110 protein-coding genes, 4 tRNA genes and 1 riboswitch (1 of these 115 only partly in view) are annotated in these 112,899 nt (G+C 70.7%); of the genes, 52 read left to right on the top strand and 62 right to left on the bottom strand.

From position 1 onward, the window contains the following. The 4 genes from AB4091_RS00570 to AB4091_RS00555 form a co-directional block, all read left to right on the top strand. Positions 1-328, top strand: partial view of a hypothetical protein gene (locus AB4091_RS00570; protein ID WP_442289785.1) — the 3' portion only. 179 nt of this gene lie to the left of the window's left edge; the window shows 328 of its 507 coding nt (coding positions 180-507); its start codon lies beyond the left edge, outside the window; its stop codon occupies positions 326-328. Between the two features lie 1,014 nt (positions 329-1,342). Next, complete coding sequence (locus AB4091_RS00565; RefSeq protein ID WP_442289784.1) at positions 1,343-2,917, top strand: replication initiator; 1,575 nt, start codon at positions 1,343-1,345, stop codon at positions 2,915-2,917. A gap of 1 nt (position 2,918) precedes the next feature. Further along, positions 2,919-3,104, top strand: coding sequence for a helix-turn-helix transcriptional regulator (locus AB4091_RS00560; protein ID WP_045190904.1), 186 nt, complete (start codon positions 2,919-2,921; stop codon positions 3,102-3,104). A 1-nt stretch (position 3,105) separates the two neighbouring features. Beyond that, the gene (locus AB4091_RS00555) at positions 3,106-4,305 is read left to right on the top strand and encodes a tyrosine-type recombinase/integrase (protein WP_442289783.1); all 1,200 of its coding nucleotides are present in this window, start codon (positions 3,106-3,108) and stop codon (positions 4,303-4,305) included. A gap of 44 nt (positions 4,306-4,349) precedes the next feature. Here the strand turns inward: AB4091_RS00555 and AB4091_RS00550 are convergent. The 4 genes from AB4091_RS00550 to AB4091_RS00535 all read right to left on the bottom strand — a co-directional run bounded on the left by AB4091_RS00550 (position 4,350) and on the right by AB4091_RS00535 (position 8,086). Further along, positions 4,350-4,422 (bottom strand) — tRNA-Thr (locus AB4091_RS00550). 131 nt (positions 4,423-4,553) lie between these two features. After that, positions 4,554-5,198: a transglycosylase family protein gene (locus AB4091_RS00545; protein WP_442289782.1), complete on the bottom strand. Its 645-nt coding sequence runs from the start codon at positions 5,196-5,198 to the stop codon at positions 4,554-4,556. A gap of 6 nt (positions 5,199-5,204) precedes the next feature. Then, a riboswitch (cyclic di-AMP (ydaO/yuaA leader) is annotated at positions 5,205-5,376 on the bottom strand. 345 nt (positions 5,377-5,721) lie between these two features. Beyond that, positions 5,722-7,551 (bottom strand): serine/threonine-protein kinase, encoded by a 1,830-nt coding sequence (locus tag AB4091_RS00540; protein WP_442289781.1) that lies wholly within the window; start codon positions 7,549-7,551, stop codon positions 5,722-5,724. 103 nt (positions 7,552-7,654) lie between these two features. After that, positions 7,655-8,086 carry a CBS domain-containing protein gene (locus tag AB4091_RS00535; RefSeq protein WP_442289780.1) on the bottom strand — a complete coding sequence of 144 codons (432 nt, stop codon included), beginning with the start codon at positions 8,084-8,086 and terminating at the stop codon, positions 7,655-7,657. Between the two features lie 209 nt (positions 8,087-8,295). Between AB4091_RS00535 and AB4091_RS00530 the strand changes: the two genes are divergently transcribed. Further along, positions 8,296-9,831 carry an alpha,alpha-trehalose-phosphate synthase (UDP-forming) gene (locus AB4091_RS00530; RefSeq protein WP_442289779.1) on the top strand — a complete coding sequence of 512 codons (1,536 nt, stop codon included), beginning with the start codon at positions 8,296-8,298 and terminating at the stop codon, positions 9,829-9,831. Continuing rightward, positions 9,828-10,631: a trehalose-phosphatase gene (gene otsB, locus AB4091_RS00525; protein WP_442289778.1), complete on the top strand. Its 804-nt coding sequence runs from the start codon at positions 9,828-9,830 to the stop codon at positions 10,629-10,631. Before AB4091_RS00530 ends, otsB begins: the two co-directional genes overlap by 4 nt. 107 nt (positions 10,632-10,738) lie before the next feature. Here otsB and AB4091_RS00520 read toward each other — a convergent pair whose 3' ends face one another. From AB4091_RS00520 to AB4091_RS00500, 5 genes are all read right to left on the bottom strand, one after another. Beyond that, positions 10,739-11,752 (bottom strand): LacI family DNA-binding transcriptional regulator, encoded by a 1,014-nt coding sequence (locus tag AB4091_RS00520; protein WP_442289777.1) that lies wholly within the window; start codon positions 11,750-11,752, stop codon positions 10,739-10,741. 1 nt (position 11,753) lies between these two features. Continuing rightward, positions 11,754-13,640, bottom strand: coding sequence for a glycoside hydrolase family 13 protein (locus AB4091_RS00515; RefSeq protein ID WP_442289776.1), 1,887 nt, complete (start codon positions 13,638-13,640; stop codon positions 11,754-11,756). Then, positions 13,637-14,581, bottom strand: a complete 945-nt coding sequence (locus tag AB4091_RS00510) for a sugar ABC transporter permease (RefSeq protein ID WP_442289775.1) — start codon at positions 14,579-14,581, stop codon at positions 13,637-13,639. Before AB4091_RS00510 ends, AB4091_RS00515 begins: the two co-directional genes overlap by 4 nt. Continuing rightward, positions 14,581-16,122, bottom strand: a complete 1,542-nt coding sequence (locus AB4091_RS00505) for an ABC transporter permease subunit (RefSeq protein ID WP_442289774.1) — start codon at positions 16,120-16,122, stop codon at positions 14,581-14,583. The genes AB4091_RS00510 and AB4091_RS00505 overlap by 1 nt, the downstream gene beginning before the upstream one ends. A 178-nt stretch (positions 16,123-16,300) precedes the next feature. Further along, positions 16,301-17,626, bottom strand: coding sequence for a sugar ABC transporter substrate-binding protein (locus AB4091_RS00500; protein ID WP_442289773.1), 1,326 nt, complete (start codon positions 17,624-17,626; stop codon positions 16,301-16,303). Positions 17,627-17,898: 272 nt separating this feature from the next. On the opposite strand from AB4091_RS00500, the gene AB4091_RS00495 reads away from it, so the two are divergent. The 3 genes from AB4091_RS00495 to AB4091_RS00485 all read left to right on the top strand — a co-directional run bounded on the left by AB4091_RS00495 (position 17,899) and on the right by AB4091_RS00485 (position 21,026). Continuing rightward, on the top strand, positions 17,899-19,002 hold the full coding sequence (locus AB4091_RS00495; RefSeq protein WP_442289772.1) for an ABC transporter ATP-binding protein: 1,104 nt from the start codon (positions 17,899-17,901) through the stop codon (positions 19,000-19,002). Positions 19,003-19,125: 123 nt separating this feature from the next. Beyond that, the gene (locus tag AB4091_RS00490) at positions 19,126-19,785 is read left to right on the top strand and encodes a Pr6Pr family membrane protein (protein WP_442289771.1); all 660 of its coding nucleotides are present in this window, start codon (positions 19,126-19,128) and stop codon (positions 19,783-19,785) included. Beyond that, on the top strand, positions 19,782-21,026 hold the full coding sequence (locus AB4091_RS00485) for a DUF4032 domain-containing protein (RefSeq protein ID WP_442289770.1): 1,245 nt from the start codon (positions 19,782-19,784) through the stop codon (positions 21,024-21,026). The genes AB4091_RS00490 and AB4091_RS00485 overlap by 4 nt, the downstream gene beginning before the upstream one ends. Before the next feature lie 68 nt (positions 21,027-21,094). Here AB4091_RS00485 and AB4091_RS00480 read toward each other — a convergent pair whose 3' ends face one another. The 4 genes from AB4091_RS00480 to cysS form a co-directional block, all read right to left on the bottom strand. Then, positions 21,095-21,601, bottom strand: a complete 507-nt coding sequence (locus AB4091_RS00480) for a vitamin K epoxide reductase family protein (protein WP_442289769.1) — start codon at positions 21,599-21,601, stop codon at positions 21,095-21,097. 6 nt (positions 21,602-21,607) lie between these two features. Further along, complete coding sequence (locus AB4091_RS00475) at positions 21,608-22,468, bottom strand: DUF929 family protein (protein WP_442289768.1); 861 nt, start codon at positions 22,466-22,468, stop codon at positions 21,608-21,610. Between the two features lie 236 nt (positions 22,469-22,704). Then, complete coding sequence (gene rlmB / locus AB4091_RS00470; RefSeq protein ID WP_442289767.1) at positions 22,705-23,676, bottom strand: 23S rRNA (guanosine(2251)-2'-O)-methyltransferase RlmB; 972 nt, start codon at positions 23,674-23,676, stop codon at positions 22,705-22,707. A gap of 1 nt (position 23,677) precedes the next feature. Next, positions 23,678-25,171 (bottom strand): cysteine--tRNA ligase, encoded by a 1,494-nt coding sequence (cysS, locus tag AB4091_RS00465; protein ID WP_442289766.1) that lies wholly within the window; start codon positions 25,169-25,171, stop codon positions 23,678-23,680. Between the two features lie 118 nt (positions 25,172-25,289). On the opposite strand from cysS, the gene AB4091_RS00460 reads away from it, so the two are divergent. Then, positions 25,290-26,066 (top strand): hypothetical protein, encoded by a 777-nt coding sequence (locus AB4091_RS00460; protein ID WP_442289765.1) that lies wholly within the window; start codon positions 25,290-25,292, stop codon positions 26,064-26,066. Positions 26,067-26,293: 227 nt separating this feature from the next. Here the strand turns inward: AB4091_RS00460 and AB4091_RS00455 are convergent, their stop codons facing one another. The 7 genes from AB4091_RS00455 to AB4091_RS00425 form a co-directional block, all read right to left on the bottom strand. After that, positions 26,294-26,920 carry an MBL fold metallo-hydrolase gene (locus AB4091_RS00455; RefSeq protein WP_442289764.1) on the bottom strand — a complete coding sequence of 209 codons (627 nt, stop codon included), beginning with the start codon at positions 26,918-26,920 and terminating at the stop codon, positions 26,294-26,296. Positions 26,921-26,964: 44 nt separating this feature from the next. Further along, the gene (locus AB4091_RS00450; RefSeq protein ID WP_442289763.1) at positions 26,965-28,047 is read right to left on the bottom strand and encodes an S-(hydroxymethyl)mycothiol dehydrogenase; all 1,083 of its coding nucleotides are present in this window, start codon (positions 28,045-28,047) and stop codon (positions 26,965-26,967) included. 255 nt (positions 28,048-28,302) lie between these two features. Next, positions 28,303-28,863: a hypothetical protein gene (locus AB4091_RS00445; RefSeq protein ID WP_442289762.1), complete on the bottom strand. Its 561-nt coding sequence runs from the start codon at positions 28,861-28,863 to the stop codon at positions 28,303-28,305. 100 nt (positions 28,864-28,963) lie between these two features. Beyond that, entirely contained in the window at positions 28,964-29,458 is a 495-nt protein-coding gene (gene ispF / locus AB4091_RS00440) for a 2-C-methyl-D-erythritol 2,4-cyclodiphosphate synthase (RefSeq protein ID WP_442289761.1), read from the bottom strand. Beyond that, entirely contained in the window at positions 29,458-30,252 is a 795-nt protein-coding gene (locus AB4091_RS00435; protein ID WP_442289760.1) for an SDR family NAD(P)-dependent oxidoreductase, read from the bottom strand. The genes ispF and AB4091_RS00435 overlap by 1 nt, the downstream gene beginning before the upstream one ends. Positions 30,253-30,349: 97 nt before the next feature. Continuing rightward, on the bottom strand, positions 30,350-31,051 hold the full coding sequence (gene ispD / locus AB4091_RS00430) for a 2-C-methyl-D-erythritol 4-phosphate cytidylyltransferase (protein ID WP_442289759.1): 702 nt from the start codon (positions 31,049-31,051) through the stop codon (positions 30,350-30,352). Between the two features lie 14 nt (positions 31,052-31,065). Beyond that, on the bottom strand, positions 31,066-31,548 hold the full coding sequence (locus AB4091_RS00425; protein WP_030199704.1) for a CarD family transcriptional regulator: 483 nt from the start codon (positions 31,546-31,548) through the stop codon (positions 31,066-31,068). A gap of 297 nt (positions 31,549-31,845) precedes the next feature. Between AB4091_RS00425 and AB4091_RS00420 the strand changes: the two genes are divergently transcribed. After that, positions 31,846-32,367, top strand: coding sequence for a hypothetical protein (locus tag AB4091_RS00420; RefSeq protein WP_442289758.1), 522 nt, complete (start codon positions 31,846-31,848; stop codon positions 32,365-32,367). Between the two features lie 99 nt (positions 32,368-32,466). Here AB4091_RS00420 and AB4091_RS00415 read toward each other — a convergent pair whose 3' ends face one another. Together AB4091_RS00415 and AB4091_RS00410 are read right to left on the bottom strand one after the other, a co-directional pair. Beyond that, on the bottom strand, positions 32,467-33,150 hold the full coding sequence (locus AB4091_RS00415; protein ID WP_386052329.1) for a response regulator: 684 nt from the start codon (positions 33,148-33,150) through the stop codon (positions 32,467-32,469). Between the two features lie 55 nt (positions 33,151-33,205). Further along, on the bottom strand, positions 33,206-34,561 hold the full coding sequence (locus tag AB4091_RS00410) for a sensor histidine kinase (RefSeq protein ID WP_442289757.1): 1,356 nt from the start codon (positions 34,559-34,561) through the stop codon (positions 33,206-33,208). 278 nt (positions 34,562-34,839) lie between these two features. Here AB4091_RS00410 and phoU point away from each other — a divergent pair, with 278 nt between their 5' ends. Both phoU and AB4091_RS00400 read left to right on the top strand, forming a co-directional pair. Further along, positions 34,840-35,556 carry a phosphate signaling complex protein PhoU gene (gene phoU / locus AB4091_RS00405; RefSeq protein ID WP_442289756.1) on the top strand — a complete coding sequence of 239 codons (717 nt, stop codon included), beginning with the start codon at positions 34,840-34,842 and terminating at the stop codon, positions 35,554-35,556. 143 nt (positions 35,557-35,699) lie between these two features. Next, a complete protein-coding gene (locus tag AB4091_RS00400) occupies positions 35,700-36,650 on the top strand; it encodes a type IV toxin-antitoxin system AbiEi family antitoxin domain-containing protein (RefSeq protein ID WP_442289755.1) in 951 nt (316 codons plus the stop codon). A 45-nt stretch (positions 36,651-36,695) separates the two neighbouring features. On the opposite strand, the gene AB4091_RS00395 is transcribed toward AB4091_RS00400, so the two are convergent. The 3 genes from AB4091_RS00395 to mshA form a co-directional block, all read right to left on the bottom strand. After that, positions 36,696-37,439 (bottom strand): phosphoglyceromutase, encoded by a 744-nt coding sequence (locus AB4091_RS00395; RefSeq protein WP_442289754.1) that lies wholly within the window; start codon positions 37,437-37,439, stop codon positions 36,696-36,698. A 24-nt stretch (positions 37,440-37,463) separates the two neighbouring features. Then, on the bottom strand, positions 37,464-37,940 hold the full coding sequence (locus tag AB4091_RS00390) for a YbjN domain-containing protein (RefSeq protein ID WP_442290285.1): 477 nt from the start codon (positions 37,938-37,940) through the stop codon (positions 37,464-37,466). A gap of 92 nt (positions 37,941-38,032) precedes the next feature. Then, a complete protein-coding gene (gene mshA, locus AB4091_RS00385; RefSeq protein ID WP_442289753.1) occupies positions 38,033-39,346 on the bottom strand; it encodes a D-inositol-3-phosphate glycosyltransferase in 1,314 nt (437 codons plus the stop codon). 128 nt (positions 39,347-39,474) lie between these two features. Between mshA and AB4091_RS00380 the strand changes: the two genes are divergently transcribed. Both AB4091_RS00380 and AB4091_RS00375 read left to right on the top strand, forming a co-directional pair. After that, a complete protein-coding gene (locus tag AB4091_RS00380; RefSeq protein WP_442289752.1) occupies positions 39,475-40,299 on the top strand; it encodes a class I SAM-dependent methyltransferase in 825 nt (274 codons plus the stop codon). A 27-nt stretch (positions 40,300-40,326) separates the two neighbouring features. Further along, on the top strand, positions 40,327-41,301 hold the full coding sequence (locus AB4091_RS00375) for an MEDS domain-containing protein (RefSeq protein WP_442289751.1): 975 nt from the start codon (positions 40,327-40,329) through the stop codon (positions 41,299-41,301). A gap of 270 nt (positions 41,302-41,571) precedes the next feature. Here the strand turns inward: AB4091_RS00375 and AB4091_RS00370 are convergent, their stop codons facing one another. The 9 genes from AB4091_RS00370 to AB4091_RS00330 all read right to left on the bottom strand — a co-directional run bounded on the left by AB4091_RS00370 (position 41,572) and on the right by AB4091_RS00330 (position 48,171). After that, positions 41,572-42,030, bottom strand: coding sequence for a phosphomannose isomerase type II C-terminal cupin domain (locus AB4091_RS00370; protein ID WP_442289750.1), 459 nt, complete (start codon positions 42,028-42,030; stop codon positions 41,572-41,574). Between the two features lie 85 nt (positions 42,031-42,115). Next, a complete protein-coding gene (locus tag AB4091_RS00365; protein WP_442289749.1) occupies positions 42,116-42,430 on the bottom strand; it encodes a DUF2516 family protein in 315 nt (104 codons plus the stop codon). 51 nt (positions 42,431-42,481) lie between these two features. Then, complete coding sequence (gene dtd, locus AB4091_RS00360; RefSeq protein WP_442289748.1) at positions 42,482-42,907, bottom strand: D-aminoacyl-tRNA deacylase; 426 nt, start codon at positions 42,905-42,907, stop codon at positions 42,482-42,484. Between the two features lie 13 nt (positions 42,908-42,920). Continuing rightward, complete coding sequence (locus AB4091_RS00355) at positions 42,921-43,913, bottom strand: asparaginase (protein ID WP_442289747.1); 993 nt, start codon at positions 43,911-43,913, stop codon at positions 42,921-42,923. Positions 43,914-44,063: 150 nt separating this feature from the next. Next, entirely contained in the window at positions 44,064-45,059 is a 996-nt protein-coding gene (locus tag AB4091_RS00350) for a hypothetical protein (RefSeq protein WP_442289746.1), read from the bottom strand. 1 nt (position 45,060) lies between these two features. Then, positions 45,061-45,543, bottom strand: a complete 483-nt coding sequence (locus AB4091_RS00345) for a helix-turn-helix domain-containing protein (protein ID WP_442289745.1) — start codon at positions 45,541-45,543, stop codon at positions 45,061-45,063. Positions 45,544-45,679: 136 nt separating this feature from the next. Continuing rightward, entirely contained in the window at positions 45,680-46,543 is an 864-nt protein-coding gene (locus tag AB4091_RS00340; RefSeq protein WP_442289744.1) for a 3-keto-5-aminohexanoate cleavage protein, read from the bottom strand. Between the two features lie 35 nt (positions 46,544-46,578). Further along, positions 46,579-47,625, bottom strand: coding sequence for a CAF17-like 4Fe-4S cluster assembly/insertion protein YgfZ (gene ygfZ / locus AB4091_RS00335; protein WP_442289743.1), 1,047 nt, complete (start codon positions 47,623-47,625; stop codon positions 46,579-46,581). Between the two features lie 48 nt (positions 47,626-47,673). Then, positions 47,674-48,171, bottom strand: a complete 498-nt coding sequence (locus AB4091_RS00330; RefSeq protein WP_442289742.1) for an FABP family protein — start codon at positions 48,169-48,171, stop codon at positions 47,674-47,676. A gap of 23 nt (positions 48,172-48,194) precedes the next feature. On the opposite strand from AB4091_RS00330, the gene AB4091_RS00325 reads away from it, so the two are divergent. Next, entirely contained in the window at positions 48,195-48,566 is a 372-nt protein-coding gene (locus tag AB4091_RS00325) for a DsrE family protein (protein WP_442289741.1), read from the top strand. 69 nt (positions 48,567-48,635) lie between these two features. On the opposite strand, the gene AB4091_RS00320 is transcribed toward AB4091_RS00325, so the two are convergent. Further along, positions 48,636-49,448 carry a hypothetical protein gene (locus tag AB4091_RS00320; protein ID WP_442289740.1) on the bottom strand — a complete coding sequence of 271 codons (813 nt, stop codon included), beginning with the start codon at positions 49,446-49,448 and terminating at the stop codon, positions 48,636-48,638. Between the two features lie 6 nt (positions 49,449-49,454). Beyond that, on the bottom strand, positions 49,455-49,712 hold the full coding sequence (locus AB4091_RS00315) for a MoaD/ThiS family protein (RefSeq protein WP_442289739.1): 258 nt from the start codon (positions 49,710-49,712) through the stop codon (positions 49,455-49,457). A 66-nt stretch (positions 49,713-49,778) separates the two neighbouring features. On the opposite strand from AB4091_RS00315, the gene AB4091_RS00310 reads away from it, so the two are divergent. Then, a complete protein-coding gene (locus AB4091_RS00310) occupies positions 49,779-50,483 on the top strand; it encodes a response regulator transcription factor (RefSeq protein WP_442289738.1) in 705 nt (234 codons plus the stop codon). 145 nt (positions 50,484-50,628) lie between these two features. Here AB4091_RS00310 and AB4091_RS00305 read toward each other — a convergent pair whose 3' ends face one another. Then, positions 50,629-52,440, bottom strand: coding sequence for a bifunctional metallophosphatase/5'-nucleotidase (locus AB4091_RS00305; RefSeq protein WP_442289737.1), 1,812 nt, complete (start codon positions 52,438-52,440; stop codon positions 50,629-50,631). Positions 52,441-52,634: 194 nt separating this feature from the next. Here AB4091_RS00305 and mshD point away from each other — a divergent pair, with 194 nt between their 5' ends. The 8 genes from mshD to pstB all read left to right on the top strand — a co-directional run bounded on the left by mshD (position 52,635) and on the right by pstB (position 61,887). Continuing rightward, positions 52,635-53,579: a mycothiol synthase gene (gene mshD, locus AB4091_RS00300; protein WP_442289736.1), complete on the top strand. Its 945-nt coding sequence runs from the start codon at positions 52,635-52,637 to the stop codon at positions 53,577-53,579. Positions 53,580-53,623: 44 nt separating this feature from the next. Continuing rightward, complete coding sequence (locus AB4091_RS00295; protein WP_442289735.1) at positions 53,624-55,921, top strand: RNA degradosome polyphosphate kinase; 2,298 nt, start codon at positions 53,624-53,626, stop codon at positions 55,919-55,921. A gap of 273 nt (positions 55,922-56,194) precedes the next feature. Continuing rightward, positions 56,195-56,575, top strand: coding sequence for a hypothetical protein (locus AB4091_RS00290; RefSeq protein WP_442289734.1), 381 nt, complete (start codon positions 56,195-56,197; stop codon positions 56,573-56,575). Between the two features lie 91 nt (positions 56,576-56,666). Next, positions 56,667-57,614 carry an NUDIX hydrolase gene (locus AB4091_RS00285; RefSeq protein ID WP_442289733.1) on the top strand — a complete coding sequence of 316 codons (948 nt, stop codon included), beginning with the start codon at positions 56,667-56,669 and terminating at the stop codon, positions 57,612-57,614. A gap of 270 nt (positions 57,615-57,884) precedes the next feature. Then, on the top strand, positions 57,885-59,015 hold the full coding sequence (pstS, locus tag AB4091_RS00280; protein WP_442289732.1) for a phosphate ABC transporter substrate-binding protein PstS: 1,131 nt from the start codon (positions 57,885-57,887) through the stop codon (positions 59,013-59,015). Between the two features lie 112 nt (positions 59,016-59,127). Further along, positions 59,128-60,135: a phosphate ABC transporter permease subunit PstC gene (gene pstC, locus AB4091_RS00275; protein ID WP_442289731.1), complete on the top strand. Its 1,008-nt coding sequence runs from the start codon at positions 59,128-59,130 to the stop codon at positions 60,133-60,135. Continuing rightward, on the top strand, positions 60,132-61,091 hold the full coding sequence (pstA, locus tag AB4091_RS00270; protein ID WP_442289730.1) for a phosphate ABC transporter permease PstA: 960 nt from the start codon (positions 60,132-60,134) through the stop codon (positions 61,089-61,091). The genes pstC and pstA overlap by 4 nt, the downstream gene beginning before the upstream one ends. A gap of 19 nt (positions 61,092-61,110) precedes the next feature. Then, the gene (gene pstB / locus AB4091_RS00265; protein ID WP_442289729.1) at positions 61,111-61,887 is read left to right on the top strand and encodes a phosphate ABC transporter ATP-binding protein PstB; all 777 of its coding nucleotides are present in this window, start codon (positions 61,111-61,113) and stop codon (positions 61,885-61,887) included. Between the two features lie 116 nt (positions 61,888-62,003). On the opposite strand, the gene AB4091_RS00260 is transcribed toward pstB, so the two are convergent. The 4 genes from AB4091_RS00260 to AB4091_RS00245 all read right to left on the bottom strand — a co-directional run bounded on the left by AB4091_RS00260 (position 62,004) and on the right by AB4091_RS00245 (position 64,927). Then, positions 62,004-63,008 carry an anion permease gene (locus AB4091_RS00260; RefSeq protein ID WP_442289728.1) on the bottom strand — a complete coding sequence of 335 codons (1,005 nt, stop codon included), beginning with the start codon at positions 63,006-63,008 and terminating at the stop codon, positions 62,004-62,006. A gap of 7 nt (positions 63,009-63,015) precedes the next feature. After that, entirely contained in the window at positions 63,016-63,636 is a 621-nt protein-coding gene (locus AB4091_RS00255) for a DUF47 domain-containing protein (RefSeq protein ID WP_442290284.1), read from the bottom strand. A gap of 129 nt (positions 63,637-63,765) precedes the next feature. After that, the gene (locus tag AB4091_RS00250) at positions 63,766-63,957 is read right to left on the bottom strand and encodes a hypothetical protein (protein WP_442289727.1); all 192 of its coding nucleotides are present in this window, start codon (positions 63,955-63,957) and stop codon (positions 63,766-63,768) included. Between the two features lie 358 nt (positions 63,958-64,315). Then, a complete protein-coding gene (locus AB4091_RS00245) occupies positions 64,316-64,927 on the bottom strand; it encodes a hypothetical protein (protein ID WP_442289726.1) in 612 nt (203 codons plus the stop codon). A 183-nt stretch (positions 64,928-65,110) separates the two neighbouring features. Here AB4091_RS00245 and AB4091_RS00240 point away from each other — a divergent pair, with 183 nt between their 5' ends. Then, entirely contained in the window at positions 65,111-65,899 is a 789-nt protein-coding gene (locus tag AB4091_RS00240; RefSeq protein WP_442289725.1) for a sigma-70 family RNA polymerase sigma factor, read from the top strand. Positions 65,900-65,957: 58 nt separating this feature from the next. On the opposite strand, the gene AB4091_RS00235 is transcribed toward AB4091_RS00240, so the two are convergent. Further along, on the bottom strand, positions 65,958-66,479 hold the full coding sequence (locus tag AB4091_RS00235; protein ID WP_442289724.1) for a YbhB/YbcL family Raf kinase inhibitor-like protein: 522 nt from the start codon (positions 66,477-66,479) through the stop codon (positions 65,958-65,960). 230 nt (positions 66,480-66,709) lie between these two features. Between AB4091_RS00235 and AB4091_RS00230 the strand changes: the two genes are divergently transcribed. Continuing rightward, the gene (locus tag AB4091_RS00230) at positions 66,710-67,231 is read left to right on the top strand and encodes a hypothetical protein (RefSeq protein ID WP_442289723.1); all 522 of its coding nucleotides are present in this window, start codon (positions 66,710-66,712) and stop codon (positions 67,229-67,231) included. 15 nt (positions 67,232-67,246) lie between these two features. On the opposite strand, the gene AB4091_RS00225 is transcribed toward AB4091_RS00230, so the two are convergent. After that, positions 67,247-67,963: a hypothetical protein gene (locus AB4091_RS00225; protein ID WP_442289722.1), complete on the bottom strand. Its 717-nt coding sequence runs from the start codon at positions 67,961-67,963 to the stop codon at positions 67,247-67,249. Between the two features lie 71 nt (positions 67,964-68,034). On the opposite strand from AB4091_RS00225, the gene AB4091_RS00220 reads away from it, so the two are divergent. Further along, positions 68,035-68,325, top strand: a complete 291-nt coding sequence (locus AB4091_RS00220) for a three-helix bundle dimerization domain-containing protein (protein ID WP_442289721.1) — start codon at positions 68,035-68,037, stop codon at positions 68,323-68,325. Continuing rightward, positions 68,306-68,992 carry a 4'-phosphopantetheinyl transferase family protein gene (locus AB4091_RS00215; RefSeq protein WP_442289720.1) on the top strand — a complete coding sequence of 229 codons (687 nt, stop codon included), beginning with the start codon at positions 68,306-68,308 and terminating at the stop codon, positions 68,990-68,992. Before AB4091_RS00220 ends, AB4091_RS00215 begins: the two co-directional genes overlap by 20 nt. 41 nt (positions 68,993-69,033) lie before the next feature. Here AB4091_RS00215 and AB4091_RS00210 read toward each other — a convergent pair whose 3' ends face one another. Next, positions 69,034-70,386 (bottom strand): M1 family metallopeptidase, encoded by a 1,353-nt coding sequence (locus AB4091_RS00210; RefSeq protein ID WP_442289719.1) that lies wholly within the window; start codon positions 70,384-70,386, stop codon positions 69,034-69,036. Beyond that, positions 70,386-74,315 carry a Pls/PosA family non-ribosomal peptide synthetase gene (locus AB4091_RS00205; RefSeq protein WP_442289718.1) on the bottom strand — a complete coding sequence of 1,310 codons (3,930 nt, stop codon included), beginning with the start codon at positions 74,313-74,315 and terminating at the stop codon, positions 70,386-70,388. Before AB4091_RS00205 ends, AB4091_RS00210 begins: the two co-directional genes overlap by 1 nt. Positions 74,316-74,593: 278 nt before the next feature. Here AB4091_RS00205 and AB4091_RS00200 point away from each other — a divergent pair, with 278 nt between their 5' ends. Further along, positions 74,594-75,685, top strand: coding sequence for a glycerophosphodiester phosphodiesterase family protein (locus AB4091_RS00200; protein ID WP_442289717.1), 1,092 nt, complete (start codon positions 74,594-74,596; stop codon positions 75,683-75,685). A 182-nt stretch (positions 75,686-75,867) separates the two neighbouring features. Then, positions 75,868-75,943: transfer RNA gene (locus AB4091_RS00195), tRNA-Lys, on the top strand. Positions 75,944-75,957: 14 nt separating this feature from the next. On the opposite strand, the gene AB4091_RS00190 is transcribed toward AB4091_RS00195, so the two are convergent. The 4 genes from AB4091_RS00190 to AB4091_RS00175 form a co-directional block, all read right to left on the bottom strand. Further along, complete coding sequence (locus AB4091_RS00190) at positions 75,958-76,959, bottom strand: tyrosine-type recombinase/integrase (protein ID WP_442289716.1); 1,002 nt, start codon at positions 76,957-76,959, stop codon at positions 75,958-75,960. A gap of 122 nt (positions 76,960-77,081) precedes the next feature. Beyond that, positions 77,082-77,231, bottom strand: coding sequence for a helix-turn-helix domain-containing protein (locus AB4091_RS00185; protein ID WP_442289715.1), 150 nt, complete (start codon positions 77,229-77,231; stop codon positions 77,082-77,084). Between the two features lie 32 nt (positions 77,232-77,263). Continuing rightward, complete coding sequence (locus AB4091_RS00180; protein ID WP_442289714.1) at positions 77,264-78,865, bottom strand: replication initiator; 1,602 nt, start codon at positions 78,863-78,865, stop codon at positions 77,264-77,266. Between the two features lie 428 nt (positions 78,866-79,293). Further along, complete coding sequence (locus AB4091_RS00175) at positions 79,294-80,079, bottom strand: hypothetical protein (protein WP_442289713.1); 786 nt, start codon at positions 80,077-80,079, stop codon at positions 79,294-79,296. Positions 80,080-80,335: 256 nt separating this feature from the next. On the opposite strand from AB4091_RS00175, the gene AB4091_RS00170 reads away from it, so the two are divergent. The 4 genes from AB4091_RS00170 to AB4091_RS00155 all read left to right on the top strand — a co-directional run bounded on the left by AB4091_RS00170 (position 80,336) and on the right by AB4091_RS00155 (position 85,206). Next, positions 80,336-81,238 (top strand): hypothetical protein, encoded by a 903-nt coding sequence (locus AB4091_RS00170; RefSeq protein ID WP_442289712.1) that lies wholly within the window; start codon positions 80,336-80,338, stop codon positions 81,236-81,238. A gap of 353 nt (positions 81,239-81,591) precedes the next feature. Beyond that, positions 81,592-82,107: a DUF4870 domain-containing protein gene (locus AB4091_RS00165; protein ID WP_442289711.1), complete on the top strand. Its 516-nt coding sequence runs from the start codon at positions 81,592-81,594 to the stop codon at positions 82,105-82,107. Positions 82,108-83,081: 974 nt separating this feature from the next. Next, the gene (locus AB4091_RS00160; RefSeq protein WP_442289710.1) at positions 83,082-84,065 is read left to right on the top strand and encodes a plastocyanin/azurin family copper-binding protein; all 984 of its coding nucleotides are present in this window, start codon (positions 83,082-83,084) and stop codon (positions 84,063-84,065) included. Between the two features lie 241 nt (positions 84,066-84,306). Continuing rightward, entirely contained in the window at positions 84,307-85,206 is a 900-nt protein-coding gene (locus AB4091_RS00155; protein WP_442289709.1) for a DNA-3-methyladenine glycosylase family protein, read from the top strand. Positions 85,207-85,213: 7 nt separating this feature from the next. On the opposite strand, the gene AB4091_RS00150 is transcribed toward AB4091_RS00155, so the two are convergent. The 10 genes from AB4091_RS00150 to AB4091_RS00105 form a co-directional block, all read right to left on the bottom strand. Then, positions 85,214-85,489, bottom strand: coding sequence for a hypothetical protein (locus tag AB4091_RS00150; RefSeq protein WP_442289708.1), 276 nt, complete (start codon positions 85,487-85,489; stop codon positions 85,214-85,216). A gap of 86 nt (positions 85,490-85,575) precedes the next feature. Next, entirely contained in the window at positions 85,576-86,319 is a 744-nt protein-coding gene (locus AB4091_RS00145) for an SDR family NAD(P)-dependent oxidoreductase (RefSeq protein ID WP_442289707.1), read from the bottom strand. Continuing rightward, the gene (locus AB4091_RS00140) at positions 86,316-87,566 is read right to left on the bottom strand and encodes a sialidase family protein (RefSeq protein ID WP_442289706.1); all 1,251 of its coding nucleotides are present in this window, start codon (positions 87,564-87,566) and stop codon (positions 86,316-86,318) included. The genes AB4091_RS00145 and AB4091_RS00140 overlap by 4 nt, the downstream gene beginning before the upstream one ends. After that, positions 87,563-88,378, bottom strand: a complete 816-nt coding sequence (locus tag AB4091_RS00135; RefSeq protein WP_442289705.1) for an HpcH/HpaI aldolase family protein — start codon at positions 88,376-88,378, stop codon at positions 87,563-87,565. The genes AB4091_RS00140 and AB4091_RS00135 overlap by 4 nt, the downstream gene beginning before the upstream one ends. Continuing rightward, the gene (locus AB4091_RS00130) at positions 88,375-89,367 is read right to left on the bottom strand and encodes an aldo/keto reductase (protein ID WP_442289704.1); all 993 of its coding nucleotides are present in this window, start codon (positions 89,365-89,367) and stop codon (positions 88,375-88,377) included. The genes AB4091_RS00135 and AB4091_RS00130 overlap by 4 nt, the downstream gene beginning before the upstream one ends. Continuing rightward, on the bottom strand, positions 89,364-90,212 hold the full coding sequence (locus AB4091_RS00125; RefSeq protein ID WP_442289703.1) for an ATP-binding cassette domain-containing protein: 849 nt from the start codon (positions 90,210-90,212) through the stop codon (positions 89,364-89,366). The genes AB4091_RS00130 and AB4091_RS00125 overlap by 4 nt, the downstream gene beginning before the upstream one ends. Beyond that, positions 90,205-91,047, bottom strand: coding sequence for an ABC transporter ATP-binding protein (locus AB4091_RS00120; RefSeq protein WP_442289702.1), 843 nt, complete (start codon positions 91,045-91,047; stop codon positions 90,205-90,207). Before AB4091_RS00120 ends, AB4091_RS00125 begins: the two co-directional genes overlap by 8 nt. After that, positions 91,044-92,000 (bottom strand): ABC transporter permease, encoded by a 957-nt coding sequence (locus tag AB4091_RS00115; protein ID WP_442289701.1) that lies wholly within the window; start codon positions 91,998-92,000, stop codon positions 91,044-91,046. The genes AB4091_RS00120 and AB4091_RS00115 overlap by 4 nt, the downstream gene beginning before the upstream one ends. Further along, positions 91,997-92,929: an ABC transporter permease gene (locus AB4091_RS00110; RefSeq protein WP_442289700.1), complete on the bottom strand. Its 933-nt coding sequence runs from the start codon at positions 92,927-92,929 to the stop codon at positions 91,997-91,999. The genes AB4091_RS00115 and AB4091_RS00110 overlap by 4 nt, the downstream gene beginning before the upstream one ends. Positions 92,930-92,965: 36 nt before the next feature. Then, positions 92,966-94,594, bottom strand: coding sequence for an ABC transporter substrate-binding protein (locus tag AB4091_RS00105; RefSeq protein WP_442289699.1), 1,629 nt, complete (start codon positions 94,592-94,594; stop codon positions 92,966-92,968). 249 nt (positions 94,595-94,843) lie between these two features. Between AB4091_RS00105 and AB4091_RS00100 the strand changes: the two genes are divergently transcribed. From AB4091_RS00100 to AB4091_RS00090, 3 genes are read left to right on the top strand one after another with little or no spacing between them, the layout of a single operon-like run. Then, a complete protein-coding gene (locus tag AB4091_RS00100; protein WP_442289698.1) occupies positions 94,844-96,268 on the top strand; it encodes a four-carbon acid sugar kinase family protein in 1,425 nt (474 codons plus the stop codon). Further along, on the top strand, positions 96,265-97,272 hold the full coding sequence (gene pdxA, locus AB4091_RS00095) for a 4-hydroxythreonine-4-phosphate dehydrogenase PdxA (protein ID WP_442289697.1): 1,008 nt from the start codon (positions 96,265-96,267) through the stop codon (positions 97,270-97,272). Before AB4091_RS00100 ends, pdxA begins: the two co-directional genes overlap by 4 nt. 10 nt (positions 97,273-97,282) lie before the next feature. Then, complete coding sequence (locus AB4091_RS00090; RefSeq protein ID WP_442289696.1) at positions 97,283-98,071, top strand: DeoR/GlpR family DNA-binding transcription regulator; 789 nt, start codon at positions 97,283-97,285, stop codon at positions 98,069-98,071. Between the two features lie 58 nt (positions 98,072-98,129). Here AB4091_RS00090 and AB4091_RS00085 read toward each other — a convergent pair whose 3' ends face one another. Both AB4091_RS00085 and AB4091_RS00080 read right to left on the bottom strand, forming a co-directional pair. Then, positions 98,130-100,544 (bottom strand): phosphoketolase family protein, encoded by a 2,415-nt coding sequence (locus tag AB4091_RS00085; RefSeq protein ID WP_442289695.1) that lies wholly within the window; start codon positions 100,542-100,544, stop codon positions 98,130-98,132. A gap of 197 nt (positions 100,545-100,741) precedes the next feature. Beyond that, on the bottom strand, positions 100,742-100,936 hold the full coding sequence (locus AB4091_RS00080; protein WP_442289694.1) for a CsbD family protein: 195 nt from the start codon (positions 100,934-100,936) through the stop codon (positions 100,742-100,744). A 165-nt stretch (positions 100,937-101,101) separates the two neighbouring features. Between AB4091_RS00080 and AB4091_RS00075 the strand changes: the two genes are divergently transcribed. From AB4091_RS00075 to AB4091_RS00025, 11 genes are all read left to right on the top strand, one after another. Beyond that, the gene (locus tag AB4091_RS00075) at positions 101,102-102,070 is read left to right on the top strand and encodes a cation diffusion facilitator family transporter (RefSeq protein ID WP_442290283.1); all 969 of its coding nucleotides are present in this window, start codon (positions 101,102-101,104) and stop codon (positions 102,068-102,070) included. Then, the gene (locus AB4091_RS00070; RefSeq protein WP_442289693.1) at positions 102,067-102,579 is read left to right on the top strand and encodes a methylated-DNA--[protein]-cysteine S-methyltransferase; all 513 of its coding nucleotides are present in this window, start codon (positions 102,067-102,069) and stop codon (positions 102,577-102,579) included. Before AB4091_RS00075 ends, AB4091_RS00070 begins: the two co-directional genes overlap by 4 nt. Positions 102,580-102,643: 64 nt before the next feature. After that, positions 102,644-103,144, top strand: a complete 501-nt coding sequence (locus tag AB4091_RS00065) for an RNA polymerase sigma factor (protein WP_442289692.1) — start codon at positions 102,644-102,646, stop codon at positions 103,142-103,144. Continuing rightward, a complete protein-coding gene (locus AB4091_RS00060) occupies positions 103,137-103,751 on the top strand; it encodes a methylated-DNA--[protein]-cysteine S-methyltransferase (protein ID WP_442289691.1) in 615 nt (204 codons plus the stop codon). Before AB4091_RS00065 ends, AB4091_RS00060 begins: the two co-directional genes overlap by 8 nt. 32 nt (positions 103,752-103,783) lie before the next feature. Continuing rightward, positions 103,784-104,347, top strand: coding sequence for an NUDIX domain-containing protein (locus tag AB4091_RS00055; protein ID WP_442289690.1), 564 nt, complete (start codon positions 103,784-103,786; stop codon positions 104,345-104,347). Between the two features lie 125 nt (positions 104,348-104,472). Continuing rightward, a complete protein-coding gene (locus AB4091_RS00050) occupies positions 104,473-104,976 on the top strand; it encodes a SigE family RNA polymerase sigma factor (protein WP_442289689.1) in 504 nt (167 codons plus the stop codon). Next, on the top strand, positions 104,973-105,848 hold the full coding sequence (locus tag AB4091_RS00045) for a hypothetical protein (protein ID WP_442289688.1): 876 nt from the start codon (positions 104,973-104,975) through the stop codon (positions 105,846-105,848). Before AB4091_RS00050 ends, AB4091_RS00045 begins: the two co-directional genes overlap by 4 nt. 48 nt (positions 105,849-105,896) lie before the next feature. Next, positions 105,897-106,943, top strand: a complete 1,047-nt coding sequence (locus AB4091_RS00040) for a PHP domain-containing protein (RefSeq protein ID WP_442289687.1) — start codon at positions 105,897-105,899, stop codon at positions 106,941-106,943. A 92-nt stretch (positions 106,944-107,035) separates the two neighbouring features. Next, positions 107,036-107,108 (top strand) — tRNA-Glu (locus AB4091_RS00035). A 31-nt stretch (positions 107,109-107,139) separates the two neighbouring features. After that, positions 107,140-107,213: transfer RNA gene (locus AB4091_RS00030), tRNA-Asp, on the top strand. 93 nt (positions 107,214-107,306) lie between these two features. Next, a complete protein-coding gene (locus AB4091_RS00025) occupies positions 107,307-108,263 on the top strand; it encodes a D-2-hydroxyacid dehydrogenase family protein (protein ID WP_442289686.1) in 957 nt (318 codons plus the stop codon). A 58-nt stretch (positions 108,264-108,321) separates the two neighbouring features. Here the strand turns inward: AB4091_RS00025 and AB4091_RS00020 are convergent, their stop codons facing one another. Next, positions 108,322-109,512, bottom strand: a complete 1,191-nt coding sequence (locus AB4091_RS00020; RefSeq protein WP_442289685.1) for a PucR family transcriptional regulator — start codon at positions 109,510-109,512, stop codon at positions 108,322-108,324. 99 nt (positions 109,513-109,611) lie between these two features. On the opposite strand from AB4091_RS00020, the gene AB4091_RS00015 reads away from it, so the two are divergent. Genes AB4091_RS00015 through AB4091_RS00005 form a run of 3 tightly spaced genes read left to right on the top strand, consistent with a single transcriptional unit; the run spans position 109,612 to position 112,657 of the window. Next, the gene (locus AB4091_RS00015; protein WP_442289684.1) at positions 109,612-110,682 is read left to right on the top strand and encodes a ferredoxin reductase; all 1,071 of its coding nucleotides are present in this window, start codon (positions 109,612-109,614) and stop codon (positions 110,680-110,682) included. A gap of 12 nt (positions 110,683-110,694) precedes the next feature. Beyond that, positions 110,695-111,966, top strand: coding sequence for a fatty acid desaturase family protein (locus AB4091_RS00010; protein ID WP_442289683.1), 1,272 nt, complete (start codon positions 110,695-110,697; stop codon positions 111,964-111,966). Between the two features lie 16 nt (positions 111,967-111,982). Further along, positions 111,983-112,657 (top strand): HAD family hydrolase, encoded by a 675-nt coding sequence (locus AB4091_RS00005; RefSeq protein WP_442289682.1) that lies wholly within the window; start codon positions 111,983-111,985, stop codon positions 112,655-112,657. Positions 112,658-112,899: the final 242 nt, after the last annotated feature.

Below are 112,899 nucleotides of genomic sequence, written 5' to 3'. Positions count from 1 at the left end.
GCTGTCACCCCGGAACTCCAACGGCCCTCTAGTCCCTGCCACGTCAGCACCGGCCGCGACGACAGGCACGCTCAAGGGCAACGTGCCGCTGTGCTACGGCCCCGCATCCGACATGAATCTCACACCGACGTTGGTGGTGATTGCCCAGCAGAACGGCCAGACCAAAGGGACCGTGACTGTCCCCGCCACTCTGGCCACCCACACTTATCAGCTGACTTTGCCTTCCGGTACTTACACGATTCGGGCCGGTTCATGGCCAGCCCGGCAGGTGATCGTTCGAGCGGGCGAGACGTCCTCGGCCGACTTGCCGGGTGGAAACTGCCTGTAATCGCACGGAGCCATGTCTCGCCACAAAGATCGACTCTGTCGGCGACATGATCGGAAGGCGCTGCAAGAACTTCAGTGGCCATGCCGGCCCCCACCAGGCGGCCTGCATCTACCCTGAGGTGTGGCTGAAAATGGGGGGATAGCGGCACCTTCGAATCCACGTGTCCGCGGACGTCGTGGTCGCTTGGTCCTGGTCGTAAGTTGCTCGCGCTCGTCGCCGCAGCCGTGCTCGCCGTCTGGAGTTTTCGTGACGAGTCGCGCCCTTTGACGCCGACTTCATACACGGTGTCTTCCGATGGAATCACGCTCACGGTCTGTCTGCTCGTTCCGGCTGGAGGCGACCTTTCGGCGCGGAGCGTGCACGCACGCGTTTCGGGCCAGTCACCGCGGCAAGTAGCTGTGGAGGCTTGGCTGGACGTGCCACGCCGCACCCAGGTCGGGCCAGCGAGTGCCCTCATCCAAGCCCTCGACGTGTCGCTGGATGCCCCCTTGGGCCAAGCCCGCGTCGTCAACAGTGAGGGTGCTCCTATCCGCTACGGCGACACGCGAACGCAAGCGCAACTCCGGTAATCCCGCCCTCTTGGGCTCAAGGACCAGGACATGCGGTGAACTGACGCGCATCGTCACGAGAGTGGAAGTTCGACCGCGCGCCACTCGGCGTGTTTCTTCGTCGCCCGGTGCCCTGGCCGAGGATGGTGGGAGTGCGGACACACCCACACAAAAAGACCTGAACTGACAAAACTGCGGGCTTGATGCCCTGGGGGTCGGCTCCCCACCCCGGCCAGAGGCCATACACACGAACAGCCGCCACACACACGACACGCACCGACTGGTCCGCCATCTTCTTCGTGATCTCTTGACGTGACCTGGCGTGTGCGCGGCTCCCCGCAGCGTCGGCATCTTCTTCTCGATCGTTTCTGGGCCGCCCTTTCGGACCGGGTGTGCCGTGCAGCGGGAGCCGCAGGACCTGCACGGCACACCCACCCGGACCGGAAAGGGAAGGGGGTGGCCGACGATGACCCGGGAAACACGAGACCGCGTCTGGGACGCCGTCCCCCTCCGCGCCGCCGAGCAAGATGGTGAGCGTCCAGCCGGTGAGGGCCACCCGCTGGACCTGAGCCACCTCGATGCGGCGACCGAGGCCCAGGTCGTCGCCCGGCTGCTGTCCCGGGACTTCGACGCCTGGTCTGAGGCCGCCTCCCGGGTCGGCCACTGCGCCAAGCCAATCCGACTGCACGGCTCCTCTCAGACGGTCGACACTGCCACGGGTGAGGTGCTCTCGAGCTTCTCCTCGTCCGACAGCCCGCTCGGGGTGCTGCACGTGCGTTGCGGCAATCGCCGGGCCGCCGACTGCCCATCCTGCTCTCGCGTGTACGCGGCGGACACGTTCCACCTGATCCGGGCCGGCGTCGTCGGTGGCAAAGGTGTCCCCGCGCAGGTGAGCGAAAGCCCGATGGTGTTCGCGACGCTCACCGCGCCGTCGTTCGGGCCGGTGCACGGCACCCGCAACGGCCGGCGTTGCCGCCCCTACCGGGCCAAGGACGACGCAGACCGGTGCGTGCACGGCCGGTCGACGGTCTGCCACGCCACCCACACCGACGGTGACCCGCTGCTCGGACAACCACTGTGCGGCGACTGCTACGACTACCCCTCGCACCTCGTGTGGCAGTGGTGGGCTCCCGAGCTGTGGCGCCGGTTCACCATCACCCTTCGTCGGGCCCTCGCCCGGATGCTCGGGATCGGCCCGCACCGTCTAGCGAAGATCGCGACCATCGAGTTCGCCAAGGTGGCCGAGTACCAGCTGCGCGGTCTCGTCCACTTCCACGCCCTCGTCCGCGTCGACGGGAATACCAGCGACGAGGGATCGCGCGCGCCGGCCCCGGCCGGCATCACGGCCGCCCTGCTCTCGTCCGCGATCGAGACCGCGGCCGCGTCCGTGTGGTTCGACGCCCCGCCCCTGTTCGGTGGCGACCTGGCCCGTCGGCTCCGGTTCGGCAGCCAGGTCGACGCCCGACCTGTACGCGACGCCCACCGCACCGACGACCCAGAGCAGCAGCTCGAGGCCGAGCAGGTCGCCGGCTACCTGGCGAAGTACGCGACCAAGTCCGCCGCCGACTCGACCGACACAGCCAGCCCCCACCTTCACCGGCTCCGGGCGACCCTCGCCGAGACCGTCGCCCGGCAGCAGCTCGAGGTGGCCGCGACCGACCAAGCGTTGGCCGAGCACCCGTACGCGCTGCTGGGCAAGTGGGCGCACATGCTCGGCTTCCGCGGCCACTTCTCCTCCAAGTCGCGCCGGTACAGCGTCACCCTGGGACGGCTGCGCCGCGCCCGCGTCCGGTTCCAACGCCGCCTCGCCGCGGCCAAGGTGGACGGGCGCACTCTTGAGGCCCGGGACCTCGAGGACCTGCTCGAAGACGAGGACACCGAGACCACCCTCGTCGTCGGCCACTGGACCTACGCCGGATCGGGCTGGGACACCGACGGGGACGCCGAACTCGCCAAGGCCGCTGCCGCCCGCGCCCGCGAGTACGCACAGGAACGAGCAGCCCAGCGCACAGAGGAAGTCCAACTGAGAGAGGCAGATTGAAGTGAAGACGACATTTGTTCCGCTGCTCAAGGTGGCGGAAGTTGCGGAGTACCTAGGGGTGCCGGTCCAGACGCTCTACGACTGGAGGATGCGCAAGCGCGGACCGCGGGCCGTCAAGGTCGGGCGCCACCTGCGCTACCGCCCAGAGGACGTCGAGCGCTGGCTCGACGAGCAGACGGCGGCGTGAGATGCCTCGTGAGCGCCTGAAGCCGGGCGAGTGGGGTGAGATCTCGACAGCCCGGGTGTCGGCCAGCCCGATCCGTCACCGCGCCCGGGCCCGACTTCGTGGTCAGGATGGGCGGGTCCGCGTCGTCGAGCGCATCGGTAAGACACGTCGAGCTGCGGTCGAGTCGCTCACGGAAGCGCTCAAGGAGCTCGCCAGGTCGGCCGGCGACGGTGGTCTGACGCGCCAGGACACGTTCGATGCGGCCGCACGGGACTGGCTGGGTGAGATCGCACGGTTGGTGGAGAGTGGCCAGCGCTCCGCGGGGACCTTGGAGACGTACACGCGCGCCTTGGATGGCCACGTCCTGCCGGCGTTGGGCGGGCTGCGCCTGGGACAGGTGACGACACCGGCCGTGAACCGCGTCATCGTCGGCCTTCACACGTCGGTCGGGGCAGCGACTGCGCGGACGTGTCGCTCCATCGTCTCGGGTGTGATGGGCCGCGCCGTTCGCCACGGCGCCGTGCCGGTAAACCCAGCCCGAGACGTCGAGCGTCTGCGATCGAGGCCGAAGCGTCAGCCGCGAGCTCTGACCGTCGCCGAGCGGACGCAGTGGTTCGTCGGATTGGCGGCCGACAGGAAGGCGATGGAGCGAGACATCCTCGACCTGTCCGCCTTCCTCCTGGCAACAGGACTCCGCATCGGCGAGGCGCTGGCCGTGATCTGGTCCGAGATCGACTTCGACACCTCGACGGTCACTGTGTCGTCGACGCTCATTCGCGTCACCGGACGAGGGCTGATCCGGAAGGGCACCAAGTCGGACGCAGGCCAGCGCCGCCTCCTGCTCCCTGGCTGGTGCATCGCGATGCTGCGCCGTCGCGCGCAAACCCTCTACGACCCGAGCCGCCCGGTTTTCGGCACGATCGACGGTGAGTTCCGCGACCCGCGCAACGTGAGCCGGTTCCTCAAGGAAGCCCGTGAGGCGGTCGGCCTGGAATGGGTGACGGCGCACGCCTGGCGCAAGACGACGGCAACCGTCCTCGACGAGATGGGCGCCACGGGCCGGATGATCGCAGACCAGCTGGGTCACACCCGCGTCTCGATGGCTCAGGACGTCTACCTGGGCCGCGGCCTCGTGGACCCTCGGGTGCTGGCCGCGCTCGAGGCGGTGGACCCTCTCCGTGGCCTCGCTACGGCCGAAAAAGGTGGGCAAAGCGGTGGGTGAGGCGGGCATCGACGCGGCACGCGCCACGTATTCGCAGGTCAGAGAGCTGGCGGGGGGACTCGAACCCCCAACCACCTGTTTACAAGACAGGTGCGCTACCAATTGCGCCACGCCAGCACGTCCCCGGCACACGTCCACGGACGGGCGAAAGCGTAACCGAGGGCGGCGGCATACGCCCAAAGAAGGACGGCCCCGCGCAACCCAGGGGTTGGTCGCGCGAGGCCGTCCGGCTCAGTTCTACCAGTAACTCAGGGCAGACGGAGTACCTGGCCCACGAAGATCATGTTCGGGTTGGAGACCCGGGCAGCGTTGGCCCTCCAGAGGGCCTTCCAGCCGCCGGCCACGTGGTAGCGCGCGGCGATCTTGCCCAGCGTGTCACCGCTGCGCACGGTGACGCGGGCCCCCTTGGCAACGGTCGCGGCCGGCTTCGCGTAGGTCTTCTTCTTGACGACCTTCTTCGTCACGATCGGCTTGCGCACGGTGGAGCGCGACACGGGCGCCGCCGTGGCGCCACCGTTGGCGCGGGTCAGGCCGGCGCGCTGCGAGCACACGGGCCAGGCACCAGGGCCCTGCGAGGCGAGCACGCGCTGCGCGATCGCGATCTGCTGCGCCTTCGTCGCGAGGTCGGCGCGCGGGGCGTAGGCACGACCGCCGTAGCCGACCCAGGTGCTCTGGACGAACTGCAGGCCCCCGTAGAAGCCGTTGCCCGTGTTGATGGACCAGTTGCCGCTCGACTCGCACGCGGCCACCCGGTCCCAGACCGAAGCGGCCTTGGCCGACCCCGCGGTCGTGATGCCACCGATGATGGTGGCGGCTCCGGCGATCCCGACTCCTGCGATGCGCTGCTTGACCGAGACCTTCTTGGCGGCAGCGTGCTTGGACAGGTACTGCATGAATGCTTCCTTCCTGACGCGCGCCTGCGGGGTTAGCTGTCGGGTTAGGGCGTCAGGTGCCCCGTCGCTCGCGCGACCTCACCCCAAGGCCAGATCTCGTCCTCTTGTCATGCGCTAGAACACGCATGCACTCACTGGCCACACTGGGTCCCCCGTCCTCGCCCGGCCCACGGGTGTGGGCTGCATCCCTGGCTGGCGAGGCTCGGCGCGCTCAGGGAACGGTGTTGATGGGTGTCCATGTGAAGTTGTGGAAGCGTTCGTGTGGAGCCGGACGCGGAGAAGCGGCCCGGGGTCGAGTGGTGAGACCCCCAGTCCGACCCGAGAGCCGGGGCCGCCGAGCAACGACGGTACGTGACGGTGGGGGGCCGCACAAGACATGTCGAGATACTTCCGTGATCTTTTCTTGATCCGGATCGGCGCCCCCATGAGGTAGGCGAACAGGCGCGGCACAGCGCCCTGACAGCGTGCGCCGACAGGGTGCGGCGATGGCGCTCCCCGGGCGGCCGGTGAGACCAGGCCGGCGTCAGCGACCGAGTGGGTTGCCAGCGAGGGGCGCCCAGGTGAGGCTGCCGCCGTGCTGGAGCGCCACCAGCGCCACCACGATCCCGGCGACCGCGAGCACCAGCGTCACCACCTGGTTGGCGACGCCTGTCGGCACGAGCCGACGCGCCATCGAGCGCGACCCGCGACGCAGCGAGGCCCCGCCCGGTCCCCACCAGAGCACGAGGAGGCCGACCACCCCGCCCACGGCGAGCGTGATCGGGGCGCCCGGGCCCAGCTCGGTGCCCTGCGTGCCGGCGAGCATCAGCGCCACCGCGTAGATGCCGGCGAGGGCCACGGCCGCGGGCAGCAGCAGTGCGACAGCCGTGGCCACCGTTCCCACGACGAGGTGCCAGGGGCTGGAGACGACGGCGAACGGCACGTCGCTGCGCCGCCGTCCGTAGTCGTAGCGGCGCAGCACCAGCGCGGTGACCGACCGGTCGGTGGCGCGGGCGAGCGCCGACAGCACCACGAGTGCGACGAGCGCCATGCCGGGCCACGCCATCAACGCACCGGTCCAGGCGAGCGCCACAGCGGCGAGCAGCCCGCTGCGCATGGGCATCCCGATGCGCGGGTCGCCCTCGCGCTCGACGGCCTGTTCGTCGCCGTCCCACTCGTCGTCGGGCCAGTAGTCGTCGTCGCCGCGGCCGTGGTGCTCGTCGTAGGCCTGAGCGCCGCCCCAGTCGCCGTCGGGTTCGTCGTCCCACCTGCCTGCGTATGCCGCCTGGCCGGGTGACGCTGCAGGCGCACCGGTCGGGGGTGGTGCCCAGCGAGGGGGCGAGGCGACCGGCTGGACGGCCGTGCCGCCGACGGGTGGCATGACGGCCGTGCTGCGCCCCTCGACGACCTGGGTGTCTCCGGGGCCGGCGGGCGCCGCGCCCGGCCGGCCGGGGTCCCAGAGGCCACCGCTCGGCGTGGGCACCGTCGCGGCCCGCCCGGCGGCATACAGCTCGAGGGCCGCGAGCACCTCGTCGGCGTGGGGACGGCGGGCAGGGTCGGGTGACAGGGAGGCACGCAGCAGCGGGACCAGGCGCGGGTCGACACCGTCGAGGTCGACGTCGCCGGCGCGAACCCGGGTGAGCACGGCGTCCATGCGAGCCCGGCCGAACGGCGGGCGGCCCGATGCGGCATACGTGATCGTGGCGGCCCAGCCCCACCAGTCGGTGGCGTCGGTGATCGCGGCACCCTCGACGAGCTCGGGTGAGAGGTAGCCGGGCGTGCCCATGACCAGGCCGCCCACCGTGTGGCGCACGTCGTCCTGGAGGTGGGCGATGCCGAAGTCGATGAGCACCGGTTCGCCGTCCTCGATGAGGACGTTGCCCGGCTTGATGTCACGGTGCACGACCCCGCACGCGTGGATCGACCGCACGGCCTCGGCGATGCCGCGGGCCAGGCGCACCAGCTGGGCCGGTTCCATGGCGCCGTGGTCCTCGACCACCTCGTCGAGGGCAGGCCCGGGCACGTAGCGGGTGACGATGTAGGGCCTGGGCGCCATGACGTCGGCGTCGATGACGCTGGCGACGCGGGCGTCGCGGATGCGCGACAGGGTCTCGACCTCGCGGGCCAGGCGCTGGCGCGCGTCGGCGTCGTGGGCGACGTGGGCGCGGAGGACCTTGATGGCGACGGCGCGGCCGCGCGGGTCGAGGGCGAGGTGGACGACGCCCATGCCCCCCTCGCCGATCTCCTCGATGAGGCGGTAGGGACCGATCCGTTGGGCGGCGCCGGGTCCTCCCGGAGCGCCGAGAGGCACGCCGCCGGTGCGCGCGCCGCCGCGCGGGCTGGGCACCCGCTCGGTCCGGTCGTACGCAGTCATGCCCCTACGGTATGCGACCAACCCGTGCACGCCGGAACCCCGCGGCAGCGTGCCGCGGTTGTCACGCTTCGTCCGGTCTGCGCCGGCGCCCGACCGAGCGACCTCAGCTGGTGATGTAGTCGCGCAGCTGGTCGCGCTCGGACTGCAGCTCGGAGAGCCGGTGCTTGACGATGTCGCCGATGCTGACGATCGCCGCGAGGCGCCCGTCGGCGTCGACGATGGGCACGTGGCGAACCCGCATCTCGGTCATCGTGCCGGCGAGGTCGGCGATGTTGTCGGTCGCCTGTCCGGTGGTGACCTCGCTCGTCATGATCTGCGAGACGGGCGCCTCGAGGATGCTCGGGCCGGTGCCGTGCAGGTGTCGCACGATGTCGCGTTCGCTGACGATGCCGTCGACGGACCCGCCGTCGGTGCTCACGACCACGGCGCCGATGCGGTGCTCGTCGAGCAGGGCGAGCAGCGTCGCCACCGTCTCATCGGGCTTGATGGTGATGACCTCGCTGCCCTTGTTGCGCAGCACGTCGGAAATCTTCACGGCGACTCCTTCACCTCGGCGCGGTGCCCTCGGCGGCTCGGATCTGCTCCGCCAGAGATGCCCTGACTTGACCCTAGAACGGGACCGGACCGGGCGCCACCGTTCCCTCGTTAGAGTGAGACCGATCGCAGTCCGCTCCGCCTCCGGCCCGCCTTGGGAGGGCCGCGCGGACCGGGATCCGTCCCCCTCGAACCGCAGGAGCTGATTGGGTGCCCTCCGAACGTCCGACCTTCGACCTCGTCATCGCGGCGAACCGACTGCCTGTCGACAAGGTCGTCACCGACGACGGAGAGGTCGAGTGGCGCCGCAGCCCGGGCGGCCTCGTCACCGCCATGGAGTCCGTCATGCGCAGCCAGCCCGGAGCCTGGGTCGGGTGGGCGGGCGACGCGGGCGAGGCGCCCGAGCCGTTCGACGAGAACGGCATCCACCTGCACCCGGTCGCCCTCTCGGCCGAGGAGGTGCGCGACTACTACGAGGGGTTCTCCAACGACACCCTGTGGCCGATCTACCACGACGTCATCGTGCCGGCGACCTTCCACCGCGAGTGGTGGGCTGCCTACCGCGCCGTCAACGAGCGGTTCGCCCATGCCATCGCCGCGGTGGCCGGCGAGGGCGCCCGGGTCTGGGTGCAGGACTACCAGCTGCAGCTCGTCCCGGCCCTGCTGCGCAAGCTGCGCCCCGACGTGCGCATCGGCTGGTTCAACCACATCCCGTTCCCGCCCGTCGAGCTCTTCGCCCAGCTGCCCTGGCGGGCACAGCTGCTCGAGGGCCTGCTCGGCGCCGACTTCCTCGGCTTCCAGCGGCAGGCCGACGCCCGCAACTTCGTGCGCGCCTGCCGTCAGCTGCTCGGCGCCCCGACGAAGCGCGACCGGGTCACCGTCGAGGGGGCGCAGCGCCAGGTCCGGGCCGCGGCCATCCCGATCTCGGTCGACTTCCAGGGCCTCGAGCAGCTCGCCGAGCGGCCCGACGTCATGGCCCGCGCCCGCGAGATCCGCGAGAGCCTCGGCAACCCGAAGGTGCTCATGCTCGGCGTCGACCGGCTCGACTACACCAAGGGCATCCGGCACCGGCTCAAGGCCTACGAGGAGCTGCTCGTCGAGCGGCGGATCGGGCCGCCCGACGTCACCCTCGTCCAGGTGGCGACGCCGAGCCGCGAGCGCGTCGACGCCTACCGCAAGCTCAAGAGCGAGATCGAGCAGACCGTCGGCCGCATCAACGGCGAGCTCGGCCAGATCGGCGCCCCCGCCGTGCACTACCTGCACCACTCCTACCCGCGGGAGGAGATGGCGGCGCTGTTCCAGGCGGCCGACGTCATGCTCGTGACGCCTTTGCGCGACGGCATGAACCTCGTCGCCAAGGAGTACGTCACGTGCCGCCACGACCTCGGCGGGGCCCTCGTCCTCTCGGAGTTCACCGGCGCCTGGCACGAGCTGCACCAGGCCTTCGCGTGCAACCCGCACGACATCGAGGGGCTCAAGCAGACCATCCTGCGCGCCATCAACACCCCCACCAAGGACAAGCAGCGCATCATGAAGGCGCTGCGCCGTCGCGTCGCCGACCACGACGTCCAGCGGTGGGCGGCCCGCTATCTCGCGGCCCTGGCCGCGGCGCCGGAGCTCCCCCAGCCCGAGCCGCGCAACCCACCGACCCCGCACGCGGAGGAGACACCCCTGATGCCCTCACCGAGTGAGCAGTCAGGCGCCGCAGGGCGGTCCGGATCGTCACGCAGCGGGTCCGGCTCGTGAGCGTCGAGACTCCCGGCGCCGAGGTGCTGCAGCGCGCAGCCGGTGCGTCCACGCTGCTCGTCGCGACCGACTTCGACGGGGTGCTCGCACCCTTCGAGTCCGACCCCATGGACGCCGCCCCGCTGCCCGGCACCATCGACACTCTCCGCACCCTGGCGGCGCTCCCCCACGTCCACGTCGCCGTCGTGTCCGGGCGCGACCTCGAGACGCTCCGCTCCCTGACCGGGCTGCGACCCGACGAGGAGATCGTCCTCATCGGCAGCCACGGCGCAGAGTCGTCGAGTTCGGCCGTCCGCGAGGCGATGGAGGCCGCCGCGGTCACGCCCGACGACGAGGTGACCCTCGCCGAGCTCCGTTCCGACATCGAGACGCTCGTCAAGGAGGCGCACCCCGAGGCCGGCATCGAGTACAAGTCCGCGGCCGTCGTCGTCCACGTCCGCGGGGTGCCGCGCGAGGTCGGCGACGCAGCGATCGCCGACGCACGCCGGGTCGCGCTCGACCACCCGGGCGTCAAGGTGCTCAAGGGCAAGTCGGTGCTCGAGCTGTCGGTCTCGCACGCCGACAAGGGTTCTGCGGTCACGGCGCTCGGTCGCCACGTCGGCGCCACGTCGCGCGTCTACCTCGGCGACGACGTCACCGACGAGGACGCCTTCATGCGGATGACCCGCCCCGAGGACGTCACGGTCAAGGTCGGCACCGGCTCCACGGCGGCGCGCTACCGCGTCGACGACGAGGCAGCGGTCGCCGAGCTGCTCGCCGAGCTCTGCCGGCTGGCCTCAGCCGCCCACGTCGCCGGCTGACCACCCGACGGCGCCGTCCGGCATACGCACGCGGTGTGGGCGCCACGGCCCTCGAACCGTCGCGCTGACCGAGGGCTGGTGCCGGCGCGCGGCGTCGCCGAGCGAGCTCAGTGGCGCCGGACGGCGCCCGTCGACCCGCGGACGACAAGCTCGGGACGGAAGACGTACTCCGCTCTGGGAGAAGGCTGCCCGGCGATCTCGTCGAGGAGCGCCCGCACCGTCGCGGCGCTCATCGCGTTCACGCTCTGGCGCACCGTGGTCAGCGGCGGGTCGGTGAAGGCGATGAGGGTCGAGTCGTCGTAGCCGACGACCGAGAAGTCGCGCGGCACGCTGAGGCCGCGCTTGCGGGCCTCGCGGATCGCACCGAGGGCCATGAGGTCCGAGCCGCAGACGACGGCCGTTGCGCCTCGGTCGAGCAGTCGACCGGCCGCGGACGCTCCGCCCTCGACGCTGAAGAGCGAGCGCTCGATCAGGTCGTCGACGTCGGAGCGTCCCGTCAACTCCTGCATCGAGTGCCGGAACCCGGTGATCTTGCGGATGACCGGGACGTACCGGTCGGGTCCCACGGCCAGGCCGATCTCGCGGTGGCCGAGGCTGACGAGGTGCTCGAGGGCGAGCCCCATCGAGGCGACGTCGTCGTTGCTGATGAAGGGCGCGTCGACCCCCTCGATGTAGCCGTTGACGAGCACGAGCGGCAGGTTGCGGTCGCGCAGGGCGATGTAGCGGTCGGGGTCGGTGGTCGTGTCGGCGTGCAGCCCGGAGATGAAGATGATGCCGGCGACACCGCGCTCGAGCAGCATCTGGACGTAGTCGTCCTCGTGCACACCGCCGGCGACCTGCGTGCACAGCACCGGCGTGTAGCCGTTCTGCGCGAGGGAGTTCTCGATGATCTGCGCGAACGCCGGGAAGATGGGGTTCGTCAGCTCGGGGACGATCAGTCCCACGAGCCCGGCGCTCTTGCGCCGCAAGCGGCTCGGCCGGTCGTAGCCGAGCACGTCGAGAGCCGTCAGCACCGCTTGGCGAGTGGACTCGGCCACCCCCGGCTTGCCGTTGAGCACTCGCGACACGGTGGCCTCTGACACGCTCGCCTGGTCGGCGATGTCTCGCAGTCGTGCCTTCACGTCACCTCCCCCTTCGTCGCACGTGGCGTGCCCCGTCATCGGCGGGGCGCCAGGTCCAGATGCCGACGCTCGGGCCCGTGGCGCTCAGTGTGACAGCACGCTTGCCGATCCTCGGGCGAAGTCCGTATACCGGTGCGCCGGACTCGATCCCGGCGAGGTGGCGCGGGTCGAGGACGACCGGGTCGTGTGCTGCGCGGGTGACGTGCACGAGGGCGACCTCGTCGAGCGTCTCGCGCAGGTAGATCATGGCGTCGCCCTCGGCGTGCACCCAGCGAAGACCACCGTGACGCAGCGCGACGGAGCGTTGGCGGGCGGCGATCAGGCGCCTGTAGACGTCGAGCGTCATCGTGTCCCAGTCCCTCTCGTCCCACGGCATCGGACGGCGACCGTCCTCGCCGAAGGTGCCTTCCATGCCGATCTCGTCGCCGTAGGTGAGCATCGGCATCGACGGGAAGGTGAACAGCAGGCCCGCTGCCACCTCGACGGACTCCGGGCCGACGAGGGTGCGGATGCGGGGCACGTCGTGCGAGCCGACGAGGTTGAACGAGTGGACGAGCGACTGCCACGCGATGCGCGACGTGAAGTCGCGCATCGTCTCGGCGACGGAACCCGCGTCGAGCAGTGGCAGCGGGACCGGGGCACCGAGGAAGCGCGGGTCCTTGGGCTCCTGACGCAGCCACGTCCACGCCGGCTTGCAGAAGCCGGCGTAGTTCATGACCCCGTGCCAGCCGTCGCCGGGCATGTCGGGGGTGTAGTCGTGGAAGTGCTCCCCCACGAGGAGGGCATCGGGCGCGACCTTGCCCATGACGTCGCGCATCTGGCGGGCGACGTCGTGGTTGACGTCGGTGGCGCGCCAACGGCCGGTCATGTTCGCGACGTCGACGCGCCAGCCGTCGAGGCCACCGGAGCGGCCGAGCCACTTGCGCACGACTCCCTGTGGGTTCTCGAAGATCCGGTGGCGCAGAGCGGCGTTGAGGTGGTTGAGCTTGGGCAGGGAGGGCACGCCGAGCCAGGCGACGTAGTTGCCGTCCTCCCAGATGTAGAAGTCACGCTCGGGGGCGTTCTTGCCACCCGGGCCGGCCGCCTTGAGGAACCACTCGTGGGCGTTGCCCGTGTGGTTGGTCGTGAAGTCGCCCATGACCTTCATGCCGCGCTCGTGCGCGGCCTTCGTCAGGCGACGCAGCGCCGGCGCCCCGCCGAGCAGCGGGTCGATCTGCTCGAACGACGACGCGTCGTAGCGGTGGTTGGACCGGGCCGGGAAGAAGGGCGTCATGTAGACGACGTCGACGCCGAGCGACTCGAGGTGGTCGAGGTGCTCGGTGATGCCGTCGAGGTCGCCGCCGTAGAGCTGGTGGGCGACCCCCCTCGGGCTGATGTCGACCGGGTCGGACCAGGTGGCTGGGATCGCCCAGTCGGGCGTCTCGCGCTTGTCGGCGCCCTTCGAGCGGGCGAAGCGGTCGGGGAAGATCTGGTAGACGACCGCGCCGAGCGCCCACTCCGGCGGCGGCGAGTCGTGGGCGACGATGCGGAAGTCGCTCGCGTCGGGAACGTCGCGGTGGTGCACACCGGTGCCGTTGAGCCACGCGTACTTCGTCGGGCCGCCCGTGAGCAGGAAGCGGTAGTGGCTGATGGGGTTGTGGCAGGTCAGGGTCGCGCGCCACCAGTCGTCGCTCGCCGTGGTGCGCACCTTCTTGGCGACCGTGAACGTCGCCTCACCGTCGGGCGCGGTCCGCACGTGGACGGCGTCGACCTCGGCCTCGGTCGGGACGCGTACGAGTACGTCGACGCGGTCACCGAGACGGGGGGCCTGGTTGGAGACGTATCGCCCCGACCCGTCGTGGTGCGGCTGGCTCAGCCACGTGTCGCGGCGGGTCGGGGCAGGGCTCACTTGACGGATCCGGTGGTGAGTCCGCCGACGAGCTGCTTCTGGAAGGCCAGGTAGAGGAGCATGACCGGGATGGAGCCGAGCAGGGCGCCGGCGGCGAACGGACCGAAGAGCTCGTTCGCGTTGTTGCCGAGGGTCATGCCGTAGAGGCCCACGCCGAGCGTCTGCGTCTCGACGTCGGTGAGGAAGACGCTGGCGAGCATGAACTCGCCGTAGAGGCCGACGAAGACGAGCATGAACACGGTGACGAGGATCGGCATGACGAGGCGCAGCGTCATCGTGAAGAAGATGCGGGCGTGGCTCGCGCCGTCGACGATCGCCGCCTCGTCGAGCTCGCGGGGCACCGTGTCGAAGTAGCCCTTGAGCAGCCAGACGTTGGCACCGAGTGCGCCGCCGAGGTAGGCGAGGATCAGGCCGGTCAGGGTGTTGAGGCCGAAGGACGGCAGGGCGTCACCGATGCCCGCGAAGATGATGTACATCGCGACGATGGCGAGCAGGGCCGGGAAGAACGTCGTCAGCAGCAGGAACATCATGCCGCCGCGCCGCCCCTTGAACCGCAGGCGGGAGAAGGCGTATGCCGCACAGGCGCCGATGAACACCGCGCCGATCGCCCCGACGAACGAGATGATCATCGAGTTCTTGTACCAGCTCCAGAACGGCCGCGAGCTGTCGCTGAACAGCGTGGTGAAGTTCGCCGTCGAGAAGCCCGACGGCCACAGGCTCGCCGTGTTCAGCGTGCCGCTGGGGTTCGTCGCGGCCGACCAGATGAAGAGGATCGGGAAGAGCGCCCATGCCAGGGCGACGAGGCCGAGGACGTGACGCCACCACACGCTGCCGCCGAGCCCCGCCCGCTTGGGCGACGCCGGCGTGCCGCTACGGGTCTCGGACTCGACACGCGTCTCGAGACGAGGGTCGGTGGGGACGGGAGCGTTGACGGTGGACATCAGTTGACCTCCTCGAGGGCCTTCGTGCGCCGGAAGCCCGGGATGCTCATGAGCGCCACGAGCAGGAAGATCACGACCGAGACCGCAGCCGCGAAGCCGTAGTTGGGTGCGGTGCCCGAGAAGGCCAGGCGGTATGCGTACGTGATGAGAAGGTCGCTCGACCCGATCGAGGTGTCGGCGCCGTTGAACGGACCGCCCTTGGTCAGCAGGTAGATGAGACCGAAGTTGTTGAAGTTGAAGGCGAACGACGCGAGCAGCAGGGGCCCGACGGCCACGAGCAGCAGCGGCATGATGATCGACCGGAGGGTGCGGAAGGCGTTGGCGCCGTCGATGGTCGCCGCCTCACGCACGTCCTGCGGGATCGACTGCAGCGCACCGGTGCACACGATGAACATGTAGGGGAAGCCCAGCCACAGGTTCGTGATGAGGATCGCGGCCTTGGCCCCCAGGTCGGTGCCGAGCCAGTCGATGCCGAGCCCGAGCGTCTGGTTGATGATGCCGTAGTCCTGGTTGAACATGCCCTTCCACACCAGCGCCGTGACGAAGCCGGGCAACGCGTACGGGAGGATCAGGAGCGAGCGGTAGATGCTCTTCCCACGCAGCTTCGGGTCGTTGAAGAGCAGGGCGATCAGCATTCCGAGCAGGAACGTCGACAGCACGGACACGACCGCGAAGACCACGTTCCAGATGAAGATCTTGATGAAGCCGCTGCGGATCGTGTCGTCGGTGAGGATGCGGGTGTAGTTCGACAGGCCGATGTTCTCCTTCCAGCCCTGGGGGAAGGACTGGGTGGCGTCAGCGGTGTTGACCCATCGGGCGTCACGCGGCTCGTAGACCTTCGGTGGCTGGGTGGAGGTGTCGGTGAGGCGGTCGGCCTTGGCGTCGTAGCTGACCGTCGACTTGCCCTCGAAGGCCTCGGAGAGTCCGACCGGCTTGATGCCGCCACCGTCGCTCGTGGGGACGGCCAGGGTCTGGAGGTCCTTGCGGGCGTTGACCTGCCTCGCGTTGAGGATCGTGAAGCCGGGCGCCTTCGTGATCTTGCCGACCGGCGTCTTCTCGACGCCGGCAGGGTCGAGCGTCTTGAGCCCCTCCCTGTCACCGACGAACGTCGAGCCGTCTGGCTTGGTCAGCAGCAGGACGAGGTCGCCCGTGTCGGCGCTGGCGCCCTCCTTGGTCGCGACCGACATCTTGTAGCGCGGCGTGTTGGGCACCTCGCGCACCGACTGGGCGATGATGTCTGTGACCGACTGCTCCTTGGTGTTGAGGTGACCGTCGCCGTAGTTCGTCAGCGACAGGTTCGCCGTGTAGATCACCGGGAAGAGCTGGAAGAGGGCCATGAAGACCAGGCCCGGCACGAGGTACTTGAGCGGGACGGCGCGGCGGGTCGCGTAGACCGCGAGGACGGCCATCCCCACCATGCCCGCGATGATCACTGCCGGCAGGTTGCCGGCCGCGGCGAGCTTGGCGGCGATCCACAGGATGCCGGCCAGCGTCGCGACGATGAGGACCCACTTGATCGTGAGCGCGATGGGCTTGGTCATGTCACACGTCCTTTTGCGCCGAGCCGGCGCCGTTGCCGTAGGTGCACGGAGGGGTGGAGAAGCGCGAGCTCAGCGTCTCGGGACTCCGGGTGGCCTGGACCGGGCCGCGCCGGCTGGGCCGGGACTCCGGGGTCCGCCAGAACGGCAGACCCCGGAGTCCCTTTCAGATCAAGGGAGCTCAGCCCTTGGCGATGTTGGCCGCGATCTCCTTGGCCGCAGCGTCGAGACGCTCCTTGGCCCCGGCCTTGCCGGAGATGATGTCAGCGGTCGCCTGGCCGAAGGGGCCCCAGACCGAGTTCATCGCCGGGATGTTCGGCATCGGCTTGCCGCCCGTGCCGGCCTCGTACCAGGCCTTGACGTCGGGGTCGGTGGCCGAGACCTCGTCGTAGGCCTCCTTGAGGGCCGGCGGACGCTTGCCGACCTCGAAGAGCGCCAGCTGGACGTCCTTGCGCGGGATGTAGTTCGTGACGAACTCCTGCGCGAGGGCGGCGTTCTTGGCCTTGCTCGAGACGTAGAACATCTGCACGCCGAGGAACGGCTGCATGGCGCCGCCACCGGCGAGGCTCGGCAGCGGGGCGATGCCGTAGTTGATGCCGGCGGCCTTGGCCTTGGCGACGCTCCACGGGCCGCTGATCATGAACGGGGCGGCCTTCGAGTCGAAGATCGCGTCCTGGTTCGTGTCGTCGACGTTGGTCGAGAGGACCTTCTGCTTGCCGAGGGCCGCGAGGGCCTCGCCACCCTTGACCGAGCCGGCGCTGTTGACGAGCAGCTTGTTCGGGTCGTAGTCGCCGTTGGCCTTCGTGGCGAAGATGCCGCCCTCGGGGAAGGCCGCGAGGTACGGGTAGGCGAAGTACGCGTTGCCGACCTTGGAGACGAACTGGGACATGACCTGCTTGGCCTTGCCCTCCTTGACGAGCTTCTCGCCCGTGGAGACGAGCTCGTCCATGGTCTTCGGCGCGTTCGGGACGAGGTCCTTGTTGTACATCAGGCCGATGTTCTCGACGGCGTAGGGCACGCCGTAGCTCTGGCCGTTGAACTTCGTCGCCGCGATGGCGCTCGGCAGGAACTTGGCGGCCACGTCGGCCGAGAGGTTGACCGGGGCGACCGTCGAGTTCTGGACGAGCTCACCGAGCCAGTCGTGCGCGCCGACGATCACGTCGGGGCCCTTGCCGACCTTGGTGGCGTCCTTGAACTGGGTGCGGGTGTCGGTCGCGATCTGGACCTTGACCGTGATGCCGTTCTCGGAGGCGAACTGGTCGGCGTACTTCTGGACCGCCTTGGAGCGGTCGGCGTCCGTCCAGATGACGAGGTCGACGTTGGCGTCACGGACCGGAGCAGCGGTGCCGCTCGGCGTCTCCGGGGTGCCGGTCGTGGTGGCAGCAGCCTTGCTCGTGCCGGCGCCTCCGGTGTTGGACGGGGTGGTGGGGCTGGACCCACCGCAGGCGCTGAGGGCCAGGGCGGCAACACCCGTGACGGCAACAGCGCCGAGCGCACGCTTGTGCATGGATTCTCCTTTGAAGCCAGGTGGCACACGCCGCCACCGGTTTGTGCCACGGACCTTAGCAAGAATTTGCAGGGTTCTGGAACAACCCTTGCAGCAACTTTTTGCAACGTTCTGGACACATCCCAAGCGCCGGTCCCAGGCCCCCCGTCGGACGAGGGGTGGTCAAGGCGGGCGGCATGGGACATGATGACGATGCCTGCTCACCCGGGTAGGCACACCTTTACAACGGATCGTCCGGCACGTTCCTGCCGGTGAAGGAAGGCAATGAAGCCATGGCAACTGTGACGTTCGACAACGCGACGAGGCAGTACCCCGGGAACCCGATTCCCTCCGTCGACAAGCTCAACATCGACATCGCGGACGGGGAGTTCCTCGTCCTCGTCGGTCCCTCCGGGTGTGGCAAGTCCACGTCCCTGCGCATGCTCGCCGGCCTCGAGGAGGTCAACGGCGGACGCATCCTCATCGGCGACCGCGACGTGACGAACCTGTCCCCCAAGGACCGCGACGTCGCGATGGTCTTCCAGAACTACGCGCTCTACCCGCACATGTCGGTCGCCGACAACATGGGCTTCGCCCTGAAGATCGCCGGCGTCGACAAGGCCGAGATCCGCAAGCGCGTCGAGGAGGCCGCCAAGATCCTCGACCTGACGCCGTACCTCGACCGCAAGCCGAAGGCGCTCTCGGGTGGCCAGCGCCAGCGCGTCGCCATGGGCCGCGCCATCGTCCGCTCGCCCCAGGTGTTCCTCATGGACGAGCCGCTCTCGAACCTCGACGCCAAGCTGCGCGTCCAGACGCGCACGCAGATCGCCTCGCTCCAGCGTCGCCTCGGCGTCACGACGGTCTACGTGACACACGACCAGGTCGAGGCCATGACGATGGGCGACCGCGTCGCCGTGCTCAAGGACGGCATCCTGCAGCAGTGCGACAGCCCGCGCCGGATGTACGACCACCCGGCCAACGTCTTCGTCGCCGGCTTCATCGGCTCGCCCGCCATGAACCTCATGAGCGTTCCCGTCACCGACGGCGGCGTCGACCTCCACGGCCACACCGTGCCGGTCTCGCGTGAGGACCTCGCCGGTGTGGGCAAGGACGTCACCCTCGGTGTCCGCCCGGAGGACCTCGAGCTCTCGTCCGACCAGTCCGGCATCCCGGTCACGGTTGACGTCGTCGAGGAGCTCGGTGCCGACGCCTACATCTACGGCTCGAGCGAGCAGAAGCTGCTCGAGGCCACCGGTGAGAACGCCGGCGTCGTCCCCTTCATCGCACGCGTCGACGGTCGTCGTCCGCCGGAGAAGGGCGAAAAGATCTACCTCAAGCCGAAGGCTGGCCACGTGCACGTCTTCAACTCCGAGTCGGGTCTGCGCGTCGGCGACTGACCGAAGCCTCACAACGTATGCCGCTGGGCCGGCACCCCGTGTGGGTGCCGGCCCAGCGTCGTTGCGGCGCAAGGCTGGACAGGATGCTGCGCGGCGCCCCTCCGTGGTCCTAGGCTCGCGCCTGTGACGAGAGCGGCGGTCGGGCGACACTGGCATCTGGCGACGTTCGTCGTCGTCTTGATCGCACTGGTGCTGCAGCTCGTCCTCGTGCTGCGCGGCGAGACGATCCTCGACTCGAGCGGAGTCACGACGTCGCGGCCCGAGCAGGTGCGACGGATGTTCAGCTACTTCACGATCCAGTCGAATCTCCTTGTCGCCGTAGCGATGTGGCTGGTCATCCGTGGGCGCACGGAGTCACAGGTCTTCCGAGTGGTGCGCCTGGCGTCGCTCGTCGGCATCACCGTGACGGGCATCGTCGCCTTCGTCGCACTCGCGCCGTCGTCGAACTACACGACGCTCAACCTGCTGTGTGATCGCCTGCTCCACATCGCGGTGCCGCTCTTGACCTTCATCGGCTGGGTCGCGTTCGGCCCGCGCGGCCACGTCACTCGCGCCGACGTGCTGCCCTCGCTCGCGTGGCCGGTCGTCTGGCTCGTCGCGACCCTGGGTCTCGGACCGGTCGTGCACTGGTACCCCTACCCGTTCATCGACGTCGACCGGATCGGCTACGGCTCGACGGTGCTGAACTGCGTCGGCATCGCCGTCCTGTTCCTCGCCCTCGCGACCCTCGCGCGCAGGGCCGATCGACGCCTGTCGCGCAGCCGTGCCACGATGACCGTGTGACCCTCGAGATCACCACCGCGCGACCTGAGTCCGCCCTGCTCGACCTGCCCTGGTCGACCCCGCTCGAGGAGTGGCCGGAGTCGTTCCTCGCCGCCCTCCCCCGCGGCATCTCCAGGCACGTCGTGCGTTTCGTCAAGCTCGGCCCACGTGTGCTGGCGGTCAAGGAGATCAAGGACGACATCGCCGACCGCGAGTACGCCATGCTGCGCAACCTGCGCCGGCTCGACGTGCCTTGCGTCGAGCCGTTCGGCGTCGTCCACGGCCGCACCACCGCCGACGGCGAGCCGCTCGACGCCTGCCTCATCACGCGCCACCTGCAGTTCTCGCTGCCCTACCGCGCGCTCTACAGCCAGAACCTGCGGCCCGACACGGCGGTGCGCCTCATGGACGCCCTCGCCCTCCTGCTCGTGCGCCTTCACCTCGAGGGCTTCTGGTGGGGCGACGTGTCGCTGTCGAACACCTTGTTCCGGCGCGACGCCGGCTCGTTCGCCGCCCACCTCGTCGACGCCGAGACCGGCGAGCTGCACGCCAGGCTCTCCGACGGCCAGCGCGAGCACGATCTCGACATCGCCCAGGTCAACATCGCCGGCGAGCTGATGGACCTCGACGCCGGCGGGTTCCTGGAGGAGGCGGCCGACCCGTTCGAGGTCGCTGCCTCGATCATCGAGCGCTACCACACGCTCTGGGACGCCCTCACGGGCACCGAGCGCTTCGAGGTCGGCGACCGGTGGCGCGTCGACGAGCGCATCCGGCGCCTCAACGAGCTCGGCTTCGACGTCGACGAGCTCTCGATCACCACCGACATCGGTGGCACCGAGATCGTCATCACCCCCAAGGTGGTCGACGCCGGCCACCACTCGCGCCGGCTGCTGCGCCTCACCGGCCTCGACGTCGGCGAGAACCAGGCGCGCCGCCTGCTCAACGACCTCGACGCGTACGCCGCCGCGACCGACCGTCAGGGCGACGACGAGGAGATCGTCGCCCACGACTGGCTCTCCCGGTGCTACGAGCCCGTGGTGCGCGCGGTCCCCCGCGACCTCAAGACCCGCCTCGAGCCGGCCGAGATCTTCCACGAGGTGCTCGAGCACCGCTGGTACATGAGCGAGAAGGCCGAGCACGACACGCCGATCGAGGAGGCCCTGCAGGACTACCTCGCGACCGTGCTGCCGGCCAAGCCCGAGGAGAAGTCGGTGCTCGGCGTCGACACGGAGGAGATGCCGGTCATCGGCCGGTTCGACTGAGCCACAGGCTCGCTCGAGGTGATCCGCGGCGACCCCGCGCGGCGGCATACCTCATCGCAGCGGTGGCGCTACGCAGGGTCGTCGGCAGGCCCGGAAAGGATCTGGCCGAAGAGCACGACGATCCAGAGCACGAACGTCACGACGTGGACCGCCGTGCACCACAGGCAGATCGAGTGGATGCGGTAGAGCTCGGCCCACACGAGGTAGAGCACCATGCCGAGGCCCACCGTGAGCCAGCCGAGGCGCGCCAGGTCGAGCCAGCGCTCGGGCCGGCGCCACACCGAGGGCAGGCAGAGCGCGAGCGTCACGACGAAGAAGACGAGCCCGAGCAGCGCCACCGGGATGCCCATGAAGGTGCTCCAGGCACTCGTCGTCACCTTGGCGCAGTCGACGATGCCGCCGATGCTGCAGGCGAGGGTCGCGTTGGCCGTGAAGTGCTCGAAGGTCAGGTAGGTCGAGACGAGCAGCCCCACGACCGAGAGCACCAGCGACACCGGCGCGAGCCAGGTCGGGCGCGCCCGAGAGGCGGCAGGCTCGGACCGTCCGGTGGTCACGTCGTCACGCAGCGAGCTCACCCGAGGTCACCGCTTGAGCAGCACGGACGCGGACTGCACGCCCTGGCTCGTGCAGACGTTGGCCGGCTGGCCCTTGGTCTGCGTGCAGATCTGCGCGGTGATCATGTTGATGGCCGGGGTGACCGTCTTGCCGATGTCGGAGGTCGGGTCCTGGATGCCGGCGATGATCTGGTCGTAGGTCTTTCCCTCGAAGGCGTTGGCGTCGACCGTCGCACCGTCGGTGGCGGTGGTGCCCCCGTAGGTGATCCACGGGATGCCCCCGCCGGGGTTGAACTTCTGGAACAGCGCGAGGTTGTCGCCGTCGAGCGTCTGGAGCGGCTTGCCCTCGCGGTCCTGCGTCTCGATCGCCTGGAAGGCCACGACGTTGCTCGTGAACGTCGCGTCCTTGAACGAGAACGTCGGGGTGTCGGGGTGCACGTCGGTGCTCGAGCTCGTCGTCTGCGTGATGCCGCTGAAGGTGCCGAAGCGGGACAGCGCTCCGATGAGGGCCCAGCGCTCCATCGCGCAGAACGGGCAGTACTCGGCGCCGATGTAGAGCACCTTGGGCTTGCCGTCCTGCGTGAGCGCCGTGCCGCCCTGCAGCTTGGCCGGCGCCTGGGACGGCGACGGCGACGGCGCCTTGTCGAAGAGGGTCGCCGGCAGCTTCTGCAGGGTGGCGAGTGCCGTGGCCCCTGCTCCGCCCGCCGAGGCGGCCGGCGCGTCCTTGGGACGGTTGGAGATGACGACGCCGAGGACCACGGCGATGACCACGACGACGACGGCCACCGACGCCGCGATGACCTGCGTGCGCTGGCGGTCCTTGCGGGCCGCCTCGGCGCGCAGCTTCGCTGCCCGGGCTGCCGTCTCTGCGCGGTTGCTCTTGGCCACGGGTCCGTCCTCTGTCTGTCCTGCTGCCGAACGCAGCAGCAATTGTTACTACATCTCGTAGTTGCCCAGCGACAACTCTACCGACGTCACAAGGACCAGCGTCGCAGGCCCTCGCGGAGTTCCCGGCGCACCTGAACCCCACCACGAACGGCGCGCCGGCCGCGCCGCTGCGCACGGTGCGCGTCCCGACCGACGCCCCCAGCACGTGTGCCGTCGGGCCGGGCGGGCGGCATACGTCAGCCGCGTCGCTGGCGGGCGATCTCGTAGAGCGTGACGCCTGTGGCGATCCCGGCGTTGAGCGACTCGACCGCCGAGCTCATCGGGATCGAGACGATCTGGTCGCAGGTCTCGCTGACGAGGCGCGAGAGCCCCTTGCCCTCCGAGCCGGTCACGATGACGAGCGGCTCGGTGGCGAGGGTGAGGTCGGGCAGCTCGACGTCACCGTCCATGTCGAGGCCGAGGATGAAGAAGCCGGCCTTCTTGAACTCCTCGAGCGCCCGGTTGAGGTTGCTCGCCTTGGCGACGGGCACGCGGGCGGCCGCCCCGGCCGACGTCTTCCACGCCGAGGCGGTCATGCCGACCGAGCGGCGCTCGGGCACGACGACACCGTGACCGCCGAACGCCGCGACCGACCGGATGATCGCGCCGAGGTTGCGCGGGTCGGTGATGCCGTCTAGAGCCACGATGAGCGGGATGCCCGGCATCTCGGGGTCGATGAGGTCGTTCGGGTGGGCGTAGTCGTAGGGCGGCACCTGAAGAGCCATGCCCTGGTGCACGCCGCCGTCGGTGAGCCGGTCGAGCTCGCCGCGGGGCGTCTCGAGGATGGCCAGGCCGCGCTCGTTCGCGAGCTTGAGGGCTTCCCGGACGCGGTCGTCGGTGTCGATGCGCGAGGCGAGGTACATCGTCGCCACGGGGATGTCGGCGCGCAGCGCCTCGACGACCGAGTTGCGGCCGTAGACCATCTCGCTCGAGCCCTTCGCCTTGCGCGCCGGCCGCGCGGGGCCGCGCCCACCGGACCCGCCCGCGCCGGAGCCGGTCCGCTTCGCCACGGCCCTGGCCCGCTTGTGCGCCGGGTGGTACTCGCGGTCGGCGGCCTTGGGCGTGGGCCCCTTGCCCTCGAGGCCGCGGCGACGCTGGCCGCCGGAACCGACGGTTGCGCCCTTGCCACCCTTGCGGATGGCGCCGCGCCGTTGGGAGTTGCCTGGCATGTCAGCCCTGTGCCTTCTCGGCCCCGTGGGCCGCGTTCGTGGGGTCGGGTGCGTCGGTTGCGGCGGCCCGCGCCGGGCGGGCGAGCGACCACTGGGCACCCGACTGGGTGTCGGTGATCTCGATGCCGACCGCGGTCAGCGTGTCGCGGATCTCGTCGGCGCGCTCGAAGTCGCGCTCCTGACGCGCCACCTGGCGGGCGTCGAGCTGGGCGCGCACGAGCGCGTCGAGCGCGAGCTCGGCGGCGGCGTCCTCGCGGCTGCCGCCGGAGCCCCAGTGGGCCGCGAGCGGGTTGACCCCGAGGACGTCGGTCATGGCGATGACCGCCGCAGCCGCCTCGACCGCGGCCTCGTCGTCGTCCTCGTCGAGGGCGCTGTTGCCGGCCCGCACCGTGTCGTGCACGACGGCGAGCGCACCGCTGACGCCGAGGTCGTCGTCCATCGAGGCGACGAACGCCTCGGGAAGCGCGTCGGCAGCGAGCGGCTCGATGGCGCCTCGCCGCGACGCGCGCTCGAGGAATCCCTCGATGCGCTCGACGGCGGCGGCTGCCTCGTCGAGGGAGCCGGGGTGGTACTCGATCATCGAGCGGTAGTGCGCGGCGGTGAGGTAGTAGCGCAGCACGATCGGTCGCGTCTGCTCGAGCAGGTGGCGCACCTCGAGGGCGTTGCCGAGCGACTTGCCCATCTTCTGGCCCTTGACCGTCACCCAGGCGTTGTGGAGCCAGTAGCGCGCGAAGCCGAGGCCTACCGCACGTGACTGCGCCTGCTCGTTCTCGTGGTGCGGGAAGCGCAGGTCGATGCCGCCGCCGTGGATGTCGAACTCGTCGCCGAGCCAACGGCGCGCCATGGCGGAGCACTCGAGGTGCCAGCCCGGGCGTCCGGTGCCGAACGGCGTCGGCCACGAGGCGCTCTCGGGCTCGTCGGCCTTGCGGCCCTTCCAGAGCGCGAAGTCGCGCGGGTCGCGCTTGCCGCGCGGGTCGGCGTCGTCGGCGCTGGCCATGTCGTCCAGCGACTGGCCCGTGAGCGAGCCGTACTCGGGCCACGACCGCACGTCGAAGTACACGTCGCCGCTGCCGTCGGGGGCGGCATACGCATGGCCCTTCTCGACGAGCGTCTCCATCAGCGTGATCATGTCGGGCACGTGGCCGGTGGCCCGCGGCTCGTATGTGGCGGGCTCGACGCCGAGTGCGTCGAGGGCCTGCGAGGTGAGCCGCTCGTTGCGGTAGGTGAGGGCGAACCAGTCCTCGCCCGCCTCGGCCGCCTTGCGCAGCACCTTGTCGTCGATGTCGGTCACGTTGCGCACCAGGGTCACGTCGTACCCGTGACCCGTCTCGAGCCAGCGGCGCAGCACGTCGAACGCGACGGCGAAACGGATGTGGCCGATGTGCGGCGCACCCTGCGTCGTGAGACCACAGATGTACATGCCGACCTTGCCCGCCTCGCGCGGCGTGAAGTCGCGCAGCTCCCGGGTAGCGGTGTCGAACAGTCGTAGGGTCACCCGCCGAAGTCTATCGGCGCGTCGCCGGGCACCCGACCACGCGCACCCGAGCACGTATGCCGTCCGGCCGGCATACGCCCTCGGCCTCCTCGGGCGTCCCCGCGGCTACGCTCGCGCCATGGCGGAACCGCGGCTGACGAGCTACGAGCGGCTCGACGGCTCCGAGGTGCGAGCCGTCATCACCTATCTGGGCGAGCGCATCGACACGTACCTGCCGCGGCATCCCGGGCTGCGTGCGGCGACCGTCGAGCTCGGCAAGGTCGTCGACGGCCTCCAGGAGCGGCGCCGGAGCGCGCCACGGCAACGCGCCGCGCTGGTGCTGGTCTCGCGGGTGCTCATCGGGGTCCTCGCCGCCGTGTCGCTCGTCGCGGTCGTGATCGCGGTCCGTGACGCGGTGGGCCGCGCCGGCAAGCTGGCCGCCTTTGAGTGGCTTCCCGTGCTCGAGAGCCTGATCAACGACCTCGTCTTCGCCGGCATCGCCATCTGGTTCCTGCTCTCGCTGGCCGACCGCGTGGTGCGCAACGACCTCATCCGGCGGCTGCACCGGCTGCGGTCGCTCGCGCACATCATCGACATGCACCAGATGAGCAAGGACCCCGCGCCGGTGCTCGGGCGCGCCGCCGCACCCGGTTCCCGCGAGGCCGAGGACGCCCAGGACGCCCAGGACTCAGCGCGCCTCAGCCCACGCACGATGTCGGCGCGCGACTACGGCCTCTACCTCGAGTACTGCTCCGAGCTGCTCTCGCTGACGTCCAAGGCGGCCGCCCTGTGCGCCGAGGAGTCGACCGACGCCCTGGTGCTCGACACGGTGAGCGAGATCGAGAACCTCACGACGGGGATGAGCCGCAAGATCTGGCAGAAGATCAGCCTCCTGCGCGAGACCCCACACACCTGAGCAGTGCCTTCTCCCCCCAATCGAAAGAACGCTCCGCCGCCTCTTCCCCAATCGAGAGAACGCTCCGCCGCCTCTCCCCCAATCGAGAGAACGCTCCGTCGCCTCTCCCCCAATCGAGAGAACGCTCCGCCGCCTCTTCCCCAATCGAGAGAACGCTCCGTCACGTGACGGAGCGTTCTTTCAATTTGGTATGCGGGCTCGCCGTCGGACGTCGGCCGGCGGGTGGGTCAGTGGCCGCGGCTGACCCACTCGTCGAGGTCGGGCGTCTCGGCGCCGATGGTCGTCGCGTCGCCGTGACCGGTGAGCACCAAGGTCTCCGGCGGCAGGGACAACAGCCGCTCACGGATGGAGTCGACGATGGTCGGGAAGTCGGAGAACGACCGGCCGGTCGCACCCGGACCGCCCTGGAACAGCGTGTCGCCCGTGAAGACGACGCCGAGGTCCGGCACGTGGAAGCAGCAGGCTCCGGGCGCGTGGCCCGGCGTGTGCAGCACGCGCAGCTCCACGTCGCCGACCTGCACGACGTCGCCGTCGGCGAGGTCCTGCGTCGGCTCGAGGTCCGGGTGGCTCTGGGCCCAGAGCACGCGGTCGTCCGGGTGCAGCGCGACCTTTGCCGCGGGGTGGGCTGCGAGCAGCTCGGGCACGACCGTGACGTGGTCGTCGTGCGCGTGGGTGAGCAACACGTGCGTCAGGCGCCGGTCGCCGACGAGGTCGAGGATGGGGCCGGCTTCGTGCGGGGCGTCGATGACGACGCACGAGTCGTCGTCACCGACGACCCACACGTTGTTCTCGACGTCCCACGTGCCGCCGTCGAGGCTGAAGGTTCCCGACGTCGTCGTGTGGTCGACGCACACCCCGCCAGGCGAGGGTTGGACCTGGTCTGCGGCACCGGCGGCGCTCACAGCTCGACGACCGATCGAAGCACCTCGCCGGCGTGCATCTTGTCGAACGCCGCCTCGATGTCGCCGAGGCCGATCCGCTCCGTGACGAACGCGTCGAGGTCGAAGCGCCCCTGCTTGTAGAGGTCGACGAGCATCGGGAAGTCACGGCTCGGCAGGCAGTCGCCGTACCAGCTCGACTTCAGCGCGCCGCCACGGCCGAAGATCTCGATCATCGGCAGGGTCACCTGCTTGTCGGGCGTGGGAACACCGACGAGGACGACCGTGCCGGCGAGATCTCTTGCGTAGAAAGCCTGCTCGTACGTCTCCGGCCGCCCGACCGCCTCGACGACGACGTCCGCGCCGTTGCCGCCGGTCAGGCCGCGGATCGCCTCGACCGGGTCGGTGTTCGCGCTGTTGACGGTGTGTGTCGCACCGAAGTGCTTGGCCTGCTCGAGCTTCCGGTCGTCGATGTCGACGGCGATGATGGTGGTCGCACCCGCGACCTTGGCCCCCGCGATGGCGGCGTTGCCCACGCCGCCGCAGCCGATGACGGCGATCGAGTCGCCGCGGCCGACCCCGCCGGTGTTGACGGCCGCGCCGAAGCCCGCCATGACGCCGCAGCCGAGCAGGCCCACTGCGGCCGCGTCTGCCTCGGGCACCTTCGTGCACTGGCCGGCGGCGACGAGCGTCTTCTCGATGAACGCGCCGATGCCGAGGGCAGGCGAGAGCTCGGTGCCGTCGGTGAGCGTCATCTTCTGCGTGGCGTTGTGCGTGTTGAAGCAGTACCAGGGCTTGCCCTTCGCGCAGGCCCGGCACTGCCCGCAGACGGCGCGCCAGTTGAGGATGACGAAGTCCCCCGGCGCCACCTCGGTGACCCCCTCGCCAACCGCCTCGACCGTGCCGGCCGCCTCGTGACCGAGCAGGAACGGGTAGTCGTCGTTGATGCCGCCCTCGCGGTAGTGAAGATCGGTGTGGCACACGCCGCACGTCTTGATCGCGACGACGGCTTCGCCCGGGCCGGGGTCGGGCACGACGATGTCGACGACCTCGACGTCGGCCCCCTTGGCACGGCTGATGACACCCTTCACGGTCTGCGGCATGACGGCTCCTTGTGCCTCGTCGGTTCGGTCTGCTCGATCCTGCCAAACGCCGAGATCGTCTCGACGAGCGGTGCCCGGGTGCAGCGTCGAGTGCTCAGTTTCCTGCGCCGGTATGCCGGTATGCCGGGATGCCGGGGGACGGACACCACGTCGTCCTCTCGAGTCGAGTGCCCAGTTTCCGACGTGCTTCGCGTGTGGGGAACTGGGCACTCGACTGTCTGCGTCGTTCGAGTGCGCAGTTGTCGTCTTCTCGGGTCAGCGACCGAGGTCCTCGCGGGTCGGGTCGGCGCCGTCGGCCATCTCGCGGTCGCGCCTTCGACGGACATCCCGGTCGTCGAGCCCGTCGTCCGCCTGGTCCCGTCGATCCCACTCGGGGTCGGCCCGGTCGGGCCCGCCCTGGCGCCGACGCATCGGCGCCTCGAGGCGGTTGGCGTCCTCGTCGAGACGGTGCCCCTGCTTGTCGGTGTCGATGTCGGGGTCGTGCAGGTCGGCCTCGCGCAGCCGCTCGTCGCGCGCCCGACGTACCTCCTCGGCGCCGCCGGCGCGATCCTGGGCCTCCGCGTCGAGGCGCTCGGCCTCCACCTGGGCGCGTTGCGCCTGGGCCCGGGCCATCTGCGAGCGCGCTTGCGCCTCGGTCGCGGCGGCCTCCCGCTCACGAAGGTCCTGGTCGTGCTCACGGGCCTCTTCGCGGATCCCCGCTGCCTGCTCCCGCTGTGCCTCGACCCGGTGGCCCCTGCCACGTGAGGCGACGAAGGCGATGACGGCGAGAACGACCACCGCCGCCACGACGATCCAGATGATGGTGCTGGTTTGCATGCCGACCTCCTCGGCGGACCACGCGTCGATGCGTTGTCCTACACCCACGGCGTACCCCGGTCGGGCCGACGTCAAGCGCCGACGCTCGGTTCGTGAGGGCTCAGGAGGTGCGGGCCAGCAGCACCAGTGCGGTCGCGATCGCCGCGACACCCTCGCCGCGGCCGGTGAGCCCGAGACCGTCGGTCGTCGTCCCGCTCACCGACACCGGAGCCCCTGCGGCGGCAGACAGCGCGGCCTCCGCCTCGGTGCGCCGTGCCCCGACCTTCGGCCGGTTGCCGACGACCTGCACCGAGATGTTGCCGATCTCGTAGCCGGCCTCGCGCACGAGCCGGGCCGCCTCCGTCAGTAGGGTCACCCCGGAGGCTCCGGCCAGCTCTGGCCGCGAGGTGCCGAAGTGGGCACCGAGGTCACCGATCCCGGCGGCGGAGAAGATCGCGTCGCACGCCGCGTGAGCGGCGACGTCGGCATCGGAGTGACCGTCGAGGCCACGCTCCCCCGGCCACCTCAGACCGGCGACCCAGAGCTCACGGTCGGAGCCTGCGGGGGCGTACGCGTGGACGTCCACGCCGACGCCGACGCGCGGGAGCGTGGTCATCAGGCCCGCTTCCAGTCGATCGGGCCCCGGTGCACCTTGTGCGGGGCAGCCTGGGCGACCGGCTTGATGACCATCGTGTCGATGTTGACGTGCTGGGGCAGGCCCACCACGAAGCCGACGCACTCCGCGACGTCGTCGGCCACGAGGGGCCGGTCGACGTTCTCGTAGACCTTGTCGGCGGCCGCCTGGTCGCCGTGCAGCCGGGTGAGCGAGAACTCCTCGGTGCGCACCATGCCGGGGCGGATGTCGATGACCCGGATGTTCTCGCCGTTGAGCTCGAGCCGGAGCGTCTCGGAGACCACCGACGTGCCATGCTTGGCTGCGACGTAGCCGGCGCCGCCCTCGTAGACGCGCTCGCCGGCGATCGAGCTGATGTCGACGATCGTGGCGCGGGCCGACCGGCGCAGCAGGGGCAGCACCGCCTGGGTCACGCGCAGCGTGCCCACGACGTTGGTGGAGAACATCCGTTCCCACTCCTCGGGGTCGCCGTCCTCCACACGGGTCACGCCGAGGGCACCGCCCGCGTTGTTGACGAGCACGTCGCAGCGGCCGAGGCCCGCGATGCCGGTCTCGACGGAGGCCGCGTCGATGACGTCCATGACAACGGCCCGCGCCGTCCCACCGGCGCCTTCGACGGCGGCCACGACCTCGTCGAGCTTCTCGCGACGGCGTCCCGCGACGACGACCTCGAAGCCGTCCGACGCGAGGCGGCGGGCGATGGCCGCGCCGATGCCGGTGCCGCCACCGGTGATGAGCGCGAGGGGTCGGGACTGGTCAGCGGTCTTCTCGGTCACGCTGCCGAGGATAGGCGCTCCCCGGTTCGAGGTATTCGCGCGGTCCAGAGGCCGCGCGAATACCTCGAACGGCGGGAGGCGGGAGTGGCGGCCGGCGTCAAAGAGTCTCGGCGAGGAGGCGCGTGGCGGTCTCGAGGTCGGCCGGTGTCGTCACCTTGAGCGCGCGGGGGTCGCCCTCGACGACGAGCACCCGCTCGCCGAGCCGCTCGACGAGCCCTGCGTCGTCGGTTGCGTCGCTCGAGACGGCGTGTGCCCGCTCGAGCACCTCGCGCCGAAACCCCTGCGGCGTCTGCACAGCCCGCAGCGCCGACCGGTCCGGCGTGCCGACGACGAAGCCGCCGGCATCGACCTGCTTGATCGTGTCGACCACCGCGGTGCCGGGCACGACCGCGGCAGATCCGCCCGCCACGGCGGCCACGACCCGGTCGAAGACCGCCACCGGCGTCAGGCACCGGGCCGCGTCGTGGACCAGCACGATCTCGACGGCCTCCCCCAGCACGGCCAGCCCGGCCGCCACGGAGTCGCCCCGCTCGGCCCCGCCGACGACGACGGTCACGGGCACCGACGACCCGAGCTCACGGCATACGCCCTCGGCGAGGACCTCCGCGTCACCGCGGTGCGCGGCAGGTGCCACGACGACCACCTCGGACGCCGTCGTACACGAGAGCACCCCCCGCAACGCGTGCCCGAGAAGGGGCACGCCCGCGAGGGGCACGAACGCCTTGGGAACCGAGGCCCCCAGACGTGAACCGGAGCCGGCCGCAACGACGATGACGCCGACGCGACCGGCTCCGGTCATGTGGTGTGAGCTGCTCAGGACGCGAGGACCTCGTCGAGGATGGTCTCGGCCTTCTCCTCGTCGGTCTTCTCCGCGAGCGCGAGCTCGGAGACGAGGATCTGGCGGGCCTTGGCCAGCATCCGCTTCTCGCCTGCCGACAGGCCGCGGTCCTGGTCACGACGCCAGAGGTCACGCACGACCTCGGCGACCTTGATGACGTCACCGGATGCGAGCTTCTCGAGGTTCGCCTTGTAGCGACGCGACCAGTTGGTCGGCTCCTCCGTGTGCGGGGTGCGCAGCACCTCGAACACGCGGTCCAGACCTTCCTGGCCCACGACGTCACGGACGCCCACGAGGTCGCAGTTCTCGGCTGGCACTTCGATCGTCAGGTCACCCTGGGCGACCTTCAGCTTGAGGTAGAGCTTGTCCTCTCCCTTGATCGTGCGTGTGTTGATCTCTTCGATGAGTGCAGCCCCGTGGTGGGGGTACACGACCGTCTCGCCGACCTTGAAAACCATCTGCTGTTTTCCCCTTTCGCGACCTCCAGATTATCACGATCCAGCGCCCATCGCGATTTCAGGATCCGGCATCATCGCAGGTCAGAGCCACAGTTCGAGCCCAGGACGTCATCCTCAGCGTCTTGACAGGTGGCTGGTTCTCGTGCATCGCGCGAGCCTCACGGCGACCCCTCGCCCCTTCCCGGAGACGGCCGACACCCGGCCACCGCGGCCGCCCCGAACCCGCCGCGGCGTGCGTCGGGCCCGTTGCGGCGGGTGCACGACGCGCCTGACAGCCCCGCCGGTAGGCTGTCGCCCGTGAAGCGTCGAATCCTCGCCCAGGCCCCCGCGCGTCGCCCGTCCACCCGTCGGGTGTCGACGGTGCTGGCCGGCGTGGCCCTCGCCGCCGTGACGACCGGTTGCCAGGTCAACTCGCCCGTCCAGACCGACGTCGAGTACGCCCCCGCCGACGGCGTCCAGGCCGACGTGGGCGAGCTCGCCGTGCGCGACCTCGTGCTCATCGGTGACGGCAAGGGCACGGTCGTCATCTCGGGGTCGGCCATCAACCTCGGCCAGCAGGACATGACCGTCAAGATCGCCGCGCAGGCCGACCCGAACGCCACGACGCCGCCCACAGGCTCCGAGGTGCAGCTCGGCCCACGCCAGCAGGTCGACCTGGCCACGAAGGGACTGCAGCTGAGCGCCGTCACGACCAAGCCGGGCGGCATCGTGCCGGTCACCGTCACGTCCAGCACCGGCGGCACGGCCGTCGTCAGGGTGCCGGTCCTACCCGCCACCGGCTACTACGCCACCGTCACGCCGGCGCCGACCGGCAGCTGAGCCACACACGTACGCTCGAAGACCGAGGACGTACGCGAGGAGCGGGCCACCGCACGGTGGGCCGCTCCTCGTGTGTGTGGGTGTCCGACCCCGTCGCGGTCAGTTGGCCTCGAACTTGTAGCCGAGCCCCCGCACGGTGACGATGTGCACCGGGTTGCCCGGGTCGGGCTCGATCTTGGCGCGCAGGCGCTTGACGTGGACGTCGAGGGTCTTGGTGTCGCCGACGTAGTCGCTGCCCCAGACGCGGTCGATGAGCTGCATCCGGGTCAGCACGCGACCCGAGTTGCGCAGCAGCATCTCGAGCAGCTCGAACTCCTTGAGCGGCAGTGAGGCGGAGCGTCCCTCGACGCTGACCGTGTGGCGCTCGACGTCCATGCGCACCGGCCCCGACTCGAGCGTCGAGGGCAGCAGGTCCTCGGGCTCGGCCAGGCGGCGCAGCACCGCCTTGACGCGCGCGAGCAGCTCGCGGCTCGAGTAGGGCTTCGTGACGTAGTCGTCGGCCCCGATCTCGAGCCCCACGACCTTGTCGATCTCGCTGTCCTTGGCCGTCAGCATGATGACGGGCACCGAGGAGCGCTGGCGCAAGGCGCGGCACACGTCGACACCGGACAGCCCGGGCAGCATGAGGTCGAGCAGCACGAGGTCGGCGCCGTTCTTGTCGAACTCCGCCAGGCCGTCCGGCCCGGTCTCGGCCACGGCGACGTCGTAGCCCTCCTTCTTGAGCAGGTAGGACAACGGGTCGGAGAACGACACCTCGTCCTCGACGATCAGAATGCGACTCAAGACGTACCTCTCGGGGTCAGGCGGCTGGCCGGCGGGGGGTGGGTTGGGGGTCTGGTCAGGCGTTGACGGTCGGGCCGGTCTCGCTCGCCTCGGTGGCAGGCGGGGACGGCGGTCCGGGAGCCTCGGGACCCGGCTCGGCACCCGGCTCGGGACCTGGCTCGGCACCCGGCTCGGCACCCTGCTCAGGGCCCGGCCCGGCGGCATACGCCCCGGGTGGGTCGACGGTCACGGGTGCGGTGGGCGCGGGCGCCGTGGTCTTCGGTGCCGCGGGCTCGATGGACGCCGACGCGTTGGCGGCGGGCAGCTCGATGGTGAACGTGGAGCCGCGGCCGACCTCGGACCACACCGACACGTTGCCGCCGTGGTTGTCGGCGACGTGCTTGACGATCGCGAGGCCGAGCCCGGTGCCCCCGGTCGCCCGCGAGCGCGCGGTGTCGACGCGGTAGAACCGCTCGAAGATGCGCTGCTGCTCGTCGGCCGGGATGCCGAGACCCTGGTCGGTCACGGACACGTCGATGACGCCCGGTCTGCCACGGCGGACCATGACCCCGACGCGCGTGCCCTTCTCGGAGTACGCGATCGCGTTGCCGATGAGGTTGCTGATCGCCGTCGTCACGAGCTCGGCGTCGCCCCACACCTCGCAGCCCTCGTCGATGGCTGCCGCGAGCTCGATGCGGTTCTCCTCGGCCAGGAGGCGGCTGCGGTCGGCGGCGTCGCGGGCGCAGGCGCCCACGTCGATGATGGCGGGGTCCTTGACGACGTCGGCGCCCTGGAGGCGTGACAACTCGACGATCTCCTTGACCAACCGCGTCAGGCGGGTGGACTCGACGCTGATCCGCTTGGCGAAACGGGCGACGGCCTCGGGGTCGTCGTGCGCGTCGAGCACGGCCTCGGCGAGCAGCGAGATGCCACCCACCGGGGTCTTCAGCTCGTGGCTGACGTTGGCGAGGAAGTCGCGGCGGATCTCCTCCACCCGGGCCGCCTTCGAGCGGTCCTCGACGAGCAGCAGCACGTGGTCGGCGCGAAGGGGTGCCACGCGGGCCGCAACGACGAGGCGGCCGTCGCCGAGACCCTTCTGCAGCACCAGCTCGGCCTCGCGGATGACGCCGTCGCGGCGCACGGCCCTGGCGAGGTGCAGCAGCTCGGGGTGGACGAGCTCCTGCCCGCGGACCAGCCCCTGGGCGACGGCGGCGGGCGAGTTGTTGACGACGCGGTCGGACGAGTCGACGACGATGCCGCTCGAACGCAGCACCGCGATCACCTCACCGACGCCCGGGGGCAGTGGCGCGTCGGGCGGGGCGGGGTCGTCGGCGGCGGACGAGCGGTCCGACAGGCGTACGGCGACCATCGCCAGGCCGCCCAGGGCGAGGCCGGCGATGCCACCGAGCGTTGCCGCGGTCGTCGGGTCCACGACACTCAGCGTACGCATGCGTCCGGCAGGCTCTGACCACGCACGGCCTCGTCGTGCGCGGCGCGAACCCACTGTTCACCTGAGCGTCCCCGCGCATTCACGCAGCCCTGCGAACCTCTGCACCAGCGGGGCCAGTGTCTCCCCGCGCGGTGTGCCTCCCGCGCGCCCACGCGGTGGCAGGCTGGAGCACGACGCCAGACACGACCAGCGCCCCGAACCGCGCCAGAACGGCGCGAGACCGCGCCACCACGGCACGACCGGCAACTGACAGGAAGACCATGCGCGACCAGTTCCACGAGGACCTCGACACCATCTCGGACCAGCTCGTCGAGCTGACCCGCCTCGCCGGCTCGGCCATCTCCCGCGCCACCACCGCGCTGCTCGACGCCGACGTGCACCTCGCCGAGTCGGTCATCGAGGCCGACCGCAAGCTCGACGACATCCGCATCGAGCTCGACGAGATGTCGATCGACCTGCTCGCCCGGCAGCAGCCGGTCGCGACCGACCTGCGCATAGTCGTCACGGCGATGCACATGAGCTCCGACCTCGAGCGGATGGGCGACCTCGCTCGCCACGTCGCGAAGGTGGCGCGGCTGCGCACGCCCGACTCGGCCGTGCCGCCCGAGCTGCGCTCGCACATCCTGCAGATGGGCCAGGTCGCCGAGGCGATCGTCGCCAAGTGCGGCTCGATCATCGCGAGCAAGGACGTCGCCGCCGCCATCGCCCTGGAGAAGGACGACGACGCGATGGACGAGCTGCACCGCCAGCTCTTCGCCGCCCTGCTCGACGAGAACACGACGTGGTCGCGCAGCTCGATCCTCGACCTGACGCTCGTCGGCCGCTACTACGAGCGGTTCGCCGACCACGCCGTCTCGGTGGCCCGCCGCGTCGTCTACCTCGTCACGGGCGAGTACGACTCCGAGGTCAGCTACGACCACGAGGACGCCGAGGACGCCGACGTGCTCGAGTCCATCGAGCACGACTCCCACGCCTGACGGCGCTTCACCCGTCCCGTGGAGGGTTGACGTTGCCGGGGCAGCGTCAACCCTCCACGCGTATGCCGTATGCCGTATGCCGTATGCCATGTGCCTGGGGACAGCGCGCCCGGCCACTCCGCCGAACGCGGCAGGCTCGACCCATGCGCCGAGACCTCCGTGCCGTCGCCGGCTCGCAGCTCGGGCTCGTCACCCGCGCCCAGGCACTCGAGGCGGGCCTGACCGACGCCGCGGTGCGCTGGAAGGTCGAGTCAGGACGGTGGGCCCAGGTGCAGCGCGGCGTCTACTCCACGACGCCCGGCCGTGACGACTGGCACGCCCGGGCGCTCGCCGCGCTCCTGCGGGTCGGCATCCCCTCAGCCCTCTGCGGGCCGAGCGCCGGCTTTCTCTGGGGGCTCGTGCCGCACCCGGGACCTGACGTCCACGTCGTCGTCCCCACCGGCCGGCGGCCCGAGACGACCCCCGGCATCGTCGTCACCCGCAGCCGCCACGCCTACGAACGCACCGACGAGCGGGCCTGGCCACACCGGATCGGCATCGACCACACGGTGTTCGACCTCGCGCAGGGCCAACCCCTCGACCGCGCCGTGGCACTCGTGGCCAAGGCCGTCGGGACGCGCCGCACGACCGTGCGCAACCTGCGCCACGCCCTCGGGCAGCGGCCGAACCAGTCGCACCGCAGCCTCCTGCTGGAGGTTCTCGCCGATGTCGCCGCCGGCGCCGAGAGCCCGGCCGAGCGCCGCTTCACGCGCGACGTGGAGCAGGCCCACGGGCTGCCGGCCTCGGTGCGCCAGGCCGACGAGCCGGGCGCCACCCGCTGCGACAACGACTACCCGGAGCTACGGGTCAAGGTCGAGGTGGACGGGCGCCTCGGGCATGCCGGCTGGGCGAACCAGCAGCGCGACGGCCGACGCGACCGCCGCAACGCGGCAGGCCGCTGGCTGACGGTCCGGGTCTACTGGAGCGACGTCGCGGTGACGCCGTGCGAGACCGCGCTGGAGCTCGGGGCCATCTTCCGCGGCCGCGGATGGGGTGGCTCAGCCCGCCGCTGCCGTCGCCGGGGCTGCCCGGCGGGTCGGCCTGTGGAGGGTTGACGTTGCCAGGGCAGCGTCAACCCTCCACGGGCCAGGCGCAGGAGGTCAGCGGCCCTGGTTGGCGACGGCCTCGGCGGCAGCCTTGGCGGCCTCGGGGTCGAGGTAGCGCCCACCCCGGGTGACCGGACGGAACTGCTCGTCGAGCTCGTAGACCAGCGGCATACCCGTCGGGATGTTGAGGGCCGCGATGTCGTCGTCGGAAATCTCGTCGAGGGTCTTGACGAGCGCGCGCAGCGAGTTGCCGTGGGCGGCGACCATCACGGTGAGCCCGTCGGCGAGGTCGGTCTGGATCTCGTTCTCCCAGTAGGGCATCAGGCGCGCGACGACGTCCTTGAGGCACTCGGTCGCGGGCATCGCGGGCCCGAGGCCGGCGTAGCGCGGGTCGCCGTGCTGCGAGAACTCGTCGTCCTCGTCGATGGGCGGAGGCGGGGTGTCGTAGGAGCGGCGCCACAGCATGAACTGGTCCTCGCCGAACTGCTCGAGGGTCTGCTTCTTGTCCTTGCCCTGCAACGCGCCGTAGTGCCGCTCGTTGAGGCGCCAGTCACGCTTGACCGGGATCCAGTGCCGGTCGGCGGCGTCGAGCGAGAGGTTCGCGGTCGTGATGGCGCGCCGCAGCAGCGACGTGTGCACGATGTCGGGCAGGATGCCGGCCGCCTTGAGCTGCTCGCCGGCGCTCACGCCCTCGGCGCGGCCCTTGTCGGTGAGGTCGACGTCGACCCAGCCGGTAAAGAGGTTCTTGGCGTTCCAGTCGCTTTCGCCATGACGGACGAGGACGAGCGTGTAGGTCATGGCCGCCAGCCTACCGACGGCCGTTCAGGCGCCCGAGCCGTCGTCCAGCAGGTGACGGAACGCGTCCAGGTTGCGCGTCGACTCGCCACGCGAGACTCGCCAGGCCCACTCCTTCTTCATCGAGCCGAGGAAGCCGAGCGCCAGCAGCTCGTTGAAGACGTCGTCGCTGGCCCCGAGCACGATGCCGAAGAGCTGGTCGAGGTGCTCGGCGTCGAGCGCCACCGTCGGCACCTCTCCACGCAGGTAGACGTCGCCGTCGTTGTCGATGGCGTACGAGACACCCTGCAGGCGCAGGTTCTTGCGCAGCAGCGTGCGGTAGAAGGCCTCGTGGTTCTCGTCGGGGTTGCGGATGACGAACGCGCTGAGGCTCGTCGTGCGGTCACGCACGAGCACGGACACGACGGTCTTCAGCTTCTTCTCGCCGGGCAGGGTCACGACGTACTCCCCCGGGCGCCCGCCGAGCTCCCACTCGAGCCCGACCGAGCCGAGGTATGCCGTCAGGCGGGCTTCCGCTGCCGCACCGGCCTCCGCGACCCCGCGGCCCTCACCCGCCTCGCCGCTCGGCTGCCCTTCGGCGTCGACCGCCTGTTCGCTCACGGGATGACCGCCGTCGGGACGCCGACGAGGGTCTGCCCCTCGTCGATGGGCGACTCGGCCGAGCCGGTGGCGCGCTCGCGGATCGCCTGTCGGTAGACCTCGAGGAGCCGGTCGGTCGTGGCCGCCCACCCGAACTGCGCCGCGTGCCGGACCGCTGCCGCGCCGAGCTCGAGGCGTCGGTCGTCGTCACGCAGCAGGGACTCGACGGCGTCGGTCCAGTCGGGGATGTCGTGGCCGTCGACGAGCACACCCGCCTCGCCGACGGCGGTGGGCAGCCCGCCGACGTGGGCGGCGACCACGGGGGTGCCGCACGCCTGGGCCTCGATGGCGACGAGACCGAACGACTCGGAGTAGCTCGGCACGACGACGAGGTCTGCGGCGCGGTACCACTGGGCGAGCGTGGGCCGGTCGACGGGGCGGACGAACCGGACGACGTCGTCGATGCCGAGGGTGCGGGCGAGCTCCTCGAGCTCGTGCGGGCGGCTCAGGCCGCTGCCGCTGGGGCCGCCGAGCACGGCGACGGTCAGGTGCTCCCGACGGGTCGGGTCGCGGCGCAGCAGCTCGTCGGCGACGCGGAGCAGCACGTCGGGGGCCTTGAGCGGCTGGATGCGGCCGACGAAGAGGAGCAGCCGGCCGTCGGGCCGCAGCGCGAGGTCACGACGCGCAGCCCCGCGGTCGCCCGGCGTGAAGGTCGACAGGTCGACCCCTGGGGGCACGACGGACACCTTGTTCGGCGGGGCCGCATACAGCTCGACGAGCTCGCGGGCCTCGTCGTCGGTGTTGGCGATGAGGCGGTCGGCGGCCTCGACGACCTGGACCTCGCCGATCTCGCGGCCGCGGGGCTCGGGGTTGTCGCCCTCGGCGAGGTGGAGGTTCTTGACGCGCGCCATCGTGTGCATGGTGTGGACGAGTGCGACGCGCCAGCGATCGGCGGCGAGCCAGCCGACCTGGCCCGAGAGCCAGTAGTGCGAGTGGACGAGGTCGTAGTGGTCCTCGGGCACCGAGAGCCCGGCCTGCATGATGCCCGCGGAGAAGGCGCAGAGCTGGCCGGGCAGGTCCTCCTTGGCGAGCCCCTCGTAGGGGCCGGAGGTCACGTGGCGCACCTTCACGCCCGGCGCCAGGTCGACCTCGACGGGCGTCTCGCCGGTCGTGCGCCGGGTGAAGATGTCGACCTCGACGCCGCGGGCGGCGAGCTCCTTGGCCGTCTCGGCGACATAGACGTTCAGCCCGCCCGCGTCACCGGTGCCCGGCTGCTCCAGCGGTGAGGTGTGGACGCTGATCATCGCCACGCGTCTCGGCTCGACCGCCATCGGCATCCCTTCGTCCTGCGCACACATGCTCTTCCCCGACTCAACCACACCGGCGATTCGATGTATTCCGCGGTCGCCGGCGACCGCGGCATACATCGAGCCGGCTGCACACCGCGTACGCTCGCGGCGTGGCCAGGCAGCGCCCCGTGGGGACCATCACGCGCGGGACGACCAACCCGAACCGGCTGCGTCGCTGCGACCGCTGGATCGCCGGACCGCAGGGCTGGCGGCTGCGGCGCAGCCCCACACCGCCCGTCGTCGTCGACCTCGGTTACGGTGCCTCGCCGATCACGGCGGTCGAGCTGCACGACCGGCTGCGGCGCGTGCGACCCGACGTGCAGGTCGTCGGCGTCGAGATCGACCCCGAACGCGTCGCCGCGGGACGACCGCTCGAACGCGACGGTCTGACCTTCCGGCTCGGCGGCTTCGAGGTGCCGCTCGACGGCGGCGCCCGCCCCACGGTCGTGCGGGCCTTCAACGTGCTGCGCCAGTACGCCGAGCACGAGGTCGCCGACGCGTGGGCCCTCGTGCAGGCGCGGCTGGCCCCCGACGGGCTGCTCGTCGACGGCACCTGCGACGAGATCGGCCGGCGGGCGGCCTGGGTGGCGGTCGACTCGACCGGGCCGCTCAGCCTGACCCTGTCGCTCCGGATGGGCGGCCTCGAGCGCCCGTCGGACGTCGCCGAGCGGCTGCCCAAGGCCCTGATCCACCGCAACGTGCCGGGCGAACCCGTCCACGCCTTCCTCGCCGACCTCGACGGCGCCTGGGCCCGCAGCGCGCCGCAGTCGTCCTGGGGCGCGCGGCAGCGGTTCCTAGCGATGTGTGAGGACGTACGCCGGCGCTGGCCGCTGCTCGACGGGCCGTCGCGCTGGCGGCTGGGTGAGGTGACCGTCGGCTGGTCGGCCGTCGCACCGACGCCCCGGGAACTCACAGGAGAAAGAGCCGACCCGTGACGCGGCCGTCGGCGTAGCATCGGCACCATGTCGCTCGACGGCATGACCGCCTGGGGGCGAGGCCATGCAGTGAGTTTCTACGCACTCGACAGTGAGGGTATCGACGCCGTCGCGCGATTCGTCGCGGACGGGTGGGACCGCGACGAGTGCGTCGTCGTCGTGGCCACGGCACAGCACCGGGCCGCCGTGGCAGACCTGCTGGCCGGGCGCGGCTACGACCCTGCCGCGCGCACCGGAAACGGCCGCTTCCTCGCGCTCGACGCCGAGGAGACCCTGGAGCAGATCATGCTCGACGGACGCGTCGACCCCGACCTCTTCCTGGCCCGTGCCGGCCAGGTCATCGCGCGGGCCTCCTCCGCGGGGGTCCCCATCCGGGCGTTCGGCGAGATGGTCTCGCAGCTCTGGCAGAACGGCCTCGTCGAGGCGGCGATCGAGCTCGAGCTGATGTGGAACCAGCTGCTCCGCGAGCACGACTTCACGCTGCTGTGCGCCTACCCGACCGGTGCGTTCGAGCATGCCCAGCTGGTCGACGTGCGCCGGGTCTGCGAGCTGCACACCGACCTGCTGCCGCCGAGTGCAGCCTGGGAGCAGGGCGGGGTCGTCGAGGCCGGCCACGCCTGCTCGCGCGTCTACCTGCCGACCCCCGAGTCCGTGCCGGCGGCCCGGCACTTCGTCGTCGACGTGCTCCGTTCGTGGGGGCACGCCGACCTCGCCCCCGACGCGGCGCTCATCGTCTCCGAGCTGGCCACGAACGCCCTGCGCCACGCCGCCTCCCCGTTCCGCGCCGTCGTCGACCGGCGACGCGGCGGACTGAGGGTCGGCGTCGAGGACGCGACCGAGGCTCCGCTGCAGCGGCGCGAGATCACGATCGACGACGTCAGCGGCCGAGGCGCCCACATCGTCGAGGCGCTGTCGGAGCGCTGGGGCTCCAGCCCCCTGCCGGGCGGCAAGGTCGTCTGGGCCGAGCTCCCGCTCGGCTCGAGCCGGTCCCGCGTCGGCTGAGCGCAAACGCCGGGAGCATCAAGCGGCAGATCAGCCTGCACCCGGTGCTGCCCTGACGACACCACCTGCCGACTGATCCGCAGACAGACCCGTCGGCAAATCAGTCGGCGGATCAGTCTGCGCCGAGGTGGATCAGTCGGCGGATCAGTCTGCGCCGAGGTGGATCAGTCGGCGGATCAGTCCGCGGCGAGGCGGTTCACCCCCGGGGCACGCGTATGCCGCCGGGCTCGGCCCGGCGGCATACGTGGTCTGGTTGGTGGTCGGCCCGCGTCAGCGGACGTAGTCGTCCTCGATGCGCTCGATGTCGGCCTCGTCGAAGTGGCCGAAGCCGACCTCGAGCAGGCGTCCGGGGCGCTCGCCGGAGTTGCCCATGCGGTGCACCGCGTTGCGCGGCACCCAGACGGTCTCGCCGGGCTGCGCGGTCCAGGTGCGGTCGTCGACCGTGACCTCGATCGGCACGTCGAGGACCTGCCACATCTCGCCGCGGTGGTCGTGGCGCTGCAGCGAGAGCCGGTGCCCCGGCTGGACCGTGATGATCTTGACCGTGACCTGCTCGTTGGAGACGAACTGCTGGAACTGACCCCAGGGGCGCTCGGCGACGAAGATGTCATCGGCCGGGTTGCGATCACCCAGGTCGTAGTCGTCGGGCGTGTGCGTCGGACCCAGCTCGTGGTCGTGCTCGTGCGGGTCGAGCGCTGAGACGCTCCCAGCGTGGTGCTGGTCGGTCATGGTTCCCCCATCGTCGGTGAGTGCCCAGTGTGCCCTACCCGGACCGGCCCACGGACCACACGCCGTACGGTCGGGCCCACCTCGGTCACCACCCGCCGCTGGACCGGCCCCCGATGCCGCGCACCTGGCGCAGGGCCGGGCGCACGTCGGCGAGATAGACGGCAGAGCCGACGAAGGCGATCAGGCCGAAGAGGCTCAGGGGGTTGAAGAGGGTGACGAACCCGATCGCCAGCGCGACTCCGAGGACGACGAGCCAGAACGTGCGCGTGCGCTTGCCGGCCGCGACGTACGCCCTGTCGGGGTGGCGCAGGGCGTCGACGAAAGCGAAGGCCTCGCAGCCGAGCGCGACCGCCCCCAGCACGAGGAGGACGACGTTCTGGAACCCCGAGTAGAGCTGCATGGAGGAAGCGTAACCCGCGGTGCTGAGAGCTCCCAGCGATCTCCCAGACGGCTACGCGTCGACGACGAGGGTCACCGGGCCGTCATTGACGAGGGAGACCTCCATCATGGCGCCGAAGCGCCCCTGCTCGACCTCGACGCCGCGCTCGCGCAGGGCCTCGACGAGCGCCGTCACGAGGGGCTCGGCGACGGGACCGGGCGCTGCCGCGCTCCACGAGGGCCGGCGGCCCTTGCGGGTGTCGGCGTAGAGCGTGAACTGGCTGACGACGAGCACCGGCGCCCCGGCGTCGAGGAGGCTCTGCTCGTCGCGCAGGATGCGCAGCTCCGCGATCTTGCGCGCCATCCGCTCGACCTGCTCGGGTCCGTCGTCGTGGGTGACCCCGACGAGGGCGAGCAGGCCCGCTCGGTCGATCGCTCCGACGACCTCGCCCTCGACCTCGACGCGCGCGCTCGTGACGCGCTGCAGGACCGCCCGCATCGCTCGCCGGCCGTCAGATGCCGACGGCGACGACGGCCCCGACGGGCTGGCCGTGGCCGAGCACGGGCGCCTGCTCGAGGACGGCGAGCACCTCGTCACTGCCGACCCCGATGCGGCGCAGCACGGCGGCGAGCACCACGCTGCGGGCCCGCGACGTGCCGTCGGCGACCTTGACGGCGATCCCGCGGCCGTCGCGCAGCCCGACGGCGTAGACGGCCTCGGCGCCGTCCTTGGCGACGAGCCCGTCGACGCCACGGATCAGCGTGGTCACGTCGCGGCGGGTGCCGCCGAGGTACTCCGGGTAGTCGCGCATGGCCCGGGCGATCTTGGCCTCGGGACCGTCGGTGGCCGAGGCGAGCCTGCCGAAGGCCCGCGCCAGTGCGGTCAGCGGCACGGCGTGGATCGGGGCTCCGCAGCCGTCGACCGCGACGGCGGCGGGCTCGGCGCCGGTCAGCTCCCGCACCGTGTCGGCGACGGCGACCTGCAGGGGGTGCTCGAGCTGGCGGTAGGTCTCGAGGTCCCAGCCGTTGGCGACGCACGTGGCGAGCATCGAGGCGTGCTTGCCGGAGCAGTTCTGCACGATCGACTGCTTGGGCCGGCCGTTCGCGATCCAGGCGATGCGCGCGGCGTCGTCGTACGGGTAGTCGGGCGTGTTCTGCAGCGCGGTCTCGGGCAGGCCGGCGCCGTTGAGGATCTCGCGCGCGGCGTCGACGTGGAACTGCTCGCCCGAGTGGCTGGCACACGCGAGCGAGAGCAGGCGGCCGTCGGTGTCGAGGCCGTGCCTCACCATGGCGAGCGCCTGGATCGGCTTGCTCGAGCTGCGTGGGAAGACGGGCCCGCTCGCGTCGCCGACCTCGAGCTCGACGGACCCGTCGGGGCCGGTCACGACGGCCGTGCCGTGATGGACCGACTCGACGAAGCCGGCCCGCACGACGTGGGCGACGACCGGCGCAGCCGAGAGGGCCGCACTGACGGGGGTGGACGCGGTGGCAAGGTGATCCGACACGCCCCGCAGTATGCCGGAGCCTGCCGGGAGCGGCTTCCGGCAGGGTGGCGCGTCGTCCCGGTCGGAGGAACGCGACGAGGCCGCCACCCGGATCGGGTGACGGCCTCGTGCGGGCTGTCGCGGCTCCGCCTGGAGTCGCGGCGGGCGAGGTCAGCTCGTTGCCGAGGTGGCCTTCCCGGCAGCGCTCTTGGCCGGCGTCGCCTTCTTGGCGGCCGCGGTCGCGCTCTTGGCGGTGTCGGTCGTCTTGGCGACCGCCTTCTTCGTCGTCGTCTTGGCTGCGCGCTTGGCCGGAGCGACCTTGCGGGCCGCGGTGGCCTTCGGGTCGTCGGTCGTGGCCGAGCTGCGGGCGGCGACCTTGCGGGTCGTCGTCGCCTCGGTCTCGTTGGCCTTGCGCGTGGCGGCCGCCTTCTGTGCGGACGAGCTGCGGATGGCCTTCTCGTGGGCGGCGGTGCGCTTCGGCTCGACCGGCGCAGCGGCGGCCTCGACGGCCTCCGCCGACTTCTCGACCTGGGCGCCGACCTTGGAGGCGTCCTTGACGACGACGTCCATGACGCCCTGGGCGACCTTCTCGCCCTCGCTCACGGCCGTCTCGGCGACGCGACGGCCGCGGGTCACGGTGGCGGTGCCACGCTCGGCGATGCCGAAGGCGGTGCGCTCACCCTGGGCGCGCAGATCGGTGACGACCTTCTCGCCGCGAGCCGCGGCGGCGTCGTACTGGTCCTTGGCGTTGCTCGCGATGACGAGGCCCTCGTTGAGGACGCGGGCCGGGAGGTCCTGCGCCTGCGTGACGAAGCGGTCGGCATACCTGGTCGCGAGCTTCTGCAGCTCGATTGTGCGGCCCTGGAGGTCGACGATGCGCTTCTGGAGCTCCTTCTGCAGCTGGTCCGCCTCCTTCTTGGCGCCCTTGCGCAGGTCGACGGTCTTGGCCTGCTTGCGCGCGGCATCGAGCTGCTCGCTCGCGGAGCGGACCGTGTCGATGGCGATGTTGGCGGCGCCGACGACGGCGTAGAACGGCGTCGGGTCGACCGAGACCTCGGGCAGCTTGCCGTCGACCTGGCCGAGCTGGCCACGCACGTCGGCGACGGCGGCCTCGGCCTGCTTCTGGGCGTCCTTGACGGCCTTGGTGATCTTCTTGCTGAGAGCCATGTCAGTTCTCCTTCTGGATGGACTCGTTGAGCTCTGGTGGCGCGTCAGCGACTCTGCTGCGCGTGGGTCGCCGGCGCGGTGCCGGCTTTCGTGCGGTGGTGTCTCGAGGGGTGCTGGGCGCTGGCGTGCCGGCCTCGCCGACGAACGACAGGTAGATGTCGACGAGCACCGCGCGCTGCCGGTCGGTCAGGACCGGGTCGGCTGCGATGGCGGAGAGGACGTCGGGGCCGGCGGCAGGGTCGTGGTCGACGACCCGCTCGTCGAGGATGCCGGCCCGGACGTAGAGCGACTCGGCCGAGACCTGCAAGCCCTTGGCGATCTGCTGCAGGATCTCGGCGCTCGGGCGCTTCAGCCCTCGCTCGATCTGCGACAGGTAGGGGTTGGAGATGCCGGCCATGTCGGCAAGCTGGCGCAGCGACAGCTGGGCACCCTCGCGCTGTTCGCGCAGGTAGGCCCCCAGGTCGGGTAGCGGAAGCTTGCTCATGCCTCCATTGTGCTAACTAGAGCAAGCAAAATGCAAACTCCGGGCAGCGTGAGCCGTCCCACACTCTCGCGTCCGTCACGAACGTGAAGGAAAGTGGGCACTCGACCCCTAGGTCGAGTGCCCACTTCGGACACGGTCAGCGGGTGCGGCGGTCCTTGATCGCGAGCAGCTCGCGCGCCTCGGTGGTCGTCATGGCCGGGCGCTGCATGACGCTCGCGATCTCGGCGGCTCGCGCCACGAGCTCGCGGTTGTGCTCGACGGGACGACCCTTGGCGTACATGAGGTTGTCCTCCATGCCGACGCGCAGGTGGCCACCGGCCGCGAGGGCGGCGGCGACGATCGGCAGGTGGGCGCGGCCGATGCCCGTGGCCGACCAGCTGGTCACCTCGGGCGGCAGCATCGCGACGCCGGCCATGAGGGCCTGCGGGGTGCCGGGCATCGAGCCGGGAACGCCGGTGACGAAGTCGACGTGCACCTTGCCGCCGAACGGCAGGCCGCACTCGTCGATGAGCCGGCGCAGGGCGTGCACGTGGCCGAGCTCGAACAGCTCGAACTCCGGGACGACCTCGCGCTCCTGCGCCTGCCGGTAGAGGTCGACCATGAACCCCCAGGGGTTGAGGAAGACGCCGTCGCCGAAGTTGGTGGTGCCGCAGGTGAGCGAGCAGGAGTCGGGGTCGGCGTCGAGCACGGTGAGGCGCTTGTCGAGGGGGTCGGTGACGGCGCCTCCCGTCGACAGCTGGACGACGAGGTCGGTGGCCTCGCGCACACCGTCGACGGCCTCCTTGAGGAAGCCCCCGTCGAGGGTCGGCTGGTGCTCGCGGTCGCGCACGTGGATGTGGATGAGCGCCGCCCCGGCCTGCTCGCAGGCGACCGCCGTCTCGACGAGCTCCTCGGGTGTCGTCGGCAGCGCCGGGACGTCGGCCTTGGCGGTCTCGGCGCCGGTGGGCGCAACGGTGATCAGGGTGCTCCCCGAGCCGGACCGGGTGCGTGCGGTGCTCATGGCGCACATCCTGCCAGCGCCCGGGGCGCCGTCGGTCAGGGGGCGACGATCGTCGTCTGGGCTGCCGAGAGTCCCTCGACGAGCAGGTCGAGAGTCGGGTCGGTGTTGCGCTTGATGACCGCGAGGGCGATGGGTCCGTCGACGTGGTGGCGACCGACGGAGGTCACGTGACCGACGACCCGCTCGCCGGCATACACATCGCTCCCCCGAGCCGGCAGCAGGTGCCCCGAGCCGTCGAGGTGGAGGAAGACGAGGCGCCGCGGCGGGCGGCCGAGGTTGTGCACGCGGGCCACCGTCTCCTGACCGCGGTAGCAGCCCTTGTGCAGGTGCACGGCGGTGCGCAGCCAGTCGACCTCGTGGACGATCGTGCGGTGGTCGGTCTCGAGGCCGAGCCGCGGGCGCCAGGCCGCGATGCGGAGCGCCTCGGCGGCCCACAGGCCTGCGAGCGGCCGATCACCCACTGCCGCAACGAGATCGGCGCGGGGCACGAGGATCTCGCGCCAGGCGCGCTCGGTGCCGGGATGCTCGTCGACGGGGCCGTATGCCGTCGTGTCGCCGACGAGGTCGGGCCACGGGTCGCGCCACGCCAGGGGCTCGCCGTCGGCGGACTCGCTGGCGTGCGGCTCGCCGAGCACGGCCCACTCGTCGGTGACGAGGGCGACCTCGACGCGCAGCATGAACCGCATCCTGTCGAGCCACTCGGCGAGGGCGGCGCCCGCACCCGGTTCGGTGGTGACCCACGTCGTCTCGCCGTCGTCGACGAGGTGGAGCGAGTGCTCGACGTGGCCCTTCGGCGTGAGGACGAGCGCCTCGCGCGACTGCCGGGGCTCCAGGTCGAGCAGGTGCTGTGTGGTGAGCGAGTGCAGCCAGCTGAGGCGGTCGGGGCCGGTGACCGTGACGACGTCGCGGTGCGACAGGTCGACGACGGCGAGGCCCTCCTCGAGCAGTCGCTGCTCGCGCATCGGGTCGCCGTAGTGCAGCGCCACGCCCGACTCGAGACCCTCGCCCGCAACCGCACCCGGCCGCGCGAGCAGGGGGCTCGGGGCCGTCGTGGGTCGGGTGGGCAGCTCGACGTCGCTCATGCCTGGGGCAACGCTGACGGCATACGGCTCATTCCGTGAGTCACCTGGTCACTCGACGCGCTTGAGCGTGGCGGACACGTGGCTCTGGATCTCCTGGCCGACGGCGGCCATGTCCATGACCCACATGAGCTGGGACTCGACGAGGCCGTACATGCGCGTCGCCGCGTTGTACTCCTTGGCGCCCGGGGCGCGCAGCACGCCGTCGGTCTTGAGCTGGATCTTGGCGGGCTCGATCTTGCCGTAGTAGAGCTCGAGGATGCCGGTCGGATGGGCCAGCAGCAGCTCGACCTCGCCGTTCTCGAGCGGGCGCCAGAAGCCGGACTCGACCGCGGCGGGGCGCACCTTGGCGCCGTTCTCGGAGTCGAGGATCCACGCTCGGCTCTCCCACTTGAGGAAGCCGCGCCCGTCGTGCGTCACCTCGACCTCCTGGCCGAAGTGCGCCGACTCGATCGTGGGGTAGCCGACGACCCCGGCGCCCTCCCAGCGTCCGATGAGCCACGCGAGGGGACGCAGCGGCTCGGGGATGTCCTGGTCGAGGTTGAACATGCGCCCGATCGTAGCCTGATCCCATGGACTCCCCCGCGCGCTCACTCGTCGTCAAGGTCACCGCCGGAACCGAGGCGCCAGAACGTCTCTCGCAGGCCTTCACGGTGGCCGCAACGGCGGTCGCGAGCGGTGTCGACGTGTCGCTGTGGCTTACCGGCGAGTCCACGTGGATGGCGGTGCCGGGGCGGGCCGAGGAGTTCGAGCTGCCGTATGCCGCACCGCTCGTCGACCTGCGCGACGCGGTGATCGCGGGTGGCCGGCTGACCGTGTGCACGCAGTGCGCGGCCCGGCGCGGCCTCACCGAGGACCAGCTCATCGAGGGTGCGGTCATCAAGGGCGCGGCCGTCTTCGTCGAGGAAGTCATGGTGCCGGGGGCGCAGGCACTCGTCTACTGACCCACGAACTCTGGCCTCTCGACGGGTGGAGACCCACGAACTATGGCCTCTCGACGGGTGGAGGGCGGGTCAGGTGAGGACGGAGAAGAGGTGCACGACGGCGCCGACGACGAGCACCGAGCCGGCGCCGGAGCCGATCTGGCCGCGGCGGGTCAGCATCGCCGGCTGCAGCGACAGCACCCGTCGGAACGACCACGACACGGTGCCCACGGCCGCCCCGATGCCGAGCGCCTCGAGCGCGCCGACCTCGTCGAAGAAGTTGGCCGCCACGAGTGACGCCAGGACGGACACCGCGAGCGCCACGAGCCCCAGGAACGGCGTGAGCACCCGCACGCCCGGCAACAGGTCGACGGCGACGGCCGCACCGACGGCTGCCATCGCCACGACGGCGACGGCCTGGCCGCGGTCGCTGTTCGCAGCGACGACCGCCGTCGTGCCCGACGCGATGACGGCCAGGCCGCCGAACGCCGAGAGCAGCGTGAGCACGAGTCCCTCGCGTCCGGTGCGCCGCACGAGCTGGCCGGAGAAGGCGAGCAGGACGCCGAAGGCCACCGCGGCCGGCACCCAGAGGAGGTCCTGGCGCAGCGCGCTCAGCACGATCGCCACCGAGCTCGCCGCGAGCGCGACCGTCGTCGCCATCGGTGTGTAGGAGCCGCTCAGCAGCGGCCAGCCCCACGCCACCGCGAGGGCGAGCACGAGCGTGACACCGAGCGTGGCGGCATACCCGTTGGCCTGGGCGGCGAGGAGCGCCACCGCCGAGACGAACGTCGCGCCCACGCCGAACCAGCGGATGTGGTCGGCACGGACCGGCGACAGCGGCAGACGGAGCGACCCTTCGGGGGCTCCCGTGCGGGCTGCGTCGTCGTCAGGCACGGGGGCCATTGTGCATCACCCGCCGGCGAACGGCGGCAGCACCTCGACCGTCGCGCCGGCTGCCACGACGTGGTCGCGACCGACCTTGCGCCCGTCGAGCAGGAAGGTCGCGACCGTGGCCACGTGCCCCAGGTCCGGGTGTGCGACGACCGCGGCGTCGACGACCTCGCCGACGGTCGCGCCGGAACGCTGCTCGCTGTCGGTGCCCGTGGCCGCGCGGGCCGCCGCCCAGTAGCGCACGGTGACCGTCGCCGCTGCCGTCGTGGTGGCCATCTCGCTCCGTCTCATCGTTCGTGTGGTCCGGTCCCGGGGTGACCAGTCTCGCCTATCCTGCATGAGATGGCCCGACTGCTGCTGCTGACCAACGCGCTCGCCCCGAGCGCCGAGGTACTGCCCGCGCTCGGCCTGCTGAGCCACACGGTGCGCATCCTGCCCGCCGAGGCCACCGCTCTCGTCGACTCGCCCGACTGCGACGTCGTCATCGTCGATGCGCGACGGGAGCTCGCGAGCGCCCGGTCGCTGTGCCGGGTGCTGCGCACCACCGGAATCGGCACTCCCCTGCTGGCCGTCCTCACCGAGGGCGGCCTCGCTGGTCTCACGGCTGAGTGGGGTCTCGACGACGTGCTGCTCGACTCCGCCGGACCTGCCGAGGTGGATGCCCGCCTGCGGCTCGCGATGACGAAGGGCCAGGACGACGAGGCCGACCTCGACATGCCGATCACCTCGGGCGAGCTCGTCATCGACGAGGCCAGCTACTCGGCGAAGTTCCGCGGCCACCCGCTCGACCTGACCTACAAGGAGTTCGAGCTCATCAAGTACCTCGCGCAGCACCCTGGCCGGGTCTTCACCCGCGCCCAGCTGCTGCAGGAGGTCTGGGGCTACGACTACTACGGCGGCACCCGCACGGTCGACGTGCACGTGCGGCGGCTGCGGGCCAAGCTCGGGCCCGACCACGAGGCGCTCATCGGCACGGTGCGCAACGTCGGCTACCGGCTCGTGCCCGACCGCCCCGAGACACCCGCCGCGCAGACCGCCGACGCCTGAGGCGCTCGTCCGGGGCGCCGCCACGCGACCTTCCGTGCGCTCCGGCCTCGAGCGCGGGCTGCCAGACAGAGCAGAGGTGCCCGTATGCCGCTGAGCGAGCTCGGCGGCATACGGGCACCTGAATACTGCTGGGACTAGCCCATGGTCACGGGACGAGCACCCTCGAGATGCGGCTCGGGACGAGCGGCGAGTACGGCGAGTGGGCCGTGAGGTAGGCCGCGAAGCCGTCGATGTCGAGCCCGCCGAAGTACTTGGCCGTGCCCGCCTTGAAGGCCGGGAAGCCGTCGCCACCGTCGGAGAGGAAGTTGTTGGTGACGATCCGGTAGGTCGCCGCCTTGTCGACCGGCACGCCGTTGAGCTTGACCGAGCCGTCGTCGACGGTGGCCGTGTCGTTGTCGGTCTTCTCCGTGCCGTTGCCGAGCTGGGTGTAGCTGTAGGTGAACCCCTTGCTGATCTGGAGCACCTTGGGGCTGCCCGCGCTGTTGGCGCCGTTGAACTGCTGGTTCAGCAGGTCGTAGATGCCCTGCCCCGTGATGTCCATCGACACGAGGTAGTTGTTGAAGGGCTGGACGGTGAACGCCGACTGGTAGGTGATGTTCCCGTTGGCGCCGGCCACCAGGTCGGCGCGGATGCCACCCGGGTTCATGAAGGCGACGACGGGCGTCTTGCCGCCGGTCACGACGGACGGGTCGGCGAGCTGGGCGTCGGCGATGAGGTCACCGAGCGGCGACTCACCGGCGCCGTTCTGGGTCTTGCTGACCGAGGTGCCGACGATCTGGCCGAGAACCTTGTCGGCGATCGCCTTGACGAGCTTGGAGTACGTCGCGATGATCGCGGACTCGGCGGAGTCCTTGGCGACGTCCTGGGTCACGAGCCGGTTGCGCGAGTCGGCGGTCGTCGGGCGCACGATGTCGCTCGTGCGGCGGTCGTAGGTGACGGTCGTCTCGTTGAAGAGGCGGCCGAAGGAGGACGCCGAGGTGACGAGGCGCGGCTTGCCGACGGGGTCGGGCAGGCTGCAGACGTACGGCTGGTGGGTGTGCCCGGAGATGATCATGTCGATCGCCGGGTCGAGGCCCTCGGCGACCGGGATGATCGGGGAGTCGGCAGACAGCGTGCCGCCGCCCTTGCAGGTGAAGTCGTAGGGTGTGTTGGCCGGGACGTTGCCGCCCTGGTGCAGCAGCACGACGATCGCGTTGACGCCCTGGGCCTTGAGCACGGGGACGAGCGCGTTGGCGGTCTTGACCTCGTCGGTGAACTCGAGTCCGGCGACGCCGGACGCGGTGACGATGGACGGGGTGTCCTTGAGCGTCATGCCGATGAAGCCGACCTTGGCGCCGTTGAACGTCTTGACGGCGTAGGGCGGCAGGATCGTCTTGCCCGTGGCCTTCTCGACGACGTTGGCGGCGAGGTACTGGAACTTCGCGCCCGTGAACCTGTGGGCCGCGCAGGAGTTCTGGTTGTTGGCGCCGTCGCCGTCGTCGATGCAGCCGCCGTGCTGCAGGCGCTGGAGCTCCTTGTAGCCCTCGTCGAACTCGTGGTTGCCGACGGCGGTGATGTCGAGGCCGAGCGTGTTGAGCGCCTCGACGGTCGGCTCGTCGTGGAACGCGGCCGACAGCAGCGGGGAGGCACCGACCATGTCACCCGCGGCCACCGTGACCGTGTTGGCGTGACCGACCCGCGCCTGCTTGAGGTGTGTGGCGAGGTACTCGACGCCGCCGACCAGGGTCGTGTCGTCCTTGGTGGGGCCGGTCTGGATCTTGCCGCTCGAGCCGCCGGGTGCCTCGAGGTTTCCGTGGAAGTCGTTGAACGACAGGATCTGGATCGGGAACTGGGTCTTGCCCGGGGCCTTGCTCGTGTCGGGCCCCGCAGTGGGTGCGGCGAGGGCCGGGGCCGCGAGGGCCGCGACGCAGGCACCTGCGAGCGCGACGCCGGCGATGCGGCGGGTGGAACGGGACATGTCTTCCCCTTGCTCATGGATGGTGAACGTGCCCGCGGGCACCCGGGGAGGGTATCCCCGCCGGAGGGCGAAATGGGGTTTGCGAGGCAATGGTCCGGTAAAGGCTGAATGTCCTCCGCACGGCGCCCGCGACCACCACCCGGTGAGCACGCACCGGACCGCGGGGACGTCGCTGCTCGTGGTGGAATCGCCGTATGCCGGCTCCGACCATTGCGCGCCACGACACCACACACCCCTTGCCCGCCGAGCAGGCCGAGGCGGTGCTCGCGCTGGCCGACGCCGCGGCAGCCCACGACGGCGCGCGGCCGTTGTCGGAGCAGTTCCGACTCTCGGTGCAGGCCCGCGAGCACGACGGTGTCGAGCACCTGCTTGCGCTCGCCGCCGACGGCTCGGTCGTCGGCTACGCGCAGTCCCGGGCCTCTGACAGCGGTGACGGCGGCGATGGCGGTGACGGCGGCGCCCCCTCGGGCGAGCTCGTCGTCGCCCCGAACGCCCGCCGCGCCGGCGTGGGCACGGAGCTGCTTCGGGCCCTGCCCGACGGCATACGCCTCTGGAGCCACGCGGTGGGGGCCGCGGCCGACGCCGCGACCGACTTCGCGTCGGCGCTCGGTCTCGTGCCGGTCCGCTCCCTGCACGTCATGGGACGGTCTCTCACGAGCGGCGACCCGTGGCCGGAGGCCATGGTCGACCCGAGGTATGCCGTCCGCACCTTCGAGCCCGGACGCGACGAGGACGCCTGGTTGGCCCTCAACGCAGCTGCCTTCGCCCACCACCCCGAGCAGGGCTCGCTGCGCCGGGCCGACCTCGACCAGCGGATGGCCGAGCCCTGGTGGGACCCCACCGGGCTGATCGTCGTCGTCGGGGCCGACGACCCCGACGTGCTCGTGGCCTCGCACTGGACCAAGGTCGACCCGCCCACCGGCGAGGTCGGTGAGGTCTACGTCGTCGCGGTCTCGCCCGACCACCAGGGCGAGGGGCTGGGCCGCGCCGTCACCGTGCTGGGCCTGGACCACCTGCGCTCGCTCGGGCTGGCCCGCGTCGTGCTCTACGTCGACGAGGACAACGTCGCGGCCGTACGCACCTACACCGCCTTGGGATTCGAGGACCTCGAGGTGCACCGCCAGTACGCCCGCGGCTGAGACGAGTTCACCCTCCCGTCGCGCATCGGTGCCACGATGGGCGCATGAACAGCGGCAGCCTCGCCCCCACCGACCTCGAAGAGCGCACCTCGGCCACCACCGATGGAGACGTGGCGACGGACGTCAGCGAGGTCAGCTCGTTCACGAGCACCGTCCCGTCCCGACGGGTGCCGCCGCGCGGCGCGAACGGCCGGTTCCTCGGAGCCGGGCCCCTCCCGCGAGCCGAGGAGCTCGCCGACGACCTGCCGGCCGACCGCTTCCTCGAGCGCGAGCTGTCGTGGCTGCAGTTCAACGAGCGCGTGCTGCAGCTGGCCGTCGACACCTCCGTCCCGCTCCTGGAGCGGGCTCGCTTCCTCGCGATCTTCTCGAGCAACCTCGACGAGTACTTCATGGTGCGGGTGGCCGGCCTCAAGCGTCGCATCGCGACGGGGCTCGCCGTGCGCACGGCGGCCGGCATCGAGCCCCGAGAGCTCATCGAGCGGATCGCTCGGCTGGCCCACGAGCTGATGGCCCAGCACGCCGCGGTCTTCCAGCACGAGGTGCGCCCGGCGCTCGCCGACGAAGGCATCACCATCGTCCGGTGGGACGAGCTCGACGACGCCGAGCGCGAGCCGTTGCACTACTTCTTCGCCGAGCGCGTCTTCCCCGTGCTGACGCCGCTGGCCGTCGACCCCGCGCACCCGTTCCCCTACATCTCCGGGCTCTCGCTCAACCTCGCGGTGCTGCTGCAGAACCCGAAGACGGGTTCCGAGCACTTCGCCCGGCTGAAGGTGCCCCCGAGCCTCCCGCGGTTCATCCTCATCGACGAGGACATCGACGTCGAGCGCAAGCGGTTCGTCCCGCTCGAGGACGTCATCGCGAGCCACCTCGACCAGCTCTTCCCCGGCATGATCGTGATGGAGCACTTCTCGTTCCGGGTCACCCGCAACGAGGACCTCGAGGTAGAGGAGGACGACGCCGAGAACCTGCTGACCGCCCTCGAGAAGGAGCTGACCCGGCGACGGTTCGGGCCGCCCATCCGGCTCGAGGTCGCGGACGACATGGACCCGAAGGTCCTCGACATGCTCAGCCGTGAGCTGCAGATCAGCGAGCGCGAGATCTACCGGCTGTCCACGCCGCTGGACCTCACCGGGCTGTGGACGCTCACCGACGTCGACCGGTCCGACCTCGAGTACCCCAAGTTCTTCCCGCGCACGCACCCGGACTTCGCCCCCACCGAGAGCTCGAAGGCGACCGACCTCTTTGCTGCCGTGCGCACCAAGGACGTCCTCGTCCAGCACCCCTACAACTCGTTCTCGACGTCGGTGCAGGCCTTCATCGAGCAGGCTGCCGCCGACCCGCGGGTCCTCGCCATCAAGCAGACGCTCTACCGCACCTCGGGCGACTCCCCGATCATCGACTCCCTCATCGACGCCGCCGAGGCCGGCAAGCAGGTGCTGGCGGTCGTCGAGATCAAGGCCCGCTTCGACGAGGTCAACAACATCTCGTGGGCCCGCAAGCTGGAGGAGGCGGGGGTCCACGTCGTCTACGGCGTCGTCGGCCTCAAGACCCACGCCAAGCTGTGCCTCGTCGTGCGCCAGGAGGCCGAGGGTCTCGTGCGCTACTGCCACATCGGCACCGGCAACTACAACCCGAAGACGGCGCGCATCTACGAGGACTTCGGCCTCTTCACCTGCGACCCACAGGTGGGCGAGGACCTCTCGCGCCTGTTCAACCAGCTCTCCGGCTTCGCCCCTCGTAGCCGGTTCAAGCGGCTCCTCGTCGCCCCGCGATCGGTGCGATCCGGCCTGATCGACCTCGTCGACGAGGAGATCGAGATCCAACGGGCCCGGTCGAAGGACGCCCCGCCGGGACGCATCGCGCTCAAGGCGAACTCCATCGTCGACGAGGCCACCATCGACGCGCTCTACCGGGCGAGCATGGCCGGCGTGCGCGTCGACATCTGGGTGCGCGGCATCTGCGCGATCCGCCCCGGCGTCGAGGGCCTCTCCGAGAACATCCGCGTCCGCTCGATCCTGGGCCGCTTCCTCGAACACTCCCGCATCTTCTGGTTCGACCACGGCGGTGACCCGCAGGTCTTCATCGGCAGCGCGGACATGATGCACCGCAACCTCGACCGTCGCGTCGAGGCGCTCGTCCGGATCAACGAGTCGGCACACCTCGCAGAGCTGGGCGACCTCATCGACCTCGCGTTCGCCGACACGACCTCCCGCTGGGACCTCGGATCCGACGGGCGCTGGGTGCGCCACCACCTGAGCGACGCGGGCGACCCGCTCGACGACCTGCAGGCGAAGCTCATCGAGCGCCACGACAAGCGGCGCCGAAAGGCTCGTCGCCGCTGAGGTCGGCTCGGTCGGCTCGGTCGGCGCGCAGTCGCATCCCGCCGATGTGGGGCAGTTCGGGCAGAGAGGGTCACGGTCTGGCGCATTCGCCTGCGGCAGCACCCGATGAGGAGTAGGCCGGGACGAGGGCGTTCGCCGAACAGCCCGAAGTCCACCGTCGAGGTGGCACGTTCCCGTCGCAGCGCAGCACCGGCGCCGAGGTGCTCGACAGCCCGTCGATTCCGCCGACCCGCCGACGTCGCACCGCTCCGGGCATCGCCGGAAGGAAGCACCATGATCAAGCGTCTCTGCGTCTCCCTCGCCTCAGGAGCCATCGCCGTCGTCGCACTCGCGCCTGCGGCATCCGCGGCAGCCACCCCCATCGGATCCACGTGCGACGACGGGACGTCGATCGTGCTGGTCTTCAACGGAGGCGGGAACTTCACCCCCGGACACCTCGTCGGGGGCACGGCGACGTACGTCACCCAGTCGATCGACGCGACGCGGGTGTTCACCCCGACCGTGGGCCCTGTCGAGGTGACCGAGTTCCACGTGGTGAAGCCGCACGTCGCTGCCCACGTCACGACGTGCGTGTTCGACCTCACCCGCGTCACGCCCACGGGCACCTTCCACGCCTTCGGGACGTCGACGTTCCTGGTCACACCGAACTCGTAGGCCGCTCACGAACGTGCGGGTCTGACCGGCATACGTGCGCCTTCGGCCCGTGGGGGCGACCCACGGGCCGGGGTCGGGCAGACTGGCGCGCGTGGCCTCCGTGATCCCCGCCGCCGGCACGCTGCCGTGGCGCCGCCGTCAAGGGCAGCTCGAGGTCGCGCTCGTGCACCGGCCGAAGTACGACGACTGGTCGTGGGCCAAGGGCAAGCTCGACCCCGGTGAGCAGCCCAGCGTCGCGGCGGCCCGCGAGACCCTCGAGGAGACCGGGCTCGTCGTGCGGCTCGGGGTGCCGCTGCCCTCGGCCGAGTACCCCGTGCTCGACTCGACCGGCGGGCCGGCGACGAAGCAGGTGCACTACTGGGCGGCCCGGGTCACTGGCGGCACCGGCGTGCTCGAGAACGAGATCGACGAGGTGGCGTGGGTCGACGTCCGCTCCGCCAACGACCGCCTCGACTACGCCCGCGACCGCGAGCAGCTGCTCGCCCTCGTGCGGGCCGAGCGCGCTGGTGAGCTACGCACCTGGCCGATCGCGCTGGTGCGCCACGCCAAGGCGGTCCCGCGCGGCAAGTGGGAGGGCGACGACCGCATCCGCCCGCTCGACGCCGTCGGGCGCGCCCAGGCGGAATCTGTCGGAGCCGTGCTCGGCGCGTACGGCGTCACCCGGGTCGTGTCGTCGTCGTCGACCCGTTGCGTCTCGACCGTCGAGCCGTATGCCGTCGGGCGAGGCCTTCGCCTGCGCACCCGCGACGCGCTCTCCGAGGAAGGCTTCTCCGAGGGCCACGACGGCGCGCTCGCGCAGGTCGAGCGCCTCCTGCGCAAGGCCGAACCCGCGGCCCTGTGCAGCCACGGCCCGGTGTTGCCGACGCTGATCGAGGTGCTGAGTCGCCGGGTCGCGCACTCACCCGACCGCGGTGACGTGGGCGAGCAACTCGGCCAGGCAGCGGCCGAGTCGATGCGCAAGGGCGAGGTGCTGGTCTGCCACCTCGTCGGCAAGGGCGACGACGCGCGCGTCGTCGACGTCGAGCGCATCGACACCTGAAGAGGGACCCGAAAGGGCTGTTTCCGAGCGCGTCCGAACCCTCCATCGTGTGCTTCCCCGACCGGTCCCGCATCCCGGGTCGGGGCCCCGCCCCAAGCCGTCGACCTGCGTTCACCCTCCGTTAACCGCACGTGGGCGGCCCGTCACCCGGCAGACCTATCTTCGCGATGGATCAACCGTCCAGCAGCGTCGCTCGGCAGGGTCCGCTCCACCCGGTCGACCGACCACCCGGAACATCTTCAGAACATCCTTTCGAGAGGGAACACACTCGTGTCTGTTTCGCGTATCAGCGCTCTCGGCGCCATCGCCCTGTCCGGCGCTCTTGCGCTCTCTGCCTGCGCATCCGAGAACAACGGCGCCCAGCCCGGCGCCGACTCGACGGGCGCCGCCGGCGGTACCTCCGCGGCTGCCGGCGACTGCTTCTCCGGCGATCTCAAGGCCGAGGGCTCCTCGGCCCAGAAGAACGCCATCGACGAGGCGATCAAGGCCTACCAGACGGCCTGCTCCGACGCCACGATCGACTACCAGCCCACCGGCTCCGGCGCCGGCATCAAGCAGTTCATCGCCAAGCAGGTCGACTTCGCCGGCTCCGACTCGGCGCTCAAGACGGTGCCGAAGGACGGCGTCGTCGAGTCCGACGCCGCCAAGCAGGCCTGTGGCTCCGAGGCGTGGAACCTGCCCATGGTCACCGGCCCGATCGCGATCGCCTACAACGTCAAGGGCGTCGACAAGCTCGTGCTCAACGCCGAGGTCGCTGCCAAGATCTTCGACGGCAAGATCACGGCCTGGAACGACCCGGCCATCGCCGCGCTCAACAAGGGCGTCACGCTGCCCTCGACCGCGATCAAGGTCTTCTTCCGCTCCGACGAGTCGGGCACGACCGAGAACTTCACCAAGTACCTCAAGGCCGCCGCCCCCGACGCCTGGTCCTACGAGACCGGCAAGAAGTGGACCGGCAAGGGCGAGGGCAAGGAGAAGTCGGCTGGTGTCGCCACCGCGACGAAGGGCCAGGACGGCGGCATCACCTACGTCGAGCTCTCCTACGCGCAGCAGAACCAGCTCCCCATGGCCCAGATCGACACGGGCGCCGGCCCGGTCGAGCTGACCGCCGAGTCGGCCGGCAAGACCGTCGCGACCGCCAAGCAGACGGGCACGGGCAACGACCTCGCGCTCAAGATCGACTACGCCACCAAGGAGGCCGGCGCGTACCCGATCGTCCTCGTGACCTACGAGGTCGTCTGCTCCAAGTACGCCGACGCCGCGACGGGCAAGAAGGTCAAGTCCTTTCTCAAGTCCTTCGCCTCCGACGCGACGCAGAAGGGCCTCGCCGCGCAGGGCTACGCCCCGCTGCCGGCCGAGGTCGCCACGAAGGTGAAGACCGCGGTCGACGCGATCTCCTGATCCACCGTCCGGCTGGTCCGGATCACACCGGACCAGCCCACAATGCAGGGGCGGGCGCCGCACTCGGCGTCCGCCCTTGCGCCAGTTCTCCCTCTACAAGGAAGAGGCCCACGTGTCGACAGTGACAGGTGTATCTGCCGCGGACGAGCTTCCCGGCCCCGACGGCGGCAAGCCGGTCCGGGGCGACCGCACCTCCACCGGACGCCTGGGTGACCGCCTGTTCGGCGGCTTCGCCACGTTCTCGGGCGTGCTCGTCATCGCGATCGTCACCCTCATCGCGGTGTTCCTCGTCGTGCAGGCCGTCCCTGCCCTGACGAACAACTCGGAGAACTTCTTCACGAGCCGCGTGTGGGCGCCCGGCGGTGACAAGCCGGCGTTCGGCATCCTCGAGTTCCTCTGGACCACGGTCGCCGCCTCGACGATCGCCATGCTGATCGCGGTGCCCGTCGGCGTCGCCGTCGCGCTCTTCCTCACCCAGTACGCCCCGGTGTGGATGCGCCGGCCAGCCGCCGGCCTCGTCGACCTGCTCGCCGCCGTGCCCTCCATCGTCTACGGCCTGTGGGGCCTGATCGTCTTCTTCCCCGTGTGGAAGCCGGTCCAGCAGTGGGTCGAGGACACTCTGGGCTGGTTCCCGCTCTTCGGAACTGCCGGCATCACCGGTGGCACCATCGCCTTCATCGGCGTCGTCCTCGCCATCATGGTCCTGCCCATCGTCACCGCGCTGTCGCGCGAGGTCTTCGCCCAGACGCCCGCCACGCACAAGGAGGGCGCACTGGCCCTCGGCGCCACGCAGTGGGAGATGATCCGCACCGCGGTGCTGCCCTTCGGCAAGCCGGGCGTCATCTCGGCGGCCATGCTCGCCCTCGGACGCGCGCTCGGCGAGACGATCGCCGTCACCTTCCTCGTCTCCGCCCTCCCCGATGGCGCCACGTGGACGTGGTCGCTCTTCAACGGTGGCGAGACGTTCGCCTCGAAGATCGCCAACAACGCCTCCGAGTTCAGCAACCCGAGCAAGACGGGCGCCTACATCGCGGCCGGTCTCGTGCTGTTCGTGCTGACCTTCGTCGTCAACAGCATCGCCCGGATCGTCATCGAGCGCAGGAAGGCCTTCAGCGAATGAGCACGGTGACCGAGAGCCGCGGGCCCGCCGACGGCGTCACGCCCGACGCCGCGCCGCCCGGTGGCAAGCGTGGCAGCGACGCGCTCCGCGAGATGGACAACCCGCACCGCGCCCGCGCCGTCAAGGACGTCGTGGCGCGGGTCGTCATGTGGCTCGCCTTCGGCCTGGCCATGGTCCCCCTCGTCTGGATCCTGTCGACCGTCGTCGCCAAGGGCGTCCACATGCTCGGCTCCGCCACGTGGTGGACCGGCAACCAGCGCAACATCAACTCCGCCGACTTCGGCGGCGGCGCGCGTCACGCCATCGAGGGCACGCTCGAGATGGTCGGCATGACGACCATCATCGCGGTGCCGATCGGCATCATGACGGCCGTCTACCTCGTCGAGTACGGTCGGGGACCGCTCGCCAAGGCGATCAGCTTCATGGTCGACATCCTCTCGGGCATCCCGTCGATCGTCGCCGGCCTCTTCATCTACGCCGTCGTCGTCACGACCCTCGGCCTGCGGCAGTCGGGCTTCGCCGCCTCGCTGGCCCTCGTCCTGCTCATGATCCCCGTCATCGTGCGGTCGACCGAGGAGATGCTCAAGCTCGTCCCGAACGAGCTGCGCGAGGCGGCGTACGCGCTCGGCGTGCCGAAGTGGGTGACCGTCGTCAAGGTCGTCCTGCGCACGGCCTTCTCGGGCATCATCACCGGCGTGCTGCTGGGCGTCGCCCGCGTCATGGGCGAGACGGCCCCGCTGCTGATCCTCGCGCCGTACACGAAGAACTTCCAGCGCGACCTCTTCAACGGCAACTTCCCCACCCTGCCGATGATGATCAACCAGGACCGCGGCGACCTCGCCCTCGCGGCGGCCGCCGAGCGCATGTGGGGTGCCGCGCTCACCCTGATCCTCCTCGTCCTGCTGCTCAACGTGATCGGCCGCGTGGTCGCCCACTTCAACGCGGTCAAGAAGTAAGAGAAAGAGAAGCCTTTCGATGGCAAAGCGAATCGACGTCAGCGACCTCAACGTCTACTACGGCTCCTTCAAGGCCGTCGAGGGCGTCTCGATGACGGTCGAGCCCCGGTCCGTCACGGCCTTCATCGGGCCTTCGGGCTGCGGCAAGTCGACCTTCCTGCGCACCCTGAACCGCATGCACGAGGTGATCCCCGGCGGCCGGGTCGAGGGCAAGGTCATGCTCGACGACCAGGACCTGTATGCCGCCTCGATGGACCCCGTGACCGTGCGCCGCACCGTCGGCATGGTCTTCCAGCGGCCGAACCCGTTCCCGACGATGTCGATCTACGACAACGTTGCGGCCGGCCTGCGCCTCAACGGGGTCAAGAACAAGAAGACGCTCGACGGCATCGTCGAGGGCTCGCTCAAGGGCGCCAACCTCTGGAACGAGGTCAAGGACCGCCTGAACAAGCCGGGCGCCGGCCTCTCCGGCGGTCAGCAGCAGCGCCTCTGCATCGCCCGCGCCATCGCGGTGCAGCCGCAGGTGCTGCTCATGGACGAGCCGTGCTCGGCGCTCGACCCGATCTCGACGCTCGCCATCGAGGACCTCATCAACGAGCTCAAGAACGACTACACGATCGTCATCGTCACCCACAACATGCAGCAGGCCGCGCGCGTGTCCGACCGCACCGCCTTCTTCAACCTCAAGGCGACCGGTGAGCCGGGCCGCCTCATCGAGGTCGACGACACGACGCGGATCTTCAACAACCCGACCGAGCAGGCCACCGAGGACTACATCTCCGGCCGCTTCGGCTGACATCCGGGCGGCGTCTCTCAACCACGGCTCACAAGCAATCCGTCCGCCTCCGCGCGGGGTTCTACCTCGTGCGGAACGCGGACGGATTGCTTTTTCGATGCCCTTCGGGCGGACGCTCAGCGGAAGATCGACGTGATGTACCAGGCGACGACGGCGACGAGGCCGGCGCCGGGGAAGGTGAGCACCCACGCGCCGACGATGTTGCCGGCCACGCCCCACCGCACGGCTGAGAGGCGCTTCGTGGCGCCCACACCCATGATCGACGACGTGATGGTGTGGGTCGTCGAGATGGGGGCCCCGAAGGCGAGCCCGGCGACGTAGAGGATGGCCGCGGCCGTCGTCTCGGCCGCGAAGCCCTGCGGAGGCGTCATGTGGATGATCCGACGGCCCAGCGTGCGCATGATGCGCCACCCACCGGCATACGTTCCGAGGGAGATGACGGCAGCCGAGAGCACGAGGACCCACAGCGGGATCGAGTCGTCGGTGTGGTGTCCCGAGATGTTGAGGGCAAGCACGACCACACCCGCGGTCTTGGCGGCGTCCTGGAGGCCGTGGCCGAACGCCATCGCGGCCGCCGAGGCCGTCTGGGCCGTGCGGAACCCGCGTGACACGCGTCCGGGGTTGGCGTTGCGGAACATCCAGAGGATCGCGGTCATGACGAGGTAGCCGAGCAGCAGGCCGATGACCGGGGAGACGATCATCGGGATGATGACCTTCTCCCAGATGACGGCCCACTTCACGACCACGCCCGCGACGAGGGCGGCCCCGCCGAGACCACCGATGAGGGCGTGCGACGACGACGACGGCAGGCCGAACCACCACGTCAGCAGGTTCCACCCGATGGCACCGACGAGGGCCGAGGCAACGAGCCAGAGACCGTTGACGCCCTGCGGCTGCTCGATGATGCCCGAGCCGATCGTCTTGGCCACCTTGGTGCCGAAGAAGGCGCCGAAGAGGTTGGCGATGGCCGCCATGCCGAGCGCCACGCGCGGTGTCAGCGCCCGGGTCGAGACGGAGGTCGCGATCGCGTTGGCCGCGTCGTGGAAGCCGTTGGTGTAGTTGAAGCCCATGGCCAGTGCGATGACCGCACCGACCCCGAGGACGGGGATGGTCGTGTCCATCAGGGGGTCAGGACTCCTTGACGGCGATGCCCTCGACGACGTGGGCCACCTTCTCGAACGCATCGGCGGCGTTCTCGAACCCGTCGACGATGGCCTTGATCTTGATGACGTCGATGGCGTCGTGGGCGTTGTTGAAGAGCGCGGCGACCTGCTTGCGGTGCAGTGAGTCGGCCTGGTTCTCGAGGCGGTTGATCTCGATCCAGTAGCTCTTCAGGTCCTTGAGCGAGCGCAGGCGGGGCATCGCCTCGGCCGTGACCTCGGCCATGCGGGCGAGGATCTCGAACTGGTCGGCGAGGCCCTCGGGGATCTCACCGAGGCGGTAGAGCACGATGAGGTCGGCGGTCTCCTCGATGAAGTCCATGCAGTCGTCGAGGGACGCGGCGAGGTTGTGGATGTCCTCGCGGTCGAACGGGGTGATGAACGAGGTGTTCACCTTGTTGATCAGCTCGTGCGTGGCGTCGTCCGCAGCGTGCTCGAGCTCCTTGAGCCGGTCGGCGACAGCCTGTCGCTTCGAGGGCTCGACCTCGAGGAAGCGAGTCAGCTCCCGGGTCGCCTCGACGAGCAGCTCGGCGGATGAGGTGAAAAGAGTGAAAAAGCTCGTGTCCTGGGGTGTGAGGCGAAAACCCACGAGGTTGCTCCGGTCGATCGGCGGCTGGGCCGGGGACGATGCTACGGCGTAGTAGGGACCCGGACGCAACCCGGCGGTCATCCGCCGTTCGCCCGGCGTTGGCCGGCCGGCCGACGGAAGCGGCGGCGGTCAGGCGGGAGCGGTGCCCGACGGGCTCGCGGCCGCGGCCCCACCCGTGATGCCGAGCAGGTCGTCGACCTCGTCGGGGGTGAAGTGGCGTGGGCTGGATGACGCAGCGACGACCAGGTCGCTGACGAGCTCGATCTCATCGGCCAGTGCGACATCGAGCAGGTCTCCGGAGCGTTCCTCCTCGGGCGTCATGAGATCACTGTAGGCACCTGCGCTGGGCCCGTGTGGTGAAGGGCCGAACGAGATGGGTCCTCGCCTCGACAGACACTGCACGCGCCCCGGACAGACCTGGGACAGGGGTGCACTGACGTCCCGGAGCGTGCCTGAGGGTCCGAGCCACGCTGTGGAGCGGGAGGGAAGCAGGCACGACCGGGTGCCACGCTGTGCGAGGAAGTTGCGTCGGGCCGGGAGCGCCTCTCGGCACTGGGCCGCTCGTAGCGGCTGAATTTGGGACCCGGGGCTACCGCGACCCGACGCGCGTCAAGGATAGATCGACCCGAACGGATCACCAAAGAACATCGCAGAAACTGGTGGCAGACGGGCCTGCGCGTCAGTCGAGCGAGTCGGCGCGCCACAGGCGGGCGCACACCGTGAGGTCCTCGGCCATGACGAGGACGTTGGCCGCCTGCTCGGCGGTGTCGTCGCCCGACGAGGTGTCGGCGCGTCCGGCGGACACCACGCGGCAGAAGGCCGCTGCCCGCTCGAGGGCGACGGCGAGGTCTCCCTCGAAGACGCCGCGCATCACCTCGTCGATGACCCTTCCCATCTCCTGGGGTCCGGGCGGCTCGGCGGCCCCTGCGACGGCGTGGTTGGGACCGGTGAAGCGGATGCCGGCGGCGTACTCGCGGCTGGCGTCGTCGGGGGCGCGCTGCACCCACTCGCGCAGGACGTAGAGCCGCCAGAGCGCCCCGGGCAGGGAGCGGGCCGGCCGCTGGGACCAGAGCTCGGCGAGCGTCGAGAGGCCGATGTCGTCGACGAGGGCGACGAGCTTCTGCGTGACGGCCGGGTCAGCGGCGGCGCGACCGGCATGGACGAGGGCCAGCGCCGTCTCGTGGGCGACGTGGATCTGCTCGGTCGGGTCGTACGCGGGCCCGTGCGCCTCGAGCGCGGACTCGCTGAAGAAGGCGGGCCGCCGGTGGGCGCGATGCTCGCTCTCGGTCATCCCTGCAGGCTAAACCCCGACACCGACGACACCGACGACAGTGGCGACACCGACGAGGCGGCACCACCCCGGACATTGGACAAGGATGAATTTCCTGTCCAGCCCTTGTGCAACGTTGAGTCTTTGTCTAGGGTTTCGGTGTCGGTCAAGAAAGCGCCGCCACCCACTCTGGATGGAGCTGTCATGACTGACCCGTCGCACGGACCCCGCAAGGACGCCCGCACCCGTGAGCTCATCGCCACGGCCCGCACCTCCTCGTCGGAGGGCGAGCGCACGCAGGCTCTCGAGGCCGTGACCCGCCTGCACATGCCGCTGGCACGGTCCCTGGCCCACCGCTACTCCGGTAAGGGCCTCGACCGCGAGGACCTCGAGCAGGTCGCATTCCTCGCGTTGCTGAAGGCGATCCAGCGCTTCGACCTCGCCCAGCCCACCGAGTTCGGCGCGTACGCCACGCCGACCATCACCGGCGAGCTGCGCCGCCACTTCCGCGACCACGGCTGGCTGGTCCGTCCGCCGCGCGGCCTGCAGGAGCGCCGTCAGGTGGTGGCCGATGCACGCACCAGGCTCGAACAGCAGCTGGGGCACGAGCCCGACCACGCCGACATCGCCCACGCCCTCGGCCTCACCCTCGAGGAGGTCAAGGAGGCGCAGGTCGCCTCGACCAACCTGCGTCCGGCCTCGCTCGACGCCACCACGACCGAGGGTGGCCGACCGGTTCTCGACCTCGTCGACGCCCGCGCCGACCACGACTCCGACCCCGCCCGCGACGAGGGCATCGTCGTGCGCACGGCCCTCATGCGGCTGCCCGCCCGTGAGCAGCGCATCATCGAGCTGCGCTTCGGTCACGACATGACGCAGGCCGAGATCGCCGAGACGATGGGCCTGAGCGCGATGCAGGTCAGCCGGCTGCTCCGTCGCATCCTCGCGGAGCTGCGTGGCCAGCTCGGTTCGGCAGAGCTGCTCAGCGCCTGACCGCTGGACCCTCGGAACGCGGCAGCCCGGAGGGCGAGGGCTGCCGCGCCGATGGCGGTCAGTGCTGGTAGGTCCCGTGCAGGACGGCCCGAGCCAAAGTCTTGAAGGCCAGGTTGAACGAGACGACCGCGGGTGACACCGAGTCGTCGACGCCCAGGGTCGGCTCGGACACCGCGTGCACGACGAAGAAGTAGCGGTGCGGCATGTCGCCCTCCGGCGGGGCCGCGCCCATGAAGCCGGCCTCGCCGCCGTCATTGCGCACGTGGAAGGCCTTGCCGGGCAGGCCTGCTGCCGCCGCACCCGTGTCGAGTGAGGTCACGTCGGCCGGCAGGTCGACCAGCACCCAGTGCCAGAAGCCCGAGGGTGTCGGCGCGTCGGGGTCGAAGCACGTGACGACGTAGCTCTGCGTGCCCTCGGGAGCGCCGCTCCACGACAGCTGCGGCGACGTGTTGCCATCCGCCGCGACCTGGTCGTTCTTGAGGGGCGCCCCGTCGGTGACGTCGTCGCTCGTCACGGTGAAGGAGGCCACCTGGGGCAGCAGCTCGTAGGGGTTGGGGGCGACCGGACGGTCGAGGCTCATGGGGGTCCTCCTGCGATCTCGTTGGCTCTTGCACCGTACCCGGCTGCGGCCGGTTCTCGTCCTGCCTGCGGCGGCTCTGAAAGCGAGGACGTGGACGTCCCGGCAACGGTTCACCCCGCTGGTTACCCTGAAGGCGAACCGGGCAAAAGGGACAGGGGGCCACCGTGAGGGGAGAACACCGGGTGCCGCGCAGGACGCGGCCGCAACAGCTGAGCGACACACGAGATCCCTTGTCGCCGAGCGACTTCCCGGTCTTCGCCGTGCGCGAGTGGGCGTCACGCTTCTACGAGCAGCATCGGCTGCGGCGGGACGGGGTCTGGTGGCGCATCGGCTGGCCCTTCGCCGTGGCACTCGTGCTCGTCGCGCTCGCCGTGATCGTCTTCGTCCAGTGGCCGCCCCAGCAGAGCGGCGTCGCCATGGGCGTCGCCGTCGTGCTCGCGGCGGCCGCCGTGGGCGTGGGCGCCGGGGGCGTCATCCGCTGGCGCGCAGTGCGCTTGCGCCGCAAGGCGGCCCGTGCACGACCGGCCACCGTCGATGACCTGCCGGCGGCGGCGCGGGCTGCCGTCCTCGGCTCTCCTCGGCTGCGCTTCCGTCGGCCGGCCGACGCTGCGGGACTCTCGGCCGTACGCGACGAGGTGGCCTCCCAGACGCCCGTCGGCACCTTCGCGGCGACCGTCCTCGTGTGGGCACTGGTGATGGACGGACGTGACGACGACACGCTCGAGGAGTGGGTCACCGGGCGAGCGGGCTGAAGCCGGCTTGACGGGTCAGCCGCCCGAGGGCAGTGCCCCGATTGCTCTGGCGACGACGAGCAGTGACGTGAGCAGCGCGGCCGTCGCCTCGAGACCCATGAGGCACTTGGCCCGCGGCGACAGGGGCATCGTGTCGGTCGGGCTGAACGCGCTGGAGTTCGTGAGCGACACGTAGAGGTAGTCCACGAAGTGCGGTCGCCAGTTGGTCGTGACGCTCGACCCGGCCGCCACCTCCTCGACGGCGTCCTGGTTCTCGTCCTGCGAGAACCGCCAGTCCGCGGGGGGCAGCCGATCGCGGGACACGGTCTGCCGAGCCACCGGGCCACCGCGGTCGATCTCCCAGAAGAGCAGGCCGAACCCGATGACGTTGGTCAGCCACACCTGCATGCCCGCCACGAGGAGCGGCATGCCGCCGGCCTTCGACGAGCCGAGTGACGACACGAGCATGCCGAGCGCCAGCAGGTTGGTCGCGATCACGAGGCACGCCAACCCGATCGACACCGCACGCGACCACGCGGTCTGGCGCACGAGTCGCCGCGGGTTGGTGACGAGCAGGGCTGCGAGCAGGACGAGCTCGACGACGGGGATGGCCAGGCGAGGACCCACGAGCAGGGACTCCGGCAGGGCGGCATACGCCACCGCGGCGACCACCACGGCGAGTGCGGGCGGGAAGCGGTTCTCTCCCCGGCTCGACCGTGGCTCGCGGTGGCGGCGGGACGGCGTGTGGCGCATGGGGTCAACGTAACCCCGCAGGGCGTGGACGGAGGCTTGCGCGCGCCGGGCGCCGACCTCATCCTTGAACGGTGGACCGCACGGACGAGCTGAGGGCGCTGGCCGACGTGCAGGCGCGCCTCGAGGAGCGCTTTCCCGACCTCGACTCCGAGGTGGTCGAGGCAGCCGTCCGCGTCTCGCACTCGCAGCTCACCGGGCACGTGCGCGACTTCGTTCCGGTGCTCGTCGAGCATGCTGCCCGAGACCGGCTCGCCTTCGCCGCCCGCGACGGTGACAGCGGCGGCGACCCGCCCCCCGGCGCGCCCGGTGCGGGCGCGCGGGCGACTGGGGTGACCGACACCCGTGGGCCGTTCCGGGGCTGAGGCGGTCGTCGACCTCTGGCTCCGTGAGCCGGCGGACACCACCGGCAGCACCGCGCCCCCCGGCCTGCCGCTGCTCGACCCCGTGGAGCTGGAGCGGTGGCACCGCTTCGCGAACGCCAAGAGCGCACTCTCGTATGCCGCAGCGCATGCCTTGGCGCGCAACGAGATCGGCCGACTCGCGGACCGCGACCCGGCCTCCCTGCGGTTCGACCGGACGTGCGAGACGTGCGGGGCGCCGCACGGCCGCCCGCGGCTTCTCGACGTGCCAGGTCTGCACCTCTCGCTGAGTCGCACACCGACCCTGGTCGCCCTCGCCGTCACGGGGTGCGGCCCCGTCGGTGTCGACGTCGAGCGACGGGGGGCGACCTCGTTCGACGGCTTCGAGCAGGTGGCGCTCCATCCGGACGAACGGGCTGAAGGGCGCGGGAGCATCGACGGGGTGACCGCGTGGGTGCGCAAGGAGGCGGCGCTCAAGGCCCTGGGCGTGGGACTGCGCACCGACCCCGCGAGCATCCGCACGCCTCCCGCCGACCAGGCGTCCGAGGTCGTCGTCGGGCACCCGGTCGTCTCGGTCGTCGACGTCGACCCCGGACCCGACATGGATGGCCACGCCGTCGCGGTGGCCCTGGTGGGAGTGGCCGCCCCTCTCGTGGTCCGGTTGCACTGAGGCGATCGGCCAGGGCGACTCACGCGCAGTCCAGGCCCGGCTCAGGCGCGCGGCTCCAGCATGGGCAGCGGTTGCGTCCACAGCCACGCCTCGAGAAGCCGTCGCACGTCGTCGCCGCCGCGCTCGCCCTCCGCCCGAGTCGCGTGCCAGGCCGCGTGCTCGACGAACTCCTCGGTGCTCACCGAGCCGTGCCGGTGGGTGGCGACCCAGTCGCGCACCAGGTCGAAGAAGACGTCGTCGCCGAGGCGTCGGCGGAGAGCGTGCAGGGTCAGGGCGCCCCGCTTGTAGACGCGGTCGTCGAACATGAGGTCGGGACCGGGGTCGGCCAGCAGGAGGTCCTGGGGCAGCCGGGACAGCCGCGCCCAGTAGGTCGTCGCGTTGAGGTGGGCGGGCACGCCGTCGGCGTGCTCGGCCCACAGCCACTCGGCGTAGCAGGCGAAGCCCTCGTTGAGCCAGATGTCGGCCCACGTCGCCGTGGTGAGGCTGTTGCCGAACCACTGGTGGGCGAGCTCGTGGGCGACGAGCCGCTCGTGGCGGCGGTTGCCGTCGAGCCAGTTCGGGCCGAACGTCGCGAGGGCCTGCGCCTCGAGGGGGATCTCGAGGTCGTCGGCGGTGACGACGACGGTGTAGTCGTCGAACGGGTAGTCGCCGAAGAGCTCGCCGAAGTGGAAGGTCATCTGCGGCAGCCGGGCGAGGTCGTGCAGGACGGGGCGCTCGACGGCGGGAGGCAGCGCGACCGTGACCGGCACGGCTGCGGGCCCGAGGTCGCGCCGGACGTAGCGTCCCACGTGCACGGTCGCCAGGTAGGTGGCCATCGGGACGTCCTGCACGAAGACCCGTCGGGTGCGGCTGCCACGCGCGCGACTCGAGACGAGCGCGCCGGTCGCGACGACGTCGAAGGGCGAGTCGCACTCGAACGACAGACGGTAGGTCGCCTTGTTGCGTGGGTGGTCGTTGCACGGGAACCACGTCGGCGCGCCGTTGGGCTGCGCTGCCACGAGCGCGCCCTCGGTGAGCTCCTCCCAGCCGACGTCGCCCCAGCGCGTGGCCACGGGACCGGGCGTGCCGGCATACGTGATCGTCACCTGGGTGCGCTCGCCGCGCGTCAGTGGTCTGGCCGGCGTGATGACGACGCGGGCTCCCCGGTGGGCCCATCGTGCGGCAGCCCCACCGACCGAGACCTTGCTGACCCGCAGTCCGACGAGGTCGACGACGAGGCGGCGGGTGTCCTGGGCGACGCGGACGTCGAGGACCGCGCGCCCCGACAGGCGGTTGCTCGACACCTTGTAGTCGAGCTCGAGGTCGTAGTGGGTGACGGCGTATGCCGGGTCGCCGCGACCGGGGGTGTACGGGTCGGCGAGCGCCGGGGCCTCGTGGGTGACACCACCGCCCATCAGGCGAGGGTCCCGGCGTTGCCGGCCGGCTGGGGCTGCGGGTCGGAGCTGCTGGTCCACGGCGCGATCGGGTTGCCCGTCCAGCGTGAGCCGTCGGGAACGGCCTCCCCCCTCAGCACGAGCGAGCCGGGGCCGACCGTGGCGCCCGTCCCGATCGTCGCCGCGGGCAGGATGACCCCGTTGGGGCCGAGCGTGGCTCCGTCCTCGAGCGTGACCGTGTCCATGCTCATGATTCGATCATGGAACAGGTGCGTCTGGAGGACGCAGCCCCGGTTGACCGTGACGCCGTCACCGAGGGTGACGAGGTCTGCCTCGGGCAGCCAGTACGTCTCGCACCACACGCCGTGGCCGATCCGGGCGCCGAGCGTGCGCAGCCACACGTTGATGGCCGGCGTGCCCGTCGCCGTCCAGGCGAACCAGGGCCCGGCAACCATCTCGACGAAGGTGTCGACGACCTCGTTGCGCCACACGAACGAGCTCCACAGCGGGTGCTCGACGGCGCGGATGCGACCGACGACGGCCCACTTGGCCAGGGTCGTGACGGCGGCTGCGACCGCGCCGGCCGCCGCCAGCACCACGCCACCGAGTGCCGCCGCGCCGAGCAGGCCGACCGTCGACGTCAGCCACCCGAGTGCGACGAGGACGGTCACGGCAATGGCGACGGTGACCATGACGGGCACGATCCGACAGAGCTCGACGAGACCGCGAACGACCTTGAGCCGCAAGGGCGGTGCGAACGTGCGCTCGTCGTCCGAGCCCTGCGGTGGACGTCGGAGCCGGACGGGAGGGCTGCCGAGCCAGCTCGACCCGGCCTTGGACTTCTGTGGCGCGGCGGAGAGGACAGCGACGAGACCGTGCTTCGGCACGCGCCGGCCGGGCGCGGCCATCCCGCTGTTGCCGAGGAAGGCGCGCTTGCCGATCTTGGCCGGGGCGATGCGCACCCAGCCGTGGGCGAGCTCGTAGCCGGCGACCAAGGTGTCGTCGGCGAGGAAGGCGCCGTCGGCGACCGTCGTCATCGAGGGCAGGAGCAGCACCGTCGAGGCCTCGACGTCCCGGCCGACGCGGGCGCCGAGCGCGCGCAGCCAGGTCGGCGTCACCAGGCTGGCGTAGATCGGGAAGAGCAGGGTGCGCGCCTGGTCGAGGAGGCGCTCGGTGGCCCACACCTGCCAGCCGACGCGGCTGCGCACCGGGTAGAAGCCCTCGCGCAGCCCGAGCCCGAGCAACCTCACGAGCACGACGGTCAGCAGCGCCAGCCCGAGCAGTCCGAGCACGGTCACGACCGGCACCGCCGCGTATGCCGTCACGCTCGCCTCCGCGCCACTCCTGGCTCGAGCGACCGCTCCCCCGACGAGCGCGAGGCCGGGGAGCAGCGCCAGGAACGGGAGGACCGACAGCACCAGTCCGGTCAGGCCGTAGACGGCGACCCAGGCTGGGGCGTTCGGCGGCCTCTCGGCAGGCCAGGTCGTGTGGCTGGGCCGGTCGACGCGCTCCGCCGGGGAACCCGCGACGACGCGACCGGGTCGCACCGACCGCAGCACCGTGGACCCGGCCTCGACCAGGGCACCTCGGCCGATGTGGACGTCCGGGCCGATGGTGCTGCGCGCCCCGACGATGGCGTCGCGACCGATGTGCACCGGGCCCACGTGCACCATGTCGCCGTCGACCCAGTAGCCGGTGAGGTCGACCTCGGGCTCGATGCTCGCGCCGGAGCCGATGGTCAGCATGCCGGTGACGGGCGGGACGGAGTGCAGGTCGACTCCGGGACCGATCGAGGCGCCGAGCAGCCGGGCGTAGTAGACGATCCATGGTGCGCCGGCCATCGTGATGGCGCCCATGGCATCAGCGAAGCGTTCCGCCGCCCAGAGCCGCATCTGGACCCGTCCGCCGCGGGGGTAGGTGCCGGGCTTGACGCCGGCCAGGAGCAGGCGGGCGGCCAACGCCGACAGGCCCATTCGCCCGAGCGGCGTGATGAAGGCCAGCCAGCCCACCCCGAGCACCCACCACGAGACGGGCACCGACCAGGAGACGAGGTCGGCCAGACGGCCGAGCTCGGTGAGGGTCGCGAGCGCTACCAGCCACTGGACTCCCTTGACCGTGAGCAGCACGAGCGAGACGAGGGTCTGCACGAGCTGGCTGCGGCGAGGGATGCGGCGGACGGTGCGACCGACCGCGGACCCGTCGGCCGGCACCATGGTCTCGAGCAGCTCCGCCTGCGCCCCGAGACGGGGGTGCGCGTGGATGTCGGCGACGGTGACGGTCGGGTAGCGCTTGCGCACGATGGAGACGAGCTGGGCCGACGAGAGGCTCCCGCCGCCGTGGTCGAAGAAGTCGGCGTCCTCCGAACGGACGTCGGTGCCGAGCACGGCGGCCCAGTTGCTCGCCAGCCATGCTGCGGTGCCGGTCAAGGTGCTGGGCGTGTCGTCGGATGCTCCGGGAAGGGGCCACGGGAGCGCCGCGCGGTCCACCTTGCCTGAGGTTCGCGTCGGGAGTGAGTCCGTCAGGGCGAGCACGGGAACGAGGGCCGCCGGGAGCTCCTCGTGCAGCCTCGCGAGCGCGTCGGTGCGGTCGAAGGACTCCGGCGATTCGGGGACGACGTAGCCGACGAGCACCTGGGTGCCGGCCAGGGTCGTCTTGACGGCCGCGGCCGCGCCGGTGACCCCGGGCAGGCCCTGCAGGGCGGCGTCCACCTCGCCGAGCTCGATCCGGCGGCCCCCGAGCTTGACCTGCTCGTCGGCCCGGCCGACGAACACGAGGCCCTCGGGGTCGTTGACCACGAGATCTCCCGACCGGTACGCGCGCCCCCACCCGAGGGTGGGCATCGGCGCGTACTTCTCAGCGTCCTTGGCCGGGTCGAGGTAGCGGGCCAGCCCGACCCCACCGATGATCAGCTGGCCGGTCTCCCCCGGTGGCACCGGCTGGTCGTCGGGACCGACGACGGCGAGGTCCCAGCCGTCGAGCGGCAGGCCGATGCGGATGGGCAGGCTGCCATCGAGCCGGGCTCCGCACGCGACGACCGTCGCCTCGGTGGGACCGTAGGTGTTCCAGACCTCGCGGTCGGGGGCGACGAGCCGCTGGACGAGGTCGGGCGGACAGGCCTCGCCCCCGAAGATGAGCAGGCGCACCGGCTCGAGTGCCTCCGCCGGCCACAGGGCCGCCAGGGTTGGCACGGTCGACACCACCGACACGTCCTGGGCCACCAGCCACGGGCCGAGGTCCATACCCGTGCGGACGAGGCTGCGGGGCGCGGGCACGAGGCAGGCACCGTGGCCCCAGGCCAGCCACATCTCCTCGCACGACGCGTCGAACGCGACCGACAGTCCTGCGAGCACCCGGTCGCCGGGGCCGATCGGACTGTCCTGCAAGAACATCCGCGACTCCGCGTCGACGAAGGCCGCCGCCGACCGGTGCGACACAGCGACGCCCTTCGGCACCCCGGTCGACCCCGACGTGAAGATGACCCAGGCGTCGTCGTCGACGCCGACGTCAGGCGCGTTGCGGACGGGAGCGGAGGACATCGAGTCAGGCGCCGGACGCCGCCCCTTCGCCCCCGGCACCGAGATCTGGCGCCGGGCACCGACGACGGCGGCCACGGCAGCCTCGGAGAAGACGAGATCGGCCCGCTCCTGGGGGTCGTCGACGTCGACGGGGACGTAGGCCGCGCCCGCGTGCAGGATGCCGAGCACCGCGACGTAGAGGTCGGTCGTGCCGGAGGGCACCCTCACCCCGACCCGGTCACCGCGGCGCACGCCCGCCGCAGTGAGCTCGGCGGCCATCCGCAGGGCCTGCTCGGTCAGCTGCGTGTAGGTGAGGACCGTCCTGGTGTCGTCGAGGGCCGGAGCCTCCGGGTGCCGGGACGTCACGTCGGCGAGCACGTCCACCAGCGTCCGGGGCGGAGCGGCACGTCCACCGGCCAGCAAAGGGTCCAACACGCGTACTCCTCACGAGGTCGACGCCCGAGCGGCACCGGGCACCACCGTGAACGTATCGCCGCCGGGTGAACGCAGGGTGCACTCGCCACGGGACGGGGCTGTGGTCGCCTCGGCCGGCCCGGCGGCATACGCCCTCGGGGCTCGAGAGGTGCCCGGTTCGCCCGAGTTCAGCGGAGTTCGGCAACGGTTCACGGTCGCGCCACGTCGACGGCACCACGACCGAGGTCGGCGTCCCTAGCGTCGAGTGGCCAGAACCCACCACCCCCAGAGGACCTCTGATGCAGCTCCGCCACCTCCTGACCACCCTGGCCCTGGTCGCGCCCCTCGCCGCGGGCGCCGCGGGCTCCGCCGGCTCCGCCGTGGCAGGCGAAAGGACCGCCGCGCCCGGGCCCGTGCTCCCGCAGAAGACGCACTTCGACCTGCAGGCCCACCGCGGCGGCATCGGCATGACGACCGAGGAGTCCCTCGAGGGCTTCGGCAAGGCGATGCGCCTCGGCGTGACCACGCTCGAGCTCGACACGCAGGTGACCAAGGACGAGAAGGTCGTCGTCAACCACGACCGGCAGGTGAGCGCGCAGAAGTGCCGCGACACGGCGCCGGTCACGCCCGGTGACCCGATGTTCCCCTACGTCGGGAAGTACCTCAAGGACCTCACGCTCGCCCAGGTGAAGACGATGGACTGCGGCTACCAGCAGCTGCCCGGCTTCCCGGAGCAGCAGCAGGTCGCGGGCTTCCGGATGGTCGAGCTCAAGGACGTGCTCAACCTCGTCAAGGCCTACGACGCGAAGCAGGTGACGCTCAACATCGAGACGAAGGTCGAAGCCGGGGCGCCCGAGCAGACCGCGCCGCGAGCGCTGTTCGTGCGCCGCGTCTTCGAGGAGATCCACGCCTCGGGCATCGCGGACCAGGTGACGATCCAGTCGTTCGACTGGGGTGCCCTCAACGAGATGCACCGCCTGGCACCGTCGTGGCCGCTCGTCGCGCTGACCAACTACGACTTCCTCCAGGTCGGCAAGCCCGGCGCCTCGCCGTGGCTCGGCGGCGTCGACGCCGACGACTTCGGCGGCGACTTCGTGCGCACCGCTGCGGCGGCCGTGCCCGGTCTGACCGCGCTGTCGCCCAACTACGGGTTCCCGCAGAACGGCAAAGTCGGCGACGCAGGCTTCCGCTTCTACCCCGATGCCGCGATGATGTCGGCCGCCCACCAGCGCGGGCTCAAGGTCGTCCCCTGGACGTGCGACGACCTCGACACGGTGAACGCCCTCATCGACATGGGCGTCGACGGCATCATCACCAACTACCCCAACCGCGTCCGTCAGCTCATGGCTGACCGCGGCATGCGCCTGCCCAAGGCCTACGTTCCCCGCTGACCCGACCGGCGGGGTATGCCGCTGTGCCGGGCACCCGGGTCGACCGACCCCGCGTGCCCGGCACGTTCGCGCGCCGCCCGCCACAACGCGCGCCTCCCCTCGTCGGGGACGCGCGGGTCGACACCATGCGAGCCGGCCGGCCGGCTGCGGCATACTGTCTGGGCGGCCAGCAGCGCCGCCCAGGGCCTCTAGCTCAGTCGGTAGAGCATCGGACTTTTAATCCGCCGGTCGTCGGTTCGAGCCCGACGGGGCCCACCACACGTTTGCGCAGGTCAGGCACTGTCTGCCCCTTTGGACTTGCCAAGCCCGTCGCCGTCAGCGGCCTCCAGGGGGCGCAAAAGGGGCACAAGGCCGTCGAGAGCCAGCGCCACGGCGTCCAGGTCGTCGCCGAAAAGACCGGCGTACACGTCGAGAGTCATGGCCGCCGAGGCGTGCCCGAGCATCTGCTGCACGGCCTTGACGTTTGCGCCCGAGGCGATCGCCAACGAGGCCGCGGTGTGCCTCAGGTCGTGCGGTGTGACGTCGACGACGCCGGCTGCCCGGCAGGCGGGGTCGAAGACACGACGACGCCAGTTGCCCAAGCGCAGGACGCCGCCCTCGGGCGCGGTGAAGAGCAGGTCCTCGGGCCCCTTCCCCTGACACTGTCCCTCGATCCCCTGAGCCAGCGACGGTGGGAACGGCACGGTCCTCGTGCGGTTCGTCTTGGGCAGCGACCACACCGCACGGCCGGCCACCTCCGTGACGCTTTCGGCGATGACGAGGCGACGGCGGAGCAGGTTGATCCGCCGCACCCGGAGGGCTGCGAGCTCCCCGAAGCGCAGGCCGCAGAACGCGAGTACCGCCACGCTGAGGCCGTTCGGCTGTGCAGCCTCGACAAGGCGAGCGACCTCCGCGGCGCTCAGAAAACGCGGATCTGCCCGCACTGCTCGCGGCAACTGGACCCCCGCAGCAGGGTTTCGGGAGAGCCGCCCGTCCTTCACCGCCTCGGCCAGGATCAGGGACAGCACCCGGTGCGCCTGCCGCACGGTCCCGGCTGAGAGACCTGTCGCCGACAGATCGCCCACCCAGTCGCGGACGTCACTGTGCCTCAGATCCGCGATGGCCCAGTCACCGAAGCGAGGAAGGATGTGGCCGTTGACGAGCCCGCGGTACCGCGTCGCGGTCGACACCTTGAGATGCGTCAGGCCACGAGCCCACGCTTCGGCGACGTCACGCACCCGCACCTTGCCGGCCCTCGGATCGATGTACTGACCGCGATGCCGCTCTGCCTGCATCTGGTCGAGCCATCGTTGAGCGTCGACCTTGCGGGCGAAGTTCTTCTTGCGCTGCCGTCCACCCGGGTCGCGCCACCGTGCCTGCCAACCGGGGTCCTTCGGGTTCTTGCTGATGCTCGCCATCACCCGACCTCCAGCTGCCCACGCGACCACTCGCGAACCGTCTCGGGGTCGAAGCGCAGGTGACGCCCGATCCGCATTGCTTGCGGGCCCTCATGCCGGACCCGCCACTGGTAGATCGTGGCTACCGGGACGCGCAGAAAGTCGCTCACGTCCTGGACGGTCCACAACACATCAGCCTCACTCATTGCCCTTCTCCCCTACTCGGATTGCCCTGCGGTGATGAAGAATCGACGCTCTGCGCTGCCTTCCACTGGGCATACTCGCGGGCCCGAGCAGCAGCGGCCTTGGCAAGCTCGGCATCGCCGTCGGTGTCCCAGCCTGACCCGGCATATGACCACTGACCGACGACGAGGGTGGTCTCCTCGAGGTCGTCTGCGAGGAGGTCGTCGAGGTCGCGGACGTCGAGGGTCCGGCCGTGACGACTGGCGTCGGAAAGGCGTCTCTGGAATCGCGTGCGCGCCCGGCGCAAGCGTCCGAGCGTGATCGAGTAGCGCCGGGACTTCGTGGAGAAGTGGCCGCGGAAGCCGAGCATCCGGTTCCACTTCCCGAGGAGTGCGTACGGGTGCTCTCTCAGCGGGGTTCCCCCGGCGCGCGCGTCGGTCGCGATGTGGTCGGTGACTTCGGCGAGGGTCGCGCGCAGCCGGCGGAGGTGCGGGTTGTCGCCGTTGATCAAGTCGCCGGCGGACTTGGTCGCGTACTTGGCCAGGTAGCCGGCGACCTGCCCCGAGGTGAGTTCACGGTCCGGATCGTCGGTGCGTCGGGAGGACTTGATCGGGCGCACGTCGACCTGGGCACCGAACCGCAGCGTCCGGACCGGGTCATCATCGAAGAGTGGGGGCGCGTCGAAGGACGCCCCGCCGACAGCCTGCTCGACGACCTGGGCGAGTATCGCTGCCGTCGTGGAGGCTGGGGCGGGGGCGAACCCGTCAGCCGTTTTGGGCCCGTCGAGACGGATCAGGGCGTGGAAGTGGACGATGCCACGTTGCTGGAACTCGGCGACCTTCGCGTACTGCACGGTGAGCAACTCCGACAGCCGCGTCTCGGGAACACCGAGGTGTCGGGCCAGGAGCCGGCGCAGGTCGATGGTGAACCGGCGCCACAGCTCCGGCGCCCACCACTGCCATACGAGGTGGCTCTCGTAGTCGTAGCAGTCCCGGCACAGCGGCTGCCCGAGCAGCTCGTCCTCGTCGCCGTGCCGGTCGTGGCAGACCGTCGAGCGCCCGTGCTCGCACACCCGGTCCTGGCCTTTGGCAGTGAAGGGCCGGCAGGTGCGGCCGCCCCGGGTGCCGTGCACGGTCCCGAACGAGGGCGCGGTCAGCGTCGCGAAGACGAGCGGGTTGTCAGCAACGGTGTCGGGAACGCCTTTGCCGCCGGTCACGCCGGCCCGGATCAGGTGGAACGTGTCGGCGGCGTACAGCCGTGAGCAGGACGGGCACTCGGCCGCGCGGCGATTCCCGCACCGCACGTGCAGCACCCCCAGCGGAGTGTCGGCCGAGGAGAAGCTCGAGAGCACCTCGCCGGTCCCAACGTCGACCGTGTCTGAGTGTCCGTGGAGCCGAATCGGCTTGGCGCAGTGCCCGACTCGGGAGGCCGCCTCGGACCAAGCGTCGAAGTCTCGTGAGGTCAGCCGAGCGATGACCTGCGCCTCGGTGGCGGCGTCGAGGTGCCCCAAGTCGAGCGGGTGGCCTTCCCCGGCCGGAGGCTCACTGGCGTGCTCGCGCGCGGGTTCAGCGGGAGGCAGGGGGACGGCGTCCCAGATGCGGTCTCGTGTTGCCCGGCTCATCTCGGCCACCCCCTTCCCTGTTCCGGGGTGGGTGTGCCGTGCAGGTACTGCGGCTCCCGCTGCACGGCACACCCGGTCCGAAGGGCGGCCCAGAAACGATCGAGAAGATGCCGGCGCTGCGGGGAGCCGCGCACACGCCAGGCCACGTCAGGTGATGACGATCAAGGTGGCGGACGAGAAGTTTCGTGTCTGTGTGTGGCGGCTATTCATGTGGATGGCCTCTGGCCGGGGTGGGGAGCCGACCCCCAGGGCATCAAGCCCGCAGTTTTGTCAGTTCAGGTCTTTTTATTTGGGTATGTCCGCACTCCCACCATCCACGCCCAAGGCGCCGATCCACGAAGAAACACGCCGCGTGTCGCACGGTCGAAGTTTCACCCACATGCCGATGAGCGATAGTCAACCGCCTGCAGATGCCTCAGGAGGATGGCCTACTTCGGCGCGTCGGCTGGCGACCTTCGTGAGCGTGCTCGGTACCGGGCGTCAACCGCCGCGTGAAGGGCTTGGTACACCTCATCTTGATCGGCCAGGGGCCCGAAGAGCGTGATCAGACGGGGAAGGTCTCTCAGTGGCTCGAAGGACCGGACTCGGCAGCCGCTGACATGGATGTGTCGCAGCATCTGGCAGTCCGCCAAAGGTCCGAGATCCAGGAAGAGGTCATCAGCCGGTCTGGGGTAGCTGTCGATGTAGAGCCGCTCAAGGCGTGCCAGCGAACCGACAGGCTCCAGCGTCGCTGGCAGTACTCGATCCAGCCAGAGGGACTTCAGCGCGGGTACCGCCTTGAGATTGAGCAGTTCGGTGATCCACGGGCCGCCGACGGCGCCTTCCACGCGAAGGCTTTTCAGGTTCGGTGAGTCGGGAACGCGGAACGTCTCATTGCGCCAGCCGGACACCCAGAGGGAGCTCAGGTCGCCAAGGCCGTCTAGCCCGAGCGGAACGGGTCGTTCGACGGCGACGACGGCAAGCTCATGACGCGCGCTGAGGTCGAGCGGCTCAGCGCAGTTGCTGTAGAGGTCCAGTTCCGTGAGGTGAGGGAAACTGGCGACGAGAGCATCATTGACGCCCCTCAGCCGCAAACCGATCCACCTGAGCCCGGGCAGATCCAGGAGCGGCGCCAGATCCGCATGCTTGGCCCGCGTTTCCCAGCGCCAGTTGATGCCGTCACAATCCCGCGACGTGTAGAGGTCGAGCCATTGGGGTTGCCAGGGGCCGTGCACTTCAAGCACCTTGCGGGGTTCCGTGCCTGTGTATCCCGCCGTCAGTTTGCGGATCTGCGGAGGCCGGATCCGAGGCAAGGCACCATCCCATCGTTGAAGTGTCTGCACGCTGGAGCACTGCGAGGCACTGAGCGGACCACAGCGTACGCAATCACTGCTGTCGGAAGTCCGCTCCTGCCGCGGAGGGGATCCTGACCCGCCTCACTCCCTCCAGATGCCAGCGACCCGTGCGTGTGCGCCGGTAGGGTGCCCTGTCGTGGTCAAGGGGCTGAGGGTAGTTGCGCGAAGCGCCGCCGATGGCGGTAGGGGGCGTCGGCCGGGCGCGACGGTCGTGATCCGGTCGGGAGCGTGGACCGAGGAATGCTCCCAGCTGTATCGCGAGCGCGGAGCCAGCGAGGTCGAATGGCGCTGGAGCACGCAAGCCCGCGGGCGCACGGCCGAGCCATTACTGGCCCTGCCGGGTTTGCGCGCTGTGGAGCTTCGGGTCCGCGGTGTCGATGACTCGTGCCTCGGATCCCTGACGGAGTTGGAGGAACTAACCGTCATCGGGCCCGCCGCCGGCAACACGTTGGACCTATCGGCCCTGTCTGGACTACGTCTCGCGGTGATCGATGCGAGACGGCCCGGCGTGACGGGCGTTCGAGGCCTGCCTTCCTTGCAGGTGCTGACGATCCTGGGGGCAGGTGGGGTTGCCGTCGGTGACCTGATCGGTGGGCCGAGTCTGGAAACCGTGATCTGCCAAGGAGAGGGCGGCGGTCCACTGCTGAGCCTGAGTGCCCTCGGCGAATCGCCAAAACTGACAAGGTTCGAGGTCACGGATCACGTGGTTACCGACGTGTCTGGGATGCGCGCGCTCCCCACCCTGAAAGACCTGGCCCTTATCGGTCCGCGCCGTGATCGCGCGGATACAGCATCCAACCCAGGGCTGGACCTGCTGCCCCTGGCTGAGCACCCCGGCCTCGAGTGGCTGCGGATCGGCGCCCAGCGACGACTACAGAACGTTGACGCGTTGAGCCGGTGCCGGCGATTGCGCAGGCTGACTGTCGACGAGGACCTTGTCGAAGAAGCGGAAATACGCCGACTCCTCGACGCTCATCCCGTCCTCAAGGCCTGCGAGCGAGGCTCCGGGATGTGGCACCTTTCGGCCGACGGGTCCTGATCCCCACTTTCTCGCCGAAGGGCCAAGCACCTCCGCCACGCGCACGCGACCTTGTAGACACCCGATGGGGTAACCGCCCCTGCCGCTGACGGCGCGCCCGTTATCGCACATCAGGTGACGCACCCATGTCGCGCATCAGGTGGCACAGGACATGGACCCGAGATTGATGTCGTGAGGAGTTTCTGTACTGGCTCAAGCGCGCCTCCGGCGCGAAAAAGCGCGGGACCCCGCGATGGGGACCCCGCGCTCCGGCGCTGGCGCGCCTACGCGCACCCCACCACACCCCGCGCCAATTTGCCGGGGTCGCTCATGGCCTGAACGAAGCGCCCTCCCGCATGCGGCACACTCTCCCGGTGACCTACGACGCACCTCGTCCGGACGTACCTGCCCACCCGGCTGCTCCATCTGCCGGCTGGTACCCCGACGGCTCCGGACACATGCGCTGGTGGGACGGCGCCGCGTGGACGAGCAACACCATGCCGCAAGCCCAGCCGGACACGACGTGGGCGGTCTTGTCCCACGTGAGCTTCTTCGCCATGCCCGTGTTCGCCCCGTTGATCATCCGACTCACGGCCGGCAAGCAGGATCCCTTCGTGAAGCACCACGCGACCGAAGCGCTCAACGCACAGATCCTCTTCGCAATCCTGTGGAACGTCCTCATCGGCAGCCTGGTCATCACGACGGCCGCGAACCCCGACGACCCGAACCCACCGACCCTCCTCTTCATCGCCTTTCCACTCGCGTTCCTCGCCGGTGCCGTGCTCCTCGGGACGGCCATCCGAGGGGCGGTCCAGGCAAGCCGTCGCGTCTGGTGGCGCTACCCGATCTCCATCCGCTTCGTCCGCGGCGCGCGCGGAGCTGAGTCCTAGGAACGCGCAGGGCAAAGACTTGGAACCGGCACGTGGGCAGAGGGCCGTCATTCCTCGTGGCTGAGGCTCATGCGCTGGGGACGAGAGGAGCCCCAGCCGTCGCTGCTCGGGCTCAGTCCCGCAGAGGACCACTGCCCGCCTTGAGCGCGTGGCGGCGTCGACGACCCGCACGGCCGGCATCCACAAGCGCCTTCTGCGCGGCACCACCCAGCCCAGCCCGCCCCACTGACTGCGCAGACCCGCGTGGCACATTCGTCGTGCAAGGCGTCCGAACAGGTCGCCAGCGGGACCCCAACAACACGCGATCGCGTACACCATCACCCACACGAGCACCGGCGAGAACACGCTGTATCTGGCTGCCAAGGCGGCGGTCGCCCTCCCGTCCGCCTCGCCCGGCCGCTTGGGGGCGCAAAAGGGGCACGCTGGCTCGGAAGACGTCGGCAGCCCACAGCAACGAGCATTGAACATCCGTGCTCGAAAGTCCTCACGACCCAGAGGCGCCGCACCCCTCGGACCGACTTTTAATCCGCCGGTCGTCGGTTCGAGCCCGACGGGGCCCACCACGCGCCTTGCAGGACTGCGCCCATGCTGGCCATCTGGGCTTCTGGTGATGGTTGACAGGTGCCTCAGCTGACCCTTGACGCTCTCCTCACGGAAGAGTTGGGCGTGGCGGAGCAGCGGTCCGAGGCGGTGCCGCGGTGGGATCCAGACCACGGCGGCGACCAACCGTGAGGCGACCAACGGGGCATGTCGCACTTGGCGGGCTGTACTGCGACACAGAGGATTTCGGCGTATCGGATCGCTAAAGGATGACATCCCGTGATGTTCCGCCGCTCCCCGCTGGACGCCGGGTGGAGGGTCACTGGGATGTTCCTGTTCCGCCGTGGCGATGGGCTCGAACTCCCTAGCGTGGACACGCCCTTCGGGCGCCGGAGGGCAAGTTTCGTGCCTTTGGAGGACCAATGAAGATCCACGTGCCCAAGAGATTGCGGATGCTGGTGGCGGCCGTCGCGGCGGTGCTGCTGGGGTCGCTTTTCCTGTCGCCCGCCGCGACAGCGGGAACGGAGAGGATGGCGGGACCGACCACCTGGAGAGTCCACGTCGGCGACCAGTCGAGGAACGGCGCGATCCAAGGCATGCAGTTCCTGCCGGGCGAAATCTGGATCGACGTGGGCGACACCGTCCGCTGGACCGCCGCCTCTATGGAGCCGCACACCGTGACCTTCCTGCCGCCCGGACAGCTGCCGGCCCCGTTCGACCCGAGCAACCCGGCCCAGACCACCCAGTCGGCGAGCCACCGGATCGGGACGCCGGGTGACGTGCGCAACTCCGGAGTGATGTCGACGATCCAGTTCTCCGAGCTGCCACCGACGATCACCTCCTACCGTCTGACCTTCACGGGTCAGGGTGACTTCGTCTACTACTGCCTCATCCACGGCCAGGCGATGAGAGGCACGGTCCACGTGGCCGCTGCCGGCACCCCGTACCCGCACTCGCAGCGCTTCTACGACCGCCAGTACCGGGCCGGCCGGGCATCCACCGTCCGCCACGGCTTCGACCTGGTCTCGGAGATCAGGGAGAAGTCGAGCAACCACCACGTCTACGTCGGGGCGGTCGACGAGAAGCACATGCTCATGGTGATGCGCTTCATCCGGCAGACCGTGACCGTGCACGTCGGCGACACGGTCGACTTCGACTGGTCGCTCAACATGGGCGATCCGGTGCCGCACACGGTGACCTTCGGCACCGAGCCCCCGGCGCCGATCCCGGTCGGTGACCCGAGGCACTTCACCGGTGGCTCACTCAGCTCGGGCGTCCTGCCGACTGCAGGTCCGGGCACGCACTTCCGCGTGACGTTCGAGAAGGCGGGGACCTACCACTACATCTGCCAGTTCCACGATGGGATGGGGATGGTGGGCACGGTCGTCGTCAAGAGCCACAAGAGCCACGACGACTGACGCGTCCGCCCGCCGATCGAAAGGGTTTGCGGTGGACGATGCGCCGACATCGTCCACCGCAGCCCGACGGGGGCCAGCATCATGTCTCTCACTCCGCCAGATCCCGGCGCTCCACGCGCTTGAGCGCAGCGCTCAGTAGGTGGCCTGGGCGCACAGCGCACTCGACTGTCGGGCACGGTGCCGCAGCGGGCCGACTCCGTTGCCGTGGAGGGCTGTCGGTGCCGGTCGTCACCATGGGGAGATGACCGCCACCCGCTCCATCTCCACCAATGGGCCCTTCTCGCTCGAGGAGCTCGCCCTCTTCGGTTTCGGCTATCGCAGCGAGACCTCGTTCGACGGCGTCATGCGGCTCGCGTTCGGAGTCGACGACGATCTCGAGACGGCTGCGGGGGTCGAGGTGCGCCAGCGGGGCGATCACCTCGACCTCGTGATCCACGGCGGAGCCGATCCCGACGCCGTGGCCCGCCAGGTCGCACGCATCCTGTCCTGCGACCACGACGGCGACGACTTCGCCGCGCTCGGGCGGCGCGACCCTGTCATCGGCGCGCTGCAGGCCGTCGCTCCGGGGCTTCGGCCGCCCCTGTTCCATTCGCCCTACGACGCGCTCATCTGGTCTGTCGTGAGTGCCCGCAGGCCGCGCAGCCAAGGCATTCGGCTGCGAGACCGCTTGGGCGCCGAGCACGGCGCGTCGTTCGAGCTGGCCGGGCGGCGGGTGACGGCGATGCCGCCACCCTCCCGGCTCGGGCAGGTCGAGCGGGTCGACGGCCTGCCCGCCGACCGCATCCCGCGGTTGCGGGCCGTTGCCGATGCGGCGGCGCGCGGCGACCTCGACGTCGGCCGGCTGGTCGCCCTCGGCCCCGGCGCGGCTCAGGCCGACCTCCAGCGACTGCCGGGCATCGGGCCCTTCTACAGCTCGCTCGTCGTCATCCGTGCCTGTGGCCTAGCCGACGTGCTTCCGATCGGCGAGGCACGCAGCCGCGCAACCGTCCACGAGCTCTACAGGATCGAGGCCCCCATGACCGACGACGCCTATACGGCCTTCGCCGAACGGTGGCGCCCGTGGCGCACCTGGGCCACGGTCCTCATCCGCGCGGCCTCGCCCCGCCTGGCCGCCGGCGCCGTCCCGGCCACAGCGGGCTGACTCGCACCTAGCGGTACCAGATGCTCCCGGTGACGGCGGCGAGCAGCAGCAGCGGCACCGAGACCGTCACGAGCAGCGCGCCGACCCAGCGCGGACAGCGCACCGCCACCGATGCGACCGCGGCGAGCAGCCACAGGGCCGCGCGCGGCAGCAGTGGCATCATCCAGCCCGCGAGCACCAGACCGACGACGAGTGCCCACTGCTCCCGGCTCGCCTCGTTGTCCTCGGCGAGAGTGGCCCACCAACCAGTCCGTGCCGTCAGCTCGCGCGTGGGTTCGCTCATGTCGTGCTCCTTGCCCCTGTGACCCCTGTGGTCCCCGTCTCGCGCCCGTTTCGCACGAAGGCACCACCCAAGCACGAAGATGGGGCTCAGGGGAGGGAGGCGCCGCCGCAGATGACGATGGTCTGCCCGGTCACCATCGCACCCGACGGGTCGAGCAGGAAACGCGTCAGCGCCGCGACCTCGGAGGGCTCGACGAGGCGCCCGAGCGGCGGAACGACCGGAGGCACCGACGACCGGTTGGGGTCGTCGAGCATCGCCGTACGCGTGGGGCCGGGGGCGACGACGTTGACGGTGATGCGCCGTGGTGCGAGCTCACTGGCCCACGCGCGCGCCATCGCCGCGAGCGCAGCCTTCGTCGCGGCGTACTGGCTCTTGCCGGGCACGCCGGTCATGGTGCGACTGCCGACGAGCACGACGCGACCGCCGTCGACGAGCGACCCGAGAAGGCCGCAGACGACGAGCTCCGCGCCGCGCACGTGCACCGCCCACATCCGCTCGCCCTGCTCGGGCTCGAGGTCGCCGACACGGGCGGAGTACTGCAGGCCGGCGGCATGGACGATGGCGTCCACGCCGCCGGCCGTGGCCTCGCGGACCACGCGCACGGCCTCGTCGGTCGAGATCACGTCCGCCAGGTCGCACGGCACCCACGTGGCGGCGTCCGACAGCCCACCGCGCGAGCGGCTGAGGCCGAGCACGTGCCACCCGGCACCGAGGAGGTCGTGGGCGATGGCGAGGCCGATGCCCGAGCTGGCCCCCGTGACGACCGCGCTGCGTGTCGCGCGCTCGCCGGTGGCGGTGGGGGCCGGCTCGGGCGTCGTCGCCGCGTTCACCGGGATGGGCCGCTGCCAGCGCCGCGGAGGTGGTCGACGACGTCTGCGGGCAGGTGCACGTGCTTGATGGCGCGGCGGTGGTAGGTGTACGCGACGTGCAGGTCGCCGTCGCGGCCGGGAAGCACCGAGGGGTAGGACAGCTCGCGATTGAGCCCGTCGCGCGAGTTGTTCGACATGCAGTAGCCGTCACCCGTCTCGAGGTCGACGAGCACCTGCCAGGAGCGGCCGTCGTCGGGGCTCAGGCCCAAGGTCATCGGCGCACGAGGCGCACCCCAGAAGGCGGTGCGGCGCCCCCGGGCCTCCGTGTCCTCGGGTGAGGGCTCGGCCACGGCCGGCCCGTCGAGACCGTCGACGACTCCCTCGTCGTCGATCTCGTCGTAGAGCGAGACGCGCCGTTCGGTGGCGTCGAGGGCCGAGCTCCTGTTGAACACCAGCGCGACCTCTCCCCCACCCGTCGCGACGGCCTGGATCGACGAGTTGTTGTTGGGCAGCTCGGTTGGGGTCGGGTCGGCCCACGTGAGACCGTCGTCGGTCGAGGTGGTCTCCCAGACATGGTCGGCCCAGCGGCTGCGGAAGCACGCCCAGAGTGAGCCATCCTGTCGCACAACGATGTTCATGTGCACGCACCCGAGTGAGCCGGGCACCGGCGCCTCGGTCCAGGTGGTGCCGCCGTCGTCGCTCCACCACACGCTCGACGTGTCCTCGTTGCCGACCCACTTCTCGCCGGGCACCGTCACGCAGTTGAAGACCGGCAGCAGAATGCGGCCGCTTGCGAGGACGACCGGCGGCTGGCGCACGAAGACGCCGCCCCGGTCGGTCGCCGGCAGCAGGACCGCCGGTGCCTCCCACGTCTCGCCGCCGTCGCGCGAGACCCGCCGGCGCACCTCCGACGTGTCCTGGTTGCCGGCGAGCTGAGCCGTGTAGAGCAGCCAGACGTCGCCGTCGGGAGCGGTGAAGAGGATCGGGTTCTGCTCCGACCTCGTCGGGTCGTCGCTGAGCGCAACCGGGTCGAGCCACGTGTCGGTGCCGGACGGCATACGCGAGAGGTACGCGGTGATGTCACTGACGCCCTCCTGCGTGCCACCGAACCACACGCAGGCGAGGTCGCCGTTCGGCAGCCACGCGAGATTGGCGGCGTGGCACTGCACCGTCGGGGTGGGGAGGTATGCCGTACGGCCGCCTCCGTCGCGCGGGCGCAAGACGCCGTCGGTGGGGAGTGTCTCGGCCGCGGCGTCCGCGACGCTCACGACTCGCTCCGGGCCGCCTTGAGGTGGGCCGTGGAGGCCTGCTCGAGGTGGATCAGGTCGGACGAGACGGTGGCGAGCGTGAACCCCTGGCCGAGCCGCTTGGCCGCGACCTCGCCGCTCGGGGTGTGGAAGCCCGCGGCGATGCCGGCGTCCTGCGCTGCCTTGAGGATGCGCTCGACGGCGGCCTCGAAGACGTCGTCGACCGCCGCGTCGACCGAGGTCGCGCCGCCGACGGCGAGACGCAGGTCGGAGGGCCCGATGTAGAGGCCGTCGATGCCCGGGGTCGCCGCGATCTCCTCGACGTTCGCCAGGCCCTGCGGGGTCTCGATCATCGCGAGCACCACGGTGGCCGCGTTGCTGTCGGCCGGGTTGGGCCCGATCCGCAGCTGCGAGCGCATGGGGCCGTAGGACCGGATGCCCTCGGGGCCGTACTTCGCGTAGGAGACGGCGCGGGCGGCGTCCTCGGCGGTGTTGACCAGGGGCACGATGACGCCCGCAGCGCCGGCGTCGAGCGCCTGGCCGATGAGGAACGGGTCGTTGGCACCGACCCGGACCATGCCCACGGACTCTCCGCCGGCGTCGATGGCCTGCATGCCCGCCAGGATGCCCTTGTAGTCGAGCAGCCCGTGCTGGGCGTCGAAGCACACGTAGTCCCAACCGAGCCGGGCGAGCCGCTCGGTCGACACCGGCGAGTCGATGATGACCCAGTAGCCGAGGATCTGCTCACGCGCCCGTACGCGGCGCGCGTAGTCGAGCACGCGGCCGCGACTGCGCTCCACGGCCGTCTGGCCGGCGCCTCCCTGCGCGCTCATCGGTTGTACCCCGGCATCGAGCCGGCGAGCGCCAGGCCTGCCTCGTCGCATGCGGCGAGGACGTCGTCGGGGAGCGGACCGGCTTGTGCAGCAGTGATGTTGGCCTCCAGCTGGTGTGGTTTGGAACCCCCGAGGAGCACCGCCGACACGACTGGCTTGCTCAGCAGCCAGCGCAGCGACAGCTCGGGGAGGGTGATGCCGGCCTCCGACGCGATGGCGCCGAGGGCCTCGATGACCGCGAACGTCTCAGCGTTCCAGTAGCGGTCCTTGTACATGGTCGCGAGCGCGGAGGAACCGAAGCGGCCCTCGCCGGGCGACTCGGTGAACGAGTGGCGCCCCGTCAGCAGGCCGCCGCCGAGCGGGTTGTAGACGATCGTCGCCAGGCCCTTGGTCGTCGCGAACTCGGCGTACTCGGCCTCGATGCGCCGGGCGACGAGGTTGTAGAGCTGCTGGGCGAGGATCGGGCGCGGGGTGCCGAGGGAGTCGCACGCGGCGAAGACGTCACCGATCTGCCAGGCCGAGAAGTTGGAGACGCCGAAGGCGCGGACCTTGCCCTCCTTGACCAGCTCGCCCAGCGCGGCGACGGTCTCGTCGATCGGAACCGACCGGTCGGGCTGGTGCAGGTAGTAGACGTCGACGTGGTCGGTGTGCAGTCGGCGCAGGCTCGCCTCGAGCGACGAGCGCAGCCCGGCGGCGGACAGCAGGGGCGCGCCTCCCGCGTCGCCGGGGTAGATGCCCGCCTTGGTCGCGACCGTCGCGGCGTCACGGCGGCCCTCGAGGATCTCGGCGAGCATCTCCTCGCTGCGCCCGGCGGCATACCCGTTGGCGGTGTCGATGGACGTGATGCCGGCGTCGAGCGCCGTGTCGACCATGGTGCGCGCCGTGTCGAGGTCGACGGTGTCGCCGAAGGTCATCGTGCCGAGCACGAGCCGCGGCAGGGGCTTGTCGAGCCCCGGCAGCTCGAGGGTGGGCAGGGTGGAGGTGGTCATGAGGCCTTCTCGGTCTCGGCCGCCCGGGAGGCGGCGATGTGGCGGATCAGGTGGCGCGGCTTGATGCCCGTCATGAGGCCGGGCTCCAGGGCCGAGCGCCGCAGGCGCTGGGTGTAGTCCTCTTGCGGTCGCGACAGCAGGTCGTCGGTGCGCCCGCTCTCGACGATGCGGCCGGCCCGCATGACGATCGTGTCCTGCGAGATGGCGCGCACGACGCCGAGGTTGTGCGAGATGAAGAGGTAGGTGAGCCCCGTGTCGGCCTGCAGGTCGCGGAGCAGCTCCAGCACCTGGGCCTGCACCGAGACGTCGAGCGCGCTCGTCGCCTCGTCGCAGACGAGCAGCTCTGGCCCGGAGGCGAGCGCGCGCGCGATGCCGATGCGCTGACGCTGCCCACCCGAGAACTCCGGGGGCTTGCGATCGAGCGCCGTCTTCGGCAGGCCGACCCGGTCGATGAGCTCGGCGGCCTTGTCGCGCTGGATCTTCCGCGACTTCTCGCCACGCACCCGCAGCGGCTCGGCCACGATGTCCTGCGCCGTGAGGTGCGGGTCGAGCGAGCCGTACGGGTCCTGGAAGACCATCTGCACCCGGTGCCGCAGGGGCCGCAGCTGCTTCTCGGAGAGCTGCGCCAGGTCGGTGCCGTCGAGGTCGATGACTCCCGACGTCGGCTTGAGCAGCCTGACGAGCGCCTTGGCGATGGTCGACTTGCCACAGCCGGACTCGCCCACGATGGCCAGCGTGCCGCCGCGAGGGACCGAGAACGACACGTCGTCGACGGCGCGGAAGACCTCCTTGCCGGTGCGGTACTCGACCACGAGGTTGCTGACGGTGAGCAGGTCGTCAGCCATGGCTGACCTCCTTGACGAGCGTGGGGGCGTCGAGCGCCGGGTCCTGCCAGGGCCCGAGCTCGGGGATCGCGCCGAGCAGCTTCTGGGTGTACGGGTGCTGCGGGTGGTCGACGACGTCGGTGACCGGACCACCTTCGACGAACGTGCCTGACTTCATGACGTGGACGCGGTCGCTCATGAGGCGCGCGACACCGAGGTCGTGCGTGATGAGCAGCAGCGCGATGCCGGTCTGCTCCTGCAGCTCGAGGAGCAGGTCGAGGATGCCGGCCTGCACCGTCACGTCGAGGGCGCTCGTCGGCTCGTCGGCGACGATGAGGTCGGCGTCGGTCGACACCGCCATGGCGATGAGCACGCGCTGGAGCATGCCGCCGGAGAGCTGGTGCGGGTAGGCGTCGAATTGCTTGGCCGGGTTGCGGATGTGCACCTGCTCCATGAGCGACAGCGCCCGCTGCCTGGCCTCGGCCTTGCTCAGCTTCGGGTACTTGACGCGTACGGCCTCGGTCATCTGGCGGCCCACGGTGCGGATCGGGTTGAGGGCGGTCATCGGGTCCTGCGGGATGAGCGCCACGGCGCGGCCCCGGAGCTTGTCGATGACGGCGCGGCTGCCCGTGACGTCCTGGCCGCCGATGCGCGCCTCACCTGAGATGACGGCGAGGTCGTCGGGCAGCAGGCGCAGGATCGCCATGGCCGTGGTCGACTTGCCCGAGCCGGACTCGCCGATGATGGTGACCGTCTCGCCCTCGTCGATGTGGAAGCTGACGCCGTCGACGGCCCGCACGACGGACCCGCCGGTCATCAGCTCGACGCGCAGGTCCTTGACCTCGAGAACGCTCATGACTGGTCTCCCTTCGCGCGGCGGACGCGGTCGCGCAGACCGTCTCCGACGAGGTTGACCCCGACGACGAGCATCGCGATGACCATGCCGGGGATCGTGACGAGCCACCACTTGCCGGTGACGAACAGCTCGCGGCCGTCGGAGATGATGCCGCCCCACGTCGGATAGGGGCGCTGCACGCCGGCGCCGAGGAAGCTGAGGGCGCTCTCGAGCAGCACGGCCTGCGCCAGGAGCAGCAGCACGACGACGAGCACCTGCTGCAGGACGTTCGGGATGACGTGCCGCGCGATGATCGACACGCGGTGCAGGCCGAGCACGCGGGCCGCGGCGACGTACGGCTTCTCGCGTTCCACGAGCACGAGGGCGCGGGTGATGCGTGCCGGTTCGGGCCACTGGGCGAACGCGATGACCAGGGTGATGACCGGGATCGACGGCCCGAAGAGGGCGACGACGAGCAGGAGCATGAGCAGCAGGGGCAGCGACATCTGCGCCTCGAGCAGGCGCGAGACGATCGTGTCGACCCAGCCGCCGAAGTAGCCGGCCGCCGCACCCGCCACGATGCCGACGAGGCCTGAGACGACGATCGCGAGCACGCCGATGACGAGCGAGGTCTGGCCGCCGTGCAGGATGCGGCTGAGCAGGTCACGGCCGTTGGGGTCGGTGCCGAAGAGGTGGCCCGCGCTGAACGGCGGAAGCGACGACTCGGAGAGGGCACCGACGATCGGGTCGGGCAGCGGCAGCAGCTGCGCGAGCGCGACCGGCAGCACCACGAGCCCGGCGCAGATCGCACCGACCCAGATCTTGATGGTGCTGTAGCGGGCTCGGCGGGCGGCCGCCGAGCGACGTAGCAGCACCTTGGTCACCGCAGAGTCGCGGCCGAGGATCGAGCCGGGCACCTCGCTGAGGTCGGGCGCGAGCCGCGGGTTCGGCAGGTTCGGCGTGGAGGTGGTCATGCGCTGGCCTCTCCGAGACGGACGCGCGGGTCCATGAGCGGGTAGAGCAGGTCGACGAGCAGCTGGACGACGAGCGCCAGCACGACCGTGACGAGCACCGTGGCCTGGATGAGCGGGAAGTCGCGCTGCTTGAGGGCGTTGACGACGAGCTCGCCCACCCCGGGCCACTTGAAGACGACCTCGACGATGACCACACCGTTGAGCATCGCGGCGAAACGCGTGCCGAGCGCGGTGACCACGGGGATCGCCGAGTTGCCGAACGCGTACCGCCAGGTCAGGGCCCGCTGCGAGATGCCGCGGGAGCGGGCGACGGTGAGGTAGGGCGCCGCCATGTTGACGACCATCTCGCGGCGTACGAGCCGCGAGATGAGGGCGATCTGGAGGATCGCGATCGTCACGGTCGGCAGCACGATCGAGCTCGCCGAGTTGAACCCGGCGGGCGAGAACCAGCCGAGGTTCACGGCGAAGACGATGAGCAGGACGAAGCCGATCCAGAAGTCCGGCATCGACTGGCCCGCGATCGTGGCGATGTTGGCGCCGAGCTCCTTGCCGGTGTTGGCCCTGCGGGCCATCCACACACCCAGCGGGATCGCGACCACCGCCGTGACGACGATCGCGGCCACCGCCAGGGTGATCGTGTACGGGATGCGTTCCATGACCACCTCGAGCGCCGGACGCTTGAAGAAGAACGAGGTGCCGACGTCTCCCTGGAAGAGGTGCTGCAGGAAGGTCAAGAACTGCACCGGGATCGACTGGTCGAGCCCGAACTGCTCACGGATGGCAGCGAGCTGCTCCGAGGTCGGGTTCGGTGGCGCGTAGTTCGCCGCCGGGTCACCCGGGGCCATCCGCAGCAGGACGAAGACCGTCGCGGTCGCGAGGAACGCGGTGAGCACGGTCTGCCCGATGCGCTTGAGGACGTAGGTCAACATGGGATCACCTTGGTGCCGTGGAGTTCGGCGGGCGGGTCAGGCCGAGACCGTGACCGCGCCGAGGTCGTAGGAGTTGATGGCCCGCAGCTTCAGCGTCGAGACGCGCTTGCGCTTGGCGAGGACGTTGTTCGGCGTCCAGGCCCACAGGGCCGGCCAGGTGGCCCAGATCTTCTCCTGGGCCTGCTTGAGCAGGTCGTTGCGCTTGGCCTCGTCGGCCTCGGCGCCCGCCTTGTCGAGGAGCGCGACGATGTCGGGGAACACGTACCCCTGGTAGGTGTCCTTGGTCTTCTCCTTGGCGGGCGTGCCGCCGTACTGGCCCACGAGGTTGGTCAGCGCGAGACCGGTCTGGTTGCCGTAGCCGTTCGCGAGCACGTCCCAGTCACCCGCCTCGCCGCGGCGCCAGGCGTTGATCTCGCCGCCCTTGGGGATCATCTTCAGGGTCGCGGTGACGCCGACCGCGGCCAGCATCTGCGAGATGGCCTCGAGGACGCGTGAGGCGCCCGCGAACTCGGAGTCCTCCCAGATGAAGGTCAGCTTGAGGTCGGAGACTCCTGCCGCAGCGAGCAGCTGCTTGGCCTTCGCCTGGTTGTACACGTAGTCGCCGGTCTTGACGTAACCCGCGAGGGTCTTTGGCACGACACCCTCGGCCGAGGAGACCTGGTTGTTCATGAGGGCCTTGATGAGCGAGTCGTGGTCGATGGCGTACGTCAGGGCCTCGCGGACCTTCGGGTCGGCCAGCGGGTGGCCGGCCGGCTTGCGGAAGTTGTAGAAGAGGTGGATGAGGCGCGTGCCGGGGGTCTCGATGACGTCCACATCGGCGTTCGTCTTGAGCGAGGCGGCCGACTCGGGCGTGATCGTGTCGATGACGTCGGCCTGGCCGGAGGTGATGGCGATGACGCGCGCGCCCTCCTCCTCCTGGTAGGAGACGTTGACCTCCTGCAGCTTCGCCTTCTCGCCCCAGTAGTTGTCGTTGCGGGTCAGCTTGTAGGTGCCCGTGCCGGTGTCGGCCGTCGTGATGACGAACGGACCGGTTCCGAGTCCGTTGCTCAGCTCCTCGGCCTTGTTGTCCTTGGCCGGCGTGATGAGGATGTTGGACATCAGCGAGTCGAGGGTGACGACCGGGACCTTGGTCGTCAGCGTGAACGTCTTGTCGTCGACCTTGGTGAAGCTCGGCTGCTCCGGGAACTGCGAGGCGACATAGCCGGCCTTGACCTGGAAGTACAGCTTGAGCGCGGTCTCGACGTCCTCGACGGTGACCGGCGACTTGTCGGAGTAGTGGATGTCGCTGCGGAGCTTGACGGTCCACTCGGTCGGCTTGGTCTGCGTGAAGGACTCGGCAAGCACGAGCTCGGGCTTGAGGTCGTCGCCGATCTTCGTCAGGGCCTCGCGCACGGCGCGCTGGACGGTGACGGCGGCGTCGTACTGGTTCAGCTTGTTGTCCAGGCTGACCAGGTTGCGGTTGAGCACGATGCTGAGGCTGCCGCCTGCGGCGCCGGCTCCGGCGGTGCTCGGGCTGTTGGCGGACTTGGGCCCGGCGCAGGCGGCGAGTGCGGGAGCGAAGAGCGCTCCGGCGCCGGCCAGCGAGGCGAGCTTGAGGATGGAGCGACGCGACACCTCGCGCGTCGGCTGGTCTGACGTGGGAAGCAGTGCGGGCTGCTGGGGCATCGGGACTCCTCGTTGAGCGGTGGCCTCCCCCTCGGTGGCGCACGCTGCGCCCCTCGGGTTCACCAACCTTGACACCATTGCGCGATTCGCGCAATACCTGTAGCGTTTTTTGTGAAGGAACAGTTCGACGCCAGGCGTCGGGGATTCGCCCAGACGAACGCGCAGCTGCCCTTCAGCCCATCGGCAAGGTCGCCAATTCCCTTGCTTTGCAAGCAGAAGACTCTGTGAGAACGCGGTGAGGAGGTAGAGATGGCGACGCTGGTCCTGGCGGTCGTGGCGGACGACCTGAGTGGTGCGGCAGAGTGCGCAGCACACGCTGTCCTGCGCGTTTCGCGCAGCAGTGTCCTGCTGGCTGACTCCGCAGCGCCGACCTCCGCCCCCGGCCCGCACGACCACCCCCACCCGCCGGACGACGAGACCTCGACAGCCGCCACGGTCACCACGGTCCTCGCGGTCGACACCGACTCGCGGCGCCTGGCGACCGACGCAGCCGTCCGCGTGGTCCGCGCAACGGCACCTCTCGTCGCACCCGCCGCGATCGTGGTCAAGAAGGTCGACTCACTCCTGCGTGGCCACCTCGGCGCAGAGGTCGCCGTGCTCGCGGACGAACTGCAACGAGTGCCGGTCGTGGCCGTGGCCAACCCCGCCCTCGGTCGGGTCGTGCGTGACGGCATCCTCCTCGTGGAGGGCACGCCCCTGCACGAGACCGACCTGTGGGCCGTCGAGCCAGGCCCAGCACCGACGACGGTCGCCGAGGCCTTGAAGCCGCTCGAGACCATCGTCATCCCCCGGGCGACCATCACCCGGGGCGTCGACACCGTCGCCGAGGCTCTGGCCGACGCCCGCGCAGCCGGGCTCGTCGCCGTGTGCGACTCGGAGACCGAGGCAGACCTCGAGGTCGTCCACGCTGCCGCCACCCGCGTCCCGAGGTCGCTGCTGGTGGGCTCGGGCGCCCTCGCGGCTGTCGCCGCCCGCGCCCTTCCCGACGAGCACACCGACGCGTACGCCGACGGCACACAACCCCGCCATGGCGCACTTCCCGACGCCGACGCTTGCGCCGATGGCACGCAACCGCGCCATGGCGCAGCCCCGGCGCGTGCGGTGGGGTCGCTGCTGTTCGTGCTCGGCACCCGTGCGCCCGGCATCGACGACCAGCTTGCGCACCTCATCGCTGCGCGGGACACGCACCTCGTGCTCGTCCAGCCCGACGACCTGCTCACCGACCCCGAGGCCGTACGCCGTCACCTCGTGGCCGCGAAGCCGAGCCGGGTCGTCGCGGTGACCCTCGACCCCGCCGCCCCGGCCGACCCGACCCGCTCCCGCGCCCTCACCGAGGGCCTGGCCGACGTCGTCGCCACCGTCGCCGACGCGTACGACGCCCTGTTCCTGTCGGGCGGCGAGACCGCACGGGCCGTCCTCGACCGGCTCGGTGTCGATGCCCTCGAGGTCGTCGCGGAGGTCGAGACGGGAACCGTCGTCAGCACCCGTCCGGGCGGCCGCTCCGTCGTCACCCGACCGGGCAGCTTCGGCGCACCCCACTCGCTCACCCGAGTGGCCGACCACCTCTTGGGCGACGACTCGGCCCCCGGCCCCCGCACCTCCAGCCCAGCACTCACCGTCACCACCCAGAGCGCGAGCGCCCCCAGCAGCGCCACCACCAAGGAGAACCCATGACCGCCGCCCTTCCCCGCATCGCCGTGACCATGGGAGACGGCGCCGGCATCGGCCCCGAGATCATCGTCAAGGCCCTCGCCGACCCGCACGTCGCCACGATGGCGCGCGTCGTCGTCGTCGGTGACGCCCTGCGCCTCAAGCAGGCCGCCGCCATCGCGGCCGTCCCCGTCGACATCGTCACCATCGACGACGTCGAGGAGGCGAGCGAGATCCCGGGGCGCATCAACGTCATCGACCTGGCCCTGCTGCCGGAGGACCTCCCCTTCGGCCAGCTGTCGGCCGTCGCCGGCGACGCCGCCTACCACTACATCCGCGTCGCGTCCGAGCTCGCGATGGCCGGCAAGGTGCAGGCCATCTGCACGGCTCCGCTCAACAAGGAGGCGCTGCACGCCGGCGGTCACGTGTTCCCCGGCCACACCGAGCTGCTCGCGCACCTCACCGGAACGCCGGAGGTCTCGATGATGCTCTCCACCGAGAAGGTGAAGGTGATCCACGTGACCACCCACATCGGCCTCATCGACGCCGTCAACCGCATCGAGCCGGGCCTCGTCGAGCGGGTCATCCGCCGTGGCCACAAGGCCCTCGTCGACGCCGGCACCCCGGACCCGAAGATCGGCGTCTGCGGCATCAACCCGCACGCGGGCGAGAACGGCCTCTTCGGCTACGGCGAGGAGGCCGAGAAGATCGACCCGGCCGTCGAGGTCTGCCGGGCCGACGGCATCGACGTGCACGGTGCGCTGCCGGCCGACACGCTCTTCTTCCTCGCCGGCCGCGGCGACTACGACCTCGTCGTCGCGATGTACCACGACCAGGGCCACGGCCCGGTCAAGGTGCTCGGCCTCGAGGCCGGCGTCAACGTCACCATCGGTCTGCCCGTGATCCGCACGTCGGTCGACCACGGCACGGCCTTCGACATCGCCGGTACCGGCATCGCCGACCACCGCTCGATGATCGAGGCCCTGCGCCTCGGGGCGGAGATGGCGCCGAAGCCCGTGGACGCCTAGGGTGCCCAGCGTGGCGAAGCACACCGCACAGACGCGTCGGGGCGAGATCGTCCGCCTCGCCACCACCAGTGGGCTCGCGAGCGTGGAGGAGCTCTCCGACCAGCTCGGTGTCACGGCGTCGACGATCCGGCGCGACCTCGCCAAGCTGACCGCCCAGGGCAAGCTGGCCCGAACCTACGGCGGCGTCATGAGCCTGGCCCACCACCCGGAGGCCTCGCTGCGCCAGCGCCTGGGCGAGGCCCATGCGGCCAAGCGGGACATCGCCCGCTGGGCCGCCGACCAGATCGAGCCCGGCGAGACGGTGCTGCTCGACGCCGGCTCGACGATGGGCGCGCTCGCCGACGCCATCACCAAGACGCCCGAGCTCACCGAGCTGACCGTCGTCACGGCCGGCATCAGCGCCATGGGCACCCTCGCCGACAGCGTCGGCATCGACGTCATCGCCCTCGGCGGTCGGCTGCGTCCGCTCAGCCAGGCGTTCGTCGGCCCCCTCGCCGAGGCGGCCGTGCAGCGGCTCAGCTTCGACCGCGCGTTCATGGGCGCCGACAGCGTGCACGCCGAGCGCGGCATCTGCGAGGCCGACCTCGAGCAGACGCGGCTCAAGGAGCTGATGATGAGCCGGGCCGAGCACACCTACGTCCTGGCGCACGCCGACAAGCTGGGTCAGTCGCCCTTCCACGCGTGGGCCGTCATGCCACGTGCGTGGACGCTCGTCACCGACGAGTCCGCCGATCCCGTTGCGCTGCAGGCGTTCCGCGACAACGGCATCGAGGTGGTCGTCGCACCGCGACGCGAGTGACCCGCGCACGTATGCCGCCCGGCCGGGCCGGACGGCATACGCCCGTCGGGGTGGTGGCTCAGTCCTCGACGACGGTCGTCATCACCCAGTCACGCACCTCGGGCATGTCCTCGAGGTGCTCGACGATGTAGGCCGCGTGCGTCTCGAGCTTCGCCTCGCACCACTGCTTGAGCTCGCTCGACCCGCGCACCTGGCGCCCGGCGTTGTTGATGGCGTCCATGACGAGGTGGTAGCGGTCGACCTCGTTGCGCACCACCATGTCGAAGGGCGTGGTCGTCGTGCCCTCCTCGCTGAAGCCGCGCACGTGGAAGCGGTCGGCGTCGGGACGGCCGTGCACGAGCTGGTGGATCGCCCCGTGATAGCCGTGGAACGCGAAGACGACGTCGACGTGGTCGGTGAACAGCTCACCGAACCGGACGTCGTCCATGCCGTGAGGGTGGCTGCGCGGGCGCGAGAGGCTCATCAGGTCGACGACGTTGACGACGCGGACGCGCAGCTGCGGCAGCTTTTCCTTGAGGATCTGCGCGGCTGCCACCACCTCCATCGTCACGACGTCGCCGGCGCACGCGAGCACGACGTCGGGGTCGCGGTCACCGTCGTCGGTGCCGGCCCAGTCCCACACGCCGGCGCCGCGAGCGCAGTGCTCGACCGCCTCGTCGATGGTGAGCCACTGCGGCTGCGGCTGCTTGTCGATGACGACGAGGTTGACGTAGTTCTTCGACCTTAGGCAGTGGTCTGCCACGGAGAGAAGGCAGTTCGCGTCCGGAGGCAGGTAGATGCGCGACACGTCGCCCTTGGCGTTGAGCACGGTCTGGATGAGGCCCGGACCCTGGTGCGAGAAGCCGTTGTGGTCGTTGCGCCAGGCCGTCGAGGTCAGCAGGATGTTGAGGCTCGGCACCTTCGCCCGCCACTCGAGCCGGTTCGCCTCCTGGAGCCACTTGCAGTGCTGCACCGTCATCGAGGCGCTCACCATGGCGAACGCCTCGTACGTCGCGAAGAGCCCGTGCCGGCCGGTCAGGTTGTAGCCCTCGAGCCAGCCGTGGCAGTTGTGCTCGGAGAGCACCTCCATGACCCGGCCGTCGTGCGAGAGCTTCACGTCGTCGTCGGTGACGCGCTCGGCGGTCATGCGCTCGGAGACGTCGAAGACCGCCCCGACCCTGTTGCTGTTCGTCTCGTCGGGGCTGAAGAGGCGGAACGTCGTCGGGTTGCGCACGTAGAGCTCGCGCATGAGCTCGCCGACGGCACGCGTCGACTCCTCCCGCACCGTCGCGGGGGCCGGCACCTCGCGGGCGAAGTCGCGGAAGTCGGGCAGGTCGAGGTCCTTCGTCAGCACTCCGCCGTTCGCGTGCGGCGACGCGCTCATGCGGAGGTCACCCTCGGGGTTCGCCTGCAGCACAGTCTCGTTCGGGGCGCCGGAGTCGTCGAAGAGCTCCTCTGGCCGGTAGGACCGCATCCACTCCTCGAGCTGGGCGAGGTGCTCCGGGTTGTCCTTGACCCCCGACAGCGGCACCTGGTGCGAGCGCCACGTGCCGGTCACCTTGACGCCGTCGACCTCGGCCGGCCCGGTCCACCCCTTCGGGGTGCGCAGGACGATGAGCGGCCACCGGGGCCGCTGGGACATGACCCATCCGTCGGCCCGCGCCTCGGCCTGGATGTCCGTGATCCGGGCGTATGCCGTCGCCAGCGTCTCGGCGAAGCGCTCGTGCATGCCGGGCAGGTCCTCACCCTCGACCTCGAACACCTCGTAGCCGTGGCCCTCGAGCAGGCTGCGCACCTCTGCGGGGTCCTTGCGTCCGAGCACGGTCGGCCCGGCGATCTTGGCGCCGTTGAGGTGCAGCACCGGGAGCACGGCCCCGTCACGGCGGGGGTTGAGGAAGGAGATGCCCTTCCAGGAGCCTTCGAGCGGACCCGTCTCGGCCTCGCCGTCGCCGACGACGGCGAGGGCGAGCAGGTCGGGGTTGTCCATCACCGCGCCGAACGCGTGCATGAGGACGTAGCCCAGCTCTCCGCCCTCGTGGATCGAGCCGGGAGTGGTCACCGACACGTGGCTGGGGATGCCTCCGGGCGCGGAGAACTGACGGAACAGGCGCTTGACCCCGGCCGCGTCGCACGTGACCTTGGGGTAGGTCTCCGAGTAGGTGCCCTCGAGGTAGCCCGCCGCGACGAGCGCGGGACCGCCGTGGCCCGGGCCGGTGAGGTAGATCGTCTGCTGCCCCGTGTGACGGATGACCCGCGACACGTGGGTGTAGACGAACGACAGACCGGGGCTCGTGCCCCAGTGACCGAGCAGGCGGGGCTTGACGTGCTCCGGCCGCAGGGGCTCGCGCAGCAGGGCGTTGTCCTGGAGGTAGATCTGGCCGATGGTGAGGTAGTTGTTGGCCCGCCACCAGGCGTCCATCGACGCGATCTCTTCGGCAGTGGGAGCAGGGACGGTCGTGTGGCTGATGTGGCTCATCTGGCTCGTCTGGGTCACGGCTGGCGCCTCTCGGAGGGAGCGGAACGTTCGTCCCGTCGAGCCTCACGGACCTGGAGCCACGCTGGCAAGGGGACGGACGTCCTCTGACCATCCCGACGGCATACGACCCCGGACGGTGGGAGCGCCGCCTGACGCCCCGACGGGACAGCAGTGGGCCGGCCCCCGTCGGGACCGGCCCACCCCACTCCGGAAGATCAGCGGTCGAAGGCGTCCTTGACGTCCTTGCCCGCGTCCTTGAGCTGCTCGCCCCGCTGCTTGAGGTCCGCCGAGGCCTGGTCTCGCTCGCCCTCGGCCTCGAGTCGCTCGTTGTCGGTGACCTTTCCGGCGGCTTCCTTGGCCTTGCCCTTGAGGTCTTCGCCCATGTTCCTGGCCTTGTCCTCGGTTCCCATGTCGGGCTCCTTTCGCCAACGATCGGATACCTGTCCCCCTACCCGCTGAGGTGACATCGTCACCAGCTGTCCGAGGACGGGTCCACCGCGTCCGTCGTCGGCACCCTTTGGGACACTGGAGTCGTGTCGACATCCCCCACGCCCGTGCCCGAGGGCGGCAACCGCATGCAGCAGACCCGCGATCTGAGCCGCTTCGCCTACCTCTCGATCGCGGCCGCGGTCGTGACGATCACGCTGAAGTTCGTGGCCTGGCGCATCACGGGGTCGGTCGGCCTGCTCTCCGACGCCGCCGAGTCGGTGGTCAACCTCGTCGCGGCGGTCGCGGTCCTGATCGCCCTCAAGGTGGCGGCCATGCCGGCCGACAAGAACCACCACTTCGGCCACACCAAGGCCGAGTACTTCTCGGCGGCCGTCGAGGGGATGATGATCTTCGTCGCCGCCGTGGTCATCGTCGTCACCGCCGTCGAGCGCTTCATCCGGCCGCAGCCCATCGAGAACATCGGCCTGGGCCTCGCCATCTCGGTGGTGGCGTCGCTGGTCAACGGCGCCGTCGCGATGGTCCTGCTGCGTGCCGGTCGCGAGCACCGCTCCCTCACCCTCACGGCCGACGGCAAGCACCTCATGACCGACGTCTGGACGTCGGCCGGCGTCGTCGTGGGTGTCCTCGTCGTGGCCCTCACCGGCATCGAGCGCCTCGACCCCGTCGTCGCCTTCCTCGTCGGCCTCAACATCATCTGGACCGGGTGGAAGCTCATCCGCGAGTCCACCGAGGGCCTGATGGACATCGCCATGCCGAAGGAGGACAACGCCGCCATCGCCGAGATCCTCGCCCGCTTCGTCACCCGCGAGGTGCACTTCCACGGCCTGCGCACCCGGCTCTCGGGCCACCACCGCTTCGCCGAGGTGCACGTGCTCGTTCCGGGAGCCTGGACCGTCCAGCGGGGCCACGACCTCATGGAAGAGGTCGAGGACGCCGTGCACCGCGAGTTCGGCGACGTGGCCCTGACCTGTCACCTCGAGCCGTCCGAGGACCCCCGTGCCTACGGCGACTACGCCGCGGAGTTCCCGGTGCCCACGCACGCCGACATCCTGGCGGCGCACGGCACCGTCGAGAAGGCCGACGACGACGCATGAGCCGCACGCACGTCGTCCTCCCCTCGCCGATCGGTGACCTCACGGTCGTCGCCGAGGACGGGGCGATCACGCACGTGCTCATGGACGCCGCCAAGTACCGCCCCGACGACCCCGAGGTCCTCGGCGAGCCGGGCGACGTCGGCGACGAGCCGTTCGCCGCGGCGTCGGTGCAGCTGGCTGCGTACTTCACCGGCGCACTGACCGACTTCGACCTGCCGCTCGCTCCACGGGGCGACGACTTCCACCAGCGGGTGTGGGCGCTGCTGCGGGGCATCCCCTACGGCGAGACCCGCAGCTACGGCGACCTCGCCCGGGCCCTGGGTGACCGCAACCTCGCGCAGGCCGTCGGCACCGCCAACGGGCGCAACCCGATCGCCGTCGTCGTCCCGTGCCACCGCGTCATCGGTGCCGACGGCTCGCTGGTCGGGTATGCCGGTGGGCTCGACCGCAAGCGCTTCCTCCTCGCGCTCGAGGAGCCCGCTGCCGCCGACGTCGGCCGCCTCTTCTGAGGCTCGACGCCCGTCCGCCACACTGGGGACCTCACACTTCCGCGGGCCGGAGCGTCTACAGGGCATGAAGCGACCGTTCGAGCAGGCCGTCACCGAGCACGGGGCCGTGGTGCTGCGCGTGTGCCGCGCCGTGCTGGGCCCCGACGAGGCCGACGACGCGTGGTCCGAGACCTTCCTCTCTGCCCTGCGGTCCTGGCCCGACCTGCCCGACGACGCGAACGTCCGGGCGTGGCTCGTCACCGTCGCCCACCGCAAGGCCGTCGACGTCGCCCGCGCGGGCGCACGCCACGCCGTGCCGGTGGCCGCGGTGCCCGATGCCGCCGCCCCACACCGCGACCAGCCAGAGCAGTCCCTGCCCGACGCCGACCTCTGGGCGGCGCTGGCCGCACTCCCGCAGAAACAACGCCTCTGCGTGGCCTACCACCACGTGGCCGGCCTGCCCCATCCCGAGGTCGCCCGGATCGTCGGCGGCACGCCCGCGGCTGCACGCCGCGCAGCCGCCGACGGCATCGCCCGGCTCCGATCCACCTACCCACCCGCCGAAAGGGTGAGCGCCCATGTCTGACACCTCGATCCAGCTCCTCTCGACCAAGACGACGACCACCGGTGACAGCGAGCACCTCGCCGCACTCCATGCAGCACTCGTCGAGCGCGCCACCAGGGAGTCGGCCGTCGACGCCACCTACCGCGTCGTCGACTCCCCCGTCGGCGCCCTCCTGCTCGCGGCCACCGAAGCCGGGGTCGTGCGCGTCGCGTTCGACGTCGAGGACCACGACCGGGTGCTCGAGTCGCTCGGCGCCTCGGTCGGCTCGCGGATCCTGCGCGGTGGCAACCGTCTCGACCCACTGGCCCGCGAGCTCGACGACTACTTCGCCGGGGGACGCCGCGGCTTCGACGTCCCGGTCGACCTCCGGCTCGCTCGCGGCTTCCGGCTCTCGGTGCTCCACCACCTGCAGCAGATCCCCTACGGCTCCACCGAGAGCTACGGCCAGGTCGCAGTGGCGACGGGCAGCCCCCGTGCCGTCCGGGCCGTCGGGTCGGCGTGCGCCACGAACCCGCTGCCGATCGTCGTCCCCTGCCACCGGGTCGTCCGCTCCGACGGCTCGCTCGGCGGCTACCTCGGCGGCCTCGGGGCCAAGGAGCGCCTCCTCGCCCTCGAGCACGCTGCCTGACACGATCGAGCGGTGGCGACGGACAAGAGACCATGACCTGGCCGGTGCGGGACTCACGCGTCGTCTACGAGAACCCGTGGATCCGGGTGAGCGAGGACGCCGTGTCCCGTCCCGACGGCACGGCCGGCATCTTCGGCGTCGTCGAGCTGCGCCAGCCGGCGGTCTTCGTCGTGGCCCTCACCGAGGGTGACGAGGTCGTCCTCCTCACCGTCGACCGGCACACCGTCGGCAGGTCTGTCGAGGTCCCGGCGGGCGGCACCGACGGCGAGGACCCGCTCGTCGCGGCTCGGCGCGAGCTGGCCGAGGAGACGGGGCTCGCCGCCCGCGAGTGGAGGCAGGTCGGCGCGATGAACGCGCTCAACGGGGTCTGCCGTGCGCTCGAGGTCGTCTTCCTCGCGACCGGCCTCGAGCCGGCCCCGGGCTACCACGGCGACGACGGCCGCAGCGCGCGCGAACGCGCCGCCGAGGGCATCGGTGGCGTACGCCTGGTGCCCGTCGCCGAGCTCCTCGACCTCGTGCGTGACGGCACGATCACCGATGGCGAGACCATCGCCGCCCTCATGCTGGCGCTCCTCGAGCTGGGCCGGGTGTCCTGACCCCAGCCCCACCGGCGACCTCGCGGTGCAACGGTTCGAGGTGCCGGCGTGTCCAAGGGGGTGTACGAAACCAGTGACGACCTGACGGGCCGACCGGACCGACCGATCCGAACGAGCGGGAGCACATGAGACGGAGGGACGAGGCGGCATTTCGCGCCTTCGTGGAGGAGCGGCAGACGATGCTGCGCCGGCGCGCCTACCTGCTCTGCGGCAACTGGGCCGACGGCGACGAGCTCGTCCAGGAGGCGCTGGCCCGGGTCTACGTCGCGTGGCCCCGCATCTCCTCCGGCGCCGAGACCGCCTACACGAGACGAACCATGATGAACCTCTACCTCAACGACCAGCGCAAACGGCGTCGCGAGGTGCTCACCGACGAGGCACCCGAGCCGGCGACGACCGACCACGACCGCGAGCTCGCCATGACCCTGACCGACCTGTTGCGCGACCTGCCCGAGAAGCAGCGTGCCGTCCTGGTCCTCCGCTTCTGGGAGGACCTCACGGTGCCCCAGATCGCCGAGTGCACCGGCGTGGCCGAGGGCACCATCAAGAGCCAGATCTCGCGCGGGCTCGCCGCCCTGCGCGACCGGCTCGCCGAACCACCACTGACCGGAGCAGGAGCCGTCTCATGAGCGCCACCGACGACGAGCTCGGCCCCGACACCCCGGAGCAGCGCTCCGCCCCCGAGGCGGGCGAGCTGCAGCTGCGAAAGGCGCTGTCGACGATGAACGACCTCGAGCCTCCGCGCGACGACCTCTTCGCGCAGCGCGCCATCATCCGCGGCCGGGCCCGCACGTCCCGGCGCCGCTCCACGGTGTTCGGCGCTGCGGCCGCGCTCCTCGTCGTCGCCGGGGCGGGCACCGCCTGGGTGGCCGGCCACTCCGCCTCACAGACCACCGCGAGCGCGGGCTCCGCGGCCGAGGCACCCAAGGCGGTCTCGGGTGCCGGCGGCTCCGGCCGCAGCCCCCAGTCTCTCCGGGGCACCGACAGTGCCGGCGGTCCCGAGGTGGCTCCCGCCCGCGACCCTTCGACGTGGTTCGGCACCGTCACCAGCCGGCAGACGGCGGCCTTCGAGAGCGTGGTCGAGACGCTCGTCACGCGCTGGCCCGACACCTTCTCCGGGGCGTATGCCGCCGATGCCGCCGGGTCGCGCGTCGTGGTCACCGTGACCGGGCACGACCCCACCCTGGAGGCCCTTGTCAGGGGTGCCATGCCGGCGGCGGGCGACGTCGAGTTCGTCGTCGTGAAGCACTCCTACGCCGAGAAGTCCCGCGTGCTCCAGGAGATCGGCAACGAGCGGGAGACGTGGCGCGCCAAGGGAGTTCAGATCCTCGGCCTCTCGATGGATGCGCGCACCGACACCGTGACCGTCCTCACCGACGGGGGCGGCGCACCCGGGCAGCTGGCTCGACGCTACGGCGACCTCGTCCGCGTCGTCCCGTCCACCCCGGTCCCGGCCGGCAAGCTGCCCGACGGGTCCACGCTGCCGACGCTGCAGCGCTAGCGGTCCGACCCGCTGCCGGCGTCTGCCCACGCGGTTAGGCTGCACCGCATGGAGCAGCCGACCCCTCCGCAGGCACCCGTCAGCCCGCTCGACGCCTTGCGACGCATCTGCTTCCTGCTCGAGCGGGGGCGCGAGAGCAGCTACCGCATCGACGCGTTCCGCAAGACCATCGAGGCCATCACGCTCATCTCCGACGACGAGCTGCGCGAGCGCGTCGAGGCCGGAACCCTGAAGCAGATCAAGGGAATCGGCGACTCCAGCGCCGCGATCATCGGCCAGGCAGTGCGGGGCGTGCTGCCGGCATACCTCGTCTCCGCCGAGGAGAAGCACGGCGAGCCGCTGACCACCGGCGGGGGGGAGCTGTATGCCGCCCTGCGCGGTGACCTGCACGCGCACTCCAACTGGAGCGACGGCGGCAGCCCGATCGAGGAGATGGTGCTCGCCGCGGTGCAGCTCGGCCAGGAGTGGATGGCCCTGACCGACCACTCCCCGCGGCTCACCGTCGCCAACGGCCTGAGCCGCGAGCGCCTGGCCGACCAGCTGAAGCGCGTCGAGGCGATCAACGCGAGCCTCGGCGACGCCTTCACGCTGCTCAAGGGCATCGAGGTCGACATCCACCTCGACGGCACGCTCGACCAGGACGACGACATGCTCGACCAGCTCGACGTCGTCACGGCCTCGATCCACTCCAAGCTGCGCCAGCCCTCGTTCGAGATGACGCCACGCATGGTCGCCGCGGTGCGCAACCCCCGCACCAACGTGCTCGCCCACTGCACGGGGCAGCTCGTCACCGGCGGCCGCGGCAAGCGGCCTCCGTCGGCCTTCGACGCCGAGAAGGTCTTCCGGGCCTGCCTCGAGCACGACGTCGCCGTGGAGATCAACTCCCGTCCCGAGCGCTGCGACCCGCCCGACGAGCTCATCGAGCTGGCGCGCGACCTGGGCTGCCTCTTCACCATCGACTCCGACGCCCATGCGCCCGGCCAGCTCGACATGAAGTCGCTCGGCTGCGAGCGCGCCGAGCGGCTCGGCATCCCGGCCGAGCGCATCGTGACCACGTGGCCGGTCGACGACGTCCGCGCGTGGGCGAAGGGGTGATCCACGGGCCTTCCGGCGGGGGCTCCGAGCCGATTTGGCGGGTGCCGGAAACTCCCATATAGTTTCGACGTCCCAACGGATAGGTCGGGCAGGTCCCCATCGTCTAGCGGCCTAGGACTCCGCCCTTTCACGGCGGCAGCACGGGTTCGAATCCCGTTGGGGATACGCAGTAGAGTTCCACCCGCACCACCAGTAAGGCCCCGTAGCGCAGTTGGTTAGCGCGCCGCCCTGTCACGGCGGAGGTCGCCGGTTCGAGCCCGGTCGGGGTCGCAGCACCCGAAGCGCCGCTCTCATCAGAGAGCGGCGCTTCGCGCATTCCGGACCTGCTCCGACCACCCGACGTGTCGCGCCTAGGCTGGGCGCGTGCGGATCGCGGTGCTCGACGACTACCAGGGCGTGGCCCTGACCAGCGCGGACTGGTCGCCCGTCATCGACCACCCGACGAGACCGTGCATGGTCGACGTGTTCCGCAACCACGAGGCCGAGCCGGGGGCCCTCGTCGCCCGGCTCGAGGCCTACGACGCCGTCGTCGTCATGCGCGAGCGGACGCCGCTCCCCCGCGAGGTGCTGACCGCGCTACCGCGGCTCCGCCTCGTCGTCACCACCGGCCGCCGCAACCCGAGCATCGACACGGCCGCCGCCGAGGCTGCCGGCATCACCGTCTGCGGCACCGAGAGCCGCGCCGCCGCCCCTGCCGAGCTGACCTGGGCGCTCGTGCTGGGCCTGGCCCGCAACCTCGTCCCCGAGGTGACCGCGATGCGCGACGGCGGCTGGCAGACGACCGTGGGTCGCGACCTCGCCGGCCACACGCTGGGCCTGCTCGGCCTGGGTCGTATCGGCAGCCAGGTGGCCGCCGTCGGGCGGGCCTTCGGGATGGAGGTCGTCGCCTGGAGCCGCAACCTCACCGCTGAGCGCGCGAGCGCGGTGGGGGCACGCGCGGCCGCTCTCGACGAGGTGCTCGCCACCTCCGACGTCGTCTCGGTGCACCTGCCCCTGGCCGCCGAGACCCGGGGCCTCGTCGGCGACCGCGAGCTCGCCCTGATGCGCCCCGACGCGCTGCTCGTCAACACCTCCCGCGGCCCGATCGTCGACGAGGCCGCGCTTCTCGCTGCTCTCGACCGCGGCCACCTCGGCGGCGTCGGTCTCGACGTCTTCGACCAGGAGCCGCTCCCCGCCCAGCACCCTCTCCGCACCGCCCCGCGCACGCTCCTCACGCCGCACCTCGGCTACGTCACGCGTGACGTCTACGCGACGTTCTTCGGCGGCGTCGTCGAGGACGTGACGGCATACCTCGACGGGGTCCCGATCCGCCTGCTCTGACGCGCGCCCGGGTGTGACACCGAGGACGTATGCCGTCCGGCCCGCGCCGCCACCGCCCTCAGCGGTGACCGGCACGCAGCACGAGCTCGAGCTCGAACCGCACCTCGGGGTCGTCGAGCGCGTCGCCGAAGAGCTCCTTGAGCTGTGCCACGCGGTAGCCGACGGTCTGCTGGTGGACGAACAGCTCCTCGGCGATAGGGGCGCGCTGGCCCTGGTGCCGCAGCCACGACAGGAGGGTCTCGGTCAGTCGTTCGCGCACCGCAGGCCGCAGCTCGTCGAGGGGTGCGAGGCGGGTGCGAGCGAGGTCGGCCGTCGCGAGGGGCTCGGCCTGCACGACGAGCTCGGCGAGGTGGTCCTCCACCCACACCGGGGCGGTGTCGCCGTGCGGCTGGTCGGGCCCGGGCGCGACGCCGTGGGCCCCGGCGGCCGTGGCGAGGTGGAGCGACTCGCTCGCCTGCTGCCACGGACGGGCAGGCCCGACGATCGCCCGGCGACCCCGCAGCGCCCGCTCGAGATCGCGTCGCCGCGGCTTGCGGCTGACGAACGGGAAGACGACGACGACGTCGGTGCCACGCTCGGCGACCAGCCCGTCGGGCCCGAGCGAGGCCCGCAGCCCGTCGACGTGCGGGAAGGGCACGAGCGCCACGACGACGACCTCGGGCAGCGTCCAGCCGACGGCGGCCGCCAGACGGGCCACGCCGCCGTCGCTGGAGTCGCCGCGCAGGATCATCTCGAGCAGCTCGCCGCGCAGCCGCAGCTGCTCGCCGGCGCGCTCGGACTGCTCCTGGGCATAGCCCTGGGCGCTCGCGGCCGACAGCTCGTCGATGTAGGCGAAGAGCGACTCGCCGAGGGCGAGCAGCGTCTCGGGCGGCAGCTGAGAGACGTCGATGGTGCGCGAGATCGCGCGGAACGTGACCCGCGCGCCGTAGCGGTAGGCCGCGAGGAGCGACTCGAGGCTGCGGCCCGACCGGACCTCGCCCCGGCCGAGGCTCTCGTAGACCCACTTGCCGTCGTCGGAGAGGGCCGGCAGCCGGGTGCCGGGCAGGTCGAGGAAGCGGTTCAGGGCCACCGTGACGCCCTGCCGCACGCCCTGCCCGAAGCGGCCCTCCATCGGCATCGCGTAGACGGGCACGTCACGGGGTATGCCCTCGATGATCGCCTCGACGATGTCACCCACGACGGGGCGCAGCACCGTGCTGACTTCGGCGGGGAGAGACAACCACGGTGGGTCGGACGTGTCCTGCGCCACTCCAGCCACCTGCCTTTTGTCGCGAGACGACAGTTTCTTGCCTCAAACCCTACGCGCAGCCCCAAGATCCCGGCACCCCTGGGAGGGGATTATTGGTACATGGCCCAGATCAGAGCTCTCCGGCGTGTGGCGTCGATCCTGACGACCCCTCTCGCGCCCGAGGACATCATCGGGCTCTTCAACCCACTGTCCTCCTCCCGCCAGCTGCGCGGCGTCGTCACCAAGGTGACCCGCGAGACGCCCGAGTCGACCACGATCCACTTCCGCCCGGGTCGCGGCTGGAACCCCCACGCCGCCGGCCAGTGGGCCCGCATCGGCGTCGAGATCGACGGGGTGCGCCAGTGGCGCAGCTACTCGCTCTCCGCCGCCACCGGCCACGACCCCGCGATCACGGTCACCGCGATCGGCTTCGTCTCGACCGCCCTGGCCCGCGACACCAAGGTCGGCGACATCCTCTTCCTCGACACCCCGCAGGGCGACTTCGTGCTGCCCGAGCACCCCCGCCCGCTGCTGATGCTGACGGCCGGCAGCGGCCTGACGCCGGTGATGTCGATGATCCGCACCCTCGTGCCGCGTCGGCCCGACGCCGACGTGGTGCTCGTCCACTCGGCGCGCACGCGCGAGGACGCCCTCTTCCACGACGAGCTGCTCGAGCTGGCCGACCAGTTCCCGGGCCTCACGGTGCGCCACTGGTACACCCGCGAGGACGGCGGGCGGCGCCTCGACCTCTCGGACGCCACCGACCTCGAGACGCTGTGCCCCGACTGGCGCGACCGGGCGGCATACGCCTGCGGCCCCACCGACTTCCTCGACGCGGCCACCGAGCTGTGGCTGCGCGACGGGGACGACGATACGCACAAGAACCTCACCATCGAGCGTTTCGCGCCCGTCCTGCTGGAGGGATCCGGCGGGGAGGGCGGCCTCGTGACGTTCGAGAAGTCCGACAAGGAAACGGAGGTGGGCGGCGACGTCCCCCTCCTCGAGGCCGGCGAGAACTGCGGAGTGGTCATGCCGAGCGGGTGCCGTATGGGCATCTGCCGCAGCTGCCTCACTCCGCTCGTCGCCGGCAAGGTCCGCGACCTGCGCACCGGTGAGGTGCACGGCGACGAGGGCGAGCTGATCCAGACCTGCGTCAACGCGGCCGCCGGACCCGTCCACCTGGACATCTGAGAAGGGAACACCATGACCGCCACCACGAACCGACCGACCACGGCGCCTACAGGCGCCCGTGGCGTCGTCGAGACCCCGACCACGACGATCCGGCCCAAGAAGCCGATCCTCGCGGCGTCCGGCGGACCCACCAGGCGTCCCGCTGCGGCGGCGCACCTGTCCGACGCCGACGTCGAGCGCCTCGGCGTCGAGCTCGACGCCGTGCGCGACCGCATCATCGCCTCCCGCGGAGCCAAGGACGCCGCGTACATCCGCCGCGTCATCCGCGTGCAGCGCACCCTCGAGGTCGCCGGACGCGCGACCCTGCTCCTGTCGAGGAAGAAGACCGCGTTCGTCGCCGGCACCGCGATGCTCAGCGTCGCGAAGATCCTCGAGAACATGGAGATCGGCCACAACGTCCTGCACGGGCAGTGGGACTGGATGCGCGACCCCGACATCCACTCCACCACCTGGGAGTGGGACTTCGTCACCCCGGCCGCGGCCTGGAAGCACACCCACAACGACCTGCACCACACGTGGACCAACGTGCTGGGCAAGGACAAGGACGTCGGCTACTCGACGCTCCGGATGGCCGACGACCAGCCGTGGCGCCCGTTCAACATCCTGAACCCCGCCATCAACGGCATCCTCGCTCCCTTCTTCGAGTGGGGCATCGCGATCTACGACCTCGAGCTCGAGGCCGTCCAGAACGGCGAGAAGTCGAAGGACGACCTGAAGAAGGACCTCAAGGCCCTGGGCCGCAAGGTGGTCCGCCAGTTCACGAAGGACTACGCCGCGACCCCGATCGCCGCCATGCCCTTCGGCTCGGGCAAGCAGGCCCTCATCGGCACCTTCACGGCCAACGCCATCCGCAACGTGTGGGCGCACTCGGTCATCTTCTGCGGCCACTTCCCCGACGGCGTGGACACCTTCAGCGAGGAGGAGATCGAGGGCGAGACGCGCGGCGACTGGTACATCCGCCAGATGCTGGGCTCGGCCAACATCTCCGGCAGCAAGCTCATGCACCTCATGACCGGCAACCTCAGCCACCAGATCGAGCACCACTGCTTCCCCGACCTGCCGAGCAACCGCTACCACGAGGTCGCCGTCGAGGTCCGCGAGATCTGCCAGCGCTACGGCCTGCCCTACACGACCGGCCCGATCCACCGTCAGGTCGGCCAGGCCTGGGCGAAGGTCTTCCGTCTTGCGCTGCCGCCGCGCCCCAAGGCACTCCCCAAGAACGTCGTCAACGCCCCGGTGCCGCCGCGGCGTCCCGTCCTGCCGATGGTGGCCAGTGTCGGCTGAGGCGACGGTGCAGCCGGTGCCGACGGCCGCCTTCTTCGACCTCGACCGCACCCTGATCCGGGGGTCGGCCAACTACCCCCTGGCGATCGCCGCCTTCCGCGGCGGTCACGTGCCGTGGCGCGACCTCGTCAAGGACACCGTCAACGCGATCTCCTTCCACCGCAAGGGATCCACCGACGAGGGCTCGGAGGCGCTGCGCGAGCGCATCCTCCGGGCCGTCGCCGGCATCCGGCAGTCCGACATCATCCATCTCACCGACGCCATCGTGCCGGGCATCGTGCGCAAGGCGATCCCGGCGTCGATGACGTTGCTGTCGGACTGCAAGGCGCTCGGGCAGGACCGCATCGTCGTGTCGGCCTCCCCCATCGAGCTCGTGAGCCGCATCGCGACGGCGCTCGGTCTCGAGGGCGCAGTCGCCACCCGCAGCGAGCTCGACGACGACGGCCGCTACACCGGTCACCTCATGGGCGAGTTCTGCTACGGCGAAGGCAAGGTCATCGAGATCGAGAAGCTCGCCGCCGAGCGCGGCTACGACCTCTCGCGCTGCGCCGCCTACAGCGACTCGATCAGCGACCTTCCGATGATGGAGCGCGTCGGCACCGCCGTCGCCGTCAACCCCGACCGCGAGCTGCGTGAGCTCGCGCACGAGCGCGGCTGGCGCGTCGTCGAGGTCGGGCGCAAGCGTCACTGACCCACCTCCCGCGCGGCCGTATGCCGTCCCGTCGAGTGCGCAGTTTCCGGCGCGCACCAGCGTGGGACGTCGAGCACTCGACGCGGCGAACCAGTCGAGTGCTCTCAGTGTGAGTCTGGTGGGGCCGCCCGGTTTGGGTGGAGGCTCGGTTCTGAGCGTCTGGTGACTCATCGAGTGCTTGCCGCCTGTGCGGGCTGGCCTGGAATTGAAGTGTCCAGGGCGTTCGGGACCGGGTCGGCCGG

Source organism: Terrabacter sp. 2RAF25 (assembly GCF_052115265.1).
Taxonomy (GTDB): domain Bacteria; phylum Actinomycetota; class Actinomycetes; order Actinomycetales; family Dermatophilaceae; genus Terrabacter.
The sequence above is the reverse complement of the archived record's forward strand: the minus strand, read 5'-3'. Positions and strand labels throughout refer to the sequence as shown.

Bases quoted from the DNA above. Each gene is read 5' to 3' on its own strand.
- AB4091_RS00155 (WP_442289709.1), top strand. From the start codon at position 84,307: ATGACCGCCACCCGCTCCATCTCCACCAATGGGCCCTTCTCGCTCGAG.
- AB4091_RS00070 (WP_442289693.1), top strand. From the start codon at position 102,067: ATGAGCCGCACGCACGTCGTCCTCCCCTCGCCGATCGGTGACCTCACG.
- AB4091_RS00400 (WP_442289755.1), top strand. From the start codon at position 35,700: ATGCGCCGAGACCTCCGTGCCGTCGCCGGCTCGCAGCTCGGGCTCGTC.
- AB4091_RS00235 (WP_442289724.1), bottom strand. From the start codon at position 66,479: ATGAGCCTCGACCGTCCGGTCGCCCCCAACCCCTACGAGCTGCTGCCC.
- AB4091_RS00330 (WP_442289742.1), bottom strand. From the start codon at position 48,171: ATGTTCAACCTCGACCAGGACATCCCCGAGCCGCTGCGTCCCCTCGCG.
- AB4091_RS00325 (WP_442289741.1), top strand. From the start codon at position 48,195: ATGGACTCCCCCGCGCGCTCACTCGTCGTCAAGGTCACCGCCGGAACC.
- AB4091_RS00445 (WP_442289762.1), bottom strand. From the start codon at position 28,863: ATGCAAACCAGCACCATCATCTGGATCGTCGTGGCGGCGGTGGTCGTT.
- AB4091_RS00135 (WP_442289705.1), bottom strand. From the start codon at position 88,378: ATGAGCGCGCAGGGAGGCGCCGGCCAGACGGCCGTGGAGCGCAGTCGC.
- ispD (WP_442289759.1), bottom strand. From the start codon at position 31,051: ATGACCGGAGCCGGTCGCGTCGGCGTCATCGTCGTTGCGGCCGGCTCC.
- AB4091_RS00425 (WP_030199704.1), bottom strand. From the start codon at position 31,548: ATGGTTTTCAAGGTCGGCGAGACGGTCGTGTACCCCCACCACGGGGCT.
- AB4091_RS00320 (WP_442289740.1), bottom strand. From the start codon at position 49,448: ATGGCCCCCGTGCCTGACGACGACGCAGCCCGCACGGGAGCCCCCGAA.
- AB4091_RS00055 (WP_442289690.1), top strand. From the start codon at position 103,784: ATGACCTGGCCGGTGCGGGACTCACGCGTCGTCTACGAGAACCCGTGG.
- AB4091_RS00495 (WP_442289772.1), top strand. From the start codon at position 17,899: ATGGCAACTGTGACGTTCGACAACGCGACGAGGCAGTACCCCGGGAAC.
- AB4091_RS00045 (WP_442289688.1), top strand. From the start codon at position 104,973: ATGAGCGCCACCGACGACGAGCTCGGCCCCGACACCCCGGAGCAGCGC.
- AB4091_RS00225 (WP_442289722.1), bottom strand. From the start codon at position 67,963: ATGCGCCACACGCCGTCCCGCCGCCACCGCGAGCCACGGTCGAGCCGG.
- ispF (WP_442289761.1), bottom strand. From the start codon at position 29,458: ATGACCACGCTCCCGCGCGTCGGCGTCGGCGTGGACGTCCACGCGTAC.
- AB4091_RS00460 (WP_442289765.1), top strand. From the start codon at position 25,290: ATGGCGGAACCGCGGCTGACGAGCTACGAGCGGCTCGACGGCTCCGAG.
- mshD (WP_442289736.1), top strand. From the start codon at position 52,635: ATGCCGGCTCCGACCATTGCGCGCCACGACACCACACACCCCTTGCCC.
- AB4091_RS00345 (WP_442289745.1), bottom strand. From the start codon at position 45,543: ATGAGCAAGCTTCCGCTACCCGACCTGGGGGCCTACCTGCGCGAACAG.
- AB4091_RS00295 (WP_442289735.1), top strand. From the start codon at position 53,624: ATGAACAGCGGCAGCCTCGCCCCCACCGACCTCGAAGAGCGCACCTCG.
- rlmB (WP_442289767.1), bottom strand. From the start codon at position 23,676: ATGCCAGGCAACTCCCAACGGCGCGGCGCCATCCGCAAGGGTGGCAAG.
- AB4091_RS00015 (WP_442289684.1), top strand. From the start codon at position 109,612: ATGGCCCAGATCAGAGCTCTCCGGCGTGTGGCGTCGATCCTGACGACC.
- AB4091_RS00050 (WP_442289689.1), top strand. From the start codon at position 104,473: ATGAGACGGAGGGACGAGGCGGCATTTCGCGCCTTCGTGGAGGAGCGG.
- pstA (WP_442289730.1), top strand. From the start codon at position 60,132: ATGAGCACGGTGACCGAGAGCCGCGGGCCCGCCGACGGCGTCACGCCC.
- AB4091_RS00150 (WP_442289708.1), bottom strand. From the start codon at position 85,489: ATGAGCGAACCCACGCGCGAGCTGACGGCACGGACTGGTTGGTGGGCC.
- AB4091_RS00075 (WP_442290283.1), top strand. From the start codon at position 101,102: ATGCAGCAGACCCGCGATCTGAGCCGCTTCGCCTACCTCTCGATCGCG.
- AB4091_RS00240 (WP_442289725.1), top strand. From the start codon at position 65,111: ATGACTGACCCGTCGCACGGACCCCGCAAGGACGCCCGCACCCGTGAG.
- pdxA (WP_442289697.1), top strand. From the start codon at position 96,265: ATGACCGCCGCCCTTCCCCGCATCGCCGTGACCATGGGAGACGGCGCC.
- AB4091_RS00500 (WP_442289773.1), bottom strand. From the start codon at position 17,626: ATGCACAAGCGTGCGCTCGGCGCTGTTGCCGTCACGGGTGTTGCCGCC.
- AB4091_RS00245 (WP_442289726.1), bottom strand. From the start codon at position 64,927: ATGACCGAGAGCGAGCATCGCGCCCACCGGCGGCCCGCCTTCTTCAGC.
- AB4091_RS00395 (WP_442289754.1), bottom strand. From the start codon at position 37,439: ATGACCTACACGCTCGTCCTCGTCCGTCATGGCGAAAGCGACTGGAAC.
- AB4091_RS00555 (WP_442289783.1), top strand. From the start codon at position 3,106: ATGCCTCGTGAGCGCCTGAAGCCGGGCGAGTGGGGTGAGATCTCGACA.
- AB4091_RS00370 (WP_442289750.1), bottom strand. From the start codon at position 42,030: ATGACCGACCAGCACCACGCTGGGAGCGTCTCAGCGCTCGACCCGCAC.
- AB4091_RS00105 (WP_442289699.1), bottom strand. From the start codon at position 94,594: ATGCCCCAGCAGCCCGCACTGCTTCCCACGTCAGACCAGCCGACGCGC.
- phoU (WP_442289756.1), top strand. From the start codon at position 34,840: ATGCGCGACCAGTTCCACGAGGACCTCGACACCATCTCGGACCAGCTC.
- AB4091_RS00010 (WP_442289683.1), top strand. From the start codon at position 110,695: ATGACCGCCACCACGAACCGACCGACCACGGCGCCTACAGGCGCCCGT.
- AB4091_RS00060 (WP_442289691.1), top strand. From the start codon at position 103,137: ATGTCTGACACCTCGATCCAGCTCCTCTCGACCAAGACGACGACCACC.
- AB4091_RS00120 (WP_442289702.1), bottom strand. From the start codon at position 91,047: ATGAGCGTTCTCGAGGTCAAGGACCTGCGCGTCGAGCTGATGACCGGC.
- AB4091_RS00350 (WP_442289746.1), bottom strand. From the start codon at position 45,059: ATGGCTCTCAGCAAGAAGATCACCAAGGCCGTCAAGGACGCCCAGAAG.
- AB4091_RS00110 (WP_442289700.1), bottom strand. From the start codon at position 92,929: ATGTTGACCTACGTCCTCAAGCGCATCGGGCAGACCGTGCTCACCGCG.
- AB4091_RS00310 (WP_442289738.1), top strand. From the start codon at position 49,779: ATGGCCCGACTGCTGCTGCTGACCAACGCGCTCGCCCCGAGCGCCGAG.
- AB4091_RS00200 (WP_442289717.1), top strand. From the start codon at position 74,594: ATGCAGCTCCGCCACCTCCTGACCACCCTGGCCCTGGTCGCGCCCCTC.
- AB4091_RS00365 (WP_442289749.1), bottom strand. From the start codon at position 42,430: ATGCAGCTCTACTCGGGGTTCCAGAACGTCGTCCTCCTCGTGCTGGGG.
- AB4091_RS00375 (WP_442289751.1), top strand. From the start codon at position 40,327: ATGTCGCTCGACGGCATGACCGCCTGGGGGCGAGGCCATGCAGTGAGT.
- AB4091_RS00340 (WP_442289744.1), bottom strand. From the start codon at position 46,543: ATGAGCACCGCACGCACCCGGTCCGGCTCGGGGAGCACCCTGATCACC.
- AB4091_RS00125 (WP_442289703.1), bottom strand. From the start codon at position 90,212: ATGGCTGACGACCTGCTCACCGTCAGCAACCTCGTGGTCGAGTACCGC.
- AB4091_RS00540 (WP_442289781.1), bottom strand. From the start codon at position 7,551: ATGACTGCGTACGACCGGACCGAGCGGGTGCCCAGCCCGCGCGGCGGC.
- AB4091_RS00505 (WP_442289774.1), bottom strand. From the start codon at position 16,122: ATGACCAAGCCCATCGCGCTCACGATCAAGTGGGTCCTCATCGTCGCG.
- AB4091_RS00130 (WP_442289704.1), bottom strand. From the start codon at position 89,367: ATGACCACCTCCACCCTGCCCACCCTCGAGCTGCCGGGGCTCGACAAG.
- AB4091_RS00040 (WP_442289687.1), top strand. From the start codon at position 105,897: ATGGAGCAGCCGACCCCTCCGCAGGCACCCGTCAGCCCGCTCGACGCC.
- AB4091_RS00315 (WP_442289739.1), bottom strand. From the start codon at position 49,712: ATGGCCACCACGACGGCAGCGGCGACGGTCACCGTGCGCTACTGGGCG.
- AB4091_RS00180 (WP_442289714.1), bottom strand. From the start codon at position 78,865: ATGAGCCGGGCAACACGAGACCGCATCTGGGACGCCGTCCCCCTGCCT.
- AB4091_RS00190 (WP_442289716.1), bottom strand. From the start codon at position 76,959: ATGCAGGCAGAGCGGCATCGCGGTCAGTACATCGATCCGAGGGCCGGC.
- AB4091_RS00545 (WP_442289782.1), bottom strand. From the start codon at position 5,198: ATGCAGTACCTGTCCAAGCACGCTGCCGCCAAGAAGGTCTCGGTCAAG.
- AB4091_RS00305 (WP_442289737.1), bottom strand. From the start codon at position 52,440: ATGTCCCGTTCCACCCGCCGCATCGCCGGCGTCGCGCTCGCAGGTGCC.
- ygfZ (WP_442289743.1), bottom strand. From the start codon at position 47,625: ATGAGCGACGTCGAGCTGCCCACCCGACCCACGACGGCCCCGAGCCCC.
- pstB (WP_442289729.1), top strand. From the start codon at position 61,111: ATGGCAAAGCGAATCGACGTCAGCGACCTCAACGTCTACTACGGCTCC.
- AB4091_RS00510 (WP_442289775.1), bottom strand. From the start codon at position 14,581: ATGTCCACCGTCAACGCTCCCGTCCCCACCGACCCTCGTCTCGAGACG.
- AB4091_RS00065 (WP_442289692.1), top strand. From the start codon at position 102,644: ATGAAGCGACCGTTCGAGCAGGCCGTCACCGAGCACGGGGCCGTGGTG.
- mshA (WP_442289753.1), bottom strand. From the start codon at position 39,346: ATGGCGGTCGAGCCGAGACGCGTGGCGATGATCAGCGTCCACACCTCA.
- AB4091_RS00290 (WP_442289734.1), top strand. From the start codon at position 56,195: ATGATCAAGCGTCTCTGCGTCTCCCTCGCCTCAGGAGCCATCGCCGTC.
- AB4091_RS00100 (WP_442289698.1), top strand. From the start codon at position 94,844: ATGGCGACGCTGGTCCTGGCGGTCGTGGCGGACGACCTGAGTGGTGCG.
- dtd (WP_442289748.1), bottom strand. From the start codon at position 42,907: ATGCGGGCGGTCCTGCAGCGCGTCACGAGCGCGCGCGTCGAGGTCGAG.
- AB4091_RS00450 (WP_442289763.1), bottom strand. From the start codon at position 28,047: ATGCCGCAGACCGTGAAGGGTGTCATCAGCCGTGCCAAGGGGGCCGAC.
- AB4091_RS00565 (WP_442289784.1), top strand. From the start codon at position 1,343: ATGACCCGGGAAACACGAGACCGCGTCTGGGACGCCGTCCCCCTCCGC.
- AB4091_RS00250 (WP_442289727.1), bottom strand. From the start codon at position 63,957: ATGACGCCCGAGGAGGAACGCTCCGGAGACCTGCTCGATGTCGCACTG.
- AB4091_RS00210 (WP_442289719.1), bottom strand. From the start codon at position 70,386: ATGGGCGGTGGTGTCACCCACGAGGCCCCGGCGCTCGCCGACCCGTAC.
- AB4091_RS00080 (WP_442289694.1), bottom strand. From the start codon at position 100,936: ATGGGAACCGAGGACAAGGCCAGGAACATGGGCGAAGACCTCAAGGGC.
- AB4091_RS00115 (WP_442289701.1), bottom strand. From the start codon at position 92,000: ATGACCACCTCCACGCCGAACCTGCCGAACCCGCGGCTCGCGCCCGAC.
- AB4091_RS00260 (WP_442289728.1), bottom strand. From the start codon at position 63,008: ATGGACACGACCATCCCCGTCCTCGGGGTCGGTGCGGTCATCGCACTG.